Raw genomic sequence first — 115,343 nt, 5'->3', positions numbered from 1 at the left:
AAGAACATATTTGCGCTTCATCTGGTAAGTCCATAACATCGCCAAAAGAACCACCACCTTCAGTAGCGGGTAAAATTAACTGTGCAGGGTCTTCAGGAATGGCCATTCCGTTTAAATAAATTTGGTGTAACATGCTATAATCTGTAGCATCGCCAACTAGAATACCACCTAATAATTTTTTACCATCAAGACTTACGTTTATTCTTTTGTATAAATGTTGGGTTTTATTTTCAAATATTATAGAATGTCCTTTTGCCGCAGGCATAAAAGGTTCCCCAAAACTAGCAACATCTACTCCAATAAGTTTAAGTTTGGTAGACATGTCTATTTCTTCTGCCATTACACTCTTGCTTTCTCCTAATATTTGGTCTGCAGCAACCCCTGCCATATCATAACCTGGAGCAACTAAACCATATATCATTTGGTTGTAAAGAGCAATTTCTCCTATAGCATAAATATTAGGGTCCGAGGTTTGCATTTTGTTATCTACAACGATACCACCACGAACACCCATTTCTAAATCACATGTTTTAGCTAGCTCGTCTCTTGGACGAATACCTGCAGATATAATTAGCATTTCTACATCTAATACATCATCTTCTCCAAATTCCATTCCTGTAATAGCTTTATCTCCTAAAATTTGGTTAGTAGCTTTACTTAAATGTATGTTTAGTCCTATAGATTCTAACTTAAGTTGTAATACCTGACTACTTCTAGAATCTAGTTGCCTTGGCATTAGTTTAGGTGCAAATTCTACAATATGTGGCTCTAGTCCCATATCCATTACTGCTTTTCCAGCCTCTAAACCTAATAATCCGCCACCAAGTACAGCTGCTTTTGCATTAGGATTAGTTTGTTTTAGTTTAGCGGCATAAGCAAGCATACCTTCTAAATCTTCAATAGTTCTGTACACAAAAACCCCTTCTTTTTCTACGCCTTTAATAGGAGGTACAAAGGCAGAAGAACCAGTTGCTAATACTAAATAATCGTAAGATAACTCACGGTCTTTTGCTGTGGTAATTTTTTTAGAGGCCTTGTGAATATCTGTAACGCGTTCGCCAACAATTAAATCTATATTATTTTCCGCATACCATTCGGCAGGAGCCATTTCTAATGCTTTTGCATCTTGATTTTCAAAAAACTCACTTAAATGTACACGGTCATAAGCAGGTCTTGGTTCTTCACCAAAAACTATTACCTTAAATTTTTCACTTCCTTCTTTAGCTACAAATTTTTCACAAAATTTATAACCCACCATCCCATTTCCAACTACTATTATAGTTTTCATACGTACTTGTTTAGATATTACATTACAAAAATACGTATAATTACGTATTTTTTATATAATTTTATCAAAATAAACACGTAGTTTTGTTGCAGAATTCACAATTGTTAGTCCTAAAAAATTAGAAATTATGATTAAAAGCAAAAAACCAAGAATATCTTTAGTAGGAGCTGGTCCTGGTAGTAGCGACCTAATAACGCGTAGAGGTTTTAAGCTTTTACAGTCTGCAGATGTAATTTTATATGATGCTTTAATTAGTAAAGAACTCTTATGTGAGATTGATGAAAATATTCCAAAAATATACGTAGGTAAAAGATGTAATAAGCATTCTTATACACAAGATTCTATAAATAAGTTGTTAGTAGAAAAAGCATTTGAATGTGGTCATGTAGTACGTTTAAAAGGTGGGGATCCTTTTGTTTTTGGTAGAGCTAGTGAAGAAATAGAATATGCAGAAAATTTTGGTATTCCAGTAACTGTAGTTCCTGGGGTAACTAGTGCAATTGCTGTTCCGCAAAGCCAAGGTATTCCGGTTACTAAAAGGGGAGTTAGTAGTAGTTTTTGGGTAATGACTGCAACAAAAAAAGACAATAGCTTTTCTGAAGATTTAAAGTTAGCTGCGCAATCCTCTGCAACTATGGTTATTTTAATGGGGGTTCGTAAATTTGATGCTATAGCTAAGAATGTGTCTAAGTATAGAGGAGAAGCTACTCCTGTGGCACTTATACAAAATGGAACTTTGAAAAATGAAACCTGTGTTGTGGGAACTTTAGGAGAGGCTATGAGTTTGTATCGTAAAGTAGATGTTACACAGCCAGGTATTATTATAATTGGTAATGTTGTATCAGAACATCCTGCATTTTTTGAAGAAGAGTTACAACGAGTCCTGCATGATTACATGTAATTTCTATGTTTTTTAATAGTTTTATTTATGATTTTCTGTTTTTACGCACCTACTTTTTTTCATTTTCATAAAATTTCTCACTTTTTTAGAATTCAATTTTATTTTTAAGTATTAATACGTAGTTTTGATTTACAATTTAAGTATATAAATACGTATCATGGAAAATAAAAAAGCAACAAAGCTACAGTTACTTAATTTTAAAAGTATTTCTACAAGAACATTTTGGATAACCTCTATAGCATTCTTCTTGTGCTTCTTTTCATGGTTTGGTATAGTGCCTTTTATGCCAGATGTAGTTAAGGATTTAGGGTTAACACCAGAACAAAAATGGAACTCTATTATTCTTGCCGTTTCAGGGACTGTATTTGCAAGATTAGCAATTGGTAAATTATGTGATAAATATGGACCGCGTTTATGTTACACCTGGATGTTAATGATTGGAGCTTTGCCAGTTATATTAATAGGGTTTGTGCAAACGCCAGAACAATTTTTAATATGTAGGTTATTTATAGGTTTTATTGGGGCTTCTTTTGTAATTACCCAAGTGCATACCTCTATAATGTTTGCATCAAATATTGTTGGTACAGCAAACGCAACTTCTGCAGGATGGGGTAACCTTGGAGGTGGAGCCAATAGATTAGGAATGCCAATTATTGCGGCTGCGGTAGTGAGTTTGGGAATTGCCGAAGCGGAAAATGCTTGGAGGTATTCTATGATTATTGCTGGTGTTACTTGTTTTATAATGGGTATTGTATATTTCTTTTTTACACAAGATACGCCAGAAGGCAACTATAAAGAATTAAAAGAAAGAGGAGAGTTACCTACAAGTAAAAAAGACGAAATAGGTTTTTTAGAAGTTTTAAAAGATTATAGAGTTTGGATACTTTTTTTAATATACGCTGCTTGTTTTGGAATGGAACTTACCGTTTATGGTACTATGGACGATTATTTGCAAAATAGATTTGGATTAAGTAGGAGTTTTGCAGGAAATTTAGTGCTGTCTTTTGCTTTAATGAACATTTTTGCAAGAACCTTAGGAGGGTATTTTGGAGACATGTTTGGAAGACTCAAAGGTTTAAGAGGTCGTGTAATTTTCTTGGCTGTAATTCTTGCTATAGAGGGTATTGTTCTTACCACTTTTTCTACTACAACTAGTATAGTAGTGGGTATGGGATTTTTAATAGCCTTTAGTTTAAGTGTACAAATGGCAGAAGGTGCAACATTTTCTGTAGTTCCTTTTATAAATAAAAAAGCAATAGGCTCTATTTCTGGAATTGTAGGAGCTGGAGGTAACGTAGGTGCCTTTGTTGCAGCTATGCTTTTAAAATCTAAATCGGCAGTAGCAGAAAGTGCTGCAATAGCTTCCAATTCTGAGCTTGGAGAACAGGCAGTTAAATCTGCACAAATGGCGGCATCAGCATCAGCGGTTTCTAGCGGTTATTTTATCATTGGAGGTTTTGTTGTTCTTGCAGGAATATTAGCATTGACTATTAAGTTTGCTCCTGTAGCAGAAGAGAGTCCAGAATTGGTTTTAAAGGCAGATAAATAATGGTTTAGTAGCCGAGCATTAGTAATTTAAAACAGTAGATATGCAATCAAACACAGATAACATACAAAAAATGAGAAGAAAGTCCATGTCTGGTATTTCTTGTGATACGTGTGAAAATGTAAAGTGTTTGATGAAAAAAAACATTACATCTAAAATAGTTTTAGACTTTTCTTATGAAAAAACAGACATAAACTGTAAAAAAGGACAGCAGTTTATTATGGAAGGAGCACCTGTAAATGGATTGTTTTTTATATTAAAAGGAAAAGTAAAAGTTTTTAGAACAGGTATTAATGGTAGAGAGCAAATAGTACGTTTTGCAAAAGAAGGAGAAATAATTGGTCACAGAGGTTTTGGAACTGAGGAATATTATTCCATATCTGCAATAGCCTTAGAAAATACTACATTATGTTATTTTTCTAAAAATTTGTTGCAATATGCTTTAAAAGAAGATGCAAGTTTTACCTATGATTTAATGCTTTTTTATGCAAACGAACTCAATAAGAGTGAGGCTAAAGTAAAATCAATATCTCAAATGACAGTTAGGGAAAGAGTAATAGATACACTTCTCTATGTTAATAGAAAATTTGGGCAACTTAATGGTTATATAAACCTTCAATTAAGTAGAAAAGAATATGCAGATTATGCTGGCACAACAGAAGAGCAAGTAATACGTATTTTATCAGTTTTAAAGAAAGAAAACTTAGTAATAGCAAAAGGAAAGCGTATAGGTATTCCAGATGTAAAACTTCTCAAAAGAGAAATATCGGAACACAATTTCTATTTAGATACATAGTAAGTGTTTGTAATAGTTAGTTGTTTATTTTTTTCAAACCTTTCTGAAAAGGCTGCATTTATGCAGCCTTTTTTATGGTTTAAAATCATATTTAATAAGGGTGAAAAACATTGTTGCTTTATGAAATAATAAATATTTACTTCTGTCTTTAATCATACAATATTTAAGTTTTGGTCTTTACATTTGTCTAAGTAAAAATACGTAAAATACGTAATCTTTATTTTTAGAATAACCATTAAACTAAAACAATCTATTATGGAAGAAAAAACAATTTCTCTTGTTCAAGAATCATTCGAAAAGGTAAAACCAATTGCCTCTACAGCAGCAGAGATATTTTATACTAAGTTATTTGAGCTGGATCCAGCATTAAAGCCTTTATTTCCATCGGATCAAGAAAAAATGGCAGTACAAGGAAATAAGTTAATGACTATGTTAGGTAGTGCCGTTGCAGGATTAAGTAATCTAGATATGTTGGTTCCTGTTTTAGAAAATCTTGGAAAAAAACACGTGGAATACAAAGTAGAGCCCTCTCATTATAATACTGTAGGCGCAGCTTTGTTAGATACACTTTCTGTGGGGTTAGGAGATGATTTTACTCCAGAAGTTAAAGAAGCATGGGCATCGGTTTATGGAACTATGTCTGACGTAATGATAAAAGCATCTTATTAATAAGCCTAAAATTTACTCGTATGAAAAATATAGAAAAAAATCCAGTTTTAGTAATCGCTATTTTATTAACTAGTCTTATTCTTCTTAATTCATGTGGAGGGGTTCCTGAAGAAAAAGTAAAAGATGGGGAGATGGCTAATAATGCTTTTTCTGTGGAAGAAGTTCTGGAAATGGTTGCAGAAGAGAATGATGTTACAAGAACCCTGTACACTAAAGCTATTGTTGGAAAAGGAAAATTACAAGGTATGAAGTTTGATGAGGATTGGAGAAAAGATGATGTTGAAGCTGGACCTTTACCAGCTCTTTTTTTAAGAGGTGTAGCAACAAGTATAAGAAAAAGCCCAGTGCCATTAGGACTATATTTGGGTTCTGATTTTCCTGTAAATGCAGCAAATAAGTTTGAAGGGAAACAAGCAGAGCTTTTTAAAAAAATAAAAGTTGACCAAAAACCACAATTTTTTTATGAAGAGGATACAAAATTACATACCGCTATGTTTGCAGATTTGGCTAGTGCAGGAGCATGTGTTACATGTCATAATAAACATCCGCAAACGACAAAGGATGACTGGAAACTAGGAGACGTAATGGGGGCTACAACATGGCAATATCCTAAAGATTCTTTAACCTATAAAGAAACAGTAGATGTGTTAAACTCTTATGCAATGGGTACTGTAGATATATATGTAGAATACTTAAATGAAATAGCTGCATTTAAAGAAAGTGAAAAACCAATTATTGGAGATAAATGGCCAGTAGAAGGGAATTACTTGCCAACATCTGAAGTGTTTTTAGATAGTGTTAAGAAATTAACTTCTTACAAAACAATGAAAAAATTAGTAGCTGTAAGGGAGTAAACTAAATAGCAATTTTTTAACCTCTATTAGATTTTATATTAGTGAAAAGTAATAACAACTCTACTGTTTTAGGATTGGTATTGTTATCCGCCTTTTTTGTATTCTATTTTGGAAATATAGAATGGGTGTGGTTACAAGAACTGCAACAACAAGAAAACTATAAAAGATGGTCTGGTTTAGGAGTGGCATTGTTTATCATTTTTCAGTGGCTGTTAACCTTTTCACGTATAATTAAAAGGTTTAGACAAAGTGCCATGAAAATGGCAACAATTCATAAGTGGCTAGGAGCAATGAGTCCTCTTCTTTTTTATATTCATAGTGTAAAATTAGGATATGGCTATATAGCTCTTATGTCTTATTTGTTTTTTGCTAATGCTCTTTTGGGGTATATAAATTTAGATGTTATAAAAAGTAAAGGAGAAATTTTATTTAAAGGTTGGATGATTTTTCATGTGGCATTTTCAATAATCATCTCCATTTTAATGTGTTTCCATATAGTAATGGTGTTTTATTATAAATAAGTCTATAAATGAAGTTATTAGTAAAAGAAATAATACAGGAGACAAAAGATGCTGTAACCATCTGTTTTAAAAATGGAAATTTTTTTAAAAGGCTAGCCTATAAACCAGGGCAGTTTATGTCTATTAATGTTCCTATAGATAATACAGTGCATAAAAGAGCCTACTCCTTTAGTAGTAATCCTTATACCGATTCAGATTTAAGAATAACAATAAAGAGGGTAGATCAGGGGTTGGTATCTAATTATATTCATGATAATTTTAAAGTAGGAGATAAGTATGAAGTAGATAAACCTACAGGAAGTTTTTGTTTAGCCCCAAAAAAAGAGACTACAAAACAATATGTTTTTTTTGCTGGTGGTAGTGGTATAACCCCAATATTTTCTATTGTAAAATCTGTTCTAGAAAAAGAACCAAATTCTAAAATTCTCTTGGTGTATGCTAATCAAAATTACGAAGGGATTATTTTTAATAAAGAGATTGAAAACTTAACTAAGAAGTATGCTTCCTCATTCAGAGTAGAACATATACTTTCTAAAAGTGATAATGCTCCATTAAATTATTATTCAGGTTTGCTTACAGAGGAAGTTTTGATAGCAATTATGGAAAAGCACAATTTAAAATTCAATTCAAATGAATATATGATTTGTGGTCCCTTTGGATATATGGAGTGTGTTAAAGAAATTTTAAATACTAAGAACGTTTCTCCTTCTAATATTAAGGTCGAAGTTTTTGCAAGTCCAAAAATAGCAGTTGTCGGAGAAAATCAAGAATGCGATGTAGAGATTAATTATGATAATGAATCCTATAAAATTAAAGTTCCTAAAAACAAATCTATTTTACAAATGGCAATGGTAAATAATATTGCTTTACCATATTCTTGTAGGTCTGGTATGTGTTCTACTTGTAAAGCATCTTGCTCTAAAGGAGATGTGGTAATGACAGAGGGGCATTTTATGCCGCCAGAAGAAGTAGAAGATGGTAAAATATTAACCTGTATAAGCTATCCTGCTAGTGAAAATGTTGTAATTAATTTTTAAAAGGTATGTTTAAAATAAGTCCATTAAGAAAAAGACAATTTACTGGAGGTATTGTAGGGGTGCTAATAGGAATATGTGTTGTTTTGTTTTTAACCTTAAAGTCTTCTGAGGAATATATCTCACTTGGTCCAATGAATGAAGGGCATGATGATTTATCTTGTGTTACTTGCCATGCCGATGCTAAAGGAAATTTATCCCAACAAATCCAATCTAATATACAATTTGCAATTGGTATGAGAGAACATAATGTAGATTTTGGAACCCAAGATGTTACGGTTGAAAATTGTTTGCAATGCCATGATAGACCAAATGACAGGCACCCTAATCATCGTTTTTCGGAACCAAGATTTAAAGAAATTATAAAAGTAATAGACGCTACAACTTGTATTACTTGCCACTCAGAACATAATGGAGAGAGGGTTACTGTTGCAGCTGTTAATTATTGTATGAACTGTCATCAAGATTTAAAAGTAGAAGAGGATCCTATAGATGTTGCTCATGAAACACTTATTGCAGAAGAACAATGGAATACATGTATACAGTGTCATGATTTTCATGGAAATCATAGATATGAAGTTCCAACAAAATTACAAGATACCATTCCTATGCAAACAATTAATGCTTATTTAAAAGGAGGGAAAGATCCTTATGGAACGGATAAAAAATATATTGGTTTGTCTGAGCCAGAATGGATTAAATTAAATTTAAATAAGAAATAAAATAAGAGTACATATATTATAAAAAAAAGCCAACTAAATACGTATTTAGTTGGCTTTTTTTATTCTAAGTAGTAGTTACGTAGCCTTTTTTATTAGATTATACGTATTGATTATTTTTTGTAAAGTGCTGTAAAACATAGTGTTATTGTGTAAATGTGTTTTTTGATAGTTTTTAAACTGTTAGTTTCATGGTATAACTATGGTGTAAAAGACGGATTTAAGATGGGTAATGCCATAGAATACTTTTAGTGTTACGTATATATTTGTCTTGAATAAGTATTAATACGTAGAACATTTAAAATTATAAATATGAAAACTATCTTTAAAAAAACCGCTTTTTTGTTACTTTTTGTCCTAGCGGCATCCTGTGGTGATAAAACAAAAAAGGCAGCTACGGAAACAGCAACTGAAGCTGCAGCTACAACATTAGAAATTGAAAAACCACAATTAACTTTTGGCTTTATAAAATTAACAGATATGGCGCCTTTAGCCATTGCAAAAGAAAAAGGCTTTTTTGAAGAAGAAGGATTGTTTGTTTCTGTAGAAGCGCAATCTAACTGGAAAAATATTTTAGATCGTGTTATTGATGGTCAGTTAGATGGTTCTCATATGTTAGCAGGACAGCCAATTGCTGCAGGAGCAGGTTTTGGTAGACAAGCAGAATTGGTTACTCCTTTTTCTATGGATTTAAATGGAAATGGAATTACGGTATCTAATGATGTTTGGTCTAAAATGAAGCCAAATGTCCCTAAAGGAGCAGATGGTAAACCAGTACACCCAATTAAAGCAGATGCTTTAAAACCAGTAATTACAGAGTATAAAAATTCTGGTAAAGCTTTTAAAATGGGAATGGTATTTCCAGTATCTACACATAACTATGAAATTCGTTATTGGTTAGCAGCAGCGGGTATTCACCCAGGAATGTACACAAAAGATAATGTGCAAGGGCAGATTGATGCTGAGGTATTATTATCAGTAACTCCTCCGCCACAAATGCCAGCTACTCTTGAAGCAGGTACAATATATGGATACTGTGTAGGAGAACCATGGAACCAACAAGCAGTATTTAAAGGTATTGGTGTGCCAGTTACAACAAACTATGATATCTGGAAAAATAACCCAGAAAAAGTATTTGTAATGACAAAGAAATTTGTTGAGGAAAATCCTAATACGGCAGTAGCAGTTACTAAAGCACTTATTAGAGCTGGTAAATGGTTAGATGAGCCAAGTAATAGAGCTGAAGCTGTAAAAATATTATCTATGTCGCAATACGTAGGTGCAGATGAAGCGGTTTTAGCAAACTCTATGACAGGTACTTTTGAGTTCGAAAAAGGAGACAAGCGTGCAATGCCAGACTTTAATGTATTCTACAAGTATAATGCAACTTACCCATTCTATTCTGATGGTACTTGGTTCTTAACACAAATGAGAAGATGGGGGCAAATTCCAGATGCTAAGCCAGTAGAGTGGTACTCAAATACTATCAAAGATATTTATAGACCAGATATCTGGGAAAAAGCAGCGAAAATATTAGTAACAGAAGGGCATATTCCTGCAACAGATATTCCAGATACAGACGGGTATAAGCCAGCTACAACAGATTTTATAGACGGTACTAAATATGATGCAAAAGATCCAATAGGGTACATCAATAGTTTTTCAATAGGAAACAAAGACTAAACACTAACTATTTAAACTAATAATTATGAAGCAAAGTATTACTTTAAATAAAATAACGCAACTAATGGGTTTTGGTTTTTTAAAACCCATTACAGCGCTATTTACTGGAAAACCGCAAAAAGAAGATATTGTAAACTTTTTAAAGAAAATTATTGTACCATTATTGTCTATTCTTTTATTTTTAGGAGTTTGGCAAGGAGGATCTAAAGCTCTTTTTAATAAGGAAGCAAACTTTAAGATAGAAAAAGCCCTAGCAGATCAAGGACAAGCAGCTGCAGATGAAATTAGAGCTTGTATTGCTTCTGGAGAAATTAGTTGCCAGCCAAATACATTGCCTTCTCCATCTCAGGTTTGGACTTCTTTTAAAACTTTATTAGAAGATCATAAAGTTATTAGCGCAGATAAACTTGCTTTTAAAGAAAAGACTGCAGTAATGAATGAAAAAAGAATTGCTGCAGGAAAAGAACCCATTACATATACAGGAAGACCTTCTTTTGTAGATCAAATATTTACAAGTTTAAAAACGGTATTTGCTGGGTTCTTATTAGCATTAGTTATTGCAGTTCCTATTGGGGTTGTAATAGGGTTAAGTACAACATTAAGAAGTTCTTTTAATTGGTTAATTCAAATATTTAAACCAGTATCACCAGTAGTATGGTTGCTTTTAGTTTTCATGATTGTTAAAACATTAACTAAAGATTCAAATTCAGATAGTGCATTTATCATTTCTTTTATAAGTGTTGGTTTGTGTTCTATGTGGGCAACATTAGTGAATACGGCAATGGGGGTTTCATCCGTGGATAAAGATTATATAAATGTAGCAAAGGTTTTAAAATTGGGGCCAATGCAAAAAGTGTTTAAAGTTATATTACCTTCCTCATTGCCGTTAATTTTCACAGGATTACGTATTACGCTATCAGTTGCTTGGATGGTACTTATTGCTATTGAACTTTTAGCACAAAGTCCTGGATTAGGATCCTTTGTTTGGGAAGAATTTCAGAATGGAGCAATAGATTCTAATTCTAAAATAATTGTAGCAATGTTTATTATTGGAATTATTGGATTCTTGTTAGACCGTATTATGCTAACCATACAAAATATGGTTTCATTTAATAAAAATGAAGGAGTATAACCACTAAAAATTACGACTATGGCATATTTAGAACTAAAAAATGTTTGTAAAACATATGAAGACGCTTCAGGAGGGACAAAGGTTCTTTCTAATATTAATTTAACTATTGAAGAAGGAGAATTTGTTGCTATAGTAGGTTTTACAGGAAGTGGAAAAACAACACTTGTAAACTTAATAAACGGATTAATTAAACCTACTAGCGGAGAAGTTTTATTTAAAGGAGAGCCTGTTACAGATACTAGTCATGAACGTGGCGTTATTTTTCAAAACTACTCTTTGCTACCATGGCTTACGGTTGGTCAAAATGTTTATATGGCAGTAAAAGAAGCTTTTCCAAAAGAAAGTAAAGAAAAATTACAGGCTATCGTAAAAGACTATGTTGCTATGGTTAGTTTATCTCCTGCAATTAATAAAAGGCCAAAAGAACTTTCTGGAGGTATGCGTCAAAGAGTTGCTGTTGCAAGAGCTTTGGCAATGAACCCAGAAATGATAATTATGGACGAACCTTTAGGAGCTTTAGATGCGTTAACTAGAGGAAATTTACAAGATGAAATTTTAAATATTTGGTCTAAAGATAAACGTACTGCTTTGTTAATTACGAATGATGTAGATGAGGGTATTTATATGGCAGACCGTATAATTCCTCTAAAGCCAGGGCCAAATGCAACTTTGGGACCAGAGTTTATTATAGATATTGAAAGGCCAAGAGATAAAACTTCATTAAATGATAATGAAACTTACAAGAAGAATAGAAACGCTATCATAGAATACTTAATGGATATAGGAAATGAACGTAAATCTGTTTCTAATGAAACCTATGAGCTTCCAGAAATAAGTCCAAAAAGTTTTGTTGCATAAAAATATATAAGATGAAAACAGCGACAATAAATACAGACACTAATATATTATCGGAAAACGGAATTCAGTTTCCTTCTAAAGTAATGTTAGATCTACATAACTTAAAAAAAGTGTACCCAACTCCAAAAGGAGATTATGTAGTGTTAGAAGATTTAAACCTTCAGATTATGAAGGAAGAATTTGTGACAATAATTGGGCATTCTGGATGCGGAAAAACAACCATGTTATCTATGATTGCTGGTTTAAACCCTATTTCTGGTGGAAACATAGCAGTATTAGGAAATCCTGTAAAAGGGCCAGGTCCAGACCGCGGTGTAATTTTTCAAGCCCCAAGTCTTATGCCTTGGATGACCGCGTTAGAGAATGTGTTACTAGGAGTAAACCAAGTTTTTCCTCATGCATCTAAAAAGGAGCGTAAAGATATTGCTAAGTATTATTTACATAAAGTTGGTTTAGATGGTTCTTTTGATAAAAAAGCAATAGCACTTTCGCAAGGTATGCAACAACGTGTAGGTATAGCTAGAGCTTTTGCAATAAAACCTAAAGTACTTCTTTTAGATGAGCCCTTTGGAATGTTAGATTCTTTAACCAGAGGAGAATTACAAGACATATTAATTGAAATTTGGAATAAAGAAAAGATAACAGCAGTAATGATTACACATGATGTGGATGAAGCAATTTTTCTTGCGGATCGTGTGGTTATGATGACGAGTGGCCCTAGAGCAAAAATTGGAGATATTTTAAACATAGATTTTGAAAGACCAAGAACTAGAAAGTCTGTCTTAGAGCATGACGATTATTACAAATACAGAAAACATTTAATTGAATTTTTAGAGCATTAAAATATAGTATTAAAAAGAAGATGTTTAAGCTTTGGTTAAAACATGATAAGCATCATAAAATTAAGTAATTAAAAAAAAATATTTTTATCACATCAAACAAACTATTATGAAAAAACAATTATTACTTTTAGGTATAGCCTTACTAAGCATCCAATTTGGATATTCGCAATTTATTTTAGAAGGCGAATTTCGTCCAAGAGCAGAACTATTTAATAACGGATTTAATTATAGATACCAGCCAGCTACTGCTGCTCCAGCAGGAAACCTTTCTGGTCGTGAAGGTACAGATGCTTTTGTAGGTACTTCTGTAAGAGTAGCTCTAAATAGCACCTATATGACGGAGTCTTATAAGGTATATATTGGTATACAAGAAGTATTTAGATTTGGAGATAGAACACAAATATCTGCCGCTGGCAATGGTAATTTTAGGATTCAAGAGGCTTGGGCAGATTTAAAACTTTCTGAATTTTGGAGTTTTAAATTAGGTAGGCAACCGCTTTCTTATGATGATCAAAGAATTTTAGGAGGCTTAGGTTGGGCGCAACAAGCACGTACCCATGATGTAGGGGTATTAAAATATAAGAAATCTGGCTTTGCATTAGATGCAGGTTATTCTGTAAATACTCTTGGAGATAATATTTATGATACTGCCTTATTATTTTCATACAGAAACTTAGCTTTTGCCCATATTAGTAAAGAATCTGAAAAGTTTAATATTAGTGGTTTAGTAATGAATACTACTTTTCAAAATGGAACAGATGACAAATCAAACCTTTTAACTGCTGGTGTGCATGCAGGGGCTAAAATTGGTAAATTAGGTTTAGCTGCAAACGCTTACATACAATCTGGTGAAAGAGCCGGTGCCGTAGATGTAAAAGGCGCTTATTTATTGAGTTTAGATGCTACACTTAAAGCAACAGAAAAATTTACAGTTCTTGGAGGTGTAGAAGTAATTTCTGGTAAGGAAGATGATTCAGCTCCTTTCTTCCCTTTATATGGAACAAACCATAAATTTAATGGTTTAATGGATAGGTTTTATGTAGGTAACCACGCTGTAGGGAATGGCTTGGTAGATTTAAACCTTGGAGCTAGTTTTAAAGTAGGTAAGGGATACAATATAACTTTAAAAGGGCACACATTCTCTGAAGCATCTAGCGACAAAAATTCTTTAGGATCAGAAATAGATTTTGTAATTGCAAAAGGCTTTAAAGGGTATAAGTTAGTAGCAGGGTATTCGCAATTTTTTGAAAGCGATGATTTTCCAAATCCAGCAGGAAACCCAGAAGCTAAATCAACACAAAATTGGGCTTGGGCTATGTTAATTCTTAAGCCTAAATTTTTAAATACAACAAAAGAATAAGTTATAAAGAAGCTTTGCTTCAAGCATGCTACCATGGTCCTTTAGTTTCAGTGGCTGTGGTAGCTTTTTTTGTACTACGTATTTTAAATTATATTTGTAAAAATTTGAATATTTTATGAGTACAACTACAAGCATAGTTCTAGCAGATGATCATTCTTTAGTAAGAGACGGTATTAGAGCATTATTAGAAAGTGAACAGGACTTAGTGGTTATTGGGGAAGCTTCTAATGGACAAGAAGCTATTGCAATGGTTAAAGATAAAAAACCCGATGTTTTAATCATAGATATACGTATGCCTGTTTTAAATGGAATAGATGCTGTTGCACTTTTAAATAAACAAAATGTAGCGGTTAAAACTATAATACTTTCTATGCACGATTCGGAAGAATATATTTTAAAGTCTGTTAGTGCTGGTGCAAATGGCTATTTATTAAAAGATACTGGTAAAACAGAATTTATAAAGGCTATACATACGGTTAGAGAAGGAGGTAAGTATTTTAGTGGAGCAATATCTAATGTATTGGTAAATAATTTATTAAACCCTTCTAAGGAAGCCTCAGAAGAGGTTAGTAAAGATGCAGAAAAAGAAACTCCTTTTAATCTTACAAATAAAGAATTAAAAGTACTTGAGTTAGTATTATCTGGACTAACAAACAAAGAAATATCAGAAAAATTACAAAATAGTAAGCGTACTGTAGAAACGCATAGGTTTAATTTAATGCGCAAAATGGAGGTTAAAAATTTAATGGAGCTTTCTAAAAAAGCCCAAGATTATAATTTAACTAGTATCTAATTAGTCCTCTTTTAGTCTTTGAATAATTTTACCAACATTTTTTTCTTCAAAAAAGCTGATTAGCCTTAAACCTGTTCTTATGAGAAAAGCCTTTGGGGCTTTTATAATTGCACTTAAAGAAACTACTAATTGGTCTAGGTCTTCAATAGCTTTTTTATTTGCATTGCCATCTAAAGCGTGTAAATGCATTGCGCTAATCCAAGATTGTTCTCTGGCTTTTCGCATGCTAAAATCTATAATTTGTTCATCAGATTTTACACCAACAACATCTAATAAGAATAATAGTGGAGATACTCTTCCTAATCTTTTTTGAAGTTCGTTGGTAATGTTAAAAAGAACGGTATTTACTTTGTTAAAATCGTTTGCAATAGCTCCAATATCTTTCCCTTTCATAGTTTGGCTTGTAGCAATGCCTAAATCTAAATTTATATGCGCATTAATACCAAGCATAATATGTTGTAAAATGGTAAGAGGCTCTGTTTTACATTGAAATGAAAATTCCCAACATTTACTTACGGGTAACCCTTTTTTATAGTTATGGTACGCTTCTAAATATAGATTAGCAAAAGCAACATCCATTTTTTGTAGTTGGTTATTATCTTCAAAATTTCCAAGTTCTACTTCTTTAAGAACTTCAGCAGTTGTTCTTCTATATACATAAGCAAACAGACCTAAACGATCATTATTTGCAATAGCGTCATCAATTATAAGGTCTAGTTCTACTAAAACCTCGGATATTGTAGTAGGTTTATGCATGTTTGTGTAAAAGTTAAGCTATACATGTTGGTCAAATAAAATTGGGTTACCGTCGGGGTCGGTTATTATAAAACTTGCAGGGCCTGTTTTTGTTGTGTCTATTTTGTTAGGAATAGAAATTCCTTTTTCATGTAATTGTTTTTGAATATCTCTAATATCTGTATACGAATCTAATTTTTGAGCATTTTCATCCCAACCAGGGTTAAAAGTTAATATGTTTTTATGAAACATGTCTTGAAAAAGTCCAATTAATGTTTTTTGATTTTTCATAATTAAATACTGCTTATCCATTTCTCCTGCAAAAACAGTAAATCCTATTTTTTCATAAAATAGTTTAGATTTTTTAAGGTCTTTAACGGTAAGACTAACAGAAAATGCTCCTAGTTTCATGACAAATAAATTAAAGGTTATACAATTTTTTGTTGGGGGAAGTTCTATGTTATGGTAAGTTATGAAATTTATTCCTTTATTATAATTCCGTTTTTCACTTCTAATTCTGAAGGTTTCTCGAACCAAGTTTCCATAAAATCAAAATTTTCCTGACTCACCTCAAATTCAAAGGTTTCCCCTTTTTCTGTATTTCTTTGTAATACTCTCCGCAGTCTTATTTCTTTAGAAATATCTAAAAAATGTGTAGTTGTTTTAAAGCCTTTTAATGCAGCAAACGTTCTAAATTTTTCACGATGTTCTAATGTAGAAAGACCTAAGTCTAGAATAGAATCTACACCAGAAGCTTCTAATTGTTCTATTAAATTGCATATCATTTTTTCGGCCCTTTCAATTCTTTCTAAGAACCAACTTAAACCATCGATTTCTTTTTTATCTACAAGGAATAAAGTATTGTTCCATGTGTCTATTGAAAAAATGATACCATTGTTTTTTGTTTTTAAAGAGTTAGAATATGTTGTTTTTCCAGAACCTGTATTACCAACAATTAAATGTATCATTCTATTTTTTTTATTATTTATAGGGAGTTTTCTTTATCTTTAAAACGCAATTTTTTCTCCACTTTTTCAAGCATTTGTGCTATCCTATTTGCTTTAGTTTCTTCGGTCTTTGCTTGGTATATCCAATCTAAATACGTCTTTTGTTCTCCTTCTGTAAAAGAGGTAAAGTTTTGTAGGATTTGTTTAGGTTCATTTTTAAAGCATGCTAAAATCTCAGACGGAATTTCCAATGTAGATAAATCAGAATATAGAACAACATGAACATAGTCTCCAGACTGTTTTTTAATTTTTTTGCGAATCTCAGCCTTTACTGGCAAAAATAATTTGCCATTCCCCATTGGCATTAATTTGTATTGTTTTAAAGCATACGAATCAATGGAGCCTTTTACTTTTACCCATCCAAAAGGGGTGTTTTTGTTCTGAAGTATCTCCGGTATTTCGGCATATGTCCAGCCGCCTTTACCTGGGAATTTTTGAAGTAAATATTCTTTATTAACTAAAGGTTTTTCGTCTTGCATTATTTGCTATGGTAGTAATAAACAAGTCTAAAGATATAGAATTTGTTTATTATTTAGTTATAGCTATTTTTCTTTTTATAAGTTCTTCCGTACCAAAGTAAAACTCCAGTAACGGGTAAGGTTGCGGTAAGTAAGCTAACTAAAAAAGCAATTGTTTTGCCAAAAATTCCGCCAATAGCTCCAATATGAATATCATAATGCATGCGCAAAATTTTATCGGCCACTTTAGCATTTTCATATTTACCATAAATACTAGTTGTCTCTAATTCTTCTAAAGTGTTTTGGTCAAAAAAACGAAAGTCCGAATCGTAAAATGTACTTTTATTATTAGAGACTTCTATATAAATACTTTCTTTTTTAGTTTTTGGGTAGTGTAGTTCAAAACTATCGGCTTCGGGTGACTCTTTTAAAAGTTTTGTGATTAAAAAATCCATAGGAACCGTTTTTTCATCCATTACAGGTTCGCTTGTGTTTTCTGGGATTATAAAACGAGCTTCTTTTTCTCCGCCAGATGCAATGTAAACTACATATTTAAGCCAGTTATAAGAAATCATAGCTCCAGTGAAAGCCAGAATTAATGCAAGAGAGCAAATATAAAAACCAACTACGGTATGTAAATCAAAATTTTTGCGTTTCCATTTGGTGGTATCTTTCCAATCAAATTTTAGGCGTTGTTTTAAGTTTTTTCTTTTTTTGGGAATCCATAATATAAAACCTGAAATAATAATTAGTATAAAAATTAATATAGATGCACCCACTACTTGCTCTCCAATACCTTTAGGAAGCCACAAACGCATATGTCCCTTTAAGATAAAAGCAAAAAAACCTGAAAGGTGGTTGTCTATTTGAATTACTTTTCCAGTATACGGATTTAAAAAAACACTTTGATAAAATTCTGGTTCTGCATCATAAAAAATTACTTCAATAGCATATCCTGCTTTTCTAAAAATAGTACCATGAATGGTGTTTTTTGGGAGTGCTTTTTCGGCAATTTTTTTTGCTTGTGTTGGTGTTAGTATGTTTTTATCTTGTATTTCAACTTTTTTGTAGTCATCATATAAACTTTCTATTTCTTCTCTAAAAGCCCAACAACAGCCAGTTATAGAAACAATAAATACTACTATACCAGTAGCTAAACCTAATATTTTATGGAGTTGAAAGATAACTTTTTTCACTTTGCTATTTTGTTAAAAAAAAGCCTAATTATAGGTGTGGGGAACTACACCTATAATTAAGTTTAAAACTAAAATTTATAATTTATTGCTGCTAAAATTACTCTTTGTTGTTGCGGAGTTACTGTGCTCCATCCGGAGTAATATGTTTTATTACTTAAATTGTTTCCTTTAATACTACATCTAAATTTGTCTGTTTCATAATATACAGACGCATTGTATATAGTATAAGATGGAATATAGAAGCTACCAGTAATAGATTTATAATCTACCATTGTGTCGTATTCTGATGCTCCATTGCATCCTGCTCCAACTCCAAACTTACTTAGGAATTTATAGTCTGCCCAAAAGTTATATGTAATTTCTGGTCCTGATTCTCCGTAGCGATTTCCTTCTAAACCAATAGCAGAAGGAGAGCTTTTAATTTCAGAATCATTATAACTAAATCCGCTATGTAAGTTTAACCCTTTAACTGGGCTGGCATTTAGCTCTAGTTCTATCCCTTGGCTGTTTATTTTAAGGTCTTGTGTTTTTGTAGCCCAATAATACTTGTTATCTACAGTAATATTATAGTAGCTTAAAGTTGTTTCTAACTTGTTATGAAATAAGTTGGTTTTAATACCAAATTCTAGTTGATTGGCTTCCTCTACATCATACGATTGTAACATAGTTTCTCCAGTGCCAAAATCTGTTATGTATTGTGGGTTAACATAAGAAAATCCGTTTTGGTAGTTTGCAAAAATAGATACTTCATTAAGTATTGGTTGAAAAACAATACCAAATTTTGGTGACCAAGTAGATTGGGTGTATTCTGTTTCATTATCAGTATCTGTATTTTGGTCTCCATTATAATCAAATCTATCATAACGTACACTACCCATAATAGATAAAGAAGGAAGTATATTTATAACATCAGAAACATAAGCTCCTAAAATATTTTGACGAACATCACTATCTACATTTCCTAAACTTGTTAATGCTGTATTTAGATTTTGTGCATTAATTTCTGGCTCTCCAAAAATTAAATCTCCATCAATATTTATGGTGTGTAAATACCCCCAGTTAGAACTATTGTCTATAACTTTTGTATCTAGATAATCTACCCCAACAAGCAATTTGTTTTGTAAGTCTCCTAGTTTTAAATCGCCAGTAAAATTCTGTTGCAGATTTAAAGTTTTTGTTCTTGCATCTGTATCTTGTACAAATAAACTAAAATTTTCTGTACCTATTGGAGCACTTGGATCTGTATAATCTGCAACATTCCATAAGTAGGTATAATACCCGTTAGATTTTGCAATACCACCAGCAATAATAGTTTGTGAAGACCAATTGTCTGTTATTTTCCATGCAATTTCTCCGCGGTAATTTTGTGTTACATTATCTATGGTTACATCATTATTGGTGAATGATAAATTGGAGTTGTACCCTAGTTCTTCAATAGTATTAAATGCTATAGGGCCATATCTATTCAGGAATAAAAAGGTTTCATTAGTTTGTTCATTACTAGAGGCTTCATATGCAAAGTTGAAAGCCAATTTATTATTTACTTTATAGGTTAATGAAGGGGCTACAAAAACAGATTTTTTAAAGCCTGCATCTTGGAAACTATTGTCTTTCTGAAAGCCAGTGTTAAAGCGTAAAGACAGTTTTTTATTATTAGAAATATTTACATCGGCATTTAATTTTGCAAAATCATTAGAACCGCCAGACATAGTAATTTCTCCTCCTGTACTGTTATATGGTTTTTTAGTGATAATATTTATTAAGCCTCCGTAAGAGGTAACAGAGCTTCCAAATAAAGTTCCTGAAGGTCCTTTAATAACTTCAACTCTTTCTACGTTTGATGGGTTTATAAAACCATTAGTAATACCGGCTACACCATTTACTAATTGTGGTTGTACTGCAAATCCGCGACTAGAATAGTAACCAGCACCATCGCCACTTCTACCAGTAGAGGACCATAATTTAGAAATACCTGCAGCATTTTTTAAGGCATCTTCAAAGGTATTTACAGACTGTGATATTAGTAATTGACTGGTAATGGTATTATAAACCTGCGCGTTTTCTATGTTTTTTAAAGGCATTTTAGAAACATAAGCACTTTTTTTTCTAGAAAACTTATTCGTTCGGCTTGCTTCAACAACAACTTCATTAAGCATTTCATTCCCTTCTAATAGGAAAATAGGTTCCAAATTTACAGAGGTATTATTGATAATACTAATTGCTACTTCTTTAGTTTTAAAACCAAGGTAGGATATAGAAAGAATGTATTTTCCTTTTGTTACATTTTCTATTTTAAACTGTCCATTCTCATTTGTTTGTGAACCGTTTATAGTGTTTTTAAGTATAACATTTACACCTAATAATGGTTGTTTGGAATTGTCAGTAATAACTCCCGTAATGCTTGCACTTTGTGATAATCCTAATTGTGTTACTAGAAAAAGTAATAGGATAAGTAATGGTTTGTTCATTTATATTTATTTAGACTTATTAAAAATAATTTGTTTTTAACAAATGTATTCTTTGAAGCTTAGTTCTCCAAATTATTTATAATAAATCTAAATAGTGATTTTGTAAGGTATTGGTTTACTTAAGAATGGCTTTATTTAATTTGTAGAAAATAAACTAATTGTATAGTCCAAAAGTTCTGTGCCACCTATTTTTCCATGGCCAGGAATAACCACTTTTATCTCTGGTTTTTCTTTTTTTATTTTAGCCACAGTTGCAGACCATTCATTTTCATTAGCATCTCCTAAATAGCCTTTTGTTGCATTTAGAGCTTTAATTAGGCAACCTCCAAAAAGAACTTGTTCTTCTGGGATGTAACTAACTACATTGTCTTTGGTATGCCCTTCTCCATAAAAGTTTGTAAAAACAGGTTTTTTCCCAATAATTAGTTTTAATTCTTTAGTAAACCCTTCTTGGGGCAACACTATAACTTTGTTTTTCTTTGCTAGTGAAATTGTTTTAGTACTAGCGTAACTTTTTGTCCCGTTTGCATGAAATTCTTCAAGTCCTCCTAAACAATCGTTATGAAAATGAGTAGCTACTACGGCTGTAAGTTTCTTTTTTTGTACGTTTTCTATCCAATTTATGAGTTGTCTAGAAACTGTATTATTTGTGGGAGTATCAAAAACTATAGCTTCATCTTCATTAAAATACACCATACCATTACAGGCAACATTTCCAAAGTCGTTAGTTTGTAAATAGGAGGTATGAACAAAAGTGTTAGTACTAACCTGTTTAATTTTTAAATTATCTGTAGTTACCCCTTTTACAGTTTTTTTTGAGGTAGAACAGGAGTAGCAAATAAAGATACTAAGTAGAGATAAAAGAGCCTTGTACATAGAAAAATAAAAATTATAATAATTCTGTTTTTTAGATTAAAAGGACTTAATTTTCTTTATTATATAAATTTATTGCTTTTATATATTTTTGCGCTCCTTTTTTAGTTTGGTCATAAATAAAACCATCCAATTCTGGATGTTTTGTACTAACCCAGTTTAAAAGTTTAGTTCTGTTTTTAATAAATATTGTATCCTTAAAATTTAGATAATCTGTTGTTTCAATACTACTTATTTTAGCATTTTTAAAATGTATAGTTTGCTTAGTTACAATTGGTTCTTCATGTAAAAATAATATTCTCTTATCCATTTTGGAAATGGTGGCTTTAACAACTCCGTTTTCTTCTTTAATGTCAAGTGTTTTGTAAGTAGGTTCAAATATAGCATCCCATTGGAGCCATTCTTTATATTCTGCTATAGAAAATGTTTGTTTATAATTACTCTCTTTAGTTAAAAGGCTGTCTCTTAATAAAGCTTCTATTCTTATAGCATTAGAATTGTTAAGGGCTTTGTAGTATTCTTTTGCAATTGTAAGTTTCCCTATTTTTTCTTCAGAATTTTTACAGGATATAAATCCAATTAATAATAGCGTTGCAATTATAAATTTATTCATTAGTATAGTTCGCAGTCTTTTTAAATTCAACACTTCTAGGTTTTAAATACTCCTAAATTCCTTTTATTATTTTAACTAATTTCAAGAAGATTTGGAGTCTTGTTTTATAGTGTTATACACTTTTTCTAGTTTTTCCCAATACGTAGCAAACATTCTTTTATTAATTTGAAAATAAGCTTTAATGATAATAGTTTTTAATTTATTTCTTTTAGATAAGGACTCTATAATGCTATTTATTAGCCAATCTTCATCGAAACCAGTCCAGACACCTGCAAAACTTATCAAGTTATAATGTAAAACCGGAAAAAGCTCATAGGTATTAATTTCTTTTACTTTCTTTAAAGAGTATGGACTTTCTATAATTTTTTTTGCAATGGATTTTAAGACATATTCTTCAAGTTTGGTATCCAGATAAAAATTGGATAAGGCAATCCAAATAGGTTTTCTTTCTTCTATGTTTAAAGTTTTACTCATTTAAGTAAAATGTAATATTTAGTCTAAATTAAGCATATTTCTAAAGTAATTAGGTACTCTTTTTTAAATGTTAAAAAGGAGGATTATCTATACGAAGTATGCTCCATAGAAGAACGATATTTTTTAGTAGCTTTTTGTAAATTTTCGGAAAGCGTTCTTAACCAGCTCATATGGTTAGATATTAAGAAGGCTTCTTGTAGACCATGGAGAGTTGCTGTATCTATTTCTGTCTTACCTTGCTCAATATTTTTGTCTCTTAAATTAGATAATTTTGTGTATTTGTCTAATAATTTCTCCTGAGCATCTTCAATGACCTCTTCTGTAATTTTATTTTTATCTTCATTAGATTCTAGACTGTTTAAAGATAATTGTAAACTAATAGAAATCTTTTTTATAAGATTATTAAAGTCTTTAGAAGCAGGAGTAGTTTTATGGTTTATTATAAAATTTCCTATAGACGCAATAGCAGAAATCATTGTTTGGTTAAGGGTTACAATTTCATAAATTAATTGAAATTCTTTTTGCTTAGATTTTGGGTCTTGTGTTAAACGCTGAAACGCCGCATTTAAATTACTAATAGCTAAAAAGGCTTCTTTTCTAGCTAAATTATAAGGCAATCTGTTTTTTGAGGGTTCTTTATAAAGGTTTTGCATTGCTAAAAGATATTCCCTGTTCATTTTTAAAGTTTCTAGAAGTACCTGTTTTATATTATTTACTTCCCAACTTGGAAAAAGTAGGTAGTTAGCAACTATAGATATGGTTGCACCAATAATAGTATCAAGTACACGGTATTGTATTACTTCAAAAGCATTAGGGTTAGCTAAAGAATACATGAATATAACACTAATGGTAATTAAGAAGGCGGCAAATTTGTAATTCTGTTGTACTAAAGCGAAAGCTAAAATTAACGATACAATTGCTAGAACAGAATAGATTATTATGTTTTGAGTAATAAGTACAATGCCAACGGCAACTGCAGCGCCAATAAGTGTACCAATAATACGGTCTTTGGAACGTTCTTTTGTTAAACCATAACTAGGACGCATAATAACAATAATAGTAAGTAAAATCCAATAAGTGTTTTGGATATTAAAAACAAAGCCGAGTAAATATGCAAAAACCAATGCAATAGTAAGTCGCAAAGAGTGTCTAAACATGGAAGAATTTAGACTAAAATTCTGAAGAAGAATATTTATATTATATTCCTGTAGCGTTAAAAACTGATTGGAATCTTGTTTTTTTAAAGATACTTTAGAGGCACTTTTTACATTAGCCATTACACGCCTAATTGCCCTTATTTCATAGACAAGTTGCTCTTGGTAATCGTATAAGTTTTTTAATACTAGAGCTCCCTCACGCGCTTCGGGTAACTTTATAGTATCTATATAATTTGTGATAGAATTGTTAGCTTCTGAGAGAGCCTTTAGTAGCGTATTTTTATTAGGAATTTTATCTTTCTGAATCAATAATTCTGACAATCGAATTAAATGATTTCCCATAATTTTATTTAACTTTTTAGAAGCTTTTAAAAATTCTTTTCGCTCGCCAAAAATGGCATCAATCATTTTATAATCTAAATGTTTTGCTTCTATTAATTCTAATATATTTATAGAGGAAATAAAAATTAATAGTTGTTTTTCCTCGTATCGGGAGCGTCCAGAACGTTTACGATCTGTAAGTAATGCTTCTCTTAACGTTTCATGTTTTTCACTTATTTGGTGTTGCAGGGCAAAGGTTTTCTTAAGACGGTCATCACGTTTGGCCTCTTTAGTTAGTAATTTTCCTCGTAATTTTAAATATTCACCAATAAGTAAAAGTGTATCTGATAGTAATTGGTTTTGGTCTTTTTTTGGAGTAATTTTTTTAAAAATAAAGGTTACAAATAAATACCAAAGACCACCAATACCCATTAAAGCAATTTGCAACATTATTTCTTGTGCCGTTTCTTTTTGTATTGCAAATGCTAGTACCATTGCTAATAAGCCAGAAAAGGATACTAAAGAGGCTCTAAATCCGTAAACTGAAATTAGAGAAACAAAAAACGAAATAACAGTAAGGGCTACTAATAAAAGGGGTAAAAAAGGTTTTGAAAAAAGGATAATGGCAGTAATAACCATAGTTAGTCCTATGCTAATTAATATGGCATTTACTTTACGTTTTGCGCTTCCAGGAATATCTCCAGGAACATTTAAAAATAAACCGAGAACAACTGCAGGGGCATATTCAAAATACCCTAAAAAATAGAGTAGTGTAAAAGGAACTATAATACCAACGCCAACTTTAATTCCTCTTTCAAAGTTGGTGCTTTTTAGAAATAACTCTAGTTGTTTTAGTTTTTCTTTCAAAAATTATTAATTAGAATGCAAAATTAGACTAATTGTAAAGAAGTATTGCTTAGTAAGGTTAATTTTAGGTGTAGTAAAATATATAATTTTAATAGAATTAAAGTGGTCTTGCAAGTGCGTTTATAGGTTTAAATTTCTTCGATTTTCAGTAATTATACTTTGTGCTTTAATTAAAGAAAAGTTTACTAAGATAATTTCAATCTAATTTATTACTTGTGTTTATTTTTTTTAAAATTGTAAGCAATTCTAAAACTTAAACCAATTGCTTTGGTATTATAATTTTCGTTGGAAAAATCTAGTTTGTTTAGTGCTTTCCCTGCATTAAATCCTGTGTAAATTAGATAAAGGCCACATACGGTATTGTCTGACCATCCGTAGCCTTCAATCCCAAATGCAAAAGACCAAAAATGAATATTTGCTTTCGATTTTTTTTCAATTTCAAGAGAATTAGAATCCATTAAATTTCCAGTTGCATGAATAGTTCCGAAACTATATTTAGGTATTAGTACCAAACGATATTCTTCATCACCATAGAATAATTTAGGAGCAAAACCCCAAATAACAGCACTGGCATCCCGTTCTAAAAAAGATTTGTAGTTTACCATTCCAAGGTTGTCAAAATCTGAATTTTCATCTTCATCATTACCTTTATAATATGAAATATCAATTTCAGGAGCTAAGAATTTATAGGAAAACAATTCAGCCCCAGCAGACAATTTTAAATATACGTTTGGAATAGGTTCAAATTGTTCTTCATAGAAGCCGCCAATTTCACCAAATACTTTTGGAGTGGAAAATTGGCTAAAAACCAAAACAGGAAATACGAAAAGGCAATACAAGAAAATTTTAATCATTTCAGAAAGGCGACAATTAGTATGCCAAAAACTCCTAATTGTTAAGATATTTATTTAGGTAAATTGTAATTTTTCCTACGATAAAAAAAGGTAATTTTAAGAGCAATTATTTAGAAATTAAAAATATAAACTAGGGTTTTAGTATTAAGGTATAGTCTACGTAATTGTATAGATTTGTTATACATATTTCTTGTTTAGAACTATTGTTTTTTGAGAATTCTGTTTTTTAAGCCCTAAACAATTATGATATATTTACTACGTATTTATACGTAATTTTATATCTTGCATGCATAGAATATAAGTGTCCCATAATACAAAGACAATGCAGGAAAATAAGATTCATAAAACTATATGTAGCTATTGCGGTGTAGGCTGCGGCATAGACGTATCGGTAGACAACAAAGGAACCATTGCAGTAACAGGAGATCAAGACTATCCTGTGAATAAAGGAATGTTATGTTCCAAGGGCATGAATCTTAATTACGTAGCACAAGATACTACAGACCGTATTTTGTATCCAGAAATGCGTTATAGCCGTAACCACCCTATGCAAAGAGTGTCTTGGGATACTGCTTTTAAGCGTGCAGCTGGTGTTTTTAAAAGTATTATAGATAAGCATGGCCCAAATAGTGTAGGGTTTTATGTATCTGGACAATGTTTAACAGAAGAATATTATTTGGTAAATAAACTTACCAAAGGTTTTATAGGTACTAATAATATAGATACCAACTCGCGTTTGTGTATGAGTTCTGCGGTTGTAGGCTATAAAAAAACAGTAGGAGAAGATTCGGTTCCCATTGCGTATGCAGATATAGAATTGGCAGATTGTTTTTTAATAGCAGGAGCAAATCCAGCATGGTGTCATCCAATTCTTTTTAGGCGTATAGAGAAACATAAGGAAGAGAATCCAGATATTAAAATAATAGTAGTAGATCCTAGAAAAACGCAAACATGTGCCTCTGCAGATTTGCATTTGCAAATTCTTCCAGGAACCGATGTTATTCTTTTTAATGCTATTGCTCGTTGTTTAATAGACAAGAAAAAAATAGATAAAAAATTTATAAAACAACATACGGTAAATTTTGAAGCTTGTAAAGAAAGTGCCTACCAATTATCGGTACGCCAAGCAGCAGAAAAATGTGGTATTCCTGCAGAAGATATTCGTAGAGCTGCCAAATATATTGGCGATGCTTCTGGGTTTATTAGTATGTGGACTATGGGACTTAACCAAAGTATTATTGGAGTAGATAAGAATGTGTCTTTGTTTAACTTGTCTTTACTAACAGGGCAAATAGGAAAACCCGGTTCCGGGCCATTTTCACTTACAGGACAACCAAATGCTATGGGTGGTCGTGAAGTTGGTGGTATGGCAAGTTTATTGGCTGCGCATAAAGATTTAGAAAACCCAGAACACCGAAAAGAAGTATCCGATTTTTGGGGCGGAAAAGAAATACAAGCAGAAGCAGGTTATACTGCTACCGAAATGTTTGATGCTTTAGACAAAGGAGATTTAAAAGCCATATGGGTAATTTGTACCAACCCAGTAGTATCTATGCCAAATGCAAAAAAAATAGAGCGCGCCCTTAAAAATGCAAGTTTTGTTGTGGTACAAGATATCTCTCATAATTCTGAAACTTCTAAATATGCAGATTTACTTTTACCAGCTGCTGGTTGGTTAGAGAAAGAGGGTACTATGACCAACTCGGAACGTAGAATTAGTTATTTGCCTAAGGTTATAGATGCTCCAGGAGAAGCATTGCCAGATGCAGAAATTCTTTGGAAATTTGCACAGGCAATGGATTATAAAGGTTTTGATTATGAATCTGCTAGTGAGGTGTATGATGAGCATTGCTTACTTACCAAAGGCACAAAAATAGATATTTCTGGTCTTTCTTATGATAGATTAAAGGAAGAAGGTAGTTTTCAATGGCCAGTGCCACACCGTACGCACCCAGGAACGCCAAGACTTTTTGAAGATAAGGAGTTTTATACAGGAGACAGTAAGGCGCATTTTAATGCTCCAAAAAATATCTATAATAAATCCGAAGAAACAAATACTGAGTTTCCTTTAATCTTAAATACAGGAAGAGTTCGGGACCAATGGCATACAAGAACTAAAACAGGAAAAGTAAATAGGTTGCTTACTCATATACCACAACCCTATTTAGAAATGAATAAGGTAGATGCCTATTTACGCCAACTAAAAGAAGGCGATATTGCAATAGTAAAAAGCCGTAGGGGAGAGGTGCAAGTAAAAGTTCAGATTAATTATGATATTAGAGAGTCTGTTGTGTTTTTACCAATGCACTGGGGAAAAATATTAAATAATGATTTTGGTAGGGCTAACAACCTTACTAGTGAGTTGGTAGACCCAATTTCTAAAGAGCCAGATTTTAAGTATTGTGCGGTACAGGTAGAAAAGTTTACAAAAAAAGAACAAAAAATTATTGTAATTGGTGCGGGAGCAGCAGCCTACCGCTTTATACAATCCTACAGAGAAAAGAATGAGGTAGATGAAATTCATGTTTTTTCTAAAGAAAAAGACCCTTTTTACAATCGAGTACTTTTACCAGAATATGTAAGTGATGAACTTTCTTGGGAAGCGTTAGAAAAACTTAAAAAAGGAGAGTTAGAAAAACTAGAGGTAGACTTACATCCTGGAAACGGAATAGCAAAAATTAATGCAGAACAAAAAACCGTAGTAGACGAAAACGGGAATACGCATTCTTACGATTTACTTATTATGGCAACAGGAAGTAGAGCTTTTGTTCCTGCAGATGTGCAAATAAAATTACCTGGGCGTTTTACTATGCGAGAGCGCGGTGATGCAGATAAACTTAAAAAATATTTAGGAGAAACTGGCTTGCCTGCAGAAGAGCAGCATGTAGTAATTGTTGGAGGTGGTTTGTTAGGACTAGAACTTGCTGCCGCTCTTAAAAAAAATAAAGTAAACATTAGTATTGTACAACGTGCCCCTCGTTTAATGGAACGCCAATTAGATCGTATTGCAAGTAGGTTATTAGCAGAAGATGTTAGAGAACGTGGTATTGAAATTTATTTTGATAATGAGGTAAGTACCGTTTTTCAAGAAAAAGATAGCAAGCATTCTCTTTTAGTAAATCTAAAAACTGGCCGAACTATTAAATGTAACGCTATTGTATACGCAATTGGTACCAGACCAAATATAGAACTTGCAAAGCAAAGTAATTTAAAAACAAGAAGGGGCGTAGTGGTAAATTCTTATTTAGAAACTAGTGAGCCTTCTATTTTTGCTTTAGGAGAAATTGCAGAATTTAATAGCTCTCTCTTTGGAATAACATCCGCAGCAGAACAACAAGCAGATATAGCTGCAAACTATATTTTAGGAGATTATGGTAGTATGTATTCTGGTTCTGTATTAATGAATATTTTAAAGTTCGAGAATCTAGACCTTTGTAGTATTGGTATGGCTTATGCTCCTGCAAACGACCCTAGCTATGAAGAAATTATTTTAATGGATGTGAGTAAGCGTTTTTATAAAAAATGTATTGTAAAAGATGATATGTTAAAAGGCGCTATTTTAATGGGAGACAAAAATGAGTTTGCAGAATTTAAAAGACTTATAGAAGAGGAAATAGAATTATCAGAAAAAAGGAATGAACTCCTCCGTGGTGCTACAAATACAGTTCCTTTAAAAGGGAAATTGGTTTGTTCTTGTAGCCAAGTAGGCGAAGGTAATATTATAGAGGCTATACAAAATGGATGTACAGAGTTTTCTAAATTATGCTCCGAAACAGGTGGCGGATTAGGTTGTGGTAGTTGTAAGCCAGAGATTAAAGATATTTTAAATTCCCAATTAGCAACAGTTTAAAAAGAAGTGGTATGAATGATGATTTGCATAGAATTTTAATAAAAGGCGGGATTACTTCTCCAGGAGAATTAAAAGATAGTATTACTATGTTAGAAGCTGCTGGGTTAAAAGAAGTGTATTTTGGTTCTCGCCAAGATTTACTTTTTCCGCTTAAAGATGTGAGTGAAAAACAATTAGAAAGTTTGTCACAGTTTAATACGGATATAGAATCTAAAAGAAGCTATCAAAATATAGTATGTTCCTACGTTTCTGCCGATATTTTTAATATGACGCATTGGCTAAAAGGTTCTACCTATCTCTATATTTTAGAAGGTTTTAATTACCAACCACTTCTTAAAATTAATATTACAGACCCAAAGCAAAGACTGGTGCCAATTTTTAGTGGAAACCTAAACTTTATAGCATCAGAAAATGAAGATTATTGGTATTTATATATAAAATTGCCAGAATGGGAAGAGGGTGCCTATTATCCTGTATTAGTTTATAGCTGGGATATTACTAAAATATCTAGTGCTATAGAGGAGATTTATGAGGAGGTAGCATCTATAGACGATATCTTTTTTCTGCTAAATAAAAAGCTAGATACCAATAATAAGATTATGGAAAAAGAACTACAAATTCCATATTTAACTTTTCCGTATTATGAAGGTATGAACCGTATGGGGTTAGATGAGTATTGGCTAGGTTTATACTGGCGAAACAACAAATATGATTTAGACTTTTTAAAGCATTTTTGTGATTTTTGCTTGGATAATAGTATTGGGAAAATATGTATTACCCCTTGGAAATCTTTTATCGTAAAAGGAATAAAAGTAGAAGCTAGACCATTATTAGAACGTTTTTTAGGACAATGGGGAATTAATATTCGTCATTCCCAATTAGAAATGAATTGGCATTTACCTGTAGACGATAAAGAAGCCTTAGAGCTTAAAAAATTCTTAGTTCGTAGTTTTGACCAAAATGATATTAGTACGTACGGGCTTACCTTTGGTATTAGTAATACTCCTGGTAAAAGAACGCATTTTGCATCGGTGTTAATAGAAAAAAACACACCGCCAACTATTGTAAAAGACTATGAGGTAAGGCCAACGTATAATGTGCTACATTTTAAAAACTTTGACCCTAATACACAAGTGTATCAAATGTATGCCCAAGATGTAGATAAAATAGAATTACCTGGCTTGTTAATGGAGCTTAGTAAAAAATATTTTGGACAATTAGGAAGTATATCGGTACCAACTAAAAAGAAAGTTAAGGCTAACCCAGAAGAACCATCTGAAGTTTACCAATGTAATTCTTGCTTTACTATTTATGATCCTTTTTATGGAGATTTTAAAAGAAATGTAAAAGCAGGTACTTCTTTTGAAGCGTTACCAGAGAATTATTCTTGTCCTGTTTGTGAAGCTCCAAAAAGTAGTTTTAAAAAAACACATTTAGTTTTAGGAACTAAGTAGAGGGGTTACCGTAATAAATTAGGTTGGTCATAAAATCTAGTTCTTTAGCAGCTTTTTCGGCAAAAGTAAATAAGCTTATAGCACGGTCTAAATTTTGGTTCTTGTAACTAACTTTGTAGTACTTATTTCCGTTCAAATAATCGGTTAAGGCTCTTAGACCATGTATAAAAGGCATAAATACAGAGCCTAGTGGCAATGTTTTTACTTCAACTTCAGTTAAAAACCTGGAGCTTGTATTTAGTCCATTTATAAATGCAATACATAATTCTTTATTAAACGTTATTTTATCTAAATCTTTTTCGTCTTCTGGGGCAGTATTTACAATGGTGCGTAACGCATCTCCAAAATCATAAAAGAAATGTCCTTTCATGATAGTATCTAGATCAATAAGACAAAGGGCCTTATTATCTATTTTGGAAAATAAAATATTATTTAGCTTGGTGTCATTATGGCAAACTCTAATAGGGATTTTTATATTCTCTAGAGGGTTTAGAATTGGGAAAAGAGTATTGGTAAAAGCAATTGCTTTTTTTGCAATTGTTTTTTGTTCTACAGAGGTAGTTTTTAGAGCTTTTAAAAATTGCTTTTTTCGTACTTCTAAATTGTGAAAATTTGGAATAATGTCTTTATACTTTGTAGTATCTTCTTTTTCTAGTAGAGAATGAAATATGCTAATAATTTTACCAGCTTCAAAAGCAATATTGGGATTAGTAGTAGTGTTGTAAACAACACTACTATTTAAATACGTAAGTACTCGCCAATCTCCATCTAGAGTAGAAACGTATTTTTTGTTTTCTTTTGATTTTAAAAACTCAATTTTAGCATACCTATCTTGCTGCAAAACATTTAAAGCATTTGTTATGTTTTGCATTATAGCAGCTGTGTCTGGAAAAACATCAGAATTTACTCGTTGTAAAATATATGTAGGGTAATTATTGGTATCAGAGACTAAAAAAGTAGTATTAATTAATCCGTTTGTAATAGGAGAAAAATGATACTTTTTAGCATCGTCTATAAAGTTAGATAGTATGTTTTGTAATGCAGTATTAGAATACGTTTGCATAATTTAATCTTGCCACATAGGAACAGGGTATTGTTCATTATCTGTCCTTTCTTTTAAAGCTTTTACCACTTCTTCACGATCTGCAGCATAGGTAATACCAAACCACTGTTCATTAGAAGGGATCGTCTTAATAGTATCCTCGCCAGACTCCACTATTTTTTTAATAATTAAAGGTAGGTATAATTCACTGGTTTTTACTAATCTATCGTCTTCTAAAAAGGTAATGAATTCTTCTTCAATAGTTTGGAAAATTTCTGGTTGGCATACCCAAAAATTTAAACTAACTAATTCTTCTCCATTAAAATTTTCTCCGGTGGTAATATCGGTAATTACATTGGCTTTCTTTTCAATTTTTAAATGCTCTTCTATGGCAATTAAATTATTATCACCATCTATTTTACAAATTCCTCTAGAAACAGAACCGTTGGTAGATAAGGTGTCTTTTAAGGTATAGCCAACCAAGCCATAGTTATTTTCGCTATCCGGATTATTTAAGAATTTTGCAGCATTAATAAAAGCTTCTTTACCGTAATAATCATCCGCATTTATTACCACAAAAGCCTCTTCAATTACATTACGAGCAGACCATACGGCATGGGCAGTACCCCAAGGTTTTTCTCTATCTTCCATAAATGTAACACCATAAGGAATATCAGAAGTTTCTTGTGCAATTACATCTAACTCTATATCTTCAGGAATACGTTCGTCTAAGTGGTTGTGTGTAAAGTCTACTTTATCTTTTTGGGTAATAACCACAATTTGCGTAAAGCCGGCTTCTATAGCATCAAAAATACTATACTCCATTAAGAGCTCACCATTAGGCCCTAAATCATCAAACTGTTTTAATTTTCCATATCGGCTTCCGCGTCCGGCAGCCATTAATAATAATGTCATAATTTAAAAATGTTAAAAAGTAGTATTTATACTACTATAAAGATATTTTAAAATTTGGTTAGCATTAGAATTTAACGTTAAATCTAATATTTTGTTTTGTGTAAATAAAAGAAAATCATCAAAAAAAATATTTAAAAAAATAAAGGAATATAAATAGCTGTAATAATGGTCTATTTACATGATAATTATCATATTTTTTAGAACTATACATGTCTATGTTTGTACTGTAAATAACAGGTATGTGCAGTTTAATAAAAAAATATAATGTTTCGGGTCCTAGGTATACTAGTTACCCTACGGTTCCTTACTGGAATATGGATACATTTTCTGGAAAAAAATGGGAAACTACCCTTGTAAAAAGTTTTAAAGAAAGTAATTCTAAAGAAGGAATTAGCTTATATATACACTTACCTTTTTGTGAGAGTATGTGTACCTTTTGCGGATGCCATAAACGCATAACAAAAAAACACAATGTAGAAGAACCTTATATAGATGCCGTTTTAAAAGAATGGGATTTATACACCCAATTGTTTTCGGAAAAGCCTAAAATAAAAGAATTACACTTAGGTGGCGGTACGCCAACGTTTTTTGCTCCTGAAAACTTAAAAAAACTTATAATAGGAATTTTTAGAAAAGCGGATAAAGCGGATGGATATGAGTTTAGTTTTGAAGGACACCCAAATAATACCACTAGAGAACATTTACAAGCTTTATATGATGTAGGTTTTAGAAGGGTAAGTTATGGAGTACAAGATTATAATGAAACCGTACAAAAAGCAATACATAGAGTACAACCTTTTAAAAATGTAAAAAAGGTCACAGAAATTGCTAGAGAAATAGGGTACACCTCTGTAGGACATGATATTATTTTTGGTTTACCGCACCAAACTTTAGACCACGTTAAGGAAACTATTTTAAAAACTAAAGAGTTGCGACCGGACCGTTTAGCATTTTACAGTTACGCACATGTGCCATGGTTAAAAGGTAATGGACAAAGAGGATATAAGGATACAGATTTACCATCTGCAGAGGAAAAAAGAGCGCAGTATGAAGAGGGTAAAAAATTATTAGCACAAGTAGGATATACAGAAATAGGAATGGACCATTTTGCACTTTCTAATGATAGTTTATATACCTCCATGAAATCAGGGAAATTGCATCGTAATTTTATGGGGTACACGGCATCTAAAACCCAACTTATGGTTGGTTTAGGGGCATCTAGTATTAGCGATAGTTGGTATAGTTTTGCGCAAAATGTAAAAAGTATAGAGGAGTATAAGCACTTGGTAAACAATAATATAATTCCAATTTATAGAGGACATATCTTAACCAAAGAAGACCAAGTAATAAGAAAGCATATTTTAAACCTTATGTGTACTTACCAAACTTCTTGGGCCTATGAAACAATGAGTTTTAATGATGTAGATACCGTTTTAGAAAACCTAAAGGAAATGCACTTAGATAATTTAGTGATTATTTCTGACAACAAATTGGAAGTAACCAAAAAAGGAAAGCCTTTTATTAGAAATATATGCATGGCTTTTGATGTGCATTTGTATAGAAAAGCACCAGAAACAAAATTATTTTCAATGACAATTTAAACCCTACCACTATGAAAAAAATAATAGTTCTTATAGATTTTTCAGAACAGTCAGAAAATGCACTAAAAGTGGCTGTTTCTATCGCAAAAAAGCACGATTCAGAAATTTTAGCATTGCATATGTTAGAACTTAACTCTGCTTTAATTTCATCGGAGGCAGGAATGCATCCAGAACAAACGGTGTTCTTTTTAAAACTTGCGGAAAAACGTTTCAAAGATTTTTTAAATAAAGACTATGTAGCAGATAGTACAATAACGCCAATAATTAAGCATTTTAAAGTTTTTTCTGAAGTTAATGAGGTAGCCAAAAAGCACAATGCAGATATGATTATTATGGGCTCTCATGGTACTGATGGGTTAAAAGAAATATTCATAGGTTCTAATGCAGAAAAAGTGGTTAGAAATGCTGAAATTCCTGTTTTGGTAATTAAAAAAGAGCACGTAAACTTTAAGATAGATCGTTTTGTTTTTGCTTCAGATTTTGAATTAGATAAACTACCTGCATTTAAAAAGGCAAAAGATTTTGCAGCTATGTTACGTGCAAAATTAGACTTGGTATATATAAATGTCCCTGGAGATAATTTTTTAAGTACTTCAGATGCTTATGAGAAAATTAATCTTTTTTTGCAAGAAGGAAATATAGGAGCTGAGGTTACTATATATAACGATTATAGTGTAGAAGAAGGGATTTTAAATTATAGTGAAGCTAGTAGTGCAGATATTATAGGGATTCCTACACATGGTCGTAAAGGTCTGTCTCATTTTTTTATGGGCAGTATAGGAGAAGATATTGTAAACCATGCAGATATGCCTGTAGTAACTTTTAAAATGTAAGGACTAATTTTATATACATTTAGTTGATGTGAAGGGGGAGGTTGTAGTTGGCCTTCCCCTTTTTTATGTAAAATTTAAAATAATAGGATTATGTACAAAATAAATAATAGTATAAGAGAAGCAAAGTTTAACGGTTTACAAATAAGTAAACTAGCAAAAACCGATACTTTAGAGATTCTTAGCATAAGTATGGAAAAATTGGCCGTTTTTCCAAAACACAGCTCTCCTACAGATGCTCAATTAGTAGTTTTAGAAGGAGATATTTCCTTTCATATAAATAATGAAATTTATAGTCTAAAGAAAGAGCAAAGTTTTAGTTTCCCAAAGGATATAGAACATTGGGTGGAGGCTAATGATAACTCAAAATTTTTAATAATAAGATAACTCACAGGTATTTTAGAGGTCTTCTAATATAATGGATAACTCATTGAATTTAGTCTCCTGTTTAGTTAGCTCTTTTAGAAAATTAATATCTTCACTAAAGAGAGATTTATAATAGTTTATACCTTCTAATAAGTTATTTCTAAATGTAATTAAATATTTAATTTGCTTAGGAGTACTTAGGGTGTTAGTCTCCTTAATTTTTTCTTTAAAAAAGGAAAGGTAAATACCTAGTTCTTTAATAAACATATGAGGGCGGTCCTTTCTGCTAATTACATTTTTACGCCCATAAATATGGTCGGTAATTTCATTAAGGTTCATGGTTTTAGAAAAATAGGCCATGTTAGGGCCAGGGCATATAGATACCCCATCTCCTTCGGTCTTTGTACTTAAACCATATGTTAGTAAAGCAGAGGTTCCTAAACCAACACATGTACAAGATTTTTCTATAATTCTTGCGTATTTTTTTTCGTAGGCTTCTTTAGATAATTCCTCTTTTTCTAAGGCTTTTATTTTTAAATGTTGGTATTGTCTAGATGCCGTACACAAACCAGATTCTTTAAAGTCTTTGTTTAGAGAAACAAACTTTTTAGGGCAAGAACTTCCTGGTCTTCCTTTACGTATGTTGGTAGCTTTTTCTACATCTTTTGTGTTGCCTTTTAGGCTGTGAAAAGGAATTCCTAAAGGCGAAATATTACTTAAGTATAAATCATTTTCTTTAGCAGTAGTAAGTTTGTCTACCGTAGCTTTATCTACTGTTGTAGCTTCTGGAACTAATAAAAAAGGAGAACCCCAACCAACCGAATCTACTTGGTAGTGGTTTAAAATAAAATTATGCTCTTCCGCAGTGCCAACACCACCTTGTGCAGTTAGCTTAATAGGAAGTATGTTTTGTGGTATAGCTTTGTTTTTTCTTTCTAAAGCAGGAATTAAAATAGCATAAATATTTGCAGCTAAATCTTCTTTCTCTTTTTTAAATTGCTCTAATATAGGCCCCATTAAATACCCATCTGTAGCAAATGCATGTCCGCCACAGTTTAAACCAGATTCTATACGGTATTCCGACACCCAGAGCCCCTTTTTAGATAAAAATTTACCTTGTATTAAGGCAGACCTATAGTCACTTACTTTAAGAACAATTTTCTTTTTAATGTATCCGTTTTTGTCAGGAAAAAAATCATCAAATTGTTCTATATAACTATACAATCTAGGATTCATCCCTGCCGATAAAATAAGAGAAGAATTAACGTTACTATTAGCATACCCTCTAAGTGCGGCATGTGCATCGTTATATTCTGTTGGGAGTTGTTTGTTTTTTATATAATTGTCTTTATCTACTTTGGTCATAATATTAACATCAATACTACCCATAGTAAGATTTTCTTTTAACCAATTTTTAATTTCCTCTAGATTGAAATTGGTTTTAGTTCGTTTATTAAATTCTTTTTTTAAGTAGGAAGTGTCTGGTAAAATAGAAAAGTATTTTTTTATTTCGGAGCTAGATTCTTGGGTCGCCACCTTTAGTGCTTGGAACTTTTCTTCGGCTAAATTTTGAATAAGATTTAAGTATGATGTTATTCTTAAAGCCCTAAAATCTTCTGTTTTATCTGTAATTTCTGCATAGGGTAAGTTAGAAATCTCGCAATACATTTTGCGTAGTTTTTCTAATAAAATATCATCTACTAAAGAGATAACAGAATCTATTCCTAAGTGAGAAACCTTTAAAGGAGAATCTATAGTAAACCCAATTCCCATTACAGGAATATGAAAAGAATGTGTATTTGCCATGAATATTTTTGTTTTGCAGTTTTATGAAAATAACCAACTGCAAATTTTCTACTATTCTGGCTCTTAGAATATGATATATGTCAGTTCTTTGACGAGTTTAATTACCTTAATTTTTTCTACTCTCAAACATTTTCATGAACAACATGGTAGACATTTTTTGCGCTCTATTTTTTGCAATCCAGGCGGTTTCTCCATCAAACAAAGCATCTATAGTAGCGTACCAGGTATTTAACCACAAACCAAAATGTTCAGAAGTAATAGTACTATTAGTTTTAGCATCTACCTCTTGGTGCGCTGTAACAGGATTTCCATGGTATTTACGTTTTAGAAAGAGTTGGGTTTCCCAAAAATCGGTTAATAGATTTAAATGCGTATCCCAATCTGTAATTATGGTGTTAAAAATTGGCCCCAAAATCTCATGTACTCTTATTTTATCATAAAAAGTATGTACAAGCAATTTTACATCGTTTCTATCTTGAATATCTTTCTTTTTGGACATATTCTATCTATTAAAATGGGAAGATAGTTAATTATGGCATTCCATTTTTGCAGAAACAATTTCGGTAACTGGTTTTGGAGAAATATACGGTATGCCCAAACCTAGTCCTCTTAAAATAAATAGAACTCCTATTATAATTACAAAAGTTGGAATTAATTTTTGCACCTTTTGCTTAGTAACGCCTTTTAATAAATTACTAAAATAAATAGTAGTAGTCATTAAAGGAATAGTGCCTATACCAAAAAGTACCATGTATAAAGAGCCCTCCCAAATGCTAGCCATAGCAATTGCGCCAAATAATGCCATATATACCAATCCGCAAGGGAGAAAACCATTTAAAAAACCTATGGTTAAAAAAGTATCTGGAGTCTTCTTTTGTAATTCTTTTCCTAGTTGCGATTTAACCTTGCTTATTACTTTGTAAATGGGGGTAGAAAAATTGTATTTATGAAACGTTTTATAGGGAATAAGAATTACCAATATCATTACTACACCAATAATAATGGAGAGTTTTTGTTGTAAACCAAATACTTGTAAGCTCTTGCCTAAAAGTCCAAATAAAAGCCCCATAATGCTATAGGCTAATAACCTTCCAAAGTGGTAAATAAAAATTTGTGTAAATTTTTTAAGATTACTTTCTCTATCTACCGGGAGCATAAATGCAATGGGACCACACATGCCTACGCAGTGCAAACTTCCCATAAGTCCCAATAATAAGGCAGATAGTATCATTTTTTTACTTTATATAAGTAATGCTTTTTTTATGTAAGTAGTCTTTTTCGTTATAATTCCAGAATATTTTAATATCCCAGCGACCATCTAACAAGCGTTTGTCAGGTATGAGCAAATGTGAATTGGACAGACGTAATGGTAAGTCAAAATCCAAGTGCTTATTAGATGGTCTGTAAAAGGATATGTTACCTGTAATATTTTCTTCTTCAATATTTTTTGGAAATTTAATAGATAAACCTTCGGATGTTTTTACAAATTCTATTTTTATACTTTTTCCATTAATGGTAGCATCTATTTCGTTTTGATAGCCTAGTTCTGCTTTATAATATTCTTCAATTACTAAATCATGATTAGCTTTATGATCGGTACTCATTTTAAAAACAAAAAAGAGAATAAAGCCTATAAAGCCTATAAATGCGATAACAATTCCGGTTCCCCAATTAATTTTCATACTTTTTCTTTTTATTATTTGCTATTTATAACTTCTAGGTCCTAAAAAACGAGCCGTTGTAGTTTCAATGAGTTTATCTTTACTAAATATTCCTATTTTTAGTTTGTCTTTATCGCCATTCAAGGCTGCATTATTTATTTCTATAAATAAAGTTCCTTCTGCTAATTCTTGTGCAGGCACCGTAAAATTGTCATGGCGAACTAGCTCTATAGTACCTTTATGAGATAAGAGTTTAAAGCTTATATCATCAATATTTTTAGAAGTTTTGTTTACTAGTTTGTAGGTGTACACATTACTAATAATATTTCCTTCTTTATGTTCGTATAATTGGCCAGGTAATCGTAAAATATTTGCTTCTACTTCATTTCTTAAAAAAAGCATCCCGGCAAGAATTCCAATTAAAATAAAAAGTACAGCAGAGTATCCTTTTAACCTTGGTGTAAACTTAAATTTTGCTTTTTTCTCTATATTATCTTCACTTGCATAGCGTATTAATCCTTTTGGAAGATTTACTTTTTCCATAATAGTATCGCACTCATCTATACAAGCAGTACAGTTTACACATTCTAGTTGTGTTCCGTTTCTAATATCTATACCCGTTGGGCAAACATTTACACATTGAAAACAGTCTATACAATCGCCATTACCAAGTGCAGAACGGTCTTCGTTTTTCCTAAACTTTTTTCTGCCGTTTTCGCCTTCTCCTCTTTTATGGTCATATGCAACTACAATAGATTTATTGTCTAAAAGTACGCCTTGCATTCTGCCGTATGGGCATGCAATAATGCAAACTTGCTCTCTAAACCACGCAAAAATAAAGTAGAAAACTCCTGTAAATATTAACAAAGAAACAAGGGTGCTTATGTGGTTTAAAGGGTTGTCTGTTACATATTGTATTAGGCGGTCACTACCAATTAAATAGGCAAGAAAAACGTTAGCAATAAGAAAGGAAATGATGAAAAATATAAACCATTTTAGAACTCGTTTTCTTATTTTTTCTGCATTCCAAGGCTGTCTTTCTAGTTTTATTTGTGCACCCCGGTCACCATCAATCCAAAACTCTATTCTTCTAAAAACCATTTCTAAAAAAATAGTTTGTGGGCACATCCATCCACAAAAAATACGACCAAAAGCAACAGTAAAAAGTGCAATAAAAATTACACCAATAATCATTGAGATTACAAACAAATGAAAATCCTGAGGCCAAAAAGGAAATCCGAATATATTAAAACGTCTTTCTAAGACATTAAATAGTAAAAACTGATTTCCGTTTATTTTAATAAAAGGAGAAGCAACTAAAAATAATAGAAGACCATAGCTTACCCATTTGCGATAATCATAGAATTTACCACTTGGTTTTTTAGGAAAAATCCAAGCACGTTTACCCTCTTCATTGATGGTGCCAATTGTGTCTCTAAAATTTTCGTTTTTCGCCATTACAAACCTTTCTTTATGTTAAGAATTAGAATTGTTTGGTAGTTATTCTTGCGTTGTGTCTGGGGCCTCCCAAACGTCCCCTTCGGGAGCTTTAGGATTAGCAGGTTCTTTACCATTAATTTCTACTAAAACGTAACTTGCTACTTGTGCAATTTCTGCAGGTTTTAAGTTTTGTTTCCATGCAACCATTCCTTTGCCGTCTCGTCCACCTTCAGAAATGGTATTAAATACATTTTTAATACCGCCGCCAAGAATCCAGTTTTTATCGGTTAAGTTAGGTCCAATACCCCCACCACCATCGGCCATGTGGCAAGCAACACAGTTTGCGGTAAAAATGGCTTGACCGGCCTTAATATCAGAAGCCTCTGTTAATAGCTCTACCGTGCTAGCATCTACTAAATCTTTAGCTGTTTTTTTATATTCCTCTATTGCTATTTGTGCTGCGGCAACTTCTTGCTCATATTCTAAATCTTGATCATAATCATTAAAAACATGAAAGCGAAGTAAGTAAACTACAGCAAAGATTATAGTGCCGTAGAACATATAAACCCACCAAGGCGGTAAAGTGTTGTCTAACTCTCTAATGCCATCATAATTATGGTCTAGAACAATTTCTCCTTCTTTTTCTATTGGTTTGTTGCCAGTAAGTTTCTTGTATATTTTAGAACCATAAGCCCATTCTTGTTGTTGGTTTTTGGATTCTATATATCTTTTTTTTGCCTCTTCAGAAAGGGTTTGGTAGAGTACATTTTCTATTGCTTTTATTATTATTTCTATTGCAATTAAAAGAAGTAATACTAATAGTAAAAAAACTAAGCTAACAGGGTACTCTATAAATGCAGGTTTATCTACAGAATCTATGTAATATTCCATTATTCCAAAAACAAGGAAGAAAATTACAGGAACTCTTATCCACCAAGGTGCTATATTTTTCATAGTATTTATTCTTTAGATTGGTTATGGTTATCGTTTTCTAATGGAATATTACTTACTTCTTCTATATGTTCTTTTGATGCGGTTATTACCCATAAAAAAAGAACAACAAAAAATAAGAAGAAGATTAGTAAGGATAGCATTGGGTATGTTGCAACACCATCTATAGTTTCCATATATCCTTTTACAAATTTGAACATAGCTTATTTATTTTCTGAGATTAGTTCTCCTGTTTCTTTAACTTTAATATCGGTTCCTAAACGTTGTAGATAAGCAATAAGGGAAACTATTTCTCTATCTCGCATTTCTACAAAATCTTCTCCGTTTTCAGCAGCATATTTTTTATCTTCTTCATAGTTTTTAGCAAAATCTGGATCTGCATAAAGGTTTTTTTCAATCTTTTCTGCTTGTTTTGCCATTATAGCATTTGCATTAGCAATATCTTCTTCGGAATATGGTACTCCTAAACTTACCATAGCTTTCATTTTTGCTTGCACGTCGCTACGGTCATGTTTGTCTCTTACCAACCATTGGTAAGCTGGCATAATAGAACCAGAGGAGGTACTTTGCGGATCGTACATATGGTTTAAATGCCAGTTGTCTGAGTATTTACCACCTACACGTAATAAATCTGGCCCCGTACGTTTACTACCCCATAAGAATGGATGGTCATATACAAACTCTCCTGCTTTTGCATATTCGCCATAGCGTTCTACTTCACTTCTAAATGGTCTAACCATTTGCGAATGGCAACCAACGCAACCTTCTCTTATATATAAATCTCTACCTTCTAATTCTAGTGGTGTATAAGGTTTTACACTGGTAATTGTTGGTATGTTAGATTTTACCATTATAGTAGGTATAATTTGAATAATACCACCAATTAAGATAGCAACGGTTGCCAAAATGGTTAATTGTATTGGTTTTCGTTCTAACCAAGTATGAAAAGTTTCGCCAGCAGTTCTCTTTTTAGAAACTCTAGTAAGCGGAGCAGCCTCTGCTAATTCGTCTTCTACTTTTACACCAGATTTTATAGTTAGTACAATGTTGTATACCATTACTAATGCTCCAATGATATACATGCTTCCGCCAATAGCACGCATCCAATACATAGGAATAATCTCGGTTATAGTTTCTAAGAAGTTACCGTAAACTAAAGTTCCGTCTGGGTTAAATTCTTTCCACATTAGTGCCTGTAGGAAACCAGCAACATACATTGGCAGAGCATAAAGGATGATTCCTAAAGTTCCTATCCAAAAATGGAAGTTAGCTAGTCCATTAGAATATAATTTTGTTTTAAACATTTTTGGCGCTAACCAGTAAATCATCCCAAAAGTCATAAAGCCATTCCATGCTAATGCACCTACATGTACGTGAGCGATAATCCAATCGCTAAAATGGGCAATGGCATTTACATTTTTTAAAGAAAGCATAGGGCCTTCAAATGTTGCCATACCATAACCGGTAATAGCTACGACCATAAATTTTAAGGTTGGGTCTGTTCTTACTTTATCCCAGGCACCTCTTAGGGTTAATAAGCCATTTATCATACCACCCCAAGAAGGAGCAATAAGCATAATAGAAAATGCAACTCCTAAATTTTGAGCCCAATCTGGTAAGGAAGAATATAATAAGTGGTGCGGTCCTGCCCAGATATAAATAAAAATTAAAGACCAAAAGTGAACAATAGAAAGTTTATACGAATAAACGGGTCTGTTTGCTGCTTTTGGAACAAAATAATACATAAGCCCTAAGAATGGCGTAGTTAAGAAAAATGCTACGGCATTATGACCATACCACCATTGTACTAAGGCATCTTGTACTCCTGCATAAACCGAGTAACTTTTTAAAGCACTTACAGGAAGTTCTAAGCTATTAAATATATGAAGTACAGCTACGGTTACAAATGTGCCCGCATAAAACCAAATGGCAACATATAAATGACGTTGTCTTCTTTTTATCATGGTACCAATTAGGTTTACCCCAAAAGCTACCCAAACTAAAGCTATAGCAATATCTATAGGCCACTCCAGTTCTGCATATTCTTTTGATGTTGTATACCCTAATGGTAATGTAATTGCTGCTGCAACAATAATAAGTTGCCATCCCCAGAAGTTAAATTTACTTAGAAAATCGCTAAACATTCTAGCTTTAAGTAAACGTTGGGTAGAGTAGTAAATTCCTGCAAAAATAGCGTTACCCACAAAGGCAAAAATAACTGCGTTTGTATGTAAAGGACGCAAACGACCAAAACTTAACCATGCTATGCCATCTGTTACATTTGGGAACAAAAACATAAAGGCTAATAAAAGTCCTACCGACATTCCTATAATACCCCAAAACATAGTGGCGTAAAGGAAATTTTTTACGATTTTGTTATCGTAATAAAACTGTTGTACTTCCATAATTAATTCCTCTTTTTATTTAGTTGGATTTATTTTTAGAATCTTTTTTTGGTGTAGTTTTTACTACTAGCTCATCTTCAAAAAGCATACGTACAGATGGGGTATAGGAATCCTCATACTGTCCATTTTTAACGGATAGAATAAATGCTGCAAAAAAAAGAATAGCAACAATAATACTAATGGTTAATAACACATATATAACACTCATACCTACCTGAATTATACGGTAAAATTACACCTGCTATACTACCTATTATATGACTTTTGTCAGGTTTTGAATTTATTTTTAGATGCTCCTTTTTTAATATAATTTTTTGCCTAAAAAATTAGTGGCAACTGTAGTAAAAGCAACTACGCTTATAGAACTTAATGGCATTAATATAGCTGCTATTACTGGCTCTAGTTGCCCCGTAATGGCAAAGTATAATCCAATAACATTGTACAATAAAGAGAGCAGAAAACTCCATTTAATAATTTTTATCGCTTTTTTAGAGGCTAAGATATAAGTGTATAATTCCTGAAATTTTGTAGCATCTAAAATACCATCGCATGCAGGAGAAAATACATTTACATTTTCTGAAATTGCAATACCAACATTACTCTGTGCTAAAGCTCCAGCGTCATTTAAACCATCGCCAACCATCATTACCGTTTTTCCTTGGTCTTGAAGAGATTTTATGAACGCTAATTTATCTTCTGGTTTTTGATTAAAATATAGCGGAGTAAGTTTTGGAAGTAATTTTTCTAGTCTAGATTTTTCTCCAGAATTATCTCCAGAAAGTATGGCTAATTTTAAGGTTTTAGACATTCTAGAAAACAAATTAGAAACCCCTTTTCGATATTCATTTTTAAAAATAAATCGGCCTTTGTATTTATCATTACTACTTATGTGTACCGATGTGTTTTTAGCATCTTTAGTGCTAGTATTTTTTACAAAACTTGCGGAGCCAATTTTAATCGTAGCATTTTCTTTAGTACCTATTATTCCTTTTCCTAAATGTTCTTCATATTCGTCTAGTGTTACAATATTTTGTTCTTTTAGCATGCCATATAATGACCTACTTAAAGGGTGGTTAGAAGAGCGGAGTGTATTTTTTAATAAAGCTTTTTCTTCCTGGGTGAGGGAATAACCTTCATAAGTAGCAGTGCTTTTTTTGGCTGTGGTAATAGTACCTGTTTTATCAAAAATAGCAGTGTCTATTTTAGCTAATTGTTCTATAGTATAGGTATCTTTAAGATAGAATTTATTTTTACCAAAAATGCGTAGCATATTTCCTAAAGTAAAAGGAGAAGCTAATGCAATAGCACATGGGCAGGCAATTATAAGTACAGCTGTAAAAACATTTAACGCCATACTTGGATTATACAACAACCAAAATAAGGTAGATAAAAAAGCAATACTTAAGACTCCAATTGTAAAACGTTTTCCAATACTATCTGTAATAGATTGGAACCTGCTTATTTTGTTGGTTTCAAAAATAGAATTACTCCATAGTTGTGTAAGATAACTTTGAGAAACTGTTTTTAAAGCTTCCATTTCTATGGCACTATGTAGTTGTTTGCCACCAGCAAAAATTTTATCTCCTGAGACTTTTGTTACAGGTTCTGATTCTCCTGTAACAAAACTATAATCTATTTGAGAATATGCACTAAGTAAAATGCCATCTACAGGAATTAATTCTTCATTTCTAATAAGAATTTTATCTCCTTTTTTTATGTCATAAATTTGAGTGGTTTCTTCTTTTTTGTTGGGTAGAATACGTGTTACAGCAATAGGAAAATAAGATTTATAATCTCTTTCAAAAGATAAAAAGGAATAGGTTTTTTGTTGAAAAAATTTTCCTAAGAGTAGAAAGAAAACTAGCCCAGTAAGGCTATCAAAAAAACCGGGTCCCCATTGTAGAATAATCTCTGTTGTACTCCTTAAAAACAAAACTAGAATTCCAAGTGCAATAGGAACATCAATATTTAAAAGTTTAGAACGTAATCCTTTATAGGCCGATATAAAATAATCTTGCGCAGCATAAAAAACTACTGGTAGCGAAAAGGCAAACATAATCCACCTAAAAATATCTTGGTATTTATTTAGCCAAAACTCGCCGCCGTTATGAGCACTAGAAGCTAAATCAAAATATTCGGGGAAAGATAAAAACATAACATTGCCAAAAGCAAAACCTGCAATTCCTAGTTTATAAAGAAGTGTATTGTTCGTACTTTTTTTAGGGTTATTATAATCTTCTAAAGAAATGGTAGGTTCATACCCAATATGCGATAATAATAAAACTACTTCTTTTAAAGTAATAGACTCCGGGTTATAGGTGATACGGACTGTTTTTTTAGGAAAATCTACCTGAGAATTGCTAATGTGTTGGTTTAATTTATTCAGGTTTTCTAATACCCAAATACAAGAACTACAATGTATATGCGGAATGTATAGGTTTATTATTTGTATGTTACTATCCTTAAATTCTAATAGTTTCTCTGTAATTTCAGTCGCGTCTAGAAAATCATATTTGCCTTCTATAATATTAGGCGTAGCTCCTGCATAAGTTTCTATATCATAATAATAAGATAAATTATTGCTAGAGAATATTTCATAGACAGTTTTACACCCATTACAGCAGAATTTTTTTTCATCAAAATCTACTATAGTGCTTGTACAATCGTCGCCACAATGGTAACATTTTTCCATTTCATTTAAACATTTGCTAATACCTGATACAAAGGTTGTTATAAGGGCAAAAAGAAAACATGATATTTGTCAGGTTTTGTTTACCTTGTTAGGTGTAATTTTGTAGTGTCAGGTAAAAAAAGCAGTACTTATGGAAACAAGATGTGAAAATTGTATAGTCCGAAAATTTAATTCCTTAAGAGCAATGAATAAGGAAGAGTTAAAACAAGTTTCTGATGCTAAAATTTCTAAGAAATTTAAAAAAGGAGAAGCACTTTTTGAAGAGGGAGAGAAGTTAAATGGAGTATATTGTGTTAGAGATGGTGTTTCTAAACTTTCTAAACTAAGTGCAAACGGTAAAGACCAAATTGTAAAACTAGCAACTACAGGAGAAGTAATGGGGCAACGTGCAGTAATTGTAGAAGAACCTACTAATTTAAGTGCTGTAGCGGTAAATGATGTTGAAGTATGTTTTGTACCTAAAGAGATTATTGTAGATAGTATGCATAAAAACCCTGATTTTACTTTAGAGGTTTTACGGCATATGGCACATGATTTAAAAGAGGCAGACGATGTTATTGTAAACATGTCTCAGAAGACTGTAAAACAGCGTGTAGCAGAAGCTTTATTATATTTAAAAAATAATTACGGAGTAGATGAGGAAGGATATTTAAGCCTTACTTTATCTAGAGAAGATATAGCTAATGTGGTTGGTACTGCTACAGAGTCTTGTATTCGTATTATATCAGAATTTAAGAAAAAAGGGTATATTAAAACTTCCGGAAAACGTATTATTATTGCCAATGAAAAAGAACTACAAGATTTGGTAAACGGATTCTAAAATTAATTTTTTTTCATAAATACCAAAACTGACATTTGTCATAGTTTTAAAAATGCACTAAAGATAACTTTACAACTCAGTTAAAAGAGTAGCATGAAAAAAATAGTAATACCCACCGATTTTTCGGATAACGCTTGGAATGCAACTAAATATGCATTGGAACTTTTTAAAGATGAAGAATGTATTTTTTTCTTAGTGAATACCTATACTCCAGCAATAGCAAATAGCCGCTTTATGGCAGCCGCTGTCAATGGGACGCCAATTGAAGATGGCGTTTCTTTGGCTTCTAAAAAAGGCTTACAAACAATAGTAAAAAAAGTAAAGAAAAGTTATAATAATCCTAAACATTCTTTTAAAACCATATCTTCTTTTAGCTTATTAGTCGATGAAGTAAAGGAAATTGTAGAAGAAAAAAATATAGATTTAATAGTAACAGGAACCAAAGGTAGCTCTGGTGTAAAAGAAATTTTTATGGGGAGTAATACGGTTCGTATTATTAAATCTATTAAAAATTGTCCTGTTTTAGCAATACCAGAACTTTTTGATTATAGTAGCCCTTTAGAAATGGCATTTGCAACCGATTTTAATCGGTTTTACTCTTTATCAGAATTACAACCATTAATTACTTTGGCAAAAACTTTTAAATCTGTAATCCGTATTGTACATGTGCAATATGAGATTAAGGCATTAACAGAATTGCAGCATTTTAATTTAGGAATGCTTCGTAAATATTTTGAAGAAGTAGAGCATTATGTGCATACGGTGTCCGAGTTAAATTCTATCTCTAAGACATTAGAAATTTTTAGCTCAGAGTTAGATATTCATTTATTAGCTATGCTTAATTACCAACATAGTTATATGGAAAAAATGACAAGAGAACCTGTTGTTAAACGTATCGCTTTTCATACACAAATACCTTTATTAGTAATTCCAGAACTAGGAATGGTGCCACCATCTAATGCTTATAACAAAGAGCAAAATATTCTAGTTAAATAGCTAGGCTTAGTTAGCTTTCCAAAATTTATCCGTTTCAGGAATGTTTTTTTTCTGCCCTAATGTAAAGGGACTAAAATGTAATTGCGCAAAAAGATACCAAGCAGAGGAAGATATTGCTGGAGTCAGGTCTGCATGATCCCAAAGAAGACCTGCGCCATAGGTTGTGCCGTGATTTGTGGTATACGGTATACCTTGCGCATTTTCAGAAGAGGTGCTTTTTATAAATGTTTTCTCTAAATTCATTATAATATCGCTAGCTTCTTTATTTTTATTTTTTTGCTGAAAGGCAACCAATATTTGTGCGGTGCCTTCTAACCAAATAACATCCTTATCTTCATCAAAAGCGTACCCAGTAATATGCTTCCCATTTGTAGTATTAACTTGAGTGTTTTTGTAACGGTCTAATTTTGTTAATGCTTCTGCAGGGAAATCAGGAAAAATACCAATACTTAGGCCATGTAAGTCTAAAGCATATTTGTAATCCGGGTTTTCTGGCCAAGCAGTTAATAATTTCTCTGTGCTATCCCAACGGTTTGTTTTTAAAAAAGAAAGAATACTAGTATGAAAGTTGTCATACCCAGGAACAGCATTAAAAGCAGTTATGATACCTTCGGTTACTTTAGGAATTTCTGAGCCATCTTCATTATAACCACCAATTAAACTACCATCCTCTATTTGTAAAGAACGCAACCAAACTTCAAGGCCATTTGCCATTGCACCATATTTTTGGGTCTGTGTAGCTTTATGGTAGTGATTAAGAGCAATTAGTAACCAAGCATTATCTCCCATCCAAGTTCTACTACCTTGTTCTCCTTTATTGTTTCTAAATTGATAATACCCACCAGAACCATGTAATAACTCTGTTTGAAGTTTGCTGTCAAAAAAATCAAATATTTTTTCTGCCTTTAAAATTTCTCCTTGTTTTATATATACTAAAGCAGCTAAAGAGTTGTCGTATAAAGAAACAAAATCAGAATTTTCAGAACTTTCTAAAAGCCCGTTTTCTTGTTGCATATTAGATACCCATGTATTTGTTTTAGATGCAGCTGCAGATAAATTTATAGTAACAGGATCCTCTGTTGGTATTAGCTCTGGAGTTAACTTGTCATTAGAGAATTCTTCAAATGTTAGTTCTTCTTTAGTACAAGAAGTTAGTGCAAAAGAAATGCAAATTAAAAGTAACGCATATTTACGCATAAAAAAGTATTTTAATACTGATACAAATTTAAGAAGCAAGGGAATAGTGGAAAGAAATACACGTTTAAATGTAAGGTTTTTCGTCTTAGAGTAAGGAGGTGTTTTTTAATCTCTATTTTTCGTATTTAGTCTAATGTTATATAAACATAAAAGAGACAGTAATATCGATAAAATGATTTTCTAATGGTTTACAGGTATATTAGTTGTTTTTTTTAATTAAAAAAGTAATGTTTCTTATATTGATAAATACATTTTAATGTTATGCGTATACTCTTTTTTGTGGTTTTCTTTTTAGTTTCTATCGTCTCTAATGGACAAAATAAGGCCCAGTTATATTTAGATAGTTTAGAACAAAAGTTAGATAAAGTTTCTAAATCAGAAAGAGCTTATATTTTATGTGACCTGTCTAAACAATATAGTTCTAGAGATTCGGCAAAAGCATTTAGTTACGGTTTTGAAGCTTTGCGTTATTTTAAAAAAATACGAGATTCTTTTGGGTTGGCTAAAGCAAATACAGCATTAGGTGGTGCGTATTTTGATTATAGCGATATGAAAATAGCGCAAAATTATTATATCACTTCTAAAGAAATATGTGAAAATTTAATGCAGAAAGATAGCACTGAAGCATTAATAGAACAATGGGTGTTAACTACTTTTAATTTGAGTGCAACCTACTCTAATCAAGGATCCGATGACAAACAACTACAATATTTATTAAAGCTAGCACCTATTGCAAAAAAATATAATCAGTATAGGATAAGTGCATTTATTAATACCAATCTTGGAATTACGTTTTTAAATATTCAGGACTATTCTAAAGCATATTTTTACTTAAAAGATAATGAGAAGCAGTATCAAAAAATAGAAGAACCTAATGCTTTCGTAACGGATCGTTTAATGTTTTCTCACACCTTATTAGAATTAGATTCCCTAAATTCTTGTAAAGTAGTTTTAGAAGAAACCGGAAAGTTATTAGAGCAAATGCCAAATATTCCGCAATGGCAACAATATCATGAAGCTTGGGGAAGATATTTGTCTGCCAAAGGAAATTTTAAAGAAGCTTTACATAGGTATGGGCAATCTATGGAGGTTATTAAAAAAAATAAAATGTTTAGGTATTTAAGAGAGCTATACCTGCACTATCATGAAACCTATAAATTAATGGGGGATCATGAAAATGGTAAAAGAGCTATGTATAATTTTTATGAACAAGTACAAGGTGAAAATGGCGTTTTAGAATTAGATGCATTACAAGAGCTTTCTAAATATGAAGAAAAAGAGCATAACTATAAAAAAGCTCTGTATTATATAAATCAATATTTAGATTTAAACGATAGTTTACATAAAGAAGAAGTGCTAAAAGAGATTGCAATCTTAGAAACCCAGTACCAAAGTGAAAAAAAGGAACGAGAAATATTAGCATTAAAAAATAGTAATAATGAAACCGCATTAACCTTAGAAAGAAAAAAAACGCAGAGCTATTTGTTGTATTTTGTTTTAGGGTCGTTATTATTTTTACTTGCTTTGGTCTATATAATATATAGAAATAGGCAGAAAAAATCGATATTAATAGCCCAAGCGCAAAAGCAAGAAATTCAGATTTTAAAAGCAGAACAAGAAGGGGTTGTTTTTAAATCTATGCTAGAGGGCGTAGAGCAAGAAAGAAAGCGGGTTGCTGTTGATTTACATGATGGTCTGGGAGGTAGACTCTCTGGTATAAGTATAAAGTTATCTAAGCTTGCTAATGATAATAACAAAACAGGTTCTACGCTGCCCATAGAAGATATTTTAAATAATTTAAATGATTCTTTAATCGAGCTTAGAAGTATCGCCAAAAATCTAATGCCAGAAACGTTGTTAAAATACGGTTTAAAAACTGCCGTAGAAGATTATTGCAGCACATTAAAACATAATAATACTAAGATGGTTCTTCAATTTTATAATACAGAGTCTTTAAAGGATAAAAACACTTTATTAATGCTTTATAGAATTATTCAAGAGTTAATTAATAACGTAATAAAACATGCCAATGCGAAGGAGGTTTTAATAGAATGTTCCTTAGAAGATAAACAGCTTTTAATTACGGTAGAAGATGATGGAGATGGTATGGAATTAGAGCAAAGAGAAAAAGGAATGGGACTTTTAAATCTAAAAAATAGGGTGGCTTATTTAAAAGGGAAAATAGATATGCATTCTGTAAAAGGGGATGGTACTACCGTAAATATAGAAATAGATAATATAGAATGAAAATACATGGAATTAAAGTAGTCGTTGTAGATGATCATCCTTTAGTTCAGGATGGTTTACAAGCATCACTTGCGGCAGACACAAGAATACAAATTTTGGGGAGTTTTTCTACAGGAAAAGAATTAATGAAGTTTTTAAAAACGACTATTGTAAATGTAGTGGTGTTAGATATTAATTTACCAGACTATAGTGGTATAGAGCTTTGTTCTTTTATTTGCGATACGTATCCCCACGTAAAAATTTTAGCTTTAAGTAATTATAGTGATCCAAGTATAATAAAACAAATGCTTAAAAATGGCTCAAAAGGATACCTGTTAAAGAATGTAAAATCTCAAGAATTGGCTCTTGCAATAAAAGAAATATATAATGGTAATGAATACTTAAATTCAGAAATAAAAAAAATATTATCAGATGCCATTTTTAGTACCGTAGGTGCACCAAGATTAACTAGAAGGGAAAAACATGTATTACAGTTAATAGCTGCAGGTAAAACTACCAATACTATAGCAGAGGAATTATTTATAAGTAAGCTAACTGTAGAAACCCATAGAAAAAACATAATGAAAAAAATGAAGGTGTCTAATGCCGCAGGTTTAGTTAAAATGGCTTACGAGAAAAAGTTGATATAAGGCTTTTTTTCTACTGGTTTTTGGGTATTTTTTTTGAGTGCTTAACCATTTTATCCAAAAACCAATATTTTGCTTTATCCAATTAAATGATAAAGTAAAATAGGATTATATGAAAAAGTTATCTCTTTTAGCCTTTGTTTTAGGGCTACTAATTAGTTGCCAAAAAGATTCTGAAAATAAAAATATTGATGAGTCAGGAGAATTGCCAATATCCAATGCCTCTGGTTACGATAAAAGTTTAATACCAGAAAAACAACCACTTTCAGAGAATTTATTGTTAAATGGTAGTTTCGAGGAAGATAATAGCCTTTGGGTAACTTGTGGAACAACGGAAATACTTGATTCTAATGAAGCTTATGACGGCAATACAATATTGGAACTAGAATCTGATGGCACTTGCGAAAATTACAATAGTCTTGTCGGCACATTAAATGGCAATGCGTATTACCCATTAGAGTTCCAAACCATACCAGATAATGTTTACATATCATTTTATGTAAAATCTTCTGTACCCATAAATTTAAATTTTGAAGATATCTTTAATTTTAGTTTAATGGGTAATGAAGATATCTATAATTATTTTGGAAAGAGAAATGCAACTTTCGTAAATATTTATGAAAATGCTATTGGTCAAGATTGGACCAAAATTAAAATGTCCTTGGATAAAGAAACTATCGAAAATGCAATGCAGGGAGAAACCCCTAAATGGTTGTTGTTAGAAATGGCAACATACTATGAAATTAAATTATCTTTTGATGATATACGTATTACTTTAGAAGAGGATACCATACAGGCAGATCTTATGCCAACTGGGATAACTAAAGAGCAAATTTTAGTTACCAATTTAGATGAAAATATACCGGCAACTTTAAATTTAGATGGTAGCAATTTTGTTAACTATACAGATATTTCTACAGAGAACATAACTAGTATTCCTTTTTGGTACGATAATTCTAGTATAACCATTGCAGAAAAAACATTTAATCCTCTACCAAGCCCAGACCCAACAGTAATTCCAGCAAGTCAATCTGAACTTTATAAATACGATTTAAAAAGTGGGGATAAAGAGTTTATTTATGAAACGTTAGGTAATCCAGGAAAGTACGTAGGTTTTCAAGATGCTTCTAACTCTGATGCGTTAGATGTTGAGGTAAAAAGGTGTTTTTGGAATAAAGATAGAAATCAAGGTGCATTAACCGTATGCGCAAATAATAGAGGTAATGTTTATGTGTCTGATGATGTATGTTTTATTTATATCATTGACAGTGATGGTAATAGAATAGGAGAAGGTTTTAATGGTTTTAATGCAGTTTGGTCTTCTACTGGTAGGTTGGCTTATGTGTATAAGAATGTAATGTATGTCTCCGATATTTCGGGCACTACCATAACGCACGATGAAGTACATAGAAGTTATGCCGGTATTCGCGACGTGGTAGATTGGTCGCCAGATGGTAGTAAGTTGGTTTTTTTAGAAAATGGAGGTGCTTCTGTATATATTAATGGGACTTCTGATTGGGCTACTAATGTGGTAGTTTTGGACCTAAATACAAATAAGACAAGTAATATAGCGCTATTAGATCATGGTTTTGTATATCCTAATATATCATGGTCTAAAGACGGTAAGTATATGGTATATTCTTTACGTCTTAAAAATAATAAGACACAAGTTTGGTGGCTAGAGGTAGCTACTGGTAAAACTGGTCCTGTAACCAATACATTTAATGCTTATGGTGCTAATTTTAAAAAATAAATACAAAAGTAAAACACGCTAACCATGTATAAAGTTCCTAGAAACATATGGTTTTATATTAAAAGCTTTAGTATCTTTGAACTGTTGTGTTGTGTTTCAATTTTATATTGAAACAAAGTGTAGTTATCGATAATAGTATCGATACTATCCGATGAAAGGCTTTCCATAATGGGAGGCTTTTTTTGTCTTTTGCTTTTAAGTGTTGATTTGAAGCGAGTTGTGGTTGTATAAAATAAAATGAATTAAAGAAGAAGCTAGTTTTGCAGTTTGATTATCTCGGTCGTATTTTGGATTATATTCCGCTAAATCTAAAGAAATAAGTTTTTCTGATTTTATAATTTTATGAAGACTTTTTAGAGCAATATCTGGAGAAAAACCCATTGGTGAAGCTGCACTTACTCCAGGGGCGTAAGCAGAGGAAAATCCATCTAAATCTATCGTAACATGAACTTTATCTACTTTACTCATAAAAGTATCAATAGTGTTATTTATTGTTTCTAAGTTTTGTAGGTTAAAATCTTCGTTGGCTACAAAATCAACATCAAATTCTTTGGCAGTTTTAAATACTATTTGTGCTTATCGTAAACTAAAGTTCCATTTTTCCATACCATACAAGGTTTTAAGTTTCCTTGGTTGTATAGAATTTCGTTATAATTGTTAGTATGAAAAACACTCATATCTGCAAGGAAACCTTTGGCTAACTGTCCTCTGTCTTCCAGATTTAAAGAAGCTGCTGCTCTATGTGTTATTCCAGCTAAAACTTCTGCATTAGTAAGTTTTTCAAAAGCTCCTAGTATAAAAGCTTGGGTTAGTAAATCGCCCATGGGTGCAGAACCAGGGTTGTGGTCACTTGCAATTGCTAATGCACCACCAGCATCTAGTATTTTTCTTGCAGGAGTAAAAGCATAACCTAAACCTAGTGAAGCACCTGGTAACGCTATAGAGATAACATTACTTTTTGCTAAAAGGGTAATTTCTTTTTCTGTGCTTGCCTCTAAATGGTCTGCACTTACAGCATTGTTGTCTATTGCTGTTTGGCTACCGCTAGTAGAAAATTGGTCTGCATGCACTGTAATGTCAAAACCTAAATCTTTTGCCTTTTTAAAATATGGGGCAATTTGTTCTTTAGAAAAAGCACTTTCTTCTATAAAAGCATCTATTCTGTTAGTTAGATTTTTTTCTTTCAATAAAGGAAAAAGCTGTGTAGATATTTCCTCTAAATATTCTTCTTCGGAGCCTTCATAATCTTTAGGTAACATATGAGCGGCAAGACAAGTAGGAATTAAATCTGAAAGTGATGCATTATTGGCATCCTCAATAGCATAAAGCATTTTTAATTCTTCAGCTATAGATAGCCCGTAACCACTTTTAACTTCTATAGTGGTAACCCCATTTTTTAAATGACGATTGGCTCTTTTTATAGTGTTTTTGGTAAGCTCCTCTTGGGTAGCTTTTCTGGTTTGCGTTACTGTACCCCAAATACCGCCACCAGCTTTTGCTATTTCTAAATAGGTTTTGCCAGCATTACGCATAGCATAGTCATTAGCTCTTGTTCCTCCAAAGCAAATGTGCGTATGCGCATCTATGAAACCAGGAAGACAAACGTGTTTCCCTTTTAGAGGAATTACTTCAGCAGTTTTATATTTTTCTTGTAGCTCTGTGAAGTTTCCAATTGCTTCAATAATAGTATCTTTTATTAGAATCCCGCCTTCTGGAATTACTTGAAGTTGGTCATCTTTAAGTGCTCCTTTTAAAGGTAAATTGGCCATGGTTACAACTTGAGAAAATGGCCCTATGAGTGTTTGTTTTTGCATGGCATTAATATACTTCAAATTCGTTGGAAAAAACAGTTTTAAGAGATATGTTCTCTCTTTTGCAAGTTTTGTTTTTAACCATTTCTATATCCTCAGAAAAAATACGGTCTTTATATGCAAAGGCAACCTTTGTGCGTATTTCTTTATGAATTTTATCTAATAGAATTCCAGATTTTAGTGGTTTTCTATATTTAAATGCTTGCGCTGCAGTAAGTAATTCAATAGCAAATATTTTCTCTACCTCTTAAAATCTTATCTTTATAGCAAATTAAATGTGAATGATTTTTGATATAATAAAGAATAGACGTTCTATTTTTCCTGCACAATATAATACGAAGCCAATAGCTAAAGAATCTATAGAAAAAATACTAGAAGCTGCTAATTGGGCACCTAGTCATAAAAAAACCGAACCTTGGCGTTTTAAAGTTTTACAAGGCGAGAAGAAAGCAGAGTTGGGAGAATTTTTATCTTATACGTACATAGATATTACAGAAAACCCCAAGCAAATAAAATCTAAAAAACTTATAGAGAATCCTAAAAAGGCTGGAGCAGTAATTGCTATTTGTATGCAAAGAGATCCTTTAGAAAGTGTTCCAGAATGGGAAGAAGTTGCCGCTGTAGCAATGGCAGTACAGAATATGTGGCTTTGTTGCACAGAAATGGGAATTGGTAGCTATTGGAGTTCTCCGGGACTTATAAAATATATGGATGAGTTTTTTGATCTAAATGAAGGAGAAAAATGTCTTGGTTTTTTCTATATGGGATATTCTGATGAGGAACCAGTAGAAGCTGTTAGAAAGCCAATAAATGATAAGGTAGAGTGGTTGTAGTTTAATTAATAAAAGGAAATAGTTCATTTTTATATTCCCACGTTTTAGAAAAAAATAGTACAAGGAAAATAATAGAAACAGCAAATTTTAAAAAGGTTCCAGTAAGGAAACCCAGAAAAGAACCAAAAGCCGCTTTAAGAGCAGTTTTATTGTCTACTTTGTTTGTTAGCTCACCAACCAATGCACCTAAAAAAGGGCCAATTATTATTCCACCAGGAATAGGTATAACTATACCTAAAACTAAACCAATAGCAGTACCTACCATACCAGCTTTAGTACCTCCAAATTTTTTTGCGCCTAAAATGGGGATTACATAGTCTAGAACCCAAATAATAACAGCAACAGCTAAAGTTACGCCTAATAACCAGTATTCTTTAGGAACAACAGAAGTTAAATGTAAAACTAAAATTCCTAGCCAACTTATTGGAGGGCCCGGTAAAACAGGTAAAAAGCTACCAATTATACCCACAAACATTAATATTAAGCCTAAAATTACTAAGAAGATATCCATTTCGCCTTTTTGTATACGACGAAAATAGTTTGATATTGTTACACTTACAACTTACGTTTTAATGTACTTTAATATCAATATTAAAAAAAACAGTTGATTTTGAAACAGTCTATAAAAAGCAGTTGCGGAAGAAAATAGGTTTTGTTGGTCATAAGAAAACAGGAAAAAAGTATTTCTGTTAATTACTAAATTATTTTACTAAAGTTAAAAGTCCTTAAAATATCGTAATTTTCCCAAAAGAATAGTATACAATGAATAAGCTTTGGATCTTTGTGTTTATATGTAGCCTTGCTTCATGTAATCCTTTTGTATCTAAAGAAGAAAAAACGCAAAATCTAGTAAACAAAGAATTACTAGAAATGGACTGGAATACTATAGATAATTACCCACTTTTTTACACTTGTGATGAAACAGCAACTAAAGAGGAACAAAGAATTTGTTTTGAAAATGAATTGGTTTCTCATTTTTCTGAAACTCTAAAAGAGTTTGAGTTTACCATTGCTCCTGAGGTAGATAGTACGGCGTATGTTGTATTTGTAATTGATAAAATGGGAAAAATTAAAGTACTTAATATTGAAAAAGACCCTGCAATTATAGAAGAAATGCCAGAGTTTGATGGGGTAATAACACAAAGCCTTAAGAACTTACCAGAAATAGACCCAGCATTAAAAAAAGGAATTCCTGTAGCTACAAAATTTAGAATTCCTATAGTTTTACATAGTAATTAAAAGAACTTGGCAAACGAAAGAATTATATTAGGAATTGACCCTGGAACTACCATAATGGGATTTGGAGTAATTAAGGTGGTAAATAAAAAGATGCAGTTTGTTCAAATGAATGAGTTGCTACTTCAAAAATACAAGGATCCTTATACCAAGCTAAAACTTATTTTTGAACGTACTATAGAGCTTATAGATACCTATCATCCAGATGAAATTGCTATAGAAGCACCATTTTTTGGCAAAAATGTACAATCCATGTTAAAACTTGGTAGAGCGCAAGGTGTGGCAATGGCTGCGGGTTTATCTAGACAAATACCTATTACAGAGTATTTACCAAAAAAAATTAAAATGGCAGTTACTGGTAGCGGTAATGCTAGTAAAGAGCAAGTGGCAAAAATGCTACAAAGTATGTTAGGCCTAAAATCCTTACCTAAAAACTTAGATAGCACAGACGGACTCGCAGCTGCGGTGTGTCATTTTTATAACTCTGGAAGAATAGAAGTTGGTAAAAGTTATACCGGTTGGGATGCTTTTGTAAAGCAAAATGAGTCTCGGGTAACAAAGGTAAAAAGTAAAAAGTGACCAATTAATAATTATCAGTTTACAATGAACAACACTTTTAATGTTTTATTTAAAATTATTTTTTTAATAGTAAAGTCCTCTCATATAAATTTTAATTTTGCTAATTGCTAATTGCTAATTGCTAATTGCTAATTGCTAATTGCTAATTGCTAATTGCTAATTGCTAATTGAATAAAATGAGCGGAATATACATCCACATCCCTTTTTGTAAACAAGCCTGTAATTATTGCGACTTTCATTTTTCTACTAGTTTAGGAAAGAAAGAAGCTATGCTTTCTGCAATTGGTAAAGAATTAGAACAACGAAAAGTGGAGTTTAAAGATGCCATTGTAGAAACTATTTATTTTGGAGGAGGTACACCATCTGTACTAGATACCTCAGAAATTAATAAACTTATAGAAACAGTTTATGATAATTTTAAAGTTGTAGAGAATCCAGAAATTACTTTAGAGGCAAATCCAGATGATTTAACCTCTGAAAAGTTACAACAACTTCATGCATCAGACATTAATAGATTAAGTATTGGTGTACAGTCTTTTTTTGAGGACGATTTAAAATTAATGAACCGAGCACATTCTAGTGAGCAAGCGCATCAATCTTTAAAAGAAGCAACAGCACTATTTGATAATATTTCTATCGATTTAATTTACGGAATGCCAAATATGGTAAAGGAACGTTGGTTACAAAACATTGAAACCGCATTGTCTTTTAATATTCCACATATATCTAGCTATGCTTTAACGGTAGAACCAAAAACGGCTTTGGCTAGTTTTATTAAAAAAGGGCAATTAGCACCTTTAGACGAGGCGTTGGCACAAGAACATTTTTTTATTTTAAAAGAACGTTTAGAGGAAGAAGGGTTTATTGGGTATGAGGTTTCTAACTTTGGAAAACTTAATTATTTTTCTAAAAATAATACGGCGTACTGGTTGGGTAAAAAGTATCTAGGAATAGGGCCTTCTGCACATTCCTATAACGGAGAAAATAGAAGTTGGAATATAGCAAATAACCCCAAATATATACAAGCAATAGAAAAGGGAGAGCTACCTGCAGAAGTAGAAAAACTAACTACTGTAGATAGGTATAATGAGTATGTAATGACAGGGTTGCGAACCATTTGGGGGGTTTCTTTAAATAGAGTTGCATCTGAATTTGGAGAAGAATATTATGAATATATAATACAACAATCTAAAAAGCATATAGAAGAAGGTTTGTTAGTTGTAACCCAAAATGTATTACTGGTTACTCCTAAAGGTAATTTTTTAACAGACGGAATTGCTTCCGATTTATTTAGGATTACATAAGATTAGAATTTATCTTTAACTTAATATCAAGATTTAAATGCTGTGAGGCTTTCTTTAAATTCTAAAAGTATTCTTGTACACATATTTCTTAAGCTTGTTATGGTGTTATATCGTAGAAAATAAAAAATTAAACTGTGCTAGCAACTGTTCAACATAAAACTAAAATTGTAAAAATAGACCTATCTAAACCTTTGGATATTTCTATGGCATTGCAAGGGAATGCCTCTAATGTAAATGCCTGGTATGTAAAGCACCCAACAATAGAACCCCATACAGAAGGCGATTTTATAGGGAAAGTAAGCGAGGGTAGTTCTACCAATTTTAATGATATAACATTTAATCCGCATGCACACGGCACACATACTGAGTGTTTAGGACATATTACAAAAGAATTTTATTCTATTAATGAGCAGTTAAAACAGTTTTTCTTTTTGGCAGAAGTGGTAACTGTAGCTCCAGAGGTGTTGGGAAAAGATTTTATTATATCTAAGAAGCAGCTACAATATGCTCTAGGGAATAAAAAAAGAGAAGCTATTATAATACGAACACTTCCTAATTTAAGCGATAAGAAAACAAAGCAGTATTCTAATACCAATCCGCCATACTTAACAGAAGAAGCAATATTGTTTTTGGTAGATAAGGGTATAGAACATTTGTTAATAGATTTGCCTTCTGTAGATAAAGAAAAAGATAACGGAGCACTTGTAGCACATAAAGCATTTTGGAATATAAATGGGGAACCAAGAAAGCAAGCAACAATAACAGAGTTTATTTTTGTAAATAATAGTATTGAAGATGGTACCTATATGTTAGATATACAGGTAGCGCCTTTTCATAATGATGCATCGCCAAGTAAGCCTGTTTTGTATAAAATTATAACAAATGAAAAATAGTCTAAAAATAGAAGAACTTTGCATGTTTTTTCTTGGCATTTTTATGTTTAGCATTTTAGGATATCCTTGGTGGCTTTTTTTAGTATTAATTTTAGCTCCAGATATAGGAGCTCTTGGTTATATAATAAATTCTAAAGTAGGGGCTTTTAGTTATAATTTATTTCATCATAAAGGAGTGGCAATTGCATTATATTTTATTGGAATATATTTGTCATTCCCTCTTTTACAATTAGCAGGGACTATTCTATTTTCACATGCTTGTTTGGATAGAATTTTTGGGTATGGTTTAAAATATGAAAAAGGGTTTAGATTTACACACCTTGGAGAAATAGGAAAAAAATAAAATTACTATGTTAGAAAGTTTTTTAGGATTACTTCTTGGTGTTGTAGGTACATTTTGGGGGTATTCTATTTTTAAAAGAAAAGAAAGTAAAGAACTAACAACGCACCAATCTACCGTATTACTAGAAAAGATTAAAAGTGTGTGTAAGTTAATATCTGTAGAAGGAGACTTTGCTGAAATATATAGGTATGAAAATACAAAAGAACGTTTTTTAAGTCTTGTAAGTAGTAAAAAGAAAGCATTAATAGTAATTAATGCTAAGGCGCAAATTGGGTATGATTTAAAAAAAATATTTATGCATGCCGATACTAAGAATAAAAAAATTATTTTAGAGCAGTTTCCACAACCAGAAATTTTATCTATTGTTCCAGAATTAGAATTTTATGATATTAAAAACGGACTTTTTAACTCCTTTACACCAGATGATTTGACATCATTAAATAAAGAGGCAAGAAAACATATTGAGGAAAAAATACCAGAAAGCGGATTAATGGATACCGCTAGGAGAGAGGCATTAGAAGCAGTTTTAGTTATAGAGAGTATAGTACAAACCATAGGTTGGAAATTAGATTATTCTGCCCTTGAATTAACAGAATCGCAAAGAAAATTATTAGAAAAATAAATAAAATGAAAAAGTTACTTATAATTGCAATAGTATTAATTAGTACCGTAAACAGTTACGGACAGACAAAAGAAAACATGAAAGAATTTGATTCTAATTTTGCACATACCGTTTATTTTTGGTTAGAAAATCCCGATAAAGAAGAAGACCGTAAAGCCTTTATTGCATCGTTAAGAAAATTTTTAAACGCATCTAAGTATGCAAAAACTAGTTTTATAGGTTATCCTCCAAAAGCAAGTAGAGATGTGGTAGATGGTTCTTTTACATTCTCTTTAATAGTCTCTTTTGCTTCTGCAGAAGCGCAACAAAATTATCAGGATGAAGATGTGCATTTAAAATTTATAGAAGAGTCTAGCAAACTATGGACTAAAGTAATTGTCTATGATTCTGTAAACGCAGAGTAAATGTGGACTAATGAATGTTGAAGAATTAAGAGACTATTGTATTGCAAAAAAAGGAATTACAGAAGAGTTCCCTTTTGATGAACATACCCTTGTCTTTAAAGTAATGGGTAAAATGTTTGCTTTATGTTCTTTAGAAAGAAAGCCACCGCAAGTTAACCTTAAATGTAACCCAGAAAGAGCAATAGAATTAAGAGAAGCTTATGATGGGGATATAATAGCAGGTTATCATATGAGTAAGGTACATTGGAATACCTTATTTTTAGAACAACTACCTAAAGATTTAATAAAAGAGCTTATAGACCATTCCTATGCACTAGTAGTCTCTAAATTTACAAAGAAGCTTAAAGCCCAGTTAGATGCTCTTTCTTAATACTTCTAATATTTAATTACACACCCCTTTTATGCAGGAATTAATTTCCTTTTACACCCAAGAAATAAGTAAATATCTAGATAAACTGGCACGTATAAAAAAGCAATTATACGCATCTAGTATGTTGCGTTTGTTAATTTTTTGTATTGCAATAGCGGGAATTTATTTTTTTTACGGTAACACAAGAATTATTGTTGCCATTATTTTAATAACAGTAGTCGTATTTCTTTATTTAGTTACACGACATGGGGGGTTACAAAAGAAAAGAGATAAAATAAAAGCTCTTATTGCAATTAATGAAATAGAGGTAGAAGTTCAAAAAAGAAATTTTTATAATTTACCAGATGGTAAAGAATATAAAAACCCTTTACATGCCTATAGCCAAGATATAGACTTATTTGGTCGAGGTTCTTTTTATCAATATTGTAATAGAACAGCTTTAGTACATGGTAGTGAAACCTTGGCAGACTTGTTTAAAGAAAATGGTATAAATTCTATAGAGGAAAAACAAGACGCTATAGAAGAGCTAAGCCAAATGCCTAAATGGCGACAAGAATACTATGCAATAGCATCTATGACTAAAACGGAGACTTCTGTACATGTAATTCAAAAATGGTTGGGAAATTACACACCATTTATGCCCAAAATAATGCAATACATTCCTTTGGTTTTTTCTATTTTATCTATTGGAGTGCTTTGTTTTTATTTTTTTGACAAGTTACCAGAATCCTCTTTAATTATTTTGTTATTTATTGGTTTAGCAATTACAGGTATATATACCAGAAAAATAACTAGGTTGGGTACCAATGCATCAAAAGTTCAGAATACCTTTGAACAATACAACCAGTTACTTACAATCATAGAAAACACAAATTTTAAATCTTCATTACTGCAAAAAAAGAAGCAACAAATTATATCGGGAAGTATAAAAACTTCTAAAGTTTTGCATGAGTTTTCTCGCCATTTAGGAGCACTAGACCAGAATAACAATGTGGTGTATTTAATATTTGGAAATGGACTTTTTCTAAGAGGATTAACAACCTGCTTTAAAATAGAAAAGTGGATAGCTGTTCATGGGAAATCTGTAGAAAAATGGTTTCAAGTAATTGCTTTTTTTGATGCCTATAACAGTTTGGGGAATTTTGCTTTTAATCATCCAAAATATACGTATCCTATTATAGAACAAAATAGTAATACAATTCTTAATGCAAAAGAGGCTGGGCATCCACTACTAAACCCTGAGAGCACTATTTTAAATAATATAGACATACAAAAAGAACAGTTCTTTATTATTACAGGAGCTAATATGGCAGGGAAAAGTACTTTTTTAAGAACGGTATCCTTGCAAATAGTAATGGCAAATTTAGGATTACCTGTTTGTGCCAAAGAAGTATATTATTCTCCTATTAAACTAATTACAAGTATGCGAACTACAGACTCGCTTACCGATGATGAATCTTACTTCTTTTCAGAATTAAAAAGGCTAAAGTTTATTGTGGATCAAATACAGCTGGATCGTTATTTTATTGTTTTGGATGAAATTTTAAAAGGAACCAATAGTACGGATAAAGCAATTGGCTCTAGAAAGTTTATAGAAAAATTAGTTCGTTCCCAGTCTACAGGAATTATAGCAACGCATGATTTAAGTTTATGTGAAGTGGCAAAAGAACTCTCGCAAGTAAAAAATTATTATTTTGATGCAGAAATTATAGATAACGAATTACATTTTGATTATAAATTTAAAGAAGGTATTTGTAAGAATATGAATGCATCATTTCTACTTAAAAAGATGCAAATTATAGATTAATTGTTAATTTTATTAACAAATAGGGGGCTTTGCTATTCTATTATTTAATAGGCTCTCATCGTTTAAATGCATAGTTAATTCTGTTCTTATCTTTATTTATTTTCCATTCGTCTATAGTAAATTGCATTTTACCGTTAGTTCATTACTATATTAAATAAAAAAAAGAAATTTGTAGTATAAATCTTATAATATGTTAAACGTACTGTTTATTGAAGACGACGCTATTGAAACTATGAAACTTAATAGAACAGTTTCTAAGTTACAATTAAAGCACAAAATTACAGAAGCTAAAAATGGGGAAGAAGGACTTGAATTTTTAAAGTCTGATGAGGTCTTGCCGGATATTATTCTTTTAGACTTAAATATGCCTAAAATGAGTGGTATAGAATTCTTAGAAATATTAAAAGCAGATCCTGTTTTAAAATATCTTCCTACAATTGTTCTTACAACATCTGAAAATAGAGCAGATTTGCTAGAATGTTACCGTATTGGTATAGCAGGTTATGTTATAAAGCCTTTAAAATATGAAGATTACGAAAAAAAATTGGAAAGTGTTTTTACGTATTGGCAAAATAACGAGCTAGTTAAAGCCTAACAAAATATTAAGTTTCACAACATTATTTTTAAAAAAAGAAGTATAATTCCTACATTTATTCAAGAAATTTTATATATTTTTTGGAATGAAAGGAATTGTTTTTACTGAATTTTTAGAGATGGTGGAGTTAGAATTTGGCTTAGAAGTCGTTGATTCCATTATTGAAAATTCAAATTTACCTTCAGAAGGTATCTATACATCTATAGGTACGTATGATTTTAATGAGATGCTAAGTTTAATAACAAATCTTAGTGCAGAGGTTAAAGCCCCTGTAGATGATTTAATCTATGCCTTTGGCCTTTTCTTATTTAATAGCTTAGTAACAGCACATCCAGAGGTTGTAGAAAATTATAAATCTCCTTTAGGTCTTATTTATGCTATAGAAGACCATATTCATGTGCATGTAAAAAAACTTTACCCAGAGGCACAACTACCAACATTTAAAATATTAGAAACTACCCAGTACTCTATGTCTTTAATATATTGCTCATCAAGAGGTTTATATAGATTAGCACATGGCTTAATAGAAAAAACTTTTGAGCATTTTAATGCTACAGCAACAGTAAAGTACACACTTATAAAAGAGGACGGTACCGAAGTTAAATTTGATATTGTACAAAATGGATAGTAAGGAAGTTATTTTACTTAAAAAGGCACTAGAACGACAAAAGAAGGCTAGGCAACAAGCAGAAAGAATTCTAGAGGAAAAGTCTAAAGAATTGTATGATGCTAGTTTACATTTAAAACAAACGAATAAGGTACTAGAAAATCTTTTAGACCAAAAGACAGCACAGATAGATAATGTTTTTGTAAACATTATTGACCCCTATCTAATAATGGATTTAAAAGGTAATATAATAAAAATGAATTCTGCAGCAGAAGAATTTTTAGGATTTTCTAAAGAAGAAAATATAAAACTTACAGAACTTATTCATCCTGATTATAAAGAGTATTCTAAAGCATCTTTTAAATCTTTATATACAACAGGTTTAATTAAAAAATTTAGACCAGGAATAATAACAAAAAATAATGAACTAAAATTTATAGAGGTAAATGGTAGTTTAATAAAAGATAAAAAAGGAAATATAAGTGGAGCACAAGGCGTATTCCGAGATATTACTGCCGAGTTAGAAATGAAAAATCTTTTAAACACACAAAGGCAACGTTTAGACATTATTGTAGAGCATTCTCCGTTAGGTATTTGGTTAACTTCTAAAGATACTTTGATAAAAGTTAATAATACTATGCAAAAAATGTTGGGATATACAGAAGAGGAGTTACGCTCTATAAACCCAATGGAAATTACTTCTTTAGAAAGTTTAAATGCTTCTAAAGAATACAGAGAAAAACTTATTAAAGGAGAAATAGATGAATTTTCTGTAGTAAAAAAATACTTAAGAAAAGACGGTTCTTCTTTTTCTGCAAAAACAACAGTTAGTGCCGTAAGGAATATTAAAGGAGAGCTAAGGTATGAAGTAGCTTTAATAGAAGATATAACTCATGAAATTGAGCTAGAAGAAGAAAAAAAGCAATTAGTTAAAGATTTAGAATCTAGTAATAAAGGCCTACAAGAGTATGCACATATAGTTTCTCATGATTTAAAATCTCCTTTAAGAAGCATTAGTGCACTTACTACTTGGATGTATGAAGATTATAAAGATAAATTAGATGATAATGGGGTGTATAATCTAAAAATGATGCAGGATAAGGTAGAATCTATGGATAAACTTATAGATGGTATTTTAAAATACTCTACCATAAAGAGTGATAATTTAGATAACTCTATTGTTGATGTAAATGAGGTTGTACAAGAGATAAAAGATATAATTTTTATACCAGATCATGTAACTGTAAAAACAGCAAATAAGTTACCTACAATTTATGCAGATCGCACTAAAATTCATCAATTAATACAAAATTTTTTAAGTAATGCAGTAGTACATATAGAACGGGAAAAAGGTTTGGTAGAAGTTGGGTGTGAGGATCGGGGCACACATTGGGAATTTAGTGTAAAAGATAATGGTGTTGGTATTCCTAAAGAATATCACGAAAAAATATTTAAAATATTTCAATCCATTGGAAATAAAGAAAGGTCTACAGGAATAGGACTTTCTATCGTTAAAAAGATTATAGATTTATACGAAGGAAAAGTTTGGTTGCAAAGTGAAATAGGTAAAGGAACCACTTTTTTCTTCACCCTAAAAAAACAAAATGAAAATACAACAAGCAATTAAGGAAGATAATAAAGAGTGGCGTTTTTTAGGTAGTAATGATGAACTAACAAAACCTTTAGTATTAGTTTTTGGAAATAGATTCTTATTAGAAAACAGTCATATTTATGAAGAAATTAAATCACTTTTTCCAGATGGCGAGATTGTATTTGGCTCTACTTCTGGCGAAATTTTAGGAGAAAAAGTAATAGATAATAGTATTTGTTTAACTGCTATAGAATTTGAAAAAAGTACGTTTAGAATAACAAGTGCTAATAGTAAAAATTATAAAGACAATACCGAAGCATTAGGAGTAGATCTTTTAAAAACATTACCTCAAGATGGTCTTAAACATGTTTTTGTAGTATCAGAAGGTAGCTCAGTAAATGGCAGCACTTTAATTGAAGGATTAGAAAAATATTTAGAAAAAAATATAAATATTTCTGGCGGACTTTGTGGTGATGATTCTAGGTTTGAAAAAACTTTAGCAGCATATAATAAAAACCCTGAACAAGGGGAGGTTATTGTAATAGGACTTTATGGAGAAACGCTAGAGGTTAGTTGTGCAAATTATGGAGGTTGGACAGGGTTTGGTCCAGAAAGAATAATAACAAAATCTGTAGATAATATATTGTATGAATTAGATGGGCAACCAGCTCTAGATTTATATAAAAAATATTTAGGCGATAAAGTAAAAGAATTACCAAAGGCAGCATTACTATATCCGCTTAGTGTAAAAGTGCCAGGAGAGAAAGAAACAATAGTGCGTACTATTTTAAATATAAATGAAGAGGATAATAGTATGATACTGGCAGGAGACGTGCCAGTAGGGTCTAAAGTGCAATTAATGATGGCAACCGTAGATGATATTGCAGAAGGCGCTTTTACGGCAGCAAATTTTGCTATGAGAGATAGAAAAACGAAACCAGAATTTGGGCTTTTAGTTAGTTGTGTGGGCAGAAAACTTGTAATGGACCAAAGAACAGAAGAAGAAGTAGAAGAGGTAATAGAAGTTATTGGAGAACAAGCAAAAGTAGCTGGTTTTTATTCTTATGGTGAAATGGCACCTTTTGCGGGGCAAGAAAAATGTAAATTGCATAACCAAACCATGACATTAACCCTTATAAGCGAATAATGCACTCTTTATTAAAAAGACAAATAAGAAAATTTTTACCCAATGATTTAGAAGGTACACCAGAAATGGAGGAGTTTTTATTGGCCATTAGTAAATCGTATTATAATAACGATGAAAAGTTAGAAATGATACAAAGATCTACAACTATTAGTTCTAAAGAACTTTCTATGGTAAATGCAGAACTAAGAGAAAAAATAGAAGCTCAAAAAAATGTATTTACTTCTTTGAGTAAAGTAGTAAAAGTAATGGATGATGATTCTATAAATGCTGTAGATTATGAAGAAGAACATATAGATCCATTAAAAATAGCAGCAAGAATAGAAGAGCAGACAGAAAGAATTATTGACTTAACGGCAGAAAGAAAAGAGTTGTTAAAAGATCTAGAAGAACAAAATGAGTCTTTAAATAATTATGCGCATATGGTTTCTCATGATTTAAAGTCGCCAATAAGAAATATGCATACTTTAATGAGTTGGATATCTGAAGAGGAAAAGGAAAATTTTTCGGAGGAAAGTAAATTCAATTGCTCTTTAGTTATACAAAACCTAACCAAAGTAGATAATTTAATAGATGGTATATTAAGGCATGCAACTTTAGAAGCGCATGAAGAAGAGAAAACTAATGTTTCTATAACTCATTTATTAGAAGAAATAAAAAATACAATATATGTACCGCAAAATATAGAACTAGTAGTAGAGGGAGAATTACCTGTTTTATTTAAGGATAAATATAAATTAGAACAGTTATTTAAAAATCTAATTATTAATGCGGTTACTGCAACAGAAGATATAAAAGAAGGAAAAATAATAGTAGAGGCCATAGAAAAAAAAGAATATTGGAAATTTAGTATTAAAGATAACGGAAAAGGAATACCAGAAAAATACCAAGAAAGCATATTTAATATGTTTAAAAAATTGGAAAATAATGCAAATGCAACTGGTATAGGGTTAGCTTTAGTTAAAAAAATAATTAATATTTATGAAGGAGAAGTATGGCTAGAGTCCCAATTAGGAAATGGAACTACTTTTTATTTTACAATAAAAAAATAAGATTATGAGTGAAGAGCAACCAAATTTAAATTACGTAAAAGAATTGGCTGGAGGAGACCAATCTTTTGAGCAAAAATTTTTAGGAATAATAAAAAGTGAATTCCCAGTAGAAAAACAAACCTATATAGATTGTTTAGCAAAAGAAGATTATAATGCTACCGCAGAAATAGTTCATAAACTAAAACATAAATTTAATATCTTAGGCTTGCAAAAAGGGTATCGTTTAGCAGTTGGTTTTGAAGAACAACTAAAATATGGGAATAGTAAGCTTAAGGATGATTTTTTAAGGATACTAATTACCATAGAAAATTATATTTTAAATATTTAATATGAAATGCATTATTGTAGATGATGAGGCAACCGCTAGAGCAGTGGTAGCTAAATTTTGTGAAGATTCCCCCGAAATATCCGTAGAGGAGGACTTTTCTAATGCAATAGACGCAATAAAGTTCTTAAATAAACAAGAGGTAGATGTTGTTTTTTTAGATATACATATGCCAGGGTTTACGGGTTTTGATTTTGTAGAGACTTTAAAAAACCCTCCCAAAATAGTTTTAATAACATCGGATAAAGATTTAGCACTACAGGCTTATGAATACGAGGCCATTGTAGATTATTTGGTAAAACCCCTTACTAAAGACCGTTTTATTAAATGTCTTAATAAAGTAAAAACGGCAATACAAAACCAAGCTATTATAGAAAATGCTTCCAGTACTAATAATACTCTAGGTTTAGGGGAGTTATTTATAAATATAGATCACCGCTTAATTAAATTAAAGTTCAATGAGATACTTGTAATACAAGCCTTAGGAGATTATATTAATATAAAAACAGAAAAAACCGAATATAAAGTACACAATACATTAAAGAAAATAAAAGAAAAATTACCTACAGATATTTTTTTGCAAATACACCGTTCTTATATAATAAACTTCACAAAAATTATAGATATAGAAGATAATAGTGTGTTAATAGACAAAAATGTTGTTCCTATTAGCAGGTCTAATAAGCCTAAACTTATGCAACATTTAAATCTTTTAAAGTAATAAACATTAGTAATTCTATATTACTAATATTTAAATGTTTCTAGGCATCCTTAAATTTTAAAAGCTGTTTTTTATGAATGCCTCGTGGTTTTTCTCTGAGGTTATTTACTTTAAAGCTATTTGCTTTTGTAATTTATTATAGAATAATGGTTGTTTAGTAAAAAGCCACTTTATTTTTAAGCCTACCTCTGTAAATTGAAACCCTGCTGCAGTTGCAGAAGCTATATTACTATACTTGCCATATACAGAACCGTTAAGTCTTTTAGAAAATTTATGTTGTATACCTGTCTCTGCTCTAAAAATAACAGTCATTGGGTCTTTTTCTACCTTTTGGTATCCAGAAGCAGCACTAATCATAGCAGTTGTTTTTTCGGAGAATTTCCCTCTAATATCTGCGAATAATTCCACAGCTTGGTAGATAGACGGACTAAAGTATATAGTTGGTACTTGGTTAGCAAAGCTTAAGTACTGATAGTTAACACCAACTTTTACAGCAGGTTTTTTAAATAAATTATAATACAAAGAACTAAATAATAAATTTCTCGTGTTACTATCTGTTTGTTCTGTGTACATAAGTTGTGTGTACCATCCTAAATTAAAAGTGGTTCCTAAATTATAGGTTAAGCCATAATGATTCATAACAATTTCTCTTTCAATAAGGTCGGCATTAAAACTCTGTACTTCTCTCGTGTAAATAAAGTCTAAGTTTTGTAAAATAAAAGGTTGTGTTTGTAACCTAATATCTAAAACAGGTTGTGAAAAATCTGTATCGGTAGAGATAGATTTATTTATACCAATTATAGCTTTAAGATTAGTTTTTGGAATAAGTTTATATTCCAAGCCAGCTGTCATTAAATGAGAAGTAGCTTTATTTAAATTTATACTATTCTCTGTTGTTCTAAATTGATAGGAAAAGAATGATGCAAATTTTGTGGATAACGCTAAGTCTGCTGAAGTTTTACTAGAAAAAGCGGTGTTTTTACCATTATCAAAAGTATAGCTTGCATGCTCCTCTACGCTGGGAGTGTATTTTAAATCTAATTTTTCAATAAAATTAGAAGCATCTTTTTGTTTTTTATAATAAACTAAGGTTTTCTTAGCTGCTTTATATGCTGGTATTATTTTGTCAGAAGCAAATAAGGCATTTGCCTTTCCTAAATTTCCATCAAAAGAAGCGCTATCATTTTTAAGTATTTTATCATAATTAGCAATACTCTTTTTAAAGTTTGCTGTGTACATGCCTAGAGTAGCGTCAAGAGCCATTATCCAATTTCTATTTGGAGTTGCCTTGTTAAGACTATCTATTTTTAATCTAGCTTTTTTATATTTTTGGTTCCATATTAAAGCCTGTATATATCTATTATAAGTGCTTTCTGTTAGCTTTGTATCTTTTAATGGTAGTACGGCTTTTTTTGCCTTAGAAGCAATATTTAAAGCCTCTTTATCTTGTTCTCCAATGTGTTCTGCAAGGGCAATGCCATTTAGTGCAACTATAGAATCCTTAGCATTAGTTGCATATCTCTTATAGGCTTCTTTTGCTTTTTCTACACTCTTAGTAATTAGGTAAAGATTTGCTAAATTCTTTAAAGCATCTTTATCCTCAGGAAAGTCTTTAAAAATGCTTTTTAAATATGTCTCTCCTTCTGCATATTGTTGGTTATTAACAAATTCATTTGCGTACCCTAAACGCATATACTTTTTAGATACTAATGCACTTTGGTTTTTGGGGTCTAAGGCTATAGCCTTATCTACCCATTCTAGAGCTAATTTATATTCTTTAAGATTACTTAAAGTATTTGCATATCCTAAAACGGCACCAAACTTATCAGGAAAGTCGGCAACTAATTTTTTGTATAATGGTTTGGCAGATTCATAATCTTTAGACCATAAATAAGATTCGTTGTAATTAATTTCTACTTCAAAATCTCCAGGGTATTCTTTAAGTAAATCTGAAAATAAAGCATTTGCTTTTTTTGGTTCTCCACTTAAACCAACTGCTCTACCATAACATAATCTTGCTGTTTTATTTGTAGGATTATTTTCTAGAATACCTTTAAAAAAAGACTCTGCATTTTCAAAATTTCCGTTTTCAAGAAATTTAAAACCTTTACTCATATCTTCTTGAGACCTTATTATAAGGGATATAAATAGAAATAGGAGGACACTATATTTTTGCATTTTTATAAAGTAAGTAATTTATTACATTGTGATAACGAAGGTTTTTTTAAAATATGCGATAATTATGTAATAAAATATTTATATAAAAATTAAAATTTTAATTTAAATGATTAATATACAGTGCATTAAGTGGTTTTTTACGTGTATTTTAAATATATGTGTAATATACATCTTCTTCATTTTACAATTCCATTTTTATTTTTTTAATATTTAAATTATTGATTATCAAATAATTAAATATATTTTATAAATTAAATAAGAAAAAACTTACAATTTTTTAAACAAATTACGTTATCTATTATACTGTAATTAAAAGTACAGGTAATAAATCTTAACCTATAATAATAAAAATACCTATGGCAATAGAAATTAAAGAGAATAGCGGAATGTTTGAAATTTTGGGAAATATATCTTCTCAGAATATGACATCATTAAAAAATTATTTTGAATCTATCATTCCAATATCAGAAAGTATTATTCTTAATATAGAAAAGGTAGGCGCTATTGATAAAAGTGGTGCTTATATGTTAGAAAAATTATATAAGGGAGCTGTAGAAAAAAATAAGATTATATCTATAATAGGTAGGCAAAACAAAAAAATAGCTTCTATTATGAAAAATACTAAAACGCATTATATTTTAAGCAATGACCGCGTTTAAACTTGTATTAAAAAAAGTTTCCCCCGAACAATGGTTTATGGGTAGTGTACTTCTAGTAAATGGAGGTAACTACCTGTACAATCTTTTTTTAGGAAGAATTTTAGGCCCTGCAGCATTTGCAGAAGCAGCTCTTTTGGTAACCTTATTACTAGTATTGTCTTTCATGGGAATGACTTTTCAGTTAGCAACTGCAAAATTTGCAGTTATTTTTGCAGATGAAGAGTGGCAAAATTTTAGAAACAAAATATATAAACAAGCTAGTTATGTAGGTCTTGTTATTGGTTTGCTAATATTAGTTTTTGCAAAAAAGTTGCAAATCATTTTTAATACGGAAAGTCATTGGATGTTTGTAGTTTTTGCTATAGGCATACCTTGTTACTTTTTTATGAGTGTAAATAGAGGTACTTTCCAAGGGCAATTAAAGTTCAATAAATTATCTATTACTTACCAAACAGAAATGTGGAGTAGGTTATTAATTACCATTGCTTTAATTTATTTAGTGCCTTTGCAGCCAGGAATATTAGTGGCTTTAGGAATATTAATATCGTTTTTGTTTGGTTTATTTCCTTCAGATGTTAAAGGATTATCCTTTAAGAAAGTTGGAGAAATGTTACCAGAAAACACAAAAAAAGTTTCTCAATTTATTTGGTTAACAGCGTGTTATGAACTTACCCAAATAATAATTAATAATAGTGATGTTCTTTTAGTAAAACATTATTTTAATGCTTTAGATGCTGGTTTGTATGCTTCATTGGCTTTAATTGGTAGGGTTGTTTATTTTGTAGCTTGGATGTTTGTAATGTTGTTACTACCAACGGTAGTACAAAAACAAAAAGACGGAGAGCCAACTGCACCAATTTTATTTAAATATGTTTCCTATATAAGTTTACTATCGGCCTGTATAGTTGTAGTATGTTATCTTTTTCCAGATTTAATTATTACGCTAATGTTTGGAGATGCTTATGTATCTGTAGCAGGTTTGCTATGGCAATATGCTTTAGCAACATCACTCTTTGCAATCTCTAACATCTTTGCATATTACTTTTTGTCATTAGATCACTACGTACCAGTAATACTTTCTGGTTTGTTAGGAATGTCTCAAGTACTATTAGTTGCGTTTTTTCATGAAAATTTAGAAATGGTAGTACATATGCAAATAATTGCAATGACTATACTTTTAGTAGTACAACTTATATATTTTATCAATAAAAAGAAAATATCTAAAAAAACAGAATAATATACCCAAGTTATAACCTAAACCTATAAATATGAAATTAGCAATAGTAACAGCCTACCCACCTAGTAAGGTTACCCTAACGGAGTATGGCTACCATTTAGTAAAACATTTTAGATTACAAGATCAGGTAACAGAAATTACCTTAATAACAGATAAAACTAAAGAACTTAAAGATTTAAATTTTGAAGAAAAAGGTTGTAAAATAACAGTAAAAGAAGCCTGGGATTTTAACAGTTATTCTAATATTTTTAGAATTAATAAAGCAATTTCTGAAAGTAAACCAGATGCGGTCTTATTTAACTTACAGTTTTTAAAGTTTGGAGATAAAAAAGTGCCTGCGGCATTAGGTTTATTATTACCTTTTATATGTAAAATCCGTGGTATACCAACAATATCTTTACTACATAATATTTTAGAAAAGGTAGATTTAGCAAATGCTGGATTTACTAACAATAAGCTATTACAAAGAATATATAATTTTATAGGAACAACGTTAACACGTTTTGTTTTAGCATCAGATATTGTAGCTGTAACTATTAGTAAATATGTAACTACATTAAAGAAAAAGTATGATGCTACAAATATTACTTTAATTCCCCATGGAGCTTTTGAAACTCCCCCAGAGCCAGATTATAATTTACCAGAAGGACCAAAACAAGTAATGGCTTTTGGAAAATTTGGAACTTATAAAAAGGTCGAAATATTAATAGAGGCTGTTGAGGAAATTAGAAAAAGAACATCTGAAAATATTGAGATAGTAATTGCAGGAACAGATAGTCCAAATACTCCTGGATATTTAGATGAAATGGCTAAGAAATATGCGCAGGTTTCTCAGCTAAGATTTACAGGATATGTAGCAGAGGAAGATGTGCCTAAAATTTTTGGAGATAGTGCCGTAGTTGTTTTTCCGTATACCTCTACAACAGGTAGTTCAGGTGTATTGCACCAAGCCGGTAGTTATGGAAAAGCAGTTTCTTTACCAGATTTAGGAGACCTTAGTATTTTAGTAAGAGAGGAAGGGTATAAAGGAGAGTTTTTTGAGCCAGACAGTGTAGATTCTTTAGCAAACGCAATAGAAAATATCTTAACTAATGATGCGTATAGAAGAAGTTTAGGTAAAGCAAATTACAAAGCAGCATGTTCTTTACCAATGTCTGCAATTACAGAAATGTATATAAATCATTTTAACAATATTATTGCTAAGAAAACAGGTTCTCCTGTTTTAGAAAGTAAGTAAAAAATAGAGTTCGTTTAGGTTAGTTGAAAAAGGAAGGTAATTTTAAATTACCTTCCTTTTTGTGTATAAATACTTTTACGCAATAATTAAATTAACAAAATTATTTACTTTAAAGATAAAGCTTTAAAAGCTGGTTTTTTATTGCCTAAAGAGTCTAAACAACCAAAAAAGTGTTGTTTTTTAGACTTCCAAGGCAAGCTACCTGCAACAGAACTAGGTACATTTTTAAAATCATAAAGTGTCCAGAACATATAAGGAACTTTTTCTTGTTTAAGAATATTTTGCATTTCATTGTAATATTCAAGTTGTCCCTGTTCGTCGGCTCCTCTATAAAAATTCCATAATCCTTTATAAGAAGACATGCCGTATTCTTGTAAAAGTTTTGGTTTAGTAGGTATAGCACTTCTTAAGGTATTATAAGCTTCCGTAAACTTGCTAGGCTCTCTATAGTAATGAAAAGAAATAAAATCTACATTATTGCCTAGCTCTATTCCGGCTTCAGGAGAAGACCATCCTATAGTAACAGGATGATTTTTATCCCATTTTTTTATATTTTCAATCATTTGTTCCAACCAGCTTAAAACACGTTCTTTTCCTCGAGAGTCAAAATCTAAATCGGGTTCATTTTTTATATCCCATGCTAGTAGTGCAGGATGGTCTTTTATTGCATAAACAATTTGTTCTGCATGCCTATGGGTTAAGGTCCAGTTAGATACATCATAGTCGCCATAAAAATCAAAAAGAGTAACTAAAACCTCTAAATTTGTTTCATGTGCTAAATCTAAAACCTTTTTAAGTAATGCTAATTTTTTTGGGTTAACTTTATTTTTTCCAAAATCTTCATATTGTATAAAAATTCTTAGCGTATTTAATCCCATACGCTGTATTATTTTAAAGTCATTTTTAATAATACTGTCGTTAAATCGTTTCCCAAAAGTATCCCAAGAAGAGTCTTTGGGATAGTAATTTATTCCTTTTATATTCTCAACCTTTTTTAACTTTCCTTGAATGTTTCGCGCTTCTATTTTAGTGGTATCTTTTGGTGTAGGTATTTCTTTTAGATGTCTTATACGCCAAAAGCCATCTTCTAAAAGCATCATTACTTGGTAGCTCGTAGTATCTTTTTCTTTTAAAATTAATTCTTCACCTTGATATATTTCTTGGTATTCCTCTACATTATAATCTTTAAAAACTACCATGGTGCCATCTGCAGTATAAAAATCTAAAGAACTATTGTGGTTTAAAGTTGTACGTTTATACCAGTTTTTATTTTTTTTATTTAAATCTATATTATCATATAAACGAACTCTAGCACTATCGGTATAAAAATCTTCAATTCCGTAACGATCATTTTTTTTGTAGGCTATATTACGAACATGCCAAGCGTTCATGTAGTCATTGGTAATTTCTCCCAATGCTTGTTCTTCCATTTGTCTTCCTGGATTTTCTGTATTTATCCATTCTAAACTTGGTTTATACACATCATCCATAGGTACTTCTAAATGTAGCATAGAAGTTTTGTCTGCTCCAGTATTCATAAATGCCCACACAGCGCCTATTCCAGATATAATAAGGCCATTTATAGCTAGGAATGTAGTTATAAGAACAATTCTGTATAATGTTTTATTTAGTTGTATTGCCATGTATATTCTTTGTAAACTCTTTAGTTATACCTGCAGCTTTTAATTTTAATATATAATCCCCATCGGCAAGAAAATACTCGCCTAAGAATATATTACAAACTCCGTCTTTGGTAGTTGTTTTTTTAGATTCGATGAATTTTCCATTTGTATCATAAATATCTAATTGTATTAGTAGTCCGTCGGGGATAAGCTGTTTCATAAAACTCTCAAACGGACCAATATCTATATTTCTATTCCCTTTTGAAAAATGAACAGGATAGTCTTTAATAGCAGGTTTAAAGTTGAATTCTGTAATATTACTTTCCGCAGCACCAGTAATAAATGCTTGTATTTCCCATTTAGAGGCTTTGTCTGGGTGTAAGGTTTTGGCTTCTGCAATACCGTTTAATGTGGTTCCAATAGTATATAAATACACCTCTTTTTCATTTTTAATAACAAAAGTTACAAGTGTGCCATTAGTTACTATGTTTCCAAATTCATCTTTAATAATATCAGAAGTAAATGTGATTATTTGATTCCCATCTGCAAAATTATGGGCACTAGAACTACGAATAGAAAAATTTACGGCATTAGAAGGGTAAACAATAGTTGCAAGTTCTTTAGAGGTAGTTCCGTTACATTCTGAGGTTACTAATATTCTCCCAGATTTTAACGTAGAAGCTACATTGTACCAAGCAACAAAATTTTTTGTAGAGATTTTTAATTCCTCTATATTTTCTAAAAATTGATATTTAACAGTTACTTCTGTACCATTGTCTAAAGGATTGTCATAAGCATCCGTTGGAGATATAGTTAACATAGAAAAGTCATTGTAACCAGCAGTTACACTACGTGGGCCAAAGTACGATTCTATATATGTGGCTTTAGGAGCATTAGTGGTAATAGTGTGTTTACCATTTAGTATTATTTTGCCATGTAATAATAGTTTCCAACGAAAAGGACCAGCTATTCTTGTAAAGTTTGTTGGAATGTTAAAATTGATTAATTCAGAATCTGTTATTTCTGGATGCAATAAAACATTCCCGTAGGCATTTTTAATTTGCAGTTTGTAGACATTAGCAGTGTTATCTGTTTTAAATGATAGCGTAATAGGACTGCCAGCAATAGAATTATTTAGGGTAGTGGTAAGTGCAATGTTTGGGGTGTTAGTAACCTTTGGTTGTTCTTCTTTTTTATCAGAACACCCGAGTAGTAAAAGGCTTAAAATTATTAAAATTTTAAAGGACATACTATTTAGGATTACCTATGTAACTGTTAATTTCAAATTTTAAATATTCATACCCTTTTCCTTTAAAAGGATAAGCTTGTTTTTTACCATGTGTTAACTCTCTATTAGGAAATATTTTGTCTGCAATAGCTTTGTTTGGGGAACCATTAACAAAGCAGTTTTCTAGACCGCTGGTTATTACTTCTAAACTATCTAGATCTAGAGGTTTGTAATTAAAAAATTGTTTTCGTTGTATACGAACCCCTTCTGTGACAAATTTATGATCTACCCAAAGTAGATTACTATCGGCATCATAATAAGAAATTATTAATTGCGGAATAGTAACTTCTTGTACTCCAGAATTAAATAAAACTCCATTAAAACCTTGTTCCGTGTATTCCATATCTTGTAGGGCTACATGTTTGTATAAATCTGTATTAGCTGTGTTCCCTGCAGATTGCAAGTTAAATTTAGTAGGTTGCTCCTCAAAACTAACAGGTGTAAACTCATCAGGGTTAAAAGTTGGAGGTAAGGTATCTTTGGTAGAAGACCATGCTATACCTTCAAAGTTAATTTTAAAGGTTGTTGTTTCCTTAGGCATTAACTTATGTTTAATTTGGTGTTTTGCATTATAGTTAGCCAGCTCTTTGTTGTTGTCATTGTAGAGTGTTGCCTTAATAACAATATCTGCTGGGGTATTATCCACGTTTTGTAACTCGCCAATAATACTATATTGGCCTTTGTATTTTACAAGTTTAGCCGATAATATTTCTAAAACAGGTTGCTTTAAAACATCTTCATGATACGTTTCTTGCGTAGTAATTTTTCTTCTACCATGATTATAATAAGTGGTGCTGTTTGCGGTAAAAAGTTGGTCTGGAGGTATATCATTATCAACTTTTAAAGTTTTTATATACCATTTATTTTTTCTCTTTATTAGTTCGTGAAAGTCATTATTAAATACATTTTCTAAAGGGGTAATCCATCTTGTGGCTACTTTTGCTTTTGCGCTATTTTTAGTTTCATCATAAATTTCTATACCTAAGGAATCTAGTTTAGCATAAGAACTTAAAATACCATCGGTAACGGAAACTTCTAACATATACTGGGCAATATCAATATTTTCTTCTGGGTCTATGTAGGAATGTGCTCTAGAAAACTCTTTAAAATCTAAAGCATCATAATAAGATTCTACAACATTGTTTGGAGATAATTGTGTAACGTTTTTTATATAAAATATATACATACCGTACCCAATACAAATTAGTATGAGTAAGGCCCACCAGTGCGAAAATGTTAAAAGTCTAGACGGGAATTTATTATAAGGGAGTTCTAGTTTCATAAAAGAATGTTCTTCTAATTTTCTAGACTTTAATAAACGCACCCATATCATTTGGATATTAACAAATATGGCTATTAACACAGTAGATAGAGGAATTATTCCCCACATAATTTTCATTATGGTTGGTACATCTTGTTTGGGCATAATTTGCGGTATGGGAGCCACATTTAGTTTTTCCCAAACCATAATTCCATTTTCTAATTGCTGTAGGCGTTGCCAACCACAATAATATAGAATAGGGTCATAGAATTTATCATTAGAGAAAATATATTTTAGATTATATTTTTCTGGTACGGTTAAAAATTGCTGTAAGGAGCCTATGCCTTCTACGCCCCTAAATTTAGAATTTTCTATACGCTCTATGGCTCTTGTTGTAAGTTCTGGTAATCTACGAGCTGAGTGGTAATTACCATCTACTGTCATAGCGTTTGTTTGCGCAGAAAGCCATGCCATTTGGTCTCCAAAACCTAGTGGTAAATAACGCCAAGAATCATGGGAGTCTGCCCCTAAAAAGTTTACAATGGGTAGCATTTTAATTTTGGCGGGTTGGGACGGTCTAAAATACCCTAATGTCATGGTAAAAAGTACCATGAATAACATTCCGCCAGCTATTAATCCACCAAGAACTCTATGGTAAACACCACCAAATTTTTCTTGAACTAGTGTTTTTAAATCCCCTTCTACCATCCGGTATGCAAACTCTGCAAATATGGGGAGCGCCATAATGGTAGCCCACAATGTAAATCTATCTAGTGTAAGAATATTAAAGGCCATTTCGCCTAACATTAAACGCGGAATAGGTGTAGTACCTCCAGTTCCTAAAATGGTTAATAATGTAAAAGACAACCCAAAGAAAAGGTATCTTTTACTAAAATATCTATAGAAAAAATAGGGTAAAATAAATAGAAAAACCCCCCATGGTATTAAGAAAAAAACTAATCCTGAAGAGGTTATTTCTAGGAAGTTATCTCTTGAGCCATGCGGAATAGCGACTTGAGTAATTGGATTTCTTTTAGAGTTGTACCAATAAGGGAAAATACAGAATACAAGTAAAAATATAGCAGTACCACCAAACTTAGCTATACGCCAAAAGTGTTGTAAAGTAGTACCCCAGAATACCTTAAAGGAAAGCTCTTTATAGGAATTAACCTTTTCTCTGGCGGCATCCATTACGGTCATTCCCATTAATGGAGCAATAAAAAATACCATACCAAAAAGTGGTGTTACATGATGTGATGTAACCGTCACGGCAAGCATAGTTGCCGACGTAATAAAATAGCGTGTTTTACCAGTTTTGATATATAAATATATTTCTGTCATGGAATGCAACAAAATAGAAAGTGCTGATACGCTAGGTAATTGTCCAAAAATATGTAGAGTTTCAACAAACGTAGAGGAGAAAACGGCCATAACAGCACCGTAACCTGCAATTCTTCTGCTACCAGTCATTAATAAGGTGTACCTATAGGCTCCTGTAATGAATAAAATAATAGCAATTAATGCTACAGTATACATTCCAAATTTTAAACCACCAATATATGAGAGTATTCCAATGAGTTGGTGTACTAATGGGGGGTAGGATTGTACTGTAAAGCCAGTATACCATCTGTATTCCCATGGGTCAAACCAGCTATCTGCATAATGGTCTGCAAAGAAAAGATGTATTAATGCATCATAGGTATATTCTAAAGTGAAGAAAATAGCAGAACCATGAAAGGCAAGCCCAACTATAAGAGCTAAAATTAAGAGAGTGTTTGTTTTTTTCTTCAAAAGCTATTAAAAATCCAATTCTGTATAAAGATATAAATAAATTTATGAGATGTACATTACAATAAAAGATGAATAACTTGCGTTTTATGAAAGAAATTACTTACAAATAATGTGTATCACTCTATATTTTAGAGAATTAGAAAAGTTTTTTTTAGGAGTGCGCCTCTTGTGTAAAGTAAATTTTTTTTAAAAACCCAAACTTAATAAACAAGAACCTTAAAAAGGGTCATGTTAAAAACTTAAAAATGTATTTATGAAAATCCTCGCTATTGATGACCAACAACTAATACTATTATCTCTGGAGAAGAGATTAATAGAGTTAGGGTATGATATTAAAACTGCCAATTGTGGTAATGATGGTAAAGTTTTGTTTGAATCTTTTAAGCCAGATTTAGTAATAGTAGATATTAATATGCCAGATATGTCTGGATTAGAAGTGGTTAAACATATTAGAATAGAACAAAAATCTGATACTCCAATAATGGTTATGTCTGGTAATACAGATGAGAATGTAATTATGGATGGTTTTGACCTAGGAATAGATGATTACATGAAAAAACCAGTGAGTTTAAATGAAGTTGCAGCTCGTGTTAAGCGTATTTTGGGAGATAATAAAACTTCTGTTAAAAACACGGAAGAAACTTCATCTAGAATGTTGCAAGAATATTGTGTTGGTGTTGTTATACCATGTTATAATGAAGAAGAACGTTTATCTGGAGTAGAGTTTAGAGATTTTGCGCACCGTAATTTAGGATACCATTTATGTTTTGTAAATGATGGTAGCACAGATAAAACTTTAGAGGTTTTACAAGAGCTTAGAAAAGGAAATGAAGATACGATTAGTATTTATGATTGCGAAAAAAATGGCGGTAAAGCCGAAGCGGTTAGGCAAGGGGTTTTACACTTGGCAAAAGACGAGCAATTGGATTATATAGGATATTTAGATGCAGATTTGTCTACAGACTTTAGAGACTTTGATGATTTGGTAAAAACTCTTCAGAACTCTGATTTTAAAATTGTAAGTGGTTCTAGAATGAGTAGGATGGGAGCAAATATTACAAAGGAGTCTGCCAGAAAAATAATAAGTATGACCATTAACCTTATTATTAGAACTATACTTGGAATGCCATTTAATGATACCCAATGTGGTGCTAAAATAATGGACAAAGACATTGTAGAAAACATGTTTTCTAAGAAGTTTATTACAAGATGGCTTTTTGATGTGGAAATATTTATGCGTATGCGTAAACATTATGGAAAGAAAAATGTACAAAGTTTAATTTGTGAACAGCCTTTAAAAAGATGGGTACATGCAGATGGTTCCAAACTATCTATGAAAGACTCTGTAAAAATTGTGGGGCAATTAGCAAAAATTGCTTTTCATTACAATACCTGACAGCGAGGTAACTAGTTGGTTTTGTAAAGTGCACTATGTCTATGACTATAAGTGCACTTTTCTTTAACTAAGGAAAATAAATGTTGAGAGGTAGTAAACGGTCATTCGTCTAAAATTTATAATTAACTTTTTAATAGTTAACTACTTTTGGAGTAACCAAAAACCCAAATTATGAAAGCTAAGAAAAAAAAGAAATACACTGGTTTTATTTTAACGAATAAGGCAAAGAAAATTTATGAGATATGTGACATAAAATTTTCAGATAAGGCAATTATCTTGAGTACATTATAAATAAAAATAGCCAGGTAGTTTCCCCAAGTTTTACCAGAGAGACCAGTTTTAGACAAAACTGGTCTTTTTTTATGTTTGTTTTACTTGTATATGATAAAATGCGTTAGCCTGTTTTTTAAGGACTTCTTTTGCTTTTTCCTTTTTATATGTATAGACCTCTTTTTCTTCCTTTATTTCGGAATATATTTTGTTATTTAAGTATATATCTGTTTCTAATAACTGTTCTCTCTGCTGTGTTTTTTGGTTTACCCAGGTTTTTATGGAGCTTTCTTGGTCTTCTAATTTCCAATCATATTCTCCTTTTGGGGATAGTAATTTGGCAATTATAGGAGAGGTTTCAATTGTCAAGAAAAGCAAAAAGATAAAAAAAGAGGGGAGCCATGGCAGTTTTTTCAAAGCATTGATTCTGGCCATTAACCCATCAAAACCATCAATAATTGGTTGCGATGTATTTATAGCATTATTATACTCTTCTTTTAGCTTTGAAATTTGTTTTTCAATAACAGTAATTTTTTGATTATTGGTTTCTTTTAAAGCTTGTAATTCTAGTAAAGAAGCATCGTGTTTTTCTCTTTTTTCTTGGTAAACAGGACCTTTGCCCAAAAGTTTAGTCCCAGCAGTACCTTCTGCTTCCGAAATGTAAATAGCATATAAAGTATTGGTTTCCTTTTCTTTTAAGAGAATCTCATTCTTTAATGTAATAATATTGTTTTTTAATGCAGATATCTCTGGAGTATACTGCTGTAAAATTTGTTGTTGATTAGCTAGGGAAAGGTTATTCTTTTGTTCTAATAAAACTTGATTAATTTCTTTCTCGAATATTTTTATTTCTAATGGTTTAGAGATTACAACGGCAATAATAATTGCTAAAATTATTCTTGGTAATGCTGGTAAAAATTCTTTTTTAAAAGAGTCTCTTTTCTTAATTGTAGAGACAATAAAACGATCTAAATTAAAAATTAAAAGACTCCAAAGAAGGCCAAAGAATATAGAAACATAAATAGTACTAAATACAGTGTATAATGCATAGGAGCAGGCAATAAATGCCATTAATGCTGTAAAAAATACTGTTGCGCCTATACCTACATATTTATTTTGCTCTCCATTAGAGCAGGTTTTTAATATAGCAGAATCTGCCCCAGAACAGAGGATAAAAAATTGCTGTAACATGATTTGATGGATTGATGAACTACATAGGACGCCAATCGGGAAAATTAGTTACATTTTTTTAATTTTTATTGCGTTAGGGATTGCAGTGACATCCTTTCTTTTTTAAGTTTTTTTCTTAACAAAGAAAGATATAACGGAAAGCCCGCCCTTTAGGAACGCCAGAATAACGGCTATTTTTTATTTAGATAGTTCTGTAAAATATTTATAAAAATATGGTATTGTTTCTATGCCTTTTAGGTAGTTCCATACGCCAAAATGCTCGTTTGGGGAATGTATAGCATCGCTATTTAGACCAAAGCCCATAAGTATTGTTTTACTATTTAATTCTTTTTCAAAAAGGGCTACAATAGGAATACTACCACCACTGCGTTGCGGAATTGGTTTTTTGCCAAAAGTAGCTTCATAAGCTTTAGATGCGGCACTATAACCTATAGTATTAATTGGAGTAACATAGCCTTGACCGCCATGGTGTGGTGTTACTTTTACGTTTACAGCTTTGGGTGCAATTTTTTCGAAATGGGTTTTAAATAGCTGGGTAATTTCTTCCCAATCTTGGTTAGGAACTAATCGCATAGAGATTTTAGCATAGGCTTTACTTGCAATTACGGTTTTAGCACCTTCGCCAATATAACCACCCCATATTCCATTTACGTCTAAGGTGGGTCTTATAGAGTTTCTTTCATTAGTAGTGTATCCTTCCTCGCCATATATTGCATTAATGTTTAATGTTTTTTTGTAATTTTCTAAACTAAAAGGAGCTTTTGCCATTTGGGCCCGTTCTTCTCTAGATAACTCCTCTACTTTGTCATAAAATCCTGCAATGGTTACATGATTATTTTCATCATGTAAAGAAGCAATCATTTTGGTAAGGATGTTTATTGGGTTTGCAACTGCACCACCATATAGTCCTGAATGTAAATCTCTGTTAGGACCCGTAACTTCTACTTCTAAATAGCTAAGACCACGCAGACCTGTAGTAATAGATGGAATGTCATTGGCTATCATTCCAGTATCAGAAATTAGAATAATATCATTTTTTAGTTTTTCTTTATTCTCTGCTACAAATATGCCTAGATTGTTACTGCCAACTTCCTCTTCTCCTTCAATCATAAATTTTACATTACAAGGTAGTTGATTGGTTTTTACCATAAATTCTAGAGCTTTAACATGCATATACATTTGCCCTTTATCATCACAAGCACCACGAGCAAAAATAGCACCATCGGGGTGTTTGTCTGTTTTTTTAATTATAGGTTCATATGGCGGAGAATCCCATAGTTCTATAGGATCCGCTGGTTGTACATCATAATGGCCATATACTAAAACTGTAGGTAGATTTTTGTCTATTATTTTTTCGCCGTAAACAATAGGGAAGCCTTTTGTTTCACAAATTTCTACCAAATTACAGCCTGCATGTAATAAAGATTCTTTAATTTTTTGTGCTGCTTTTATAACATCTTTAGAAAAAGCAGGGTCTGCACTAACAGATGGTATTTTTAATAGATCAAAAAGTTCGGATAAGAAACGGTCTTTATTGTCTGATATGTAGCTTTTTATGTCTTTCATTACGGGCTTTAATTAGTCGGACTAAAAATACAAAAGAACTTTTTTAAAGATAGATTATTTTAAAATTGATTTTTTACTTTATATTTGCACTCCTTTTGCAGGCGTGGTGGAATTGGTAGACACGCTAGACTTAGGATCTAGTGCCGCGAGGTGTGAGAGTTCGAGTCTCTCCGCCTGTACAAATAAAACCTCAACTATCTATTTTTAGAATGTTGAGGTTTTTTTATTTATACTTTTTGCTATTGTATAATGAGTTTATTAATTGCTCAGCCATTTCTTCTTAATAGTCTTTTTTTTTATTGTTTTGTTAGGGATTAATAGCCGTTGTTAACGATAGCATTGTTTAGAATAATACTTTTTTGTAAAAAATTTTGATTTTTTTAGAATATATGAAAGGACTTTCATATATTTACGAAAGGCCTTTTATAAATAACAATATGGATGTCTCTTTTGAACAATTTGGAAGATTAGTTGGTGCTTCTGCCTTTAGACGTATAAGTGAAAAATTATATGCTGAAGGGGATCGTGTTTATAAAGAATCGGGAATAGATTTTAAAACTGTTTGGTCCCCTGTTTATCATGCCCTAGCATGTGCTGAAGAAAAATTGACAATAAATGATATTGCCTTGCAAGTTGGTTTTACACATATTACCGTTAAAAATGTATTAAAAGAACTAAAAGAAAGAGAACTAGTTCATGTGGTACTTAATCCGAATGATGGTCGTTCTAAGTTGGTTGGGTTGTCGGATAAAGGAATTACACTTTTAGAGGAGCTTAAACCTGTATGGAAAGAATATTCTAAAGCCCTGGATAGCATATATAATAATAAACATTTAGAAGTTATGGAGCTATTCGACAGTATAGAATTAGAAATTGATAAAATGTCAATTATTGATAGAATGAAAATTAATTACAATAAGGACAAAAAATAGCTAATAAAGTAAAAAGCTTATTGTGTTCTATGAAAGGTTAATGATAAAAACTTACTTGTAAATAACTTTATTTAGCATGAAAAAGAAAGTTACATTTGAAATATCTGAAAAACAAAGTAATTGGATAAATTCATTAATTAAACAAAATGAAGTTGAAGATTTAGAAAGCTATATAAAGAGTTTAATAGATAAGGATATATCTTTAAATGATAAGTGGATAAATGTATTTAAAGCTATAGATGATAGAATTAAAAAAGAGGAAAACCTCTAGCGTGTTTCTTCAAGCTATCTTAAAAACAAAAGCTCCTTTTAAAGGAGCTTTTCTATTTGTTAAAATCAAATTTCAAACAATAAATAGGAAGTTAATTTGGGGAAACCTGCGCTTTTAATCTAAAAAACACCTACGGCCCAAAGAATAAGACATACTACTACAGTAAGTAAAATACCAACTAAAGTAATTACGGTTAAACTAAGGAATCCGTTCAGTAATTTTGTACCGAATGTAATTTCCTGTTCCATAGTTATTATTATTTGTTACAATGTAATGTTTTAGAAATAAATAAAACCAATTTTTCAAGGGTATTTCGACTAAACACTTAGTTTTTAGTATGTTGCTTCGGTAAGATGCGTGTTTTTTCGATGAAATAACAAAGTTTAACACTTAATTCTTGGTGAATAAAAAGGGTGTGTTTGTGAAGCGATTTATTAATTTAGAGCAATTATTGGCCTTAAAGTGTCTTTTTTCTTAACTTTCTTTTTGTTTAAAGGAGTGTTATTTTGGTTTGGTTTAGGAGCTTCTTTACGAATATTAGGTTCTGTTTTTTTATCGCTTTTAAAATTTTCACAAGAAAAAAGGAAAAGGAAGCTAAGTATAAAAAAGAATATAGTCTGGGGTAACTTCATAAGTATTGGAACAAGGAGTTACAATACTTTACGAATGTAATCTAGTATTTGGATGCTTGCTCCAGTATTATTAATTACATAATTTTTGTTAATATCACTTGTTTGGTTATATAATTTTTTATCCGAAAGTAATAGGTTTATTACTTCCTTGAACTCTAAAGTATTTTTTATGGACAATATTCCTTTCTGTAGTATAAGGTCTTCTGCTTCTTTAAATCCAGAGTAATTAGGACCAATTAGAATAGGAATTCCAAAAACAGCAGGTTCTAAAGTGTTATGTAGACCAGTAGCAAAGCCTCCTCCAACATAAGCAATATCTGCATAACTATAAATTTTAGTTAATAACCCAATAGTGTCCACAAGTAAAACATCATAGGAGTTAATAGTTGTTTGTTCTATTTCGGAATATAGTACTACTGTTTTTGTGATGGATTTTTTTAGATTATTTATATGTTCTTTTTTAATATTATGTGGTGCAATTACATATTTTAAGGTTGATGAATTATTATTTATATAGTCTACTAATATTTCTTCATCTTCAGGCCAAGAGCTACCAGCAATAAAACATTTAGAATTGCCTTTAAAATTTTGCATAAAATCTAAGGTGTTATCTCTTTGGAGTATTTCAGAAACTCTATCAAATCTAGTGTCTCCACTTATAGTAGTATGGGTGTAATTTATACTATCTAATAGAATTTTAGAATTGCTATCTTGCACAAAAATGTGAGTAAATTTAGATAGTGTATTTCGCATGTAACGACCATAACTTTTAAAGTAAATTTGTTCTTTGTTAAAGAAAGCGGAAATAAGTATTGTAGGGATTTTTCTTTTATGAAGTTCTCTTATGTAATTAGGCCAAACCTCATACTTTACAAAAATAGCTAGTTTGGGTCTTGTGGTTTTAATGAAATTTATAGCGTTATGTTTAGTATCTAATGGTAAGTAGGTTACTAGGTCGGCAGCATTTGTATTTTTTTTAACTTCATATCCAGAAGGAGAAAAGAAAGTAACTAAGATTTTATAAGAGGGGAAGTTATTTTTTAATTTTTCAATAATAGGCAGCCCTTGTTCAAATTCGCCCAGAGATGCTACGTGAACCCATATTACAGAGTCATTTGGTTTAATTTCTTTTTTTAAAGTAAAAAAAACATTTTTTCTTCCCTTTATAAAAAGGGCAATTTTTGGGCTAAAAAGAGCAATAACTCTAAGTAGTACCCCTGCTAGTAAAACTATAATATTGTAAAAAAAATGCACCTATTTGTGGTTTGTTGCTAAAATACGTTTCTTTCCCTAAAATCATTGGTAGAGCTGCCTTAATTTTTTGTAATTTTATACACTTAATAAGAGCAAATGAGAAAAATTCAGATGGTAGACCTTCAAGGGCAATACCAATCTCTTAAAGAACAAGTAAATACATCCATTACGCAAATTTTAGAATCTTCTACATACATTAATGGACCTCATGTACATGCTTTTCAGAAAGAATTAGAAGAATATTTAGGCGTAAAACATGTAATACCATGTGCTAATGGTACCGATGCTTTACAGATTGCAATGATGGGGTTGGGACTACAACCAGGAGATGAGGTTATAACAGCAGATTTTACTTTTGCAGCTACTGTTGAGGTAATTGGTTTGTTGCAATTAACACCAGTTTTAGTAGATGTTGAGTTAGATACTTTTAATATAGACCCTGTAGCTATAGAAAAAGCAATAACTCCAAAAACAAAAGCAATTGTACCAGTACATTTATTTGGACAATGCGCTAATATGGATGCTATTTTAGAAATAGCGGATAAGCATAATCTTTTTGTAATTGAAGATAATGCTCAGGCTATTGGAGCAGAGTATACTTTTAAAGATGGGAGTAAACAAAAAGCAGGAACAATTGGTCATGTAGGTTCCACTAGTTTTTTTCCTTCTAAAAATTTAGGTTGCTATGGAGATGGAGGTGCAATATTTACCAATGACGATGCCTTAGCACATACCTTAAGAGGTATTGTTAATCATGGTATGTATGAAAGATACCACCATGACGTTGTAGGTGTAAACTCTAGATTAGACTCTATACAGGCAGCAGTTTTAAGTGCAAAGTTGCCTAAGCTAAATGCTTATTGTGATTCTAGAAGAACGGCTGCAAGAAAGTATTCAGAGGTTTTTAAAGGAGTGAAAAATATAGTAATCCCTGCTATGTCTAATGGTTGCAATAAAATTTGTAAAGATTGTGATTGTCATGTTTTTCATCAATATACATTAAGAATAACTAACGGAAAAAGAGATGCATTAGTAAAGCACCTTAGTGAAAAAAATATTCCTTGTGGTGTTTATTATCCTATTCCTTTACATAAGCAAAAAGCCTATGAAGATGAAAGGTATTTAGAAGAGAATTTTACAATAACAAATCAACTTGTAAAGGAAGTAATCTCTTTACCAATGCATACGGAGTTAGATGATGAGCAGATTAGCTATATAACTAATGCAGTTATCGGTTTTGTTAATGAATAAAAAGGTTTAATAGTATTATTGCAAAGTCTAAACATTTACCATAAAATAAAAATAAATGAAAATACTAGTTACTGGAGGTCTTGGGTTTATAGGCTCGCATACGGTAGTAGAATTACAAAATGAAGGTTATGAAGTAGTAATTATTGATGATTGCTCTAATTCTTCTGAGAAAGTTTTGGAAGGAATTACTACTATTACTGGAAAGACACCCTTATTTGAAAAAATAGATTTAAAAGAAAAATCTAAAGTAGAAGATTTTTTTAAACGGCATGCAGATGTACAAGGTGTTATTCATTTTGCGGCATCAAAAGCTGTTGGCGAGAGTGTAGAAAAGCCATTATTGTATTATGAAAATAACATAGGAACATTAGTATATCTACTAAAAGAGTTAGCAGCTAAAAACAAAGCTAGTTTTATTTTTAGCTCTTCTTGTACAGTTTATGGGCAAGCAGATGAAATGCCAATAACAGAGAGTGCTCCAGTAAAACAGGCAGAATCTCCTTATGGTAATACCAAACAAATGGGAGAAGAAATAATTGCAGATACTTGTAAAGTAAATGCAAACTTAAATGCAATAGCATTACGATACTTTAACCCAATGGGTGCGCACCCAAGTGTTCAGATTGGGGAATTACCAATTGGAGTGCCACAGAATTTAGTGCCTTTTATAACACAAACAGGTGCAGGTCTTAGAGAGCAATTATCTGTTTTTGGAGATGATTATCCTACATCTGATGGTACATGTGTTAGGGATTATATATATGTAGTAGATTTGGCAAAAGCGCATGTTTTGGCATTAAAAAGATTATTAGAAGGTAAAAACTCTGATAATTATGAAGTATTTAATGTAGGGACAGGAAAGGGGAGTACTGTTTTGGAGGTAATTAAGAGCTTTGAAAAAGTATCTGGCAAAAAATTAAATTACAAAATAGTAGATAGAAGAGCAGGAGATATTACTACTGCTTATGCAGATACAACTAAAGCAAATGAGGTTTTAGGTTGGAAATCTCAATATTCTTTAGATGAAGCAATGAAGTCTGCTTGGGATTGGGAGCAGAAAATAAGAAGTTAATTAAAGGGAATGTAATTTTATTAAACAGGAGAAACATATTTATATTTCTCCTGTTTTTATATTTTAGAGAATAAGTGTTTTTGGAAGAGAACTATAACAATAGTGAAGAGGTATTACAACAAGCAGTAAAAGAATTGTTGTATGCTAATTTAGTTGCGCAACTAACTAAAGATTTTTCTTTAGCAAATGTTCCTTTTGATGTGCCAGAGGATATTAAAAATATAGAGCTACAAAGGTTGCTTCATGAGAAATTGTATCTTCTCATCATGGAAAAATTTAATGACTATCTTAATTTGTTATATGTTATAGATGTTCCTGAGAAAGTGTTTAAGGGAGTTAAAGTAACAGATGTTGTGGAGGTAGCAGAACAAGTCTCTTTTTTAATCCTAAAGAGAGAATTTCAAAAAGTAAGACTAAAGGCAAAGTATGGTTAGTTTTTTAGAAATAGACTCTTACAAAAGGCATCCATGCATTAGCGTAAATACTTTTGTTGTCATCGTATAGTACATCATATCTAATGCCAAAAGTAACATTGTTGCTTCTATACCCGGCGCCTAAAAACAAAGCAGGAGACCAATAATCGTTTTCAAATATTGCATTACTTTCGTTAACCCTTAATTGTTCTATTTCTGCAGATAATTGTAATAAAGGTAATGGGTTGTAAAAAGTAACAATGCTGCCACCGTATGCTAAAAACTTATTAGTATCATATTTAGCATAGTTTACAGATAGACCAACACCAGCAGAAAAATAATTATTTACATCATAAATTGCGCTAGGAGATATAGACCCGTTAAAACCTCCGTTAGTAAATCCTAGGCCAATGCCGCCTCCAAATCTTACATTTTGCCAGAATGAGCTCTGTGAAGTAGCGTTTTGAGAAAAGCAGAAAGTATTGCTAAACGCAAAAAAAAGAAAGATAAACAGGCTTTTTAATAAGGTTTTACTCTTTTTAATCATAAATGTTTATTTATTGCTAATAATAACACCTAATATACTACTAGAAATGGTAAAAGTTGTATTTTTGATAAAATTTGTTCTAAAGTTACAGAAAAAAATTCATGGATAAATATTCCTTTTTAAATGCTGTGCATACCTCTTTTTTTGCAGAGTTATATGACAAATATTTAGTAAGCCCAGATAGTGTAGAGCCAAGTTGGAGAGCATTCTTTCAAGGGTTTGATTTTGGTATGGAGAGTTCTATAGATGAGCTTGATATTGCACCAAGTAGTGGAGCAATAATTGATGCCAATGGGCAAAAAATAGAAGTGCCAGAATCCTTGCAAAAAGAATTTCATATAATAGGCTTAATAGATGGGTATAGAACTAGAGGTCATTTGTTTACAGAGACTAATCCTGTAAGGGAAAGACGTAAGTATACTCCAAGCCTAGATATTGAAAACTTTGGCCTTTCAGAAAACGATTTAGATACTGTTTTTAATGCGGGAGAAATAATTGGTATAGGGCCAAGTTCTTTAAGAGAAATTATTAAAAACTTAAAAAGTATATATTGCGATGCTATTGGTGTAGAGTATATGTATATACGTAATCCTGAACGCGTAAAATGGATTCAAAATTGGCTAAATGTTAATGATAATAGACCTAAGCTAGATGCTGATGGGAAAAAGCATATACTAAAAAAGTTAAATCAAGCGGTTTCTTTTGAAAGCTTTTTGCATACCAAATATGTAGGTCAAAAAAGATTCTCTTTAGAAGGGAATGAGTCCTTAATACCAGGGTTAGATGCAATTGTAGAGAGAGCTGCCGAAATGGGAGTAGAGCAATTTGTAATGGGAATGGCTCACCGTGGAAGACTAAATGTTTTAACTAATATTTTTGGTAAATCTGCTAAAGATATTTTTAGTGAGTTTGATGGAAAAGATTATGAAGAAGAGATTTTTGATGGAGATGTAAAATACCATTTGGGTTGGACCTCGGACCGTATGTCTGATAATGGTAATAAAATAAAAATGAATATTGCGCCAAACCCATCGCATTTAGAAACGGTTGGTGCTGTTGTAGAAGGTATTGCAAGGGCTAAGCAAGATGCGCATTATAAGGATAATTTCTCTAAAGTATTACCAATTGTAGTGCATGGAGATGCTGCAATTGCAGGGCAAGGTTTGGTTTATGAAGTTGTGCAAATGGCAACATTAGATGGGTATAAAACAGGAGGTACAATTCATGTCGTGGTAAATAACCAAATAGGGTTTACTACGAATTATTTAGACGCTAGGTCTTCAACGTATTGTACAGATGTTGGTAAAGTTACTTTGAGCCCTGTTTTACATGTAAATGCAGATGATCCTGAGGCTGTAGTGCACTCTTTCCTATTTGCATTAGAATATAGAATGCGTTTTAGTAGAGATGTATTTATAGATTTACTAGGATACCGTAAGTATGGACATAATGAAGGGGATGAGCCTAGATTTACGCAACCTAAATTATATAAAGCCATAGCCAAGCATAAAAATCCAAGAGATATTTATGCGGCTAAATTAATTGCAGAAGGTGTAATAGGTGCAGATTATGTAAAAGAATTAGAAAACCAATATAAAGCTTCATTAGAGGAAGAGTTGGTAGATTCTAGAAAAGAAGATAAAACAGTTATAACCCCTTTCATGGCAGATGAATGGAGCGGATTTGAAAATGTTCGTGAATGGGAAATGATGAAACCTATAGATACTACATTTAGTGCTAAAGAGTTAACTGAAATTGCTAAAGTAATTACAGAGCTTCCATCAGATAAAAAATTCTTAAGAAAGGTTGAAAAATTAATAAGAGATAGGAAAAAAATGTTCTTCGAATCTAATAAGTTAGATTGGGCTATGGGAGAGCTTTTGGCTTACGGCTCTTTATTAAAAGAAGGCTATGATGTAAGAATGTCTGGTCAAGATGTAGAAAGAGGTACTTTTTCTCACCGTCATGCGGTAATGAAAGTGGAAGAAAGTGAAGAGGAGGTTTTATTGTTAAACGCCATAAGTGGAGATCAAGGAAAGTTTCAAATTTATAACTCTTTGTTGTCTGAATACGGTGTGGTAGGTTTTGATTATGGTTATGCCATGGCGAGCCCTAATACATTAACTATATGGGAAGCACAATTTGGAGATTTTAGTAATGGAGCTCAAATAATGCTAGATCAGTATATTTCTGCAGCAGAAGATAAGTGGAAATTACAAAACGGATTAGTAATGCTTTTGCCTCACGGTTATGAAGGGCAAGGAGCGGAACATTCTTCTGCTAGAATGGAGCGCTATTTACAATTGTGTGCAAGAGATAATATGTATATCGCAGATGTTAGTACACCAGCGCAAATGTTTCATATTATGCGTAGGCAAATGAAAGCGAATTTCAGAAAGCCATTAATAATTTTTACACCTAAGAGTTTGCTAAGGCATCCAAAAGCAGTTTCTCCTGTAGAAGAGTTTGTTGAAGGAGGTTTTAAAGAAGTTATAGATGATGCTACTGTAAGTGCTGCAAAAGTAAAGTCGGTAGTATTCTGTACTGGTAAGTTTTATTATGATTTATTAGCGGTAAAAGAGGAAGATAATAGAGAGGATGTTGCTTTGGTTCGAGTAGAACAATTATTTCCTTTACCTGCAGATCAAATGAAAGCAATTATCAGTAAATATAAAAATGCAGATGATTTTGTTTGGGCACAAGAAGAGCCTAGAAATATGGGGGCATGGAGTCATATGATGATGCATTTTAGTGATGCTCATAAACTTCGTGTGGCATCAAGACGTTTTTATGCTGCACCAGCTGCGGGTAGTGCTGTGCGTTCTAAAATGAGACATCAACAAGTAATAGATTATGTTTTTGATAAAACCAAAGATAATTTAACAAGACAAAAGAAATAATAATACATCAAATTAGATAAGTAATGATTCTAGAAATGAAAGTTCCTTCTCCGGGGGAGTCTATAACAGAGGTAGAAATAGCAGAATGGTTAGTAGAAGATGGTGATTATGTAGAAAAAGACCAAGCCATTGCTGAAGTAGATTCAGATAAAGCTACTTTAGAATTACCAGCAGAGCAGAGTGGTATTATTACACTAAAAGCTGAGGTTGGTGATGCTGTTGAGGTGGGTGCTGTAGTTTGTTTAATAGATACTAGTGCTGCAAAACCTGAAGGTGGTGAAGCAGTAGCGGAACAGAAGAAAGAAGAAGCGCCAAAAGAAGCTCCTAAAAAAGAAGAAGCACCTGTAGCAAAGGAAAGTTATGCAACAGGAAGTGCGTCTCCAGCGGCTAAGAAAATACTTAGTGAAAAAGGAGTTAGTGCTGCTTCTGTAAAAGGAACAGGAAAAGATGGTAGAGTAACTAAACAAGATGCGGTTAGTGCAGTTCCATCTATGGGAACTCCGTCTGGAGGTAGTAGAGGAGAGAGTAGGTCTAAGCTTTCTATGTTACGCCGTAAAGTTGCAGAACGTTTAGTTTCTGTTAAAAATGAAACGGCAATGTTAACTACTTTCAATGAGGTAGATATGGGGCCTATCTTTGCATTGAGAAAACAATATAAAGAAGATTTTAAAAATAAACATGGAGTAGGTTTAGGTTTTATGTCTTTCTTTACTTTAGCGGTAGTACGTGCATTAGAGATGTATCCTTCTGTTAATTCTATGATAGATGGTAAAGAGATGCTTTCTTATGATTTCTGTGATATTAGTATTGCTGTTTCTGGACCAAAAGGATTAATGGTTCCTGTAATTAGAAATGCTGAAAATTTAACTTTTAGAGGAGTAGAGGCAGAGGTTAAGAGATTAGCCATACGTGCAAGAGAAGGAGAAATTACTGTAGATGAAATGACTGGTGGTACCTTTACAATTACAAACGGAGGGGTGTTTGGTTCTATGTTATCTACACCAATTATTAATCCGCCACAAAGTGCTATTTTAGGAATGCATAATATTGTAGAAAGACCAGTTGTAAAAGACGGAGCAGTGGCAATTGCACCAATAATGTATGTGGCACTTTCTTATGATCACAGAATTATTGATGGCAAGGAATCTGTAGGTTTCCTAGTAGCAGTAAAAGAAGCATTAGAAAATCCAGAAGAAATACTAATGGATTCTAACGTTAAAAAAGCATTAGAAATGTAGTTTTTTAATCCTTATAACTTAAAAAAAAACCTAAAGATTATTTCTTTAGGTTTTTTTGTTTTAGGTAAACACATTTTTTGCTGTAATCTATTATAGCTTTTGCTTTTTTTAGTACATCTGCACCAATTATACCATCTACAGGTAAGCTATTGTGGGATGCTAAGGCGGTGTTCACGTGTTGTAAATCAAATAAAACAAGTTTCAGTTTTTTGGTTTTCCAACCCTGAATTGTTAAGTTGTTTTTTGTGGATATTAAGGTTTCCATCTCTGTGGCACCTGCTCCTGCAGCCTTTATTTTAGATTCTTCGGTAGTAAGGTTAAAAAAGGTAATTTTATCAAAACCTACACATGTGTTAGATGCTCCTGTGTCTAAGATAAAACGACCAGTAGCTCCATTTAATGAGGCTACTATTTCAAAATGATTTGTTGCTGTAAGTACTAGTGGTACTTTAATATAGTTTTTCTTATTTAAAAAACTTTTCAGAGATGCCATAGATTCTTTTTATAAAGATAACGCTATTTTTACAGGATGATTATAACAGATACACATACGCATTTATATAGTGAAGCTTTTGATGAGGATCGTAGAGAGGTTATTCAAAATGCTATAGATAATGGAATAGAAAGATTTTTTATCCCTGCAATAGATTCAACGTATACAGAACCTATGTTACAGCTAGAGAAATCTTTTCCAGATAATGTCTTTTTAATGTCTGGATTGCACCCTACACATGTTAAAGAAAATTTTAAAGAAGAATTGCAACATGTAGAAGAGCAATTGGAGAAAAGAAAATATTATGCGGTAGGTGAAATTGGTATTGATTTGTATTGGGATAAAACGTTTTTAAAAGAACAGCAAGAAGCTTTTAGAGAACAAATACAGTTAGCTAAAAAATATAAACTTCCAATTGTTATACATTGTAGAGATGCTTTTGATGAAGTTTTTGAGGTCTTAGAGCTAGAGAAAGGAGAGGATTTGTTTGGGATATTTCATTGTTTTACAGGAACATTAGAACAAGCTAAAAAAGCTATTTCATATAATATGAAACTGGGAATAGGAGGTGTGGTTACTTTTAAAAATGGAAAAATAGATACTTTTTTAAATAAGATAGATGTAAAGTGTATAGTATTAGAGACAGATGCTCCTTATTTGGCTCCTGTGCCCTATAGAGGTAAAAGAAACCAAAGTTTGTATGTTTTAAATGTATTAGAAAAAGTAGCAACTATATATGAAAAGACAAGAGAAGAAATTGCATTACAAACAACATTGAATTCTAAAGAAGTGTTTGGGGTGTAAATGTTTAGATTTAAAAAAGGATATACCATATATGAGTTTAAAAAATAACAAAAGTAAAATACTATTAATTTATACCGGTGGTACTATAGGTATGGTTAAAGATTATGAAACTGGAGCATTAAAGGCATTTAATTTTGATGAACTTTTAAGTAAAATACCAGAGCTTAATCAACTAGATTGTGCTATTAACACGATCTCTTTTGATAATCCAATAGACTCATCAAATATGAACATAGAGCATTGGGTAAGTATAGCGACAATAATAGAAGATAATTATAATACTCATGATGGATTTGTGGTGTTACATGGGAGTGATACTATGAGTTATACTTCTTCTGCATTGAGCTTTTTGTTAGAAAATTTAGCGAAACCAGTAATATTTACAGGGTCACAATTACCAATAGGAGATTTGAGAACCGATGCTAAAGAAAATTTAATTACTTCTATTCAGATTGCGGCATTAAAAGAAAAGGGGAAAGCTGTTGTGCAAGAAGTGGGATTGTATTTTGAATATAAATTATATAGGGCTAATTGTACTACAAAAATTAATGCAGAACATTTTGAGGCTTTTGCATCCTTAAATCATCCTCCGTTAGTTGAATCTGGAGTTCATTTAAAGATTTATGAGGAAAATTTGTTCAAACAAAAAGCTTCTAAAAAGTTTTTTGTGCATAAAAAAATGAATAATAATATTGCGGTATTAAAACTTTTTCCAGGTTTAAGCCCTCAAATTGTAAAATCTGTTTTGGAAACATCCGATTTAAGAGCAGTGATTTTAGAAACCTATGGCGCTGGAAATGTTTTTACAGAGGAATGGTTCTTAGAATTGTTAAAAAAAGCAAAAAAAAATAACATATTAATTATTAATATAACACAGTGTTCTGGAGGTAGTGTAATAATGGGGCAGTACGAAACGAGTAAAGCGTTAAGGGATATGCAAGTAATTAGTGGTAAGGATATTACAGCGGAAGCAGCTATAGCTAAGGTAATGTATATGTTAGGTAGTGGTGTGTCTTTAAAGTCCTTTAAAACAATTTTTGAAACATCCCTTAGAGGAGAAATGCGTTAAAAATAACTCAGAATATTTCTCTAACTAATATTTTTTTTGTTATTTGGCACACCTTTAAGGCTAATCTAGAGAGGTGGCCGAGTGGTCGAAGGCGCACGCCTGGAAAGTGTGTATACCCCAAAAGGGTATCGAGGGTTCGAATCCCTTCCTCTCTGCAGAATTTTTTAATTATAATATAATTTTTAATTATCTTTAACCCTATTAACTAACTAAATTTAAGTTTGAAAAAAATGAAAAGATTATTCTCTACCCTAGCAATGACTGGGTTATTTGTTTTAAGTGCAAATACAGTAAGTGCAAAAACATCAGCAGCAGTTGTAATATTACAAGGAGATGCTGAAGCAGCAAAAAGTTTTACACAAGTATTAAAAGAAATGTTTATCACGGGGGGCGCTGGCTTCATGGGGATAGTACTTTTGTGTTTAATATTAGGTTTAGCAGTTGCAATTGAAAGAATTATTTATTTAAACTTGGCGAGTACAAACTCTTCTAAGTTAAAGCAACAAGTAGAAGATGCTTTAGCTTCAGGTGGTGTTGAAGCTGCAAAGGAAGTTTGTAGAAATACAAAAGGACCTGTTGCTTCTATATATTACCAAGGTTTAGATAGAGCTGGTGAAAGTGTAGAATCTGCTGAGAAAGCTGTTGTAGCTTATGGTGGTGTACAAATGGGTCAGTTAGAAAAGAATGTTTCTTGGTTATCTTTATTTATCGCAATTGCTCCAATGCTTGGTTTCATGGGTACGGTAATTGGTATGATTCAAGCCTTCCAAAAGATTGCAGCTGTAGGTAATTTAAGTGCATCTCTTATTGCAGGAGATATTCAGGTAGCATTATTAACAACAGTATTTGGTCTTATTACGGCTATTATTCTACAAATCTTTTATAACTACATTATCGCTAAGATTGATAGTATAGTAAATGATATGGAAGATTCATCAATCTCTTTGATTGATATGTTGGTAGATCACAAAAAATAAGTCGGACTAAATTCAAATAATGTCATGCATAAAATATTAAAAATAGTATTGATCGTAGTAGGGCTTATTGGAGCTGTATTATGGTTTATGCTTCCAGAGAGTGAAGTACCTGTTGCTGAGGCAGTTGAAAATGGTGCAATGGGAGCAATGTTCTTAATTACATATTTATTACTAGGTGCAGCAGTTGTATTTAGTTTAGTATTTACTATTAAGAATTTATTATCAAACCCTCAAGGTATAAAGAAAGCTCTATTTGTAATAGGTGGATTTTTCTTAGTTGTAATTGTTTCTTACGTTTTAGCTAGCGGTACAGATGTAGATGATAAGGCTATGGCTATGAGCGATGAGAGTACTGTAAAGAAAATAGGAATGGGATTAAATATATTTTATATCCTTACTATAATCGCAGTAGGATCTTTGGTAATACCAGCGGTAAAAAAAATGTTTAGTAAATAAAAAAATAATAGAACAACTATGGCAAGAAGAGCGGGAGCACCAGAAGTAAGCGCCGGTTCTATGGCAGACATTGCATTCTTACTGTTAATCTTTTTCTTAGTAACTACTACTATTGAAACAGATGCAGGTTTGGATCGTATGTTACCGCCAATTGAGCCGCCAGAGACCGATGTTGTAATTAAGCAGAAAAATATCTTTCAGGTTAATTTAAACAAAGATGGTCAGTTATTAGCCGATGGAGAGCTAATACAATTAAATCAGTTAAGAGAAAAAGCAACAGCTTTTTTAGATAACGGAGGAGCAGTTTCAGGTTCACCTGATTATTGTAAGTATTGTAAAGGGAAAAGAGATGCAAGTTCATCAGATAGTCCTGCTAAAGCAATTATCTCTGTAAAAAGTGATAGAGAAACCAAATATGGTACGTATATAACAGTACAAAACGAATTGGTTGGAGCTTATAACGATTTAAGAAATAGAGAAGCACAGCGTTTGTATAAAAGAAATTTTACAGACATGGAGGCAGAATATCTTAATCCAGAAACGGATGCAAGTGTAAAGGAAGATTTAAAGAAGAGAGTTAAGAGAATACAAGAATTGTTTCCTCAAAAGCTTTCAGAAGCAGAAACTTCTTCTTCATCTAATTAATAAAAGTTAAAAAAACAGTATGTCAAAATTTGCAAAAAAGAAAGATGGTGAAGTGCCTGCGGTATCTACTGCATCCCTTCCAGATATTGTATTTATGCTTTTATTCTTCTTTATGACGGTTACCGTTATGAAAGATAGTTCTGTGAAAGTTGCTAATGAACTTCCACAAGCTAATGAGATTAAGAAATTGGAGAAAAAAGATAGGGTAATTACTATATATGTTGGTGCACCTACAAAGGAGTACACTAAGACATTTGGTACAGAACCTAAAATTCAATTGAATGATAAATTCGCTAATCCAAATGAAGTTGGAGACTATATATTAATGGAGCGTGCTAAGAAATCACAAGAGCTTCAGAATGTATTAACTACTTCTTTAAAAGTGGATAAGAATGCTAATATGGGTTTAATATCTGATATTAAACTAGAATTAAGAAAAGTAAATGCCCTTAAAGTAAATTATACTACTTACGAAGGAGACGCATTTAAAAATTAAATTAGTTAGTAAAATTTTTCAAACTTTTATAAGCGCTTCAAATTTTGTTTGAGGCGCTTTTTTATTTCTGTAACTTTACCTTATGGTACGGATTTTAATTTCTCTTGTATTTGTTTTTGCTTCTTTATTTGTAAATGCGCAAAAAGAGATAGATTCTACTTTTGTGGATTCTAATTTTTTAGAAGACCAATTTTACATTGGGGTTACCTATAACTTTTTAGTTAATAAGGATGATGCAATTAATCAAAGAAATTTATCCTACGGTTTGCAAGGTGGTTTTATAAAAGATATACCATTAAATAAATCTAGAAAGTTGGCTTTAGGTATAGGTCTAGGATATGCTTTAAATAATTACTATTCTAATCTTAGGGCCACGGAAACAGATTCTGGAATAGATTATTCTATATTAAATAATACTGGAGATTATAAACGTAATAAAATAGAATCTCATGTAATTGAAATGCCCTTAGAATTTCGTTGGAGAAATGCTACAGGAGCTGATTATAAGTTTTGGAGAATCTATGCTGGTATTAAACTAGGCTATGTGCTAAGTACAAGGTCTAAATATATTGGCAACATTGTTAGGTCTTCTTTTTATAATAATGACACTTCAAGTTTTCAGTATGGATTGTCTTTTAGTTTTGGGTATAATACCTTTAATATTCATATGCATTACTCGTTAAGTAATTTGTTTAATGATTCTACTGTTTTAAACGGCGAGACTATAACTATGAAACCATTGAGAGTGGGTTTAATTTTTTATATTTTGTAGTGAAGCGTAATATATAAGCATTCTGCTTAATTATTTTCTTTCGTGAACTATAATATCATTCTGGTAATGAAAAAATTTCACTGTGTCTCTTATAATGCCCTATAAACTGGTGTAAAATAGAGACGTTTTTGTCTTTTGTAGAATAGTAATTTAAATTACAGCCAAAATTTAATAGTAAGTAGTTGTGAAAATACACCTACAAAAAAGCCAATTAAAATTTCGGCTTTACTATGTGCTTTTAAATATAACCTTGAAGAAGCAACTAGACCGGTAGCAATTGTAAAAAAGCAAAGACCAAGAATTATGTTTATTTCAAAATGAACGCTTAGGCTAATTAAATACATTAATAAACTCCCCATGCTTATTAAATGCATGCTACTTTTAAAGTTAAAAAATAATAAAAGTAAAGAGCTAAAATAAGCACCTATAAGTCCTAAAAAGAAATAATATAACTCACTAGTGTAGTTGTATGGTATAACCTTATAGACTATGATGAATAATAATGTAATGTTTATGTATAGGGGGTATTTTCTTTCCTGTAAAGAAGGCATAAATATAGTATTTACTACGCCTATACTTTTTAGGATAAAATAAGATATAATAGGGATAACAATGGTTAAAATAAAAATTGGCAATATACTACTACTTTGTAGTTGTATTGGACTGTATTTAGGGGTTAATAAAAAATAAGAAAGCGTGCCAATTATAGGTGTAAATAATGGATGAAATATATAAGAAATTACTTCTTGAAAATTCTTCATTAAATCTTTTTACGTAATCTTGCTACAGGTATTCCTAGTTGTTCTCTGTATTTAGCAACAGTTCTTCTAGCAATAGGGTACCCTTTTTCTTTTAAAATTGCGGCTAACTTATCATCTGTTAAAGGTTTTTTCTTGACTTCTTCTTTAATAACAGTTTCTAAGATTTTTTTAATTTCTTTTGTAGATACATCTTCTCCTTGCTCATTTTTCATAGATTCAGAAAAGTATTCTTTTATCAATTTTGTGCCGTAAGGGGTATCAACATATTTGCTATTAGCAACTCTAGAAACAGTAGATACATCCATTTGAATTTCGTCGGCAATATCTTTTAATATCATGGGTCTTAAACTACGCTCATCTCCAGATAAAAAGTATTCTTTTTGATAATGCATAATGGCATTCATGGTAATAAACAAAGTTTGTTGTCTCTGTCTAATAGCATCAATAAACCATTTTGCTGCATCTAATTTTTGTTTAATAAATAGAACCGTATCTTTTTGTGATTTGGACTTTTCTTTAGAGTCTTTATAGCCTTGTAACATGTTGTTGTATTCTCTACTTACATGTAATTCAGGAGCATTTCTGCCATTTAAAGTTAATTCTAATTCGCCTTCTACAATTCTAATAGAAAAATCCGGCACTACATGTTCTACTAGTCTATTGTTTCCTGCAAAAGAACCTCCTGGTTTAGGATTTAGTTTCTCTATTTCAGAAATAGCGTCTTTTAGTTGCTCTTCTGTTATATTATGTTTTTGAATAAGTTTCTTATAGTGCTTCTTTGTAAATTGATCAAAGGATTTTTCAAGAATGGTTATTGCTAGTTCTGTGTTTAATGTAGCCTCTTTTCTTTTTAGTTGTATCACTAAGCATTCTTCTAAGGATCTAGCAGCAACACCTGGTGGGTCTAATTCTTGAACAATTTTAAATACTTTTTCAATTTTATCTTCATCCGTATATATATTCTGGGTAAAAGCTAAATCATCTAAAATATCGGCAACAGGTCTTCTTATATAACCACTTTCATCGACACTGCCCACTAAAAATTCGGCAATAGACCATTCTTCATCCGTTAAATTAACCGTGTTTAATTGGTTTATTAAATATTGATTAAAAGTGGTTCCAGCAGCATATGGAATACTTTTTTCATCCTCATCTGCACTATAGTTATTTGCTTTTGTGCGGTAATCAGGAGTCTCATCATCACTTAAGTAATCATCAATATTTATGTCTTCAGCAGTTATAGTTTCGCTATCTGTTTCTTCATAAATATCGTCATAATCTTCTTCATTATTTTCGGTATCTTCTTTACCTTTTTCTAATGCAGGGTTTTCTTCTAATTCTCTTTTTAGTCTTTGTTCAAAAGCTTGTGTGGGTAGTTGTATTAACTTCATCAGCTGTATTTGCTGTGGAGATAACTTTTGAGATAATTTAAACTGTAAATGTTGTTTAAGCATATATTTATCTTGTACTACCTACTAAATTAGTGAAATTGAATTAAAATTCAGCATTTTGTGGGGTTCTTGGAAAAGGAATTACATCTCTAATATTACCCATTCCTGTAGCAAAAAGAACTAAACGCTCAAAGCCTAATCCAAATCCGCTATGAACAGCACTTCCAAATTTTCTTAGATCTAAATACCACCAAAGTTCTTTTTCATCAATTCCTAAAGCAGCTATTTTTTCTTTTAAGACATCTAAACGCTCTTCTCTTTGTGAACCGCCAACTATTTCTCCAATCCCAGGGAAAAGAATGTCCATAGCTCTTACTGTTTTACCATCTTCATTTAAACGCATATAAAATGCCTTAATATCTGCAGGATAATCAAATAAAATTACAGGACATTTAAAGTGTTTTTCAACTAAATAACGTTCATGTTCACTTTGTAAATCTGCTCCCCAAGCATCTATTGGGTAGCTAAATTTTTTCTTTTTATTTGGTTTGCTATTTCTTAAAATGTCTATTGCTTCTGTATAGCTAACTCTTTTAAAATTGTTATCGGCTACAAATTTTAATTTTTCTATAAGAGGCATTTCACTACGTTCTGCTTGCGGCTTAGTTTTTTCCTCATCTAATAACCTCTTTTCTAAGAAGGCTAAATCTTCTGCGCAATTTTCTAATGTGTAGTTAATTACATCTTTAATAAAATCTTCTGCTAAATCCATATTAGCATCTAAATCATTAAAAGCAACTTCTGGTTCTATCATCCAAAATTCTGCTAAATGCCTAGATGTATTAGAGTTTTCTGCTCTAAAAGTAGGGCCAAAGGTGTAAACTTTTCCTAATGCCATTGCGTAAGCTTCGGCTTCTAGTTGTCCAGATACTGTTAGGTTGGTTTCCTTACCAAAGAAATCTTCTTTATGATTAATCTCTCCTTCTTCTGTTAAGGGCGGATTTTTTTGATCTAGTGTTGTTACTCTAAACATTTCTCCTGCGCCTTCTGCATCTGAACCAGTAATGATTGGTGCGTGAAAATAATTAAAATCGTTTTGTCTAAAATAATTATGAATTGCAAAAGATAATGCAGAACGCACACGCATTACAGCAGCAAAAGTATTGGTGCGAATACGTAAATGAGCTTTTTCTCTTAGAAACTCAAGAGAGTGTTTTTTTGGTTGTATAGGATATGTTTCTGGGTCTGCAATACCATGAACATATATGTTTTTAGTTTGTATTTCTACGCTCTGACCGCGACCTTGGCTTTCTACTAAAGTTCCAGTAATTTTTAGAGCAGCACCAGTTGCTATTTGCTTTAAAATGGATTCATCAAATTCTTCAAAGTCTACTACACATTGTATATTGTTAATAGTAGATCCATCATTTAAAGCAATAAAGCGATTACTTCTAAATGTTTTAACCCATCCATTAACAGTTACTTCTTGTAATAATAAGTTGCCAGATAAGAGTTCTTTTACGCTAGTAGATTTCATATTAAAATGCATCAAAATTTAAAAAGCCAAAGATATGCTTTTTAATAAAAATTTGATGTTTCTAACAGGTATAAATAGGATTAGTTTCTATCTTCTTCTTTAGGCAAAATGTCTATCTGCGGCTTTTTTAATACTTGTTTGTTTGCTATGCTTCTTTCTAAAGAAAGCAATAGGGAGGGTAATAGTATTAAATTGGCAAGCATTGCAAAAAGTAAAGTCGCAGAAACTAAAGCTCCTAGAGCTACCGTGCCACCAAAATTTGATATAATGAAAACCGAAAAACCAAAGAATAAAACAATAGAAGTGTAAAACATGCTAACTCCTGTTTCTTTTAAGGCAGCATATACAGATTTTTTTATTTTCCAGCGGTTTGCTATTAGTTCTTGCCTATATTTTGCTAAAAAGTGAATAGTATCATCTACCGATATTCCAAAAGCAATACTAAACACTAAAATTGTAGAAGGTTTTATGGGTACTCCGGCAAACCCCATAACACCAGCAGTTACAACTAGCGGTAAAAGATTGGGTATTAAAGAGATAACTATCATTCTAAAGGAGCGAAATAAGTACGCCATAAATAATGCAATTAATAAGATTGCAAGTGCCAGCGATAGGATTAAGTTTTTTACAAGATACTTAGTGCCTTTTAAAAAGATTAAAGCACTACCAGTCATGTATACTGTAAACCTTTCATTTGGGAATATTTTAGCAATATTTTCATTTAATCTTGCTTCAATTTCTTCCATTCTGCTAGTTTTTACATCTTTCATAAAAGTTGTAATCCTTGCAGTTTGCCCAGTGCTGTCTACAAAACTTTTTAGCATGTTGCCATTATCTGCAGATTTACGAGCAACATCCATGATAAAATTATTCTCTTGCGTAGTTGGCAATTGGTAGTATTTTGGAATACCATTATAAAATGCCTGTTTAGAGTATTTTACTAAGTTTACAACAGATACAGGTTTAGAGAGTTCTGGAATTTCTTCAATAACAGTACTTAACCTATCTATTCTTTTTAATGTTGCAGGTTTTAAAACACCTTTAGGACGTTTGGTATCTACAACAATTTCTACAGGCATTATACCATCAAACTCTTTTTCAAAGAAACGAATGTCTTTAAAAAATTGTTCCTTTTTTGGCATATCCTCGATTGGACTTCCAGAAATATCAATCTGGTAAATTCCTATAATACTAACTACTAATAAGACTATAGAAGTTATATAAACTGTAATTCTTTTGTGTCTAACAATACGTTCTGTCCAATTTACAAAAGCATCGATCCAACGTTTATTTAAATGTTTTAAATGTTTTGTTTTAGGTAAAGACATAAAACTATAAATAATAGGAATTATAAGTAATGATAAAATAAAAATTCCAATAATATTTATAGAAGCTACAATACCAAATTCTTTTAAAAGCTTACTATCTGTAATAATAAAAGTTGCAAATCCAGAAGCAGTGGTAATGTTTGTCATTAATGTAGCATTACCAATTTTAGAAATTACACGCTGCAAAGAAAGTGCTTGGTTACCATGTTTTTTTACTTCTTGTTGGTATTTGTTTATTAAGAAGATGCAATTTGGAATACCTATTACAATTATTAATGGCGGTATTAGAGCTGTAAGTACTGTAATCTCATACTGTAAAAGCCCTAAGATTCCAAAAGCCCACATAACACCTATTATAACCACACACATAGAGATAAATGTTGCTCTAACGCTCCTAAAAAAGAAAAAGAAAATTAAAGAGGTTACTCCTAAAGCAGCTAATATAAACTTCCCAATTTCATCAATAATGTTTTGAGAGTTCATGGTGCGTATATATGGCATCCCTGATATACGAACATCTAAACCTGTTTCTTCTTCAAAATTATCTATAAGATGTGTCATATCTTTTAAGATAAAATCTTTTCTTACCGAGGTGTTAACAATATCCTTGTCTAAATACATTACAGTACGTAGCGTACCGCTTTTTTTGTTGAATAATAAATTCTCGTAAAATGGTAAATTATTAAATAAATGATTTTTAATGCTATCTACTGCTGCTTGTGTTTTGGGAGCCTTTTTTAATAATGGCTCCATAACAAACTGCATTTTGGTGGTGTCTTTTTTTAGTTCTTGTAAGTTATCTGTAGATAAAACAAAATCTACTTCTGGAAAAGCCCCTAATTGTTTACTAAGTTTGTTCCAACGATTAAAATTGTCTGTAGTAAAGAAAGTACTGTCTTTTATTGCAAATACAACAGCATTACCTTCTTCGCCAAATTGTTTTAAAAAAGAATTGTATTCTAAATTAACAGGATGGTCATCTGGTAATAAATTTGCTTGGGAACTGGAAAAGCGCATATTTTTCCATTGCAAGCCCATAAAAACGGTGAAAGCTACTATTAGTAGTAAAATTAAAATTCTATTTCTAAGGATTATATTTGCAGTTTTAGCCCAAAATCCTTTTATAAGTTTAGCTACCATTAATTAACGCTTGTTTTTGTAAAAGCAATTGTAAAATTGCAAAGGCAAAGGTAAAAAATGATACCTTGTGTTCCTAAAATTACCTAGTTAGAATAGTCTTAAAAGTACAAAAGCGACCATTATAGTCGCTTTTGTAAGAAAAATTTGTAGATAGATTATACTTTCATGATTTCAGCTTCTTTTAATACAAGAAAAGCATCAATTTTTTTGGTGTATGTATCTGTTAATTCTTGTATATCTGCTTCTGTATTTTTCTTTACATCTTCAGAGGCATCTTCTAAGTTTTTTACTTCTTTATTGCCATCTTGTCTTGCAGAACGAATACTAACTTTCGCATCTTCAGCTTCGCCTTTTGCTTGTTTTGCTAAATCTCTTCTTCTTTCTTCAGTTAACGGTGGAACGTTAATGATAATACTTTCTCCATTATTCATAGGATTAAACCCCAGATTTGCAATCATAATTGCTTTTTCTATTTCTTGAAGCATATTTTTTTCCCATGGCTGTACAGTAAGAGTTCTTGCATCTGGAGTGTTTACATTTGCAACTTGAGATAATGGTGTTTGCGATCCATAATAATCTACCATTACACTAGATAACATTGCAGGAGTTGCTTTTCCAGCTCGGATTTTTAAAAATGCTTTTTCTAAATGTAATAAAGCAGATTCCATACTTTCTTTAGTAGTGTCTAGTATAAATTGTATTTCTTCGTTCATTAGTTAATTTTTAATATATCTAACATTAATAGAGTAAAGATTATAGATTTACTACCGTTCCTATATTTTCTCCATTTACAAGTTTTATTAAATTACCTTTTGTGTTCATATCAAAAACAACAATAGGTAATTCATTTTCTTGACTTAGAGTAAAAGCAGTAGTATCCATTACTTTTAGGCCTTTATTTAATACTTCCTTAAAAGAAATAGTGTCAAATTTTGTAGCAGTTTTATCTTTTTCAGGATCAGAGGTATAAATCCCATCTACACGAGTACCTTTTAAAATTACATCTGCTTCAATTTCAATTGCTCTAAGAACTGCAGCAGAATCTGTTGTAAAATAAGGATTTCCTGTTCCGCCACCAAAAATAACAACACGGCCTTTTTCTAAATGGCGCATTGCTTTTCTTCTAATAAAAGGCTCAGCAACTTCATTTATTTTAATGGCAGTTTGTAATCTAGTTTGTACATCTTTTAATTCTAATGCACTTTGTAAAGCTAGTCCATTTATTACAGTAGCTAACATACCCATATGGTCGCCTTGTACACGATCCATTCCTGTGGCAGCACCAGCTACTCCTCTAAATATATTACCGCCGCCAATTACTATAGCAACTTCAATACCTTTAGCTACAACTTCTTTAATTTCTTCGGCATACTCCGCTAATCTTATTGGATCTATACCGTATTGCTTTTCTCCCATTAGTGCTTCTCCACTAAGTTTTAAAAGTATTCTTTTGTATTGCATGTTGTATAATTAGTTGCCGCAAAAATAATCAAAAATATTTATCCTTATAGTATTGTTTTTGGGATATGATTGCCTTAATTATTTCTAAATTCATCTGGAATACTCTATTAAATTTTATATCCTTGCATTTAAGAAAATATATAGCCTTAAGGCTACTTTAATTTAAAATTAAAAAGCATAATGAGAAAAATAATTTTTGTAGTAATGTTGGGGATGTTGTTATATGGTTGTGGAGCAACAAAAAATGTAAGTACGGTTACGAATTCTAAGATAATAACGCATATAGATATTTTAAACGTCGTAGATGATAAAGTTTTAGTTACAATTAACCCTGGAGTAATAAATACAGATGAGACAACATTTTTAATTCCCAAAACAATTCCTGGTACGTATAGTATAGATGATTATGGTAAATATATTGATGGTTTTAAGGCGATAGATTATGAAGGGAATCAATTATCATTTACACATGACGATGTTAATTCTTGGGTAATATCTGATGCAAAAAAATTAGATAAAATCATGTATTATGTAAATGACACTTATGATACGGAAGCACAAGTGTCTGATGCCGTTTTTTCTCCAGCTGGAACAAATATTTTAAAAAATCAGAATTTTGTGCTTAATCTTCATGGTTTTGTTGGTTATTTTCAGAATTTTAAAGAGATGCCTTATGAATTGCATATAACAAAACCTAAATCTCTTTTTTCTACGACATCACTAAAGGTTAAGGGTAATGAAACTTTACAATTAGAGAAAGATGTTTTTACTGCAAATAGGTATTTTGATGTTATTGATAATCCAATATTATATGCTAAAGCAAATACAGAAAGTTTTCAGATTAATGATATTACGGTTACTTTAAGTGTATACTCTCCTAATAATGTGTATACTGCTGCTAGCTTAAAAGATCGTATGGAGAAAATGATGACCGCTCAAAAAGCATTTCTAGGAGATATAGATGGAACAAAAGAATATAACATTCTTTTGTATTTATCTAAAATGGATAATGCGGATGCAAGTGGTTTTGGTGCTTTAGAACACCATACTTCAACGGTGGTTGTTTTACCAGAAGCTATGCCTAGAGAAAGATTAGAACAGGCAATGGTAGATGTTGTTTCTCATGAGTTTTTTCATATAGTAACACCATTAAATGTACATTCTGAAGAAGTGCAGTATTTTGATTTTAATGATCCAAAAATGTCGCAGCATTTATGGATGTATGAGGGAACAACAGAATATTTTGCAAACCTATTTCAAATTCAACAAGGATTAATCTCTGAAGATGAGTTTTATAAAAGAATAATGGATAAAGTAGCTAACTCTAAAAGCTATGATGATGCTATGTCTTTTACTACAATGAGTAAAAATATACTAAAAGAACCTTATGAGAAAAACTATGCTAATGTATATGAAAAAGGAGCTTTAATAAATATGGCTCTAGATATTACATTACGTGAACTAAGTAATGGAGAAAAAGGAATTTTATGGCTAATGAAAGAACTTTCTAAAAAATATGATGTTTCTACCCCTTTTGAGGATGATAAATTAATTGCTGAAATTGTAAAGATGACGTATCCAGAATTACAAACATTTTTTGATACCCATGTTATAGGAAGTACACCAATAGATTATGCTACTTATTTTGCTAAAGTAGGCTTAGGGAAAATAACAGAGCAACAGCAAACTGGATATTTTTTAGCAGGAGAAATGCCGTTTATAGATGTAGATCAAGAAAATAATAATTCCGTTTTTGTAAGAGAAGGTATAGAATTAAGTTCTTTTTATACAGATTTAGGTATACAAGGAGGAGATGTTATAAAAAGTATTAATGGCACTCCAATTAGTTTAGCAGCGATAAGACCTATAATAGGAGAGAGCTTTGGTTGGACTCCAGAAACATTAATTAAGATGGTTGTGATTCGTAATGGGGAAGAAGTTGTTATTGAAGGAAAAGTTGGTAGTCCAATTTTAAATGTAACTAAACTATCTAGTTTAGATTCTGTGTCAGAAAAGAGTTTAAATCTTAGAGAGGCTTGGTTAAAAAATTAATTGTTTGCTAAAAATTAAATATGCTGCTTTATAAAGCAGCATATTTTTTTTGCATAAAAAAACCGTCTCTAGAGACGGTTTTAATAATTTATGTTCAGGAATTATTTATCCTAAAGCAACTCGCTTAAAGCTTGTTACAGATAAATCTCCAGCAGAAGCAACATATTTAGCAACGTTTATTTTCTCGTCCTTAATAAAGTTCTGATCTAATAAGCATTGTTCTTGGTCTAAAGTTGTATTATCTGCAATAAATCTTTGCATTTTACCAGGAAGAATTTTATCCCAGATTTTCTCTGGTTTTCCTTCTGCAGTAAGCTCTGCTTTTGCAGCTTCTTCAGCTTTAGCTAAAGCTTCATCAGTTAATTGCGCCATAGAAATATACTGAGGTACGTTTTTAAGAGTTTTACCTAAACGGCCTAACTCAATATTATCTTTTTCTATAACTGCAATTCTAGCTTCTGTTTCAGAAGCAATATATGCAGGGTCAAAATCTTTATAAGATAAAGTTGTTGCACCCATTGAAGCTACTTGCATAGCAACATCTTTAGCAACTACTTCATTCTTAGAAGTTAAACCAACTAAAGCTGCAATTTTGTTAATGTGAACGTAAGAACCAACATAAGGAGCTTCTAACTTCTCAAAAGAGTTGATTTCTAATTTTTCACCAATTACACCTGTTTGTTCAATTAATTTATCAGCAACTGTCATTCCTCCAAAATCAGATGCTAAAAAATCTTCTTTATTGTCAAAGTTTATTGCTTTTTCAGCAAGTTCATTTGCTAAAGAAAGAAAGTTTTCGTTTTTACCAACAAAGTCAGTTTCACAACCTAATACTATTGCAACACCAACAGTATTGTCTGCATTTACTTTAGAAACTGCAGCACCTTCAGAGGAATCTCTATCTGCTCTTTTAGCAGCAACTTTTTGTCCTTTTTTACGAAGAACTTCAATTGCTTTGTCAAAATCTCCTTCTGCTTCTACTAAGGCTTTTTTGCAGTCCATCATTCCTGCACCTGTAGCTTTTCTTAATTTATTTACTTCTGCGGCGGTAATTTTAGCCATTTTCTTTTATTTTTTTTGATTATGTAAAATAAGACACAATTATTGTATCCGGTTTTAGGGTAATGTTAAATTATAGATATTTTGATGTATCTATAAATTTATTCTACACCACCTTTTACGTTATCTTGCCATTCTTTAAGCTCGTCCCACTTACCATCGGCAGCCATTTGTGCTTGCTTTGGCCAAGAAGTTGGGTCTAAATGAGCCATTCTTGAGCTAGCTTCTGTTAAGATTGTTTTAATCTTTTCGGCATCACCTTTAGCTAAGTCAGCGAAAGTAACAAATCCGGCATTTACTAGAGCCTCTGCAGCTTTAGGTCCAATTCCTTCTACTTTTGTTAAATCGTCTGCTTTTGCAGGAGCAGCTTTAGCTTCGGGAGCTGCAGGTGCTTCAACCTTAGCTTCTTCTTTTTTAGGAGTTTCTGCTTTTGGAGCTGATTCTTTTTTAGGAGCATCTTTCTTTGGTGCTTCTTGCTTACTAGATTTACGTTCTGCTAATCCTTCTGCAATTGCAGCAGTAACTTGTTCCATAATAATGTCTATAGATTTAGATGCATCATCATTTGCAGGTACTACATAATCAATATCTCTTGGGTCACAGTTAGTATCTACCATAGCAAAAATTGGAATATTCAATTTTTGAGCCTCTTTAACAGCAATGTGTTCTCTCATAGTATCTACTATGAAAAGAGCACCAGGTAAACGAGTCATTTCAGAAATAGAACCTAAGTTCTTTTCTAATTTAGCTCTTAAACGATCTACTTGTAAACGTTCTTTTTTAGAAAGAGTCATGAAAGTACCGTCTTTCTTCATACGATCAATAGAAGCCATTTTTTTAACAGCTTTACGGATAGTAACAAAGTTGGTTAACATTCCACCAGGCCATCTTTCTGTAATATATGGCATGTTTACTTTAGATACTTTATCAGCAACTATGTCTTTCGCTTGTTTTTTTGTTGCAACAAATAAGATTTTTCTGCCAGATGCAGCTATTTTACGCAAAGCATCGTTGGTTTCGTCTAATTTTGCAACCGTTTTGTAAAGGTTAATTACGTGAATCCCATTACGCTCCATGTAGATGTAAGGAGCCATGTTTGGATTCCATTTTCTTGTAAGGTGTCCAAAGTGTACACCTGCTTCTAATAATTGTTTTACTTCGACTTTCGCCATTTTTGTTTTAGTTTACGTTCTTATGAATTAGCAATACTAGAGTGGTATGCATATGTATGCAAGCCTCTACTATTTAGATGCTAAACTAAATGGGCGATTTTAAAAACCTACCCTTACTTATTACTATTAGAAATGGTAATAAGATTTTTAAGTGTCTCTTTTTTGAGACTTTCAATGAACTAGTTATAAAATATAAAAAAGGGTATTCGAAAGAATACCCTGGTATTTCTGTATTAACGTTTAGAGAACTGGAATTTCTTACGAGCTTTCTTCTGACCAAATTTCTTACGTTCTACCATTCTTGGGTCTCTAGTTAAAAGACCTTCTGGTTTAAGAGATAATCTGTTTTCAGCGTCTACTTCGCACATAGCTCTAGATAAAGCTAAACGAATAGCTTCAGCTTGACCAGTGTTACCACCACCATAAACATTTGCTTTAACATCATAACTGTCAACAGTGTCCGTTAATGCAAAAGCTTGCTTAATTTTGTATTGTAAAGTTGCAGTTGGAAAATATTCTTTTAAATCTCTAGAGTTTATAGTAATATTTCCTGTTCCTTCAGAAAGATAAACACGAGCAACAGCTGTTTTTCTTCTACCAATTTTATGAATTATCT

General features: G+C 31.6%; 107 protein-coding genes and 2 tRNA genes (2 of these 109 running past the window's edge). 62 read left to right on the top strand and 47 right to left on the bottom strand.

The window, feature by feature from the left end; genetic code table 11:
• Nucleotides 1-1,288, bottom strand: the 5' portion of a protein-coding gene (gene nirB, locus Q0820_RS01565) for a nitrite reductase large subunit NirB (RefSeq protein WP_298484456.1). Its footprint begins 1,229 nt before the window's first position; only the first 1,288 of its 2,517 coding nucleotides appear in the window; the start codon lies at nucleotides 1,286-1,288; its stop codon lies off the left edge, out of view.
• Nucleotides 1,289-1,415: 127 nt separating this feature from the next.
• Between nirB and cobA the strand changes: the two genes are divergently transcribed.
• From cobA to Q0820_RS01495, 14 genes are all read left to right on the top strand, one after another.
• Nucleotides 1,416-2,189 carry a uroporphyrinogen-III C-methyltransferase gene (gene cobA, locus Q0820_RS01560; protein WP_298484455.1) on the top strand — a complete coding sequence of 258 codons (774 nt, stop codon included), beginning with the start codon at nucleotides 1,416-1,418 and terminating at the stop codon, nucleotides 2,187-2,189.
• A 157-nt stretch (nucleotides 2,190-2,346) separates the two neighbouring features.
• Complete coding sequence (locus Q0820_RS01555) at nucleotides 2,347-3,738, top strand: MFS transporter (RefSeq protein ID WP_298484453.1); 1,392 nt, start codon at nucleotides 2,347-2,349, stop codon at nucleotides 3,736-3,738.
• Nucleotides 3,739-3,778: 40 nt separating this feature from the next.
• Nucleotides 3,779-4,531: a Crp/Fnr family transcriptional regulator gene (locus Q0820_RS01550; RefSeq protein ID WP_298484451.1), complete on the top strand. Its 753-nt coding sequence runs from the start codon at nucleotides 3,779-3,781 to the stop codon at nucleotides 4,529-4,531.
• Nucleotides 4,532-4,786: 255 nt separating this feature from the next.
• A complete protein-coding gene (locus Q0820_RS01545; RefSeq protein ID WP_298484449.1) occupies nucleotides 4,787-5,200 on the top strand; it encodes a globin family protein in 414 nt (137 codons plus the stop codon).
• 20 nt (nucleotides 5,201-5,220) lie between these two features.
• Nucleotides 5,221-6,054, top strand: a complete 834-nt coding sequence (locus tag Q0820_RS01540) for a DUF3365 domain-containing protein (RefSeq protein ID WP_298484447.1) — start codon at nucleotides 5,221-5,223, stop codon at nucleotides 6,052-6,054.
• Between the two features lie 41 nt (nucleotides 6,055-6,095).
• On the top strand, nucleotides 6,096-6,575 hold the full coding sequence (locus Q0820_RS01535; RefSeq protein WP_298484445.1) for a hypothetical protein: 480 nt from the start codon (nucleotides 6,096-6,098) through the stop codon (nucleotides 6,573-6,575).
• A gap of 8 nt (nucleotides 6,576-6,583) precedes the next feature.
• Nucleotides 6,584-7,612, top strand: a complete 1,029-nt coding sequence (locus tag Q0820_RS01530) for a ferredoxin--NADP reductase (protein WP_298484443.1) — start codon at nucleotides 6,584-6,586, stop codon at nucleotides 7,610-7,612.
• 5 nt (nucleotides 7,613-7,617) lie between these two features.
• Complete coding sequence (locus Q0820_RS01525) at nucleotides 7,618-8,331, top strand: cytochrome c3 family protein (RefSeq protein WP_298484441.1); 714 nt, start codon at nucleotides 7,618-7,620, stop codon at nucleotides 8,329-8,331.
• Nucleotides 8,332-8,640: 309 nt separating this feature from the next.
• Nucleotides 8,641-10,011: a CmpA/NrtA family ABC transporter substrate-binding protein gene (locus Q0820_RS01520; RefSeq protein WP_298484439.1), complete on the top strand. Its 1,371-nt coding sequence runs from the start codon at nucleotides 8,641-8,643 to the stop codon at nucleotides 10,009-10,011.
• A gap of 25 nt (nucleotides 10,012-10,036) precedes the next feature.
• Nucleotides 10,037-11,143 carry an ABC transporter permease gene (locus Q0820_RS01515; protein ID WP_298484438.1) on the top strand — a complete coding sequence of 369 codons (1,107 nt, stop codon included), beginning with the start codon at nucleotides 10,037-10,039 and terminating at the stop codon, nucleotides 11,141-11,143.
• A gap of 18 nt (nucleotides 11,144-11,161) precedes the next feature.
• A complete protein-coding gene (locus tag Q0820_RS01510) occupies nucleotides 11,162-12,001 on the top strand; it encodes an ABC transporter ATP-binding protein (RefSeq protein WP_298484437.1) in 840 nt (279 codons plus the stop codon).
• 11 nt (nucleotides 12,002-12,012) lie between these two features.
• The gene (locus Q0820_RS01505; RefSeq protein ID WP_298484436.1) at nucleotides 12,013-12,843 is read left to right on the top strand and encodes an ABC transporter ATP-binding protein; all 831 of its coding nucleotides are present in this window, start codon (nucleotides 12,013-12,015) and stop codon (nucleotides 12,841-12,843) included.
• A 106-nt stretch (nucleotides 12,844-12,949) separates the two neighbouring features.
• Complete coding sequence (locus tag Q0820_RS01500) at nucleotides 12,950-14,203, top strand: hypothetical protein (RefSeq protein WP_298484435.1); 1,254 nt, start codon at nucleotides 12,950-12,952, stop codon at nucleotides 14,201-14,203.
• A 115-nt stretch (nucleotides 14,204-14,318) separates the two neighbouring features.
• Nucleotides 14,319-14,996, top strand: a complete 678-nt coding sequence (locus Q0820_RS01495) for a response regulator transcription factor (RefSeq protein WP_298484434.1) — start codon at nucleotides 14,319-14,321, stop codon at nucleotides 14,994-14,996.
• Here the strand turns inward: Q0820_RS01495 and Q0820_RS01490 are convergent, their stop codons facing one another.
• The 11 genes from Q0820_RS01490 to Q0820_RS01440 all read right to left on the bottom strand — a co-directional run bounded on the left by Q0820_RS01490 (nucleotide 14,997) and on the right by Q0820_RS01440 (nucleotide 26,019).
• A complete protein-coding gene (locus Q0820_RS01490) occupies nucleotides 14,997-15,752 on the bottom strand; it encodes a DUF5995 family protein (protein WP_298484433.1) in 756 nt (251 codons plus the stop codon).
• Nucleotides 15,753-15,770: 18 nt separating this feature from the next.
• A complete protein-coding gene (locus Q0820_RS01485) occupies nucleotides 15,771-16,142 on the bottom strand; it encodes a VOC family protein (protein ID WP_298484432.1) in 372 nt (123 codons plus the stop codon).
• 68 nt (nucleotides 16,143-16,210) lie between these two features.
• Nucleotides 16,211-16,699 (bottom strand): ATP-binding protein, encoded by a 489-nt coding sequence (locus Q0820_RS01480; RefSeq protein ID WP_298484431.1) that lies wholly within the window; start codon nucleotides 16,697-16,699, stop codon nucleotides 16,211-16,213.
• A 17-nt stretch (nucleotides 16,700-16,716) separates the two neighbouring features.
• Nucleotides 16,717-17,217, bottom strand: a complete 501-nt coding sequence (locus Q0820_RS01475; RefSeq protein WP_298484430.1) for a YdeI/OmpD-associated family protein — start codon at nucleotides 17,215-17,217, stop codon at nucleotides 16,717-16,719.
• Nucleotides 17,218-17,270: 53 nt separating this feature from the next.
• On the bottom strand, nucleotides 17,271-18,392 hold the full coding sequence (locus Q0820_RS01470) for a PepSY domain-containing protein (RefSeq protein ID WP_298484429.1): 1,122 nt from the start codon (nucleotides 18,390-18,392) through the stop codon (nucleotides 17,271-17,273).
• A gap of 68 nt (nucleotides 18,393-18,460) precedes the next feature.
• Nucleotides 18,461-20,860, bottom strand: coding sequence for a TonB-dependent receptor (locus Q0820_RS01465; protein ID WP_298484428.1), 2,400 nt, complete (start codon nucleotides 20,858-20,860; stop codon nucleotides 18,461-18,463).
• Between the two features lie 135 nt (nucleotides 20,861-20,995).
• Nucleotides 20,996-21,736 (bottom strand): subclass B1 metallo-beta-lactamase, encoded by a 741-nt coding sequence (gene bla / locus Q0820_RS01460; RefSeq protein WP_298484427.1) that lies wholly within the window; start codon nucleotides 21,734-21,736, stop codon nucleotides 20,996-20,998.
• Between the two features lie 46 nt (nucleotides 21,737-21,782).
• Entirely contained in the window at nucleotides 21,783-22,346 is a 564-nt protein-coding gene (locus tag Q0820_RS01455; RefSeq protein WP_298484426.1) for a hypothetical protein, read from the bottom strand.
• 81 nt (nucleotides 22,347-22,427) lie between these two features.
• The gene (locus Q0820_RS01450) at nucleotides 22,428-22,820 is read right to left on the bottom strand and encodes a hypothetical protein (RefSeq protein ID WP_298484425.1); all 393 of its coding nucleotides are present in this window, start codon (nucleotides 22,818-22,820) and stop codon (nucleotides 22,428-22,430) included.
• 83 nt (nucleotides 22,821-22,903) lie between these two features.
• Nucleotides 22,904-25,165, bottom strand: coding sequence for an FUSC family membrane protein (locus tag Q0820_RS01445; protein WP_298484424.1), 2,262 nt, complete (start codon nucleotides 25,163-25,165; stop codon nucleotides 22,904-22,906).
• Between the two features lie 209 nt (nucleotides 25,166-25,374).
• Nucleotides 25,375-26,019 carry a hypothetical protein gene (locus tag Q0820_RS01440; protein ID WP_298484423.1) on the bottom strand — a complete coding sequence of 215 codons (645 nt, stop codon included), beginning with the start codon at nucleotides 26,017-26,019 and terminating at the stop codon, nucleotides 25,375-25,377.
• 322 nt (nucleotides 26,020-26,341) lie between these two features.
• On the opposite strand from Q0820_RS01440, the gene Q0820_RS01435 reads away from it, so the two are divergent.
• Together Q0820_RS01435 and Q0820_RS01430 are read left to right on the top strand one after the other, a co-directional pair.
• Nucleotides 26,342-29,869, top strand: coding sequence for a nitrate reductase (locus tag Q0820_RS01435; protein WP_298484422.1), 3,528 nt, complete (start codon nucleotides 26,342-26,344; stop codon nucleotides 29,867-29,869).
• An 11-nt stretch (nucleotides 29,870-29,880) separates the two neighbouring features.
• On the top strand, nucleotides 29,881-31,323 hold the full coding sequence (locus Q0820_RS01430) for a rubredoxin (RefSeq protein ID WP_298484421.1): 1,443 nt from the start codon (nucleotides 29,881-29,883) through the stop codon (nucleotides 31,321-31,323).
• Here Q0820_RS01430 and Q0820_RS01425 read toward each other — a convergent pair.
• A complete protein-coding gene (locus Q0820_RS01425; RefSeq protein ID WP_298484420.1) occupies nucleotides 31,316-32,386 on the bottom strand; it encodes an aminoglycoside phosphotransferase family protein in 1,071 nt (356 codons plus the stop codon). The genes Q0820_RS01430 and Q0820_RS01425 overlap by 8 nt on opposite strands.
• Nucleotides 32,387-32,389: 3 nt before the next feature.
• Nucleotides 32,390-33,280: a sugar phosphate nucleotidyltransferase gene (locus Q0820_RS01420; protein ID WP_298484419.1), complete on the bottom strand. Its 891-nt coding sequence runs from the start codon at nucleotides 33,278-33,280 to the stop codon at nucleotides 32,390-32,392.
• A 239-nt stretch (nucleotides 33,281-33,519) separates the two neighbouring features.
• On the opposite strand from Q0820_RS01420, the gene hemN reads away from it, so the two are divergent.
• The 3 genes from hemN to Q0820_RS01405 all read left to right on the top strand — a co-directional run bounded on the left by hemN (nucleotide 33,520) and on the right by Q0820_RS01405 (nucleotide 36,098).
• Entirely contained in the window at nucleotides 33,520-34,881 is a 1,362-nt protein-coding gene (hemN, locus tag Q0820_RS01415; RefSeq protein WP_298484418.1) for an oxygen-independent coproporphyrinogen III oxidase, read from the top strand.
• A gap of 11 nt (nucleotides 34,882-34,892) precedes the next feature.
• Complete coding sequence (locus tag Q0820_RS01410; protein WP_298484417.1) at nucleotides 34,893-35,714, top strand: universal stress protein; 822 nt, start codon at nucleotides 34,893-34,895, stop codon at nucleotides 35,712-35,714.
• A gap of 90 nt (nucleotides 35,715-35,804) precedes the next feature.
• A complete protein-coding gene (locus Q0820_RS01405; RefSeq protein ID WP_298484416.1) occupies nucleotides 35,805-36,098 on the top strand; it encodes a cupin domain-containing protein in 294 nt (97 codons plus the stop codon).
• 12 nt (nucleotides 36,099-36,110) lie between these two features.
• Here the strand turns inward: Q0820_RS01405 and Q0820_RS01400 are convergent, their stop codons facing one another.
• The 10 genes from Q0820_RS01400 to Q0820_RS01355 all read right to left on the bottom strand — a co-directional run bounded on the left by Q0820_RS01400 (nucleotide 36,111) and on the right by Q0820_RS01355 (nucleotide 47,032).
• Nucleotides 36,111-37,883 (bottom strand): hypothetical protein, encoded by a 1,773-nt coding sequence (locus tag Q0820_RS01400; protein WP_298484415.1) that lies wholly within the window; start codon nucleotides 37,881-37,883, stop codon nucleotides 36,111-36,113.
• 106 nt (nucleotides 37,884-37,989) lie between these two features.
• Nucleotides 37,990-38,382, bottom strand: coding sequence for a group III truncated hemoglobin (locus Q0820_RS01395; RefSeq protein WP_298484414.1), 393 nt, complete (start codon nucleotides 38,380-38,382; stop codon nucleotides 37,990-37,992).
• 27 nt (nucleotides 38,383-38,409) lie between these two features.
• Nucleotides 38,410-39,114 (bottom strand): sulfite exporter TauE/SafE family protein, encoded by a 705-nt coding sequence (locus Q0820_RS01390; RefSeq protein WP_298484413.1) that lies wholly within the window; start codon nucleotides 39,112-39,114, stop codon nucleotides 38,410-38,412.
• A gap of 4 nt (nucleotides 39,115-39,118) precedes the next feature.
• Entirely contained in the window at nucleotides 39,119-39,565 is a 447-nt protein-coding gene (locus tag Q0820_RS01385; RefSeq protein WP_298484412.1) for a FixH family protein, read from the bottom strand.
• 21 nt (nucleotides 39,566-39,586) lie between these two features.
• Entirely contained in the window at nucleotides 39,587-41,002 is a 1,416-nt protein-coding gene (gene ccoG / locus Q0820_RS01380) for a cytochrome c oxidase accessory protein CcoG (RefSeq protein ID WP_298484411.1), read from the bottom strand.
• Between the two features lie 42 nt (nucleotides 41,003-41,044).
• Nucleotides 41,045-41,938: a cbb3-type cytochrome c oxidase N-terminal domain-containing protein gene (locus Q0820_RS01375; protein WP_298484410.1), complete on the bottom strand. Its 894-nt coding sequence runs from the start codon at nucleotides 41,936-41,938 to the stop codon at nucleotides 41,045-41,047.
• Nucleotides 41,939-41,943: 5 nt separating this feature from the next.
• Entirely contained in the window at nucleotides 41,944-42,135 is a 192-nt protein-coding gene (locus tag Q0820_RS01370) for a CcoQ/FixQ family Cbb3-type cytochrome c oxidase assembly chaperone (protein WP_298484409.1), read from the bottom strand.
• Between the two features lie 3 nt (nucleotides 42,136-42,138).
• Nucleotides 42,139-44,340 (bottom strand): cytochrome-c oxidase, cbb3-type subunit I, encoded by a 2,202-nt coding sequence (ccoN, locus tag Q0820_RS01365; protein WP_298484408.1) that lies wholly within the window; start codon nucleotides 44,338-44,340, stop codon nucleotides 42,139-42,141.
• Nucleotides 44,341-44,359: 19 nt separating this feature from the next.
• Nucleotides 44,360-44,548 carry a cbb3-type cytochrome oxidase assembly protein CcoS gene (gene ccoS, locus Q0820_RS01360; protein ID WP_298484407.1) on the bottom strand — a complete coding sequence of 63 codons (189 nt, stop codon included), beginning with the start codon at nucleotides 44,546-44,548 and terminating at the stop codon, nucleotides 44,360-44,362.
• A 93-nt stretch (nucleotides 44,549-44,641) separates the two neighbouring features.
• Complete coding sequence (locus Q0820_RS01355) at nucleotides 44,642-47,032, bottom strand: heavy metal translocating P-type ATPase metal-binding domain-containing protein (RefSeq protein WP_298484406.1); 2,391 nt, start codon at nucleotides 47,030-47,032, stop codon at nucleotides 44,642-44,644.
• Between the two features lie 130 nt (nucleotides 47,033-47,162).
• Here Q0820_RS01355 and Q0820_RS01350 point away from each other — a divergent pair, with 130 nt between their 5' ends.
• Together Q0820_RS01350 and Q0820_RS01345 are read left to right on the top strand one after the other, a co-directional pair.
• Nucleotides 47,163-47,852 carry a Crp/Fnr family transcriptional regulator gene (locus Q0820_RS01350; RefSeq protein WP_298484405.1) on the top strand — a complete coding sequence of 230 codons (690 nt, stop codon included), beginning with the start codon at nucleotides 47,163-47,165 and terminating at the stop codon, nucleotides 47,850-47,852.
• A gap of 93 nt (nucleotides 47,853-47,945) precedes the next feature.
• Nucleotides 47,946-48,848, top strand: a complete 903-nt coding sequence (locus tag Q0820_RS01345; RefSeq protein ID WP_298484404.1) for a universal stress protein — start codon at nucleotides 47,946-47,948, stop codon at nucleotides 48,846-48,848.
• Nucleotides 48,849-48,854: 6 nt separating this feature from the next.
• On the opposite strand, the gene Q0820_RS01340 is transcribed toward Q0820_RS01345, so the two are convergent.
• Complete coding sequence (locus tag Q0820_RS01340) at nucleotides 48,855-50,045, bottom strand: hypothetical protein (RefSeq protein ID WP_298484403.1); 1,191 nt, start codon at nucleotides 50,043-50,045, stop codon at nucleotides 48,855-48,857.
• Nucleotides 50,046-50,306: 261 nt separating this feature from the next.
• Here Q0820_RS01340 and Q0820_RS01335 point away from each other — a divergent pair, with 261 nt between their 5' ends.
• The 3 genes from Q0820_RS01335 (at nucleotide 50,307) to Q0820_RS01325 (ending at nucleotide 54,671) form a co-directional block, all read left to right on the top strand.
• Nucleotides 50,307-52,292 (top strand): ATP-binding protein, encoded by a 1,986-nt coding sequence (locus tag Q0820_RS01335; protein ID WP_298484402.1) that lies wholly within the window; start codon nucleotides 50,307-50,309, stop codon nucleotides 52,290-52,292.
• On the top strand, nucleotides 52,289-52,921 hold the full coding sequence (locus Q0820_RS01330) for a response regulator transcription factor (protein WP_298484401.1): 633 nt from the start codon (nucleotides 52,289-52,291) through the stop codon (nucleotides 52,919-52,921). Before Q0820_RS01335 ends, Q0820_RS01330 begins: the two co-directional genes overlap by 4 nt.
• Before the next feature lie 109 nt (nucleotides 52,922-53,030).
• Nucleotides 53,031-54,671 carry a hypothetical protein gene (locus Q0820_RS01325; RefSeq protein WP_298484400.1) on the top strand — a complete coding sequence of 547 codons (1,641 nt, stop codon included), beginning with the start codon at nucleotides 53,031-53,033 and terminating at the stop codon, nucleotides 54,669-54,671.
• A gap of 195 nt (nucleotides 54,672-54,866) precedes the next feature.
• Here the strand turns inward: Q0820_RS01325 and Q0820_RS01320 are convergent, their stop codons facing one another.
• Nucleotides 54,867-55,241, bottom strand: a complete 375-nt coding sequence (locus Q0820_RS01320) for an arginase family protein (RefSeq protein ID WP_298485437.1) — start codon at nucleotides 55,239-55,241, stop codon at nucleotides 54,867-54,869.
• Nucleotides 55,238-56,485: an imidazolonepropionase gene (gene hutI, locus Q0820_RS01315; protein WP_298484399.1), complete on the bottom strand. Its 1,248-nt coding sequence runs from the start codon at nucleotides 56,483-56,485 to the stop codon at nucleotides 55,238-55,240. The genes Q0820_RS01320 and hutI overlap by 4 nt, the downstream gene beginning before the upstream one ends.
• A 278-nt stretch (nucleotides 56,486-56,763) precedes the next feature.
• On the opposite strand from hutI, the gene Q0820_RS01310 reads away from it, so the two are divergent.
• A complete protein-coding gene (locus Q0820_RS01310; RefSeq protein ID WP_298484398.1) occupies nucleotides 56,764-57,315 on the top strand; it encodes a nitroreductase in 552 nt (183 codons plus the stop codon).
• A 1-nt stretch (nucleotide 57,316) separates the two neighbouring features.
• Here the strand turns inward: Q0820_RS01310 and Q0820_RS01305 are convergent, their stop codons facing one another.
• Nucleotides 57,317-57,826: a DUF456 domain-containing protein gene (locus Q0820_RS01305; RefSeq protein ID WP_298484397.1), complete on the bottom strand. Its 510-nt coding sequence runs from the start codon at nucleotides 57,824-57,826 to the stop codon at nucleotides 57,317-57,319.
• 251 nt (nucleotides 57,827-58,077) lie between these two features.
• On the opposite strand from Q0820_RS01305, the gene Q0820_RS01300 reads away from it, so the two are divergent.
• The 16 genes from Q0820_RS01300 (at nucleotide 58,078) to Q0820_RS01225 (ending at nucleotide 70,908) form a co-directional block, all read left to right on the top strand.
• Entirely contained in the window at nucleotides 58,078-58,554 is a 477-nt protein-coding gene (locus Q0820_RS01300; RefSeq protein WP_298484396.1) for a hypothetical protein, read from the top strand.
• A gap of 6 nt (nucleotides 58,555-58,560) precedes the next feature.
• On the top strand, nucleotides 58,561-59,130 hold the full coding sequence (ruvC, locus tag Q0820_RS01295; protein WP_298484395.1) for a crossover junction endodeoxyribonuclease RuvC: 570 nt from the start codon (nucleotides 58,561-58,563) through the stop codon (nucleotides 59,128-59,130).
• A gap of 176 nt (nucleotides 59,131-59,306) precedes the next feature.
• Entirely contained in the window at nucleotides 59,307-60,434 is a 1,128-nt protein-coding gene (gene hemW / locus Q0820_RS01290; RefSeq protein WP_298484394.1) for a radical SAM family heme chaperone HemW, read from the top strand.
• 134 nt (nucleotides 60,435-60,568) lie between these two features.
• Entirely contained in the window at nucleotides 60,569-61,327 is a 759-nt protein-coding gene (locus Q0820_RS01285; RefSeq protein WP_298484393.1) for a cyclase family protein, read from the top strand.
• Nucleotides 61,317-61,670, top strand: a complete 354-nt coding sequence (locus tag Q0820_RS01280; protein WP_298484392.1) for a DUF4260 domain-containing protein — start codon at nucleotides 61,317-61,319, stop codon at nucleotides 61,668-61,670. Before Q0820_RS01285 ends, Q0820_RS01280 begins: the two co-directional genes overlap by 11 nt.
• Before the next feature lie 7 nt (nucleotides 61,671-61,677).
• Entirely contained in the window at nucleotides 61,678-62,292 is a 615-nt protein-coding gene (locus Q0820_RS01275) for a DUF4230 domain-containing protein (protein ID WP_298484391.1), read from the top strand.
• A 5-nt stretch (nucleotides 62,293-62,297) separates the two neighbouring features.
• Nucleotides 62,298-62,696 (top strand): Dabb family protein, encoded by a 399-nt coding sequence (locus tag Q0820_RS01270; RefSeq protein ID WP_298484390.1) that lies wholly within the window; start codon nucleotides 62,298-62,300, stop codon nucleotides 62,694-62,696.
• 10 nt (nucleotides 62,697-62,706) lie between these two features.
• Entirely contained in the window at nucleotides 62,707-63,066 is a 360-nt protein-coding gene (locus Q0820_RS01265) for an MmcQ/YjbR family DNA-binding protein (RefSeq protein ID WP_298484389.1), read from the top strand.
• A 31-nt stretch (nucleotides 63,067-63,097) separates the two neighbouring features.
• Nucleotides 63,098-64,873: a DNA mismatch repair protein MutS gene (locus Q0820_RS01260; RefSeq protein ID WP_298484388.1), complete on the top strand. Its 1,776-nt coding sequence runs from the start codon at nucleotides 63,098-63,100 to the stop codon at nucleotides 64,871-64,873.
• 190 nt (nucleotides 64,874-65,063) lie between these two features.
• Nucleotides 65,064-65,468: a response regulator gene (locus Q0820_RS01255; protein WP_298484387.1), complete on the top strand. Its 405-nt coding sequence runs from the start codon at nucleotides 65,064-65,066 to the stop codon at nucleotides 65,466-65,468.
• Between the two features lie 85 nt (nucleotides 65,469-65,553).
• Nucleotides 65,554-66,096 (top strand): heme NO-binding domain-containing protein, encoded by a 543-nt coding sequence (locus Q0820_RS01250; protein WP_298484386.1) that lies wholly within the window; start codon nucleotides 65,554-65,556, stop codon nucleotides 66,094-66,096.
• On the top strand, nucleotides 66,089-67,702 hold the full coding sequence (locus Q0820_RS01245; protein WP_298484385.1) for a PAS domain-containing sensor histidine kinase: 1,614 nt from the start codon (nucleotides 66,089-66,091) through the stop codon (nucleotides 67,700-67,702). Before Q0820_RS01250 ends, Q0820_RS01245 begins: the two co-directional genes overlap by 8 nt.
• Complete coding sequence (locus tag Q0820_RS01240; RefSeq protein WP_298484384.1) at nucleotides 67,680-68,813, top strand: FIST N-terminal domain-containing protein; 1,134 nt, start codon at nucleotides 67,680-67,682, stop codon at nucleotides 68,811-68,813. Before Q0820_RS01245 ends, Q0820_RS01240 begins: the two co-directional genes overlap by 23 nt.
• Nucleotides 68,813-69,862 carry a HAMP domain-containing sensor histidine kinase gene (locus Q0820_RS01235; RefSeq protein WP_298484383.1) on the top strand — a complete coding sequence of 350 codons (1,050 nt, stop codon included), beginning with the start codon at nucleotides 68,813-68,815 and terminating at the stop codon, nucleotides 69,860-69,862. The genes Q0820_RS01240 and Q0820_RS01235 overlap by 1 nt, the downstream gene beginning before the upstream one ends.
• A 4-nt stretch (nucleotides 69,863-69,866) precedes the next feature.
• Nucleotides 69,867-70,190, top strand: a complete 324-nt coding sequence (locus tag Q0820_RS01230; RefSeq protein WP_298484382.1) for an Hpt domain-containing protein — start codon at nucleotides 69,867-69,869, stop codon at nucleotides 70,188-70,190.
• 1 nt (nucleotide 70,191) lies between these two features.
• Entirely contained in the window at nucleotides 70,192-70,908 is a 717-nt protein-coding gene (locus Q0820_RS01225; protein ID WP_298484381.1) for a LytTR family DNA-binding domain-containing protein, read from the top strand.
• Nucleotides 70,909-71,013: 105 nt separating this feature from the next.
• On the opposite strand, the gene Q0820_RS01220 is transcribed toward Q0820_RS01225, so the two are convergent.
• Nucleotides 71,014-73,023, bottom strand: a complete 2,010-nt coding sequence (locus Q0820_RS01220) for a tetratricopeptide repeat protein (RefSeq protein ID WP_298484380.1) — start codon at nucleotides 73,021-73,023, stop codon at nucleotides 71,014-71,016.
• 419 nt (nucleotides 73,024-73,442) lie between these two features.
• Here Q0820_RS01220 and Q0820_RS01215 point away from each other — a divergent pair, with 419 nt between their 5' ends.
• From Q0820_RS01215 to Q0820_RS01205, 3 genes are read left to right on the top strand one after another with little or no spacing between them, the layout of a single operon-like run.
• Nucleotides 73,443-73,745: an STAS domain-containing protein gene (locus Q0820_RS01215; protein WP_298484379.1), complete on the top strand. Its 303-nt coding sequence runs from the start codon at nucleotides 73,443-73,445 to the stop codon at nucleotides 73,743-73,745.
• Entirely contained in the window at nucleotides 73,732-74,982 is a 1,251-nt protein-coding gene (locus tag Q0820_RS01210) for an oligosaccharide flippase family protein (RefSeq protein WP_298484378.1), read from the top strand. Before Q0820_RS01215 ends, Q0820_RS01210 begins: the two co-directional genes overlap by 14 nt.
• A 31-nt stretch (nucleotides 74,983-75,013) precedes the next feature.
• Nucleotides 75,014-76,219: a glycosyltransferase gene (locus tag Q0820_RS01205; RefSeq protein WP_298484377.1), complete on the top strand. Its 1,206-nt coding sequence runs from the start codon at nucleotides 75,014-75,016 to the stop codon at nucleotides 76,217-76,219.
• Nucleotides 76,220-76,323: 104 nt separating this feature from the next.
• On the opposite strand, the gene Q0820_RS01200 is transcribed toward Q0820_RS01205, so the two are convergent.
• Genes Q0820_RS01200 through Q0820_RS01190 form a run of 3 tightly spaced genes read right to left on the bottom strand, consistent with a single transcriptional unit; the run spans nucleotide 76,324 to nucleotide 82,181 of the window.
• Nucleotides 76,324-77,862 (bottom strand): glycoside hydrolase family 2 TIM barrel-domain containing protein, encoded by a 1,539-nt coding sequence (locus Q0820_RS01200; RefSeq protein ID WP_298484376.1) that lies wholly within the window; start codon nucleotides 77,860-77,862, stop codon nucleotides 76,324-76,326.
• Nucleotides 77,843-79,090 carry a hypothetical protein gene (locus Q0820_RS01195; RefSeq protein ID WP_298484375.1) on the bottom strand — a complete coding sequence of 416 codons (1,248 nt, stop codon included), beginning with the start codon at nucleotides 79,088-79,090 and terminating at the stop codon, nucleotides 77,843-77,845. The genes Q0820_RS01200 and Q0820_RS01195 overlap by 20 nt, the downstream gene beginning before the upstream one ends.
• 1 nt (nucleotide 79,091) lies before the next feature.
• Nucleotides 79,092-82,181, bottom strand: coding sequence for a hypothetical protein (locus tag Q0820_RS01190; protein WP_298484374.1), 3,090 nt, complete (start codon nucleotides 82,179-82,181; stop codon nucleotides 79,092-79,094).
• A 253-nt stretch (nucleotides 82,182-82,434) separates the two neighbouring features.
• Here Q0820_RS01190 and Q0820_RS01185 point away from each other — a divergent pair, with 253 nt between their 5' ends.
• On the top strand, nucleotides 82,435-83,577 hold the full coding sequence (locus Q0820_RS01185) for a response regulator (RefSeq protein WP_298484373.1): 1,143 nt from the start codon (nucleotides 82,435-82,437) through the stop codon (nucleotides 83,575-83,577).
• Nucleotides 83,578-83,937: 360 nt separating this feature from the next.
• Here the strand turns inward: Q0820_RS01185 and Q0820_RS01180 are convergent, their stop codons facing one another.
• Nucleotides 83,938-85,038, bottom strand: coding sequence for a DUF4407 domain-containing protein (locus Q0820_RS01180; protein WP_298484372.1), 1,101 nt, complete (start codon nucleotides 85,036-85,038; stop codon nucleotides 83,938-83,940).
• Nucleotides 85,039-85,215: 177 nt separating this feature from the next.
• Nucleotides 85,216-86,604 carry a dipeptidase gene (locus Q0820_RS01175; protein WP_298484371.1) on the bottom strand — a complete coding sequence of 463 codons (1,389 nt, stop codon included), beginning with the start codon at nucleotides 86,602-86,604 and terminating at the stop codon, nucleotides 85,216-85,218.
• 97 nt (nucleotides 86,605-86,701) lie between these two features.
• On the opposite strand from Q0820_RS01175, the gene Q0820_RS01170 reads away from it, so the two are divergent.
• The 3 genes from Q0820_RS01170 (at nucleotide 86,702) to Q0820_RS01160 (ending at nucleotide 87,807) form a co-directional block, all read left to right on the top strand.
• Nucleotides 86,702-86,783: transfer RNA gene (locus tag Q0820_RS01170), tRNA-Leu, on the top strand.
• Nucleotides 86,784-86,993: 210 nt separating this feature from the next.
• Entirely contained in the window at nucleotides 86,994-87,536 is a 543-nt protein-coding gene (locus tag Q0820_RS01165; RefSeq protein ID WP_298484370.1) for a winged helix DNA-binding protein, read from the top strand.
• Nucleotides 87,537-87,612: 76 nt separating this feature from the next.
• Nucleotides 87,613-87,807, top strand: a complete 195-nt coding sequence (locus tag Q0820_RS01160) for a hypothetical protein (protein WP_298484369.1) — start codon at nucleotides 87,613-87,615, stop codon at nucleotides 87,805-87,807.
• A 434-nt stretch (nucleotides 87,808-88,241) separates the two neighbouring features.
• On the opposite strand, the gene Q0820_RS01155 is transcribed toward Q0820_RS01160, so the two are convergent.
• On the bottom strand, nucleotides 88,242-88,439 hold the full coding sequence (locus Q0820_RS01155) for a hypothetical protein (RefSeq protein ID WP_298484368.1): 198 nt from the start codon (nucleotides 88,437-88,439) through the stop codon (nucleotides 88,242-88,244).
• 18 nt (nucleotides 88,440-88,457) lie between these two features.
• Entirely contained in the window at nucleotides 88,458-89,693 is a 1,236-nt protein-coding gene (locus Q0820_RS01150) for a glycosyltransferase N-terminal domain-containing protein (protein ID WP_298484367.1), read from the bottom strand.
• A gap of 96 nt (nucleotides 89,694-89,789) precedes the next feature.
• Here Q0820_RS01150 and Q0820_RS01145 point away from each other — a divergent pair, with 96 nt between their 5' ends.
• The 3 genes from Q0820_RS01145 to Q0820_RS01135 all read left to right on the top strand — a co-directional run bounded on the left by Q0820_RS01145 (nucleotide 89,790) and on the right by Q0820_RS01135 (nucleotide 92,450).
• On the top strand, nucleotides 89,790-90,944 hold the full coding sequence (locus tag Q0820_RS01145) for a DegT/DnrJ/EryC1/StrS aminotransferase family protein (protein WP_298484366.1): 1,155 nt from the start codon (nucleotides 89,790-89,792) through the stop codon (nucleotides 90,942-90,944).
• 55 nt (nucleotides 90,945-90,999) lie between these two features.
• Nucleotides 91,000-92,016, top strand: a complete 1,017-nt coding sequence (gene galE, locus Q0820_RS01140; RefSeq protein WP_298484365.1) for a UDP-glucose 4-epimerase GalE — start codon at nucleotides 91,000-91,002, stop codon at nucleotides 92,014-92,016.
• Between the two features lie 80 nt (nucleotides 92,017-92,096).
• Nucleotides 92,097-92,450: a hypothetical protein gene (locus tag Q0820_RS01135; RefSeq protein ID WP_298484364.1), complete on the top strand. Its 354-nt coding sequence runs from the start codon at nucleotides 92,097-92,099 to the stop codon at nucleotides 92,448-92,450.
• 4 nt (nucleotides 92,451-92,454) lie between these two features.
• Here Q0820_RS01135 and Q0820_RS01130 read toward each other — a convergent pair whose 3' ends face one another.
• A complete protein-coding gene (locus Q0820_RS01130) occupies nucleotides 92,455-92,976 on the bottom strand; it encodes an alpha-ketoglutarate decarboxylase (protein ID WP_298484363.1) in 522 nt (173 codons plus the stop codon).
• A 101-nt stretch (nucleotides 92,977-93,077) separates the two neighbouring features.
• On the opposite strand from Q0820_RS01130, the gene Q0820_RS01125 reads away from it, so the two are divergent.
• Complete coding sequence (locus tag Q0820_RS01125) at nucleotides 93,078-95,876, top strand: 2-oxoglutarate dehydrogenase E1 component (RefSeq protein WP_298484362.1); 2,799 nt, start codon at nucleotides 93,078-93,080, stop codon at nucleotides 95,874-95,876.
• A 23-nt stretch (nucleotides 95,877-95,899) separates the two neighbouring features.
• The gene (gene odhB / locus Q0820_RS01120; protein ID WP_298484361.1) at nucleotides 95,900-97,114 is read left to right on the top strand and encodes a 2-oxoglutarate dehydrogenase complex dihydrolipoyllysine-residue succinyltransferase; all 1,215 of its coding nucleotides are present in this window, start codon (nucleotides 95,900-95,902) and stop codon (nucleotides 97,112-97,114) included.
• A 37-nt stretch (nucleotides 97,115-97,151) separates the two neighbouring features.
• Here the strand turns inward: odhB and Q0820_RS01115 are convergent, their stop codons facing one another.
• Nucleotides 97,152-97,607 carry a retropepsin-like aspartic protease gene (locus Q0820_RS01115; protein WP_298484360.1) on the bottom strand — a complete coding sequence of 152 codons (456 nt, stop codon included), beginning with the start codon at nucleotides 97,605-97,607 and terminating at the stop codon, nucleotides 97,152-97,154.
• Nucleotides 97,608-97,643: 36 nt separating this feature from the next.
• Here Q0820_RS01115 and Q0820_RS01110 point away from each other — a divergent pair, with 36 nt between their 5' ends.
• The 8 genes from Q0820_RS01110 (at nucleotide 97,644) to Q0820_RS01075 (ending at nucleotide 102,826) form a co-directional block, all read left to right on the top strand.
• The gene (locus tag Q0820_RS01110) at nucleotides 97,644-98,411 is read left to right on the top strand and encodes a TatD family hydrolase (protein ID WP_298484359.1); all 768 of its coding nucleotides are present in this window, start codon (nucleotides 97,644-97,646) and stop codon (nucleotides 98,409-98,411) included.
• A gap of 31 nt (nucleotides 98,412-98,442) precedes the next feature.
• The gene (locus Q0820_RS01105) at nucleotides 98,443-99,480 is read left to right on the top strand and encodes an asparaginase (protein ID WP_298484358.1); all 1,038 of its coding nucleotides are present in this window, start codon (nucleotides 98,443-98,445) and stop codon (nucleotides 99,478-99,480) included.
• 67 nt (nucleotides 99,481-99,547) lie between these two features.
• Nucleotides 99,548-99,635 (top strand) — tRNA-Ser (locus tag Q0820_RS01100).
• Nucleotides 99,636-99,710: 75 nt separating this feature from the next.
• On the top strand, nucleotides 99,711-100,457 hold the full coding sequence (locus Q0820_RS01095; RefSeq protein WP_121063147.1) for a MotA/TolQ/ExbB proton channel family protein: 747 nt from the start codon (nucleotides 99,711-99,713) through the stop codon (nucleotides 100,455-100,457).
• A gap of 24 nt (nucleotides 100,458-100,481) precedes the next feature.
• Nucleotides 100,482-100,913 (top strand): hypothetical protein, encoded by a 432-nt coding sequence (locus Q0820_RS01090; protein ID WP_298484357.1) that lies wholly within the window; start codon nucleotides 100,482-100,484, stop codon nucleotides 100,911-100,913.
• Between the two features lie 18 nt (nucleotides 100,914-100,931).
• Nucleotides 100,932-101,558, top strand: a complete 627-nt coding sequence (locus Q0820_RS01085) for a biopolymer transporter ExbD (RefSeq protein ID WP_298484356.1) — start codon at nucleotides 100,932-100,934, stop codon at nucleotides 101,556-101,558.
• A gap of 19 nt (nucleotides 101,559-101,577) precedes the next feature.
• Nucleotides 101,578-102,054, top strand: coding sequence for a biopolymer transporter ExbD (locus Q0820_RS01080; protein WP_121063141.1), 477 nt, complete (start codon nucleotides 101,578-101,580; stop codon nucleotides 102,052-102,054).
• Nucleotides 102,055-102,136: 82 nt separating this feature from the next.
• Nucleotides 102,137-102,826: a porin family protein gene (locus Q0820_RS01075; RefSeq protein ID WP_298484355.1), complete on the top strand. Its 690-nt coding sequence runs from the start codon at nucleotides 102,137-102,139 to the stop codon at nucleotides 102,824-102,826.
• 155 nt (nucleotides 102,827-102,981) lie between these two features.
• Here Q0820_RS01075 and Q0820_RS01070 read toward each other — a convergent pair whose 3' ends face one another.
• The 6 genes from Q0820_RS01070 to pyrH form a co-directional block, all read right to left on the bottom strand.
• Nucleotides 102,982-103,587, bottom strand: coding sequence for a hypothetical protein (locus tag Q0820_RS01070; RefSeq protein WP_298484354.1), 606 nt, complete (start codon nucleotides 103,585-103,587; stop codon nucleotides 102,982-102,984).
• Nucleotides 103,587-105,041 (bottom strand): RNA polymerase factor sigma-54, encoded by a 1,455-nt coding sequence (gene rpoN, locus Q0820_RS01065; RefSeq protein WP_298484353.1) that lies wholly within the window; start codon nucleotides 105,039-105,041, stop codon nucleotides 103,587-103,589. The genes Q0820_RS01070 and rpoN overlap by 1 nt, the downstream gene beginning before the upstream one ends.
• 40 nt (nucleotides 105,042-105,081) lie before the next feature.
• Nucleotides 105,082-106,515, bottom strand: a complete 1,434-nt coding sequence (gene asnS, locus Q0820_RS01060; RefSeq protein ID WP_298484352.1) for an asparagine--tRNA ligase — start codon at nucleotides 106,513-106,515, stop codon at nucleotides 105,082-105,084.
• An 80-nt stretch (nucleotides 106,516-106,595) separates the two neighbouring features.
• Entirely contained in the window at nucleotides 106,596-108,983 is a 2,388-nt protein-coding gene (locus tag Q0820_RS01055; RefSeq protein WP_298484351.1) for an MMPL family transporter, read from the bottom strand.
• 155 nt (nucleotides 108,984-109,138) lie between these two features.
• Nucleotides 109,139-109,696: a ribosome recycling factor gene (frr, locus tag Q0820_RS01050; protein WP_298484350.1), complete on the bottom strand. Its 558-nt coding sequence runs from the start codon at nucleotides 109,694-109,696 to the stop codon at nucleotides 109,139-109,141.
• A gap of 40 nt (nucleotides 109,697-109,736) precedes the next feature.
• Nucleotides 109,737-110,444, bottom strand: a complete 708-nt coding sequence (pyrH, locus tag Q0820_RS01045; RefSeq protein ID WP_298484349.1) for a UMP kinase — start codon at nucleotides 110,442-110,444, stop codon at nucleotides 109,737-109,739.
• A gap of 180 nt (nucleotides 110,445-110,624) precedes the next feature.
• On the opposite strand from pyrH, the gene Q0820_RS01040 reads away from it, so the two are divergent.
• The gene (locus tag Q0820_RS01040; RefSeq protein WP_298484348.1) at nucleotides 110,625-112,496 is read left to right on the top strand and encodes a peptidase M61; all 1,872 of its coding nucleotides are present in this window, start codon (nucleotides 110,625-110,627) and stop codon (nucleotides 112,494-112,496) included.
• 105 nt (nucleotides 112,497-112,601) lie between these two features.
• Here the strand turns inward: Q0820_RS01040 and tsf are convergent, their stop codons facing one another.
• The 3 genes from tsf to rpsI all read right to left on the bottom strand — a co-directional run.
• Entirely contained in the window at nucleotides 112,602-113,558 is a 957-nt protein-coding gene (tsf, locus tag Q0820_RS01035) for a translation elongation factor Ts (protein WP_298484347.1), read from the bottom strand.
• A 98-nt stretch (nucleotides 113,559-113,656) separates the two neighbouring features.
• Nucleotides 113,657-114,727: a 30S ribosomal protein S2 gene (rpsB, locus tag Q0820_RS01030; RefSeq protein ID WP_298484346.1), complete on the bottom strand. Its 1,071-nt coding sequence runs from the start codon at nucleotides 114,725-114,727 to the stop codon at nucleotides 113,657-113,659.
• Between the two features lie 233 nt (nucleotides 114,728-114,960).
• A protein-coding gene (gene rpsI / locus Q0820_RS01025) for a 30S ribosomal protein S9 (RefSeq protein WP_121063121.1) crosses the window boundary here: on the bottom strand, nucleotides 114,961-115,343 show its 3' portion. 4 nt of this gene lie beyond the right edge of the window; only the last 383 of its 387 coding nucleotides appear in the window; the start codon falls outside the window, past its right edge — the gene reads right to left on this strand; its stop codon occupies nucleotides 114,961-114,963.

Origin of the sequence: uncultured Maribacter sp., assembly GCF_947495965.1 — a bacterium.
GTDB lineage: Bacteria > Bacteroidota > Bacteroidia > Flavobacteriales > Flavobacteriaceae > Maribacter_B.
Note: the sequence above shows the minus strand (reverse complement) of the source record. Positions and strands in the feature narration are given on the sequence as shown.

Coding starts and splice junctions, on each gene's coding strand:
- Q0820_RS01110 (WP_298484359.1), top strand. CDS start 97,644: ATGATTATAACAGATACACATACGCATTTATATAGTGAAGCTTTTGAT.
- Q0820_RS01155 (WP_298484368.1), bottom strand. CDS start 88,439: ATGAAGTTACCCCAGACTATATTCTTTTTTATACTTAGCTTCCTTTTC.
- Q0820_RS01215 (WP_298484379.1), top strand. CDS start 73,443: ATGGCAATAGAAATTAAAGAGAATAGCGGAATGTTTGAAATTTTGGGA.
- Q0820_RS01425 (WP_298484420.1), bottom strand. CDS start 32,386: ATGCAAACGTATTCTAATACTGCATTACAAAACATACTATCTAACTTT.
- Q0820_RS01270 (WP_298484390.1), top strand. CDS start 62,298: ATGAAAAAGTTACTTATAATTGCAATAGTATTAATTAGTACCGTAAAC.
- Q0820_RS01545 (WP_298484449.1), top strand. CDS start 4,787: ATGGAAGAAAAAACAATTTCTCTTGTTCAAGAATCATTCGAAAAGGTA.
- Q0820_RS01145 (WP_298484366.1), top strand. CDS start 89,790: ATGAGAAAAATTCAGATGGTAGACCTTCAAGGGCAATACCAATCTCTT.
- Q0820_RS01450 (WP_298484425.1), bottom strand. CDS start 22,820: ATGAGTAAAACTTTAAACATAGAAGAAAGAAAACCTATTTGGATTGCC.
- Q0820_RS01330 (WP_298484401.1), top strand. CDS start 52,289: ATGAAAATACATGGAATTAAAGTAGTCGTTGTAGATGATCATCCTTTA.
- Q0820_RS01090 (WP_298484357.1), top strand. CDS start 100,482: ATGCATAAAATATTAAAAATAGTATTGATCGTAGTAGGGCTTATTGGA.
- Q0820_RS01440 (WP_298484423.1), bottom strand. CDS start 26,019: ATGATTAAAATTTTCTTGTATTGCCTTTTCGTATTTCCTGTTTTGGTT.
- Q0820_RS01335 (WP_298484402.1), top strand. CDS start 50,307: ATGCGTATACTCTTTTTTGTGGTTTTCTTTTTAGTTTCTATCGTCTCT.
- Q0820_RS01230 (WP_298484382.1), top strand. CDS start 69,867: ATGAGTGAAGAGCAACCAAATTTAAATTACGTAAAAGAATTGGCTGGA.
- Q0820_RS01550 (WP_298484451.1), top strand. CDS start 3,779: ATGCAATCAAACACAGATAACATACAAAAAATGAGAAGAAAGTCCATG.
- Q0820_RS01400 (WP_298484415.1), bottom strand. CDS start 37,883: ATGGCAAATACACATTCTTTTCATATTCCTGTAATGGGAATTGGGTTT.
- Q0820_RS01475 (WP_298484430.1), bottom strand. CDS start 17,217: ATGCAAGACGAAAAACCTTTAGTTAATAAAGAATATTTACTTCAAAAA.
- Q0820_RS01410 (WP_298484417.1), top strand. CDS start 34,893: ATGAAAAAAATAATAGTTCTTATAGATTTTTCAGAACAGTCAGAAAAT.
- Q0820_RS01175 (WP_298484371.1), bottom strand. CDS start 86,604: ATGAAAGACATAAAAAGCTACATATCAGACAATAAAGACCGTTTCTTA.
- Q0820_RS01095 (WP_121063147.1), top strand. CDS start 99,711: ATGAAAAGATTATTCTCTACCCTAGCAATGACTGGGTTATTTGTTTTA.
- Q0820_RS01485 (WP_298484432.1), bottom strand. CDS start 16,142: ATGAAACTAGGAGCATTTTCTGTTAGTCTTACCGTTAAAGACCTTAAA.
- Q0820_RS01430 (WP_298484421.1), top strand. CDS start 29,881: ATGAATGATGATTTGCATAGAATTTTAATAAAAGGCGGGATTACTTCT.
- pyrH (WP_298484349.1), bottom strand. CDS start 110,444: ATGCAATACAAAAGAATACTTTTAAAACTTAGTGGAGAAGCACTAATG.
- Q0820_RS01370 (WP_298484409.1), bottom strand. CDS start 42,135: ATGTTCAAATTTGTAAAAGGATATATGGAAACTATAGATGGTGTTGCA.
- Q0820_RS01055 (WP_298484351.1), bottom strand. CDS start 108,983: ATGGTAGCTAAACTTATAAAAGGATTTTGGGCTAAAACTGCAAATATA.
- Q0820_RS01490 (WP_298484433.1), bottom strand. CDS start 15,752: ATGCATAAACCTACTACAATATCCGAGGTTTTAGTAGAACTAGACCTT.
- Q0820_RS01125 (WP_298484362.1), top strand. CDS start 93,078: ATGGATAAATATTCCTTTTTAAATGCTGTGCATACCTCTTTTTTTGCA.
- Q0820_RS01480 (WP_298484431.1), bottom strand. CDS start 16,699: ATGATACATTTAATTGTTGGTAATACAGGTTCTGGAAAAACAACATAT.
- Q0820_RS01165 (WP_298484370.1), top strand. CDS start 86,994: ATGAAAGGACTTTCATATATTTACGAAAGGCCTTTTATAAATAACAAT.
- Q0820_RS01070 (WP_298484354.1), bottom strand. CDS start 103,587: ATGAAGAATTTTCAAGAAGTAATTTCTTATATATTTCATCCATTATTT.
- galE (WP_298484365.1), top strand. CDS start 91,000: ATGAAAATACTAGTTACTGGAGGTCTTGGGTTTATAGGCTCGCATACG.
- Q0820_RS01355 (WP_298484406.1), bottom strand. CDS start 47,032: ATGGAAAAATGTTACCATTGTGGCGACGATTGTACAAGCACTATAGTA.
- ccoN (WP_298484408.1), bottom strand. CDS start 44,340: ATGGAAGTACAACAGTTTTATTACGATAACAAAATCGTAAAAAATTTC.
- Q0820_RS01245 (WP_298484385.1), top strand. CDS start 66,089: ATGGATAGTAAGGAAGTTATTTTACTTAAAAAGGCACTAGAACGACAA.
- Q0820_RS01115 (WP_298484360.1), bottom strand. CDS start 97,607: ATGGCATCTCTGAAAAGTTTTTTAAATAAGAAAAACTATATTAAAGTA.
- Q0820_RS01075 (WP_298484355.1), top strand. CDS start 102,137: ATGGTACGGATTTTAATTTCTCTTGTATTTGTTTTTGCTTCTTTATTT.
- odhB (WP_298484361.1), top strand. CDS start 95,900: ATGATTCTAGAAATGAAAGTTCCTTCTCCGGGGGAGTCTATAACAGAG.
- Q0820_RS01235 (WP_298484383.1), top strand. CDS start 68,813: ATGCACTCTTTATTAAAAAGACAAATAAGAAAATTTTTACCCAATGAT.
- Q0820_RS01500 (WP_298484435.1), top strand. CDS start 12,950: ATGAAAAAACAATTATTACTTTTAGGTATAGCCTTACTAAGCATCCAA.
- Q0820_RS01375 (WP_298484410.1), bottom strand. CDS start 41,938: ATGAAAAATATAGCACCTTGGTGGATAAGAGTTCCTGTAATTTTCTTC.
- Q0820_RS01455 (WP_298484426.1), bottom strand. CDS start 22,346: ATGAATAAATTTATAATTGCAACGCTATTATTAATTGGATTTATATCC.
- Q0820_RS01280 (WP_298484392.1), top strand. CDS start 61,317: ATGAAAAATAGTCTAAAAATAGAAGAACTTTGCATGTTTTTTCTTGGC.
- Q0820_RS01250 (WP_298484386.1), top strand. CDS start 65,554: ATGAAAGGAATTGTTTTTACTGAATTTTTAGAGATGGTGGAGTTAGAA.
- Q0820_RS01520 (WP_298484439.1), top strand. CDS start 8,641: ATGAAAACTATCTTTAAAAAAACCGCTTTTTTGTTACTTTTTGTCCTA.
- bla (WP_298484427.1), bottom strand. CDS start 21,736: ATGTACAAGGCTCTTTTATCTCTACTTAGTATCTTTATTTGCTACTCC.
- Q0820_RS01130 (WP_298484363.1), bottom strand. CDS start 92,976: ATGATTAAAAAGAGTAAAACCTTATTAAAAAGCCTGTTTATCTTTCTT.
- Q0820_RS01255 (WP_298484387.1), top strand. CDS start 65,064: ATGTTAAACGTACTGTTTATTGAAGACGACGCTATTGAAACTATGAAA.
- Q0820_RS01405 (WP_298484416.1), top strand. CDS start 35,805: ATGTACAAAATAAATAATAGTATAAGAGAAGCAAAGTTTAACGGTTTA.
- Q0820_RS01385 (WP_298484412.1), bottom strand. CDS start 39,565: ATGAAAATTAATTGGGGAACCGGAATTGTTATCGCATTTATAGGCTTT.
- rpsB (WP_298484346.1), bottom strand. CDS start 114,727: ATGGCGAAAGTCGAAGTAAAACAATTATTAGAAGCAGGTGTACACTTT.
- hemW (WP_298484394.1), top strand. CDS start 59,307: ATGAGCGGAATATACATCCACATCCCTTTTTGTAAACAAGCCTGTAAT.
- Q0820_RS01395 (WP_298484414.1), bottom strand. CDS start 38,382: ATGTCCAAAAAGAAAGATATTCAAGATAGAAACGATGTAAAATTGCTT.
- Q0820_RS01435 (WP_298484422.1), top strand. CDS start 26,342: ATGCAGGAAAATAAGATTCATAAAACTATATGTAGCTATTGCGGTGTA.
- Q0820_RS01540 (WP_298484447.1), top strand. CDS start 5,221: ATGAAAAATATAGAAAAAAATCCAGTTTTAGTAATCGCTATTTTATTA.
- Q0820_RS01260 (WP_298484388.1), top strand. CDS start 63,098: ATGCAGGAATTAATTTCCTTTTACACCCAAGAAATAAGTAAATATCTA.
- Q0820_RS01345 (WP_298484404.1), top strand. CDS start 47,946: ATGAAAAAAATAGTAATACCCACCGATTTTTCGGATAACGCTTGGAAT.
- Q0820_RS01305 (WP_298484397.1), bottom strand. CDS start 57,826: ATGGATATCTTCTTAGTAATTTTAGGCTTAATATTAATGTTTGTGGGT.
- Q0820_RS01530 (WP_298484443.1), top strand. CDS start 6,584: ATGAAGTTATTAGTAAAAGAAATAATACAGGAGACAAAAGATGCTGTA.
- Q0820_RS01510 (WP_298484437.1), top strand. CDS start 11,162: ATGGCATATTTAGAACTAAAAAATGTTTGTAAAACATATGAAGACGCT.
- Q0820_RS01350 (WP_298484405.1), top strand. CDS start 47,163: ATGGAAACAAGATGTGAAAATTGTATAGTCCGAAAATTTAATTCCTTA.
- Q0820_RS01220 (WP_298484380.1), bottom strand. CDS start 73,023: ATGAGTAAAGGTTTTAAATTTCTTGAAAACGGAAATTTTGAAAATGCA.
- Q0820_RS01325 (WP_298484400.1), top strand. CDS start 53,031: ATGAAAAAGTTATCTCTTTTAGCCTTTGTTTTAGGGCTACTAATTAGT.
- Q0820_RS01200 (WP_298484376.1), bottom strand. CDS start 77,862: ATGGCAATACAACTAAATAAAACATTATACAGAATTGTTCTTATAACT.
- Q0820_RS01555 (WP_298484453.1), top strand. CDS start 2,347: ATGGAAAATAAAAAAGCAACAAAGCTACAGTTACTTAATTTTAAAAGT.
- Q0820_RS01495 (WP_298484434.1), top strand. CDS start 14,319: ATGAGTACAACTACAAGCATAGTTCTAGCAGATGATCATTCTTTAGTA.
- Q0820_RS01310 (WP_298484398.1), top strand. CDS start 56,764: ATGATTTTTGATATAATAAAGAATAGACGTTCTATTTTTCCTGCACAA.
- ccoG (WP_298484411.1), bottom strand. CDS start 41,002: ATGGCGAAAAACGAAAATTTTAGAGACACAATTGGCACCATCAATGAA.
- Q0820_RS01180 (WP_298484372.1), bottom strand. CDS start 85,038: ATGTTACAGCAATTTTTTATCCTCTGTTCTGGGGCAGATTCTGCTATA.
- cobA (WP_298484455.1), top strand. CDS start 1,416: ATGATTAAAAGCAAAAAACCAAGAATATCTTTAGTAGGAGCTGGTCCT.
- Q0820_RS01505 (WP_298484436.1), top strand. CDS start 12,013: ATGAAAACAGCGACAATAAATACAGACACTAATATATTATCGGAAAAC.
- Q0820_RS01210 (WP_298484378.1), top strand. CDS start 73,732: ATGACCGCGTTTAAACTTGTATTAAAAAAAGTTTCCCCCGAACAATGG.
- tsf (WP_298484347.1), bottom strand. CDS start 113,558: ATGGCTAAAATTACCGCCGCAGAAGTAAATAAATTAAGAAAAGCTACA.
- Q0820_RS01205 (WP_298484377.1), top strand. CDS start 75,014: ATGAAATTAGCAATAGTAACAGCCTACCCACCTAGTAAGGTTACCCTA.
- asnS (WP_298484352.1), bottom strand. CDS start 106,515: ATGAAATCTACTAGCGTAAAAGAACTCTTATCTGGCAACTTATTATTA.
- Q0820_RS01040 (WP_298484348.1), top strand. CDS start 110,625: ATGAGAAAAATAATTTTTGTAGTAATGTTGGGGATGTTGTTATATGGT.
- Q0820_RS01085 (WP_298484356.1), top strand. CDS start 100,932: ATGGCAAGAAGAGCGGGAGCACCAGAAGTAAGCGCCGGTTCTATGGCA.
- frr (WP_298484350.1), bottom strand. CDS start 109,696: ATGAACGAAGAAATACAATTTATACTAGACACTACTAAAGAAAGTATG.
- Q0820_RS01225 (WP_298484381.1), top strand. CDS start 70,192: ATGAAATGCATTATTGTAGATGATGAGGCAACCGCTAGAGCAGTGGTA.
- Q0820_RS01340 (WP_298484403.1), bottom strand. CDS start 50,045: ATGCGTAAATATGCGTTACTTTTAATTTGCATTTCTTTTGCACTAACT.
- hutI (WP_298484399.1), bottom strand. CDS start 56,485: ATGCAAAAACAAACACTCATAGGGCCATTTTCTCAAGTTGTAACCATG.
- Q0820_RS01105 (WP_298484358.1), top strand. CDS start 98,443: ATGAGTTTAAAAAATAACAAAAGTAAAATACTATTAATTTATACCGGT.
- Q0820_RS01420 (WP_298484419.1), bottom strand. CDS start 33,280: ATGACATTATTATTAATGGCTGCCGGACGCGGAAGCCGATATGGAAAA.
- Q0820_RS01275 (WP_298484391.1), top strand. CDS start 61,678: ATGTTAGAAAGTTTTTTAGGATTACTTCTTGGTGTTGTAGGTACATTT.
- Q0820_RS01515 (WP_298484438.1), top strand. CDS start 10,037: ATGAAGCAAAGTATTACTTTAAATAAAATAACGCAACTAATGGGTTTT.
- hemN (WP_298484418.1), top strand. CDS start 33,520: ATGTGCAGTTTAATAAAAAAATATAATGTTTCGGGTCCTAGGTATACT.
- rpoN (WP_298484353.1), bottom strand. CDS start 105,041: ATGCTTAAACAACATTTACAGTTTAAATTATCTCAAAAGTTATCTCCA.
- Q0820_RS01240 (WP_298484384.1), top strand. CDS start 67,680: ATGAAAATACAACAAGCAATTAAGGAAGATAATAAAGAGTGGCGTTTT.
- Q0820_RS01300 (WP_298484396.1), top strand. CDS start 58,078: ATGAATAAGCTTTGGATCTTTGTGTTTATATGTAGCCTTGCTTCATGT.
- ccoS (WP_298484407.1), bottom strand. CDS start 44,548: ATGAGTGTTATATATGTGTTATTAACCATTAGTATTATTGTTGCTATT.
- Q0820_RS01390 (WP_298484413.1), bottom strand. CDS start 39,114: ATGATACTATCTGCCTTATTATTGGGACTTATGGGAAGTTTGCACTGC.
- Q0820_RS01160 (WP_298484369.1), top strand. CDS start 87,613: ATGAAAAAGAAAGTTACATTTGAAATATCTGAAAAACAAAGTAATTGG.
- Q0820_RS01185 (WP_298484373.1), top strand. CDS start 82,435: ATGAAAATCCTCGCTATTGATGACCAACAACTAATACTATTATCTCTG.
- Q0820_RS01265 (WP_298484389.1), top strand. CDS start 62,707: ATGAATGTTGAAGAATTAAGAGACTATTGTATTGCAAAAAAAGGAATT.
- Q0820_RS01080 (WP_121063141.1), top strand. CDS start 101,578: ATGTCAAAATTTGCAAAAAAGAAAGATGGTGAAGTGCCTGCGGTATCT.
- Q0820_RS01195 (WP_298484375.1), bottom strand. CDS start 79,090: ATGTCCTTTAAAATTTTAATAATTTTAAGCCTTTTACTACTCGGGTGT.
- Q0820_RS01465 (WP_298484428.1), bottom strand. CDS start 20,860: ATGAACAAACCATTACTTATCCTATTACTTTTTCTAGTAACACAATTA.
- Q0820_RS01525 (WP_298484441.1), top strand. CDS start 7,618: ATGTTTAAAATAAGTCCATTAAGAAAAAGACAATTTACTGGAGGTATT.